The sequence below is a fragment of the Allokutzneria oryzae genome, assembly GCF_042429765.1.
Taxonomy (GTDB): Bacteria; Actinomycetota; Actinomycetes; order Mycobacteriales; family Pseudonocardiaceae; genus Allokutzneria; species Allokutzneria oryzae.
Genome location: NZ_JBHLZU010000026.1, coordinates 280,549 through 395,134, shown reverse-complemented (window position 1 = coordinate 395,134; position 114,586 = coordinate 280,549). Strand labels below are relative to the sequence as shown.

The 114,586-nt window shown below is 71.2% G+C and carries 108 protein-coding genes, 1 pseudogene and 1 riboswitch (2 of these 110 running past the window's edge); of the genes and pseudogenes, 43 read left to right on the top strand and 66 right to left on the bottom strand.

What is annotated here, in order from left to right:
- Window positions 1–920 carry the 5' portion of a UDP-N-acetylmuramoyl-L-alanyl-D-glutamate--2,6-diaminopimelate ligase gene (locus ACFFQA_RS30415; protein WP_377859926.1) on the bottom strand. 529 nt of this gene lie to the left of the window's left edge, so the window shows 920 of its 1,449 coding nt (coding positions 1–920); the start codon lies at window positions 918–920; its stop codon lies beyond the left edge, outside the window.
- Between the two features lie 403 nt (window positions 921–1,323).
- On the opposite strand from ACFFQA_RS30415, the gene ACFFQA_RS30410 reads away from it, so the two are divergent.
- The 7 genes from ACFFQA_RS30410 (at window position 1,324) to ACFFQA_RS30380 (ending at window position 8,994) form a co-directional block, all read left to right on the top strand.
- Complete coding sequence (locus tag ACFFQA_RS30410) at window positions 1,324–1,746, top strand: hypothetical protein (RefSeq protein ID WP_377859796.1); 423 nt, start codon at window positions 1,324–1,326, stop codon at window positions 1,744–1,746.
- Window positions 1,747–1,748: 2 nt separating this feature from the next.
- Complete coding sequence (locus tag ACFFQA_RS30405; RefSeq protein ID WP_377859794.1) at window positions 1,749–2,360, top strand: DUF3558 domain-containing protein; 612 nt, start codon at window positions 1,749–1,751, stop codon at window positions 2,358–2,360.
- Window positions 2,361–2,392: 32 nt separating this feature from the next.
- Window positions 2,393–3,475: a PPE domain-containing protein gene (locus ACFFQA_RS30400; RefSeq protein WP_377859792.1), complete on the top strand. Its 1,083-nt coding sequence runs from the start codon at window positions 2,393–2,395 to the stop codon at window positions 3,473–3,475.
- A gap of 5 nt (window positions 3,476–3,480) precedes the next feature.
- A complete protein-coding gene (locus tag ACFFQA_RS30395) occupies window positions 3,481–4,215 on the top strand; it encodes an ESX secretion-associated protein EspG (protein ID WP_377859790.1) in 735 nt (244 codons plus the stop codon).
- Between the two features lie 89 nt (window positions 4,216–4,304).
- Entirely contained in the window at window positions 4,305–6,341 is a 2,037-nt protein-coding gene (locus ACFFQA_RS30390; RefSeq protein WP_377859924.1) for a neutral/alkaline non-lysosomal ceramidase N-terminal domain-containing protein, read from the top strand.
- 368 nt (window positions 6,342–6,709) lie between these two features.
- Entirely contained in the window at window positions 6,710–8,473 is a 1,764-nt protein-coding gene (locus tag ACFFQA_RS30385) for an alpha/beta hydrolase (RefSeq protein WP_377859788.1), read from the top strand.
- An 80-nt stretch (window positions 8,474–8,553) separates the two neighbouring features.
- Window positions 8,554–8,994 carry an LppA family lipoprotein gene (locus ACFFQA_RS30380; protein WP_377859786.1) on the top strand — a complete coding sequence of 147 codons (441 nt, stop codon included), beginning with the start codon at window positions 8,554–8,556 and terminating at the stop codon, window positions 8,992–8,994.
- A 5-nt stretch (window positions 8,995–8,999) separates the two neighbouring features.
- Here the strand turns inward: ACFFQA_RS30380 and ACFFQA_RS30375 are convergent, their stop codons facing one another.
- From ACFFQA_RS30375 to mraZ, 4 genes are all read right to left on the bottom strand, one after another.
- On the bottom strand, window positions 9,000–10,877 hold the full coding sequence (locus tag ACFFQA_RS30375) for a peptidoglycan D,D-transpeptidase FtsI family protein (protein ID WP_377859784.1): 1,878 nt from the start codon (window positions 10,875–10,877) through the stop codon (window positions 9,000–9,002).
- A complete protein-coding gene (gene ftsL, locus ACFFQA_RS30370) occupies window positions 10,877–11,509 on the bottom strand; it encodes a cell division protein FtsL (RefSeq protein ID WP_377859782.1) in 633 nt (210 codons plus the stop codon). Before ftsL ends, ACFFQA_RS30375 begins: the two co-directional genes overlap by 1 nt.
- Before the next feature lie 34 nt (window positions 11,510–11,543).
- Window positions 11,544–12,542, bottom strand: coding sequence for a 16S rRNA (cytosine(1402)-N(4))-methyltransferase RsmH (gene rsmH, locus ACFFQA_RS30365; protein ID WP_377859922.1), 999 nt, complete (start codon window positions 12,540–12,542; stop codon window positions 11,544–11,546).
- Window positions 12,543–12,758: 216 nt separating this feature from the next.
- A complete protein-coding gene (gene mraZ, locus ACFFQA_RS30360) occupies window positions 12,759–13,190 on the bottom strand; it encodes a division/cell wall cluster transcriptional repressor MraZ (protein ID WP_377859780.1) in 432 nt (143 codons plus the stop codon).
- A 449-nt stretch (window positions 13,191–13,639) separates the two neighbouring features.
- On the opposite strand from mraZ, the gene ACFFQA_RS30355 reads away from it, so the two are divergent.
- The 4 genes from ACFFQA_RS30355 to ACFFQA_RS30340 are packed head-to-tail and all read left to right on the top strand — an operon-like array spanning window position 13,640 to window position 18,536.
- Window positions 13,640–14,737, top strand: coding sequence for an AAA family ATPase (locus ACFFQA_RS30355; RefSeq protein ID WP_377859778.1), 1,098 nt, complete (start codon window positions 13,640–13,642; stop codon window positions 14,735–14,737).
- On the top strand, window positions 14,738–16,006 hold the full coding sequence (locus ACFFQA_RS30350) for a DUF58 domain-containing protein (protein ID WP_377859777.1): 1,269 nt from the start codon (window positions 14,738–14,740) through the stop codon (window positions 16,004–16,006).
- Window positions 16,003–17,970 (top strand): transglutaminase TgpA family protein, encoded by a 1,968-nt coding sequence (locus tag ACFFQA_RS30345; protein ID WP_377859775.1) that lies wholly within the window; start codon window positions 16,003–16,005, stop codon window positions 17,968–17,970. The genes ACFFQA_RS30350 and ACFFQA_RS30345 overlap by 4 nt, the downstream gene beginning before the upstream one ends.
- Complete coding sequence (locus ACFFQA_RS30340; RefSeq protein ID WP_377859774.1) at window positions 17,967–18,536, top strand: hypothetical protein; 570 nt, start codon at window positions 17,967–17,969, stop codon at window positions 18,534–18,536. Before ACFFQA_RS30345 ends, ACFFQA_RS30340 begins: the two co-directional genes overlap by 4 nt.
- Before the next feature lie 101 nt (window positions 18,537–18,637).
- Here ACFFQA_RS30340 and ACFFQA_RS30335 read toward each other — a convergent pair whose 3' ends face one another.
- Entirely contained in the window at window positions 18,638–19,036 is a 399-nt protein-coding gene (locus ACFFQA_RS30335; RefSeq protein WP_377859772.1) for an SCO2097 family morphological protein, read from the bottom strand.
- A gap of 533 nt (window positions 19,037–19,569) precedes the next feature.
- On the opposite strand from ACFFQA_RS30335, the gene ACFFQA_RS30330 reads away from it, so the two are divergent.
- Window positions 19,570–21,150, top strand: coding sequence for a peptide chain release factor 3 (locus tag ACFFQA_RS30330; RefSeq protein ID WP_377859771.1), 1,581 nt, complete (start codon window positions 19,570–19,572; stop codon window positions 21,148–21,150).
- Window positions 21,151–21,214: 64 nt separating this feature from the next.
- Here ACFFQA_RS30330 and ACFFQA_RS30325 read toward each other — a convergent pair whose 3' ends face one another.
- Complete coding sequence (locus ACFFQA_RS30325) at window positions 21,215–22,447, bottom strand: glycosyltransferase family 87 protein (RefSeq protein WP_377859769.1); 1,233 nt, start codon at window positions 22,445–22,447, stop codon at window positions 21,215–21,217.
- Window positions 22,448–22,627: 180 nt separating this feature from the next.
- Between ACFFQA_RS30325 and ACFFQA_RS30320 the strand changes: the two genes are divergently transcribed.
- Window positions 22,628–23,140, top strand: a complete 513-nt coding sequence (locus tag ACFFQA_RS30320; RefSeq protein WP_377859767.1) for a GbsR/MarR family transcriptional regulator — start codon at window positions 22,628–22,630, stop codon at window positions 23,138–23,140.
- Here the strand turns inward: ACFFQA_RS30320 and ACFFQA_RS30315 are convergent, their stop codons facing one another.
- Window positions 23,141–24,361 (bottom strand): cytochrome P450, encoded by a 1,221-nt coding sequence (locus tag ACFFQA_RS30315; protein ID WP_377859765.1) that lies wholly within the window; start codon window positions 24,359–24,361, stop codon window positions 23,141–23,143.
- A gap of 240 nt (window positions 24,362–24,601) precedes the next feature.
- Here ACFFQA_RS30315 and ACFFQA_RS30310 point away from each other — a divergent pair, with 240 nt between their 5' ends.
- From ACFFQA_RS30310 to ACFFQA_RS30295, 4 genes are all read left to right on the top strand, one after another.
- Entirely contained in the window at window positions 24,602–25,288 is a 687-nt protein-coding gene (locus ACFFQA_RS30310) for a glycoside hydrolase family 75 protein (protein WP_377859763.1), read from the top strand.
- 160 nt (window positions 25,289–25,448) lie between these two features.
- Window positions 25,449–26,135, top strand: a complete 687-nt coding sequence (locus tag ACFFQA_RS30305) for a glycoside hydrolase family 75 protein (RefSeq protein ID WP_377859761.1) — start codon at window positions 25,449–25,451, stop codon at window positions 26,133–26,135.
- A gap of 178 nt (window positions 26,136–26,313) precedes the next feature.
- Window positions 26,314–26,976: a glycoside hydrolase family 75 protein gene (locus ACFFQA_RS30300; protein ID WP_377859759.1), complete on the top strand. Its 663-nt coding sequence runs from the start codon at window positions 26,314–26,316 to the stop codon at window positions 26,974–26,976.
- A 405-nt stretch (window positions 26,977–27,381) separates the two neighbouring features.
- A complete protein-coding gene (locus tag ACFFQA_RS30295) occupies window positions 27,382–28,560 on the top strand; it encodes a peptidoglycan-binding protein (RefSeq protein ID WP_377859757.1) in 1,179 nt (392 codons plus the stop codon).
- 181 nt (window positions 28,561–28,741) lie between these two features.
- Here ACFFQA_RS30295 and dinB read toward each other — a convergent pair whose 3' ends face one another.
- The 5 genes from dinB to ACFFQA_RS30270 all read right to left on the bottom strand — a co-directional run bounded on the left by dinB (window position 28,742) and on the right by ACFFQA_RS30270 (window position 33,143).
- On the bottom strand, window positions 28,742–30,022 hold the full coding sequence (gene dinB, locus ACFFQA_RS30290; RefSeq protein WP_377859755.1) for a DNA polymerase IV: 1,281 nt from the start codon (window positions 30,020–30,022) through the stop codon (window positions 28,742–28,744).
- A gap of 56 nt (window positions 30,023–30,078) precedes the next feature.
- Entirely contained in the window at window positions 30,079–30,501 is a 423-nt protein-coding gene (locus tag ACFFQA_RS30285) for a glycine cleavage system protein H (protein ID WP_377859753.1), read from the bottom strand.
- 222 nt (window positions 30,502–30,723) lie between these two features.
- Window positions 30,724–31,695 carry a 2-hydroxyacid dehydrogenase gene (locus ACFFQA_RS30280; protein ID WP_377859751.1) on the bottom strand — a complete coding sequence of 324 codons (972 nt, stop codon included), beginning with the start codon at window positions 31,693–31,695 and terminating at the stop codon, window positions 30,724–30,726.
- Complete coding sequence (locus ACFFQA_RS30275; RefSeq protein WP_377859749.1) at window positions 31,692–32,858, bottom strand: lactate 2-monooxygenase; 1,167 nt, start codon at window positions 32,856–32,858, stop codon at window positions 31,692–31,694. Before ACFFQA_RS30275 ends, ACFFQA_RS30280 begins: the two co-directional genes overlap by 4 nt.
- 108 nt (window positions 32,859–32,966) lie before the next feature.
- Window positions 32,967–33,143: a hypothetical protein gene (locus ACFFQA_RS30270; RefSeq protein WP_377859747.1), complete on the bottom strand. Its 177-nt coding sequence runs from the start codon at window positions 33,141–33,143 to the stop codon at window positions 32,967–32,969.
- A 118-nt stretch (window positions 33,144–33,261) separates the two neighbouring features.
- Here ACFFQA_RS30270 and ACFFQA_RS30265 point away from each other — a divergent pair, with 118 nt between their 5' ends.
- Window positions 33,262–34,416 carry a PucR family transcriptional regulator gene (locus tag ACFFQA_RS30265; RefSeq protein ID WP_377859745.1) on the top strand — a complete coding sequence of 385 codons (1,155 nt, stop codon included), beginning with the start codon at window positions 33,262–33,264 and terminating at the stop codon, window positions 34,414–34,416.
- Here the strand turns inward: ACFFQA_RS30265 and ACFFQA_RS30260 are convergent.
- Entirely contained in the window at window positions 34,413–35,171 is a 759-nt protein-coding gene (locus ACFFQA_RS30260) for a class I SAM-dependent methyltransferase (RefSeq protein WP_377859742.1), read from the bottom strand. The genes ACFFQA_RS30265 and ACFFQA_RS30260 overlap by 4 nt on opposite strands.
- A 122-nt stretch (window positions 35,172–35,293) precedes the next feature.
- On the opposite strand from ACFFQA_RS30260, the gene ACFFQA_RS30255 reads away from it, so the two are divergent.
- Window positions 35,294–36,142, top strand: a complete 849-nt coding sequence (locus ACFFQA_RS30255) for a ParA family protein (protein ID WP_377859740.1) — start codon at window positions 35,294–35,296, stop codon at window positions 36,140–36,142.
- 35 nt (window positions 36,143–36,177) lie between these two features.
- The gene (locus ACFFQA_RS30250) at window positions 36,178–36,978 is read left to right on the top strand and encodes a DNA-formamidopyrimidine glycosylase family protein (RefSeq protein WP_377859738.1); all 801 of its coding nucleotides are present in this window, start codon (window positions 36,178–36,180) and stop codon (window positions 36,976–36,978) included.
- A gap of 3 nt (window positions 36,979–36,981) precedes the next feature.
- Here ACFFQA_RS30250 and ACFFQA_RS30245 read toward each other — a convergent pair whose 3' ends face one another.
- The 7 genes from ACFFQA_RS30245 to rimO form a co-directional block, all read right to left on the bottom strand.
- Window positions 36,982–38,268 (bottom strand): uracil-xanthine permease family protein, encoded by a 1,287-nt coding sequence (locus ACFFQA_RS30245; RefSeq protein ID WP_377859736.1) that lies wholly within the window; start codon window positions 38,266–38,268, stop codon window positions 36,982–36,984.
- A 221-nt stretch (window positions 38,269–38,489) separates the two neighbouring features.
- On the bottom strand, window positions 38,490–39,335 hold the full coding sequence (gene pspM, locus ACFFQA_RS30240) for a phage shock envelope stress response protein PspM (protein ID WP_377859734.1): 846 nt from the start codon (window positions 39,333–39,335) through the stop codon (window positions 38,490–38,492).
- A gap of 1 nt (window position 39,336) precedes the next feature.
- Entirely contained in the window at window positions 39,337–40,155 is an 819-nt protein-coding gene (locus ACFFQA_RS30235) for a PspA/IM30 family protein (RefSeq protein WP_377859731.1), read from the bottom strand.
- A gap of 256 nt (window positions 40,156–40,411) precedes the next feature.
- Entirely contained in the window at window positions 40,412–40,882 is a 471-nt protein-coding gene (locus tag ACFFQA_RS30230; RefSeq protein ID WP_377859729.1) for a helix-turn-helix domain-containing protein, read from the bottom strand.
- 157 nt (window positions 40,883–41,039) lie between these two features.
- Window positions 41,040–41,507, bottom strand: a complete 468-nt coding sequence (locus ACFFQA_RS30225) for a CinA family protein (RefSeq protein WP_377859727.1) — start codon at window positions 41,505–41,507, stop codon at window positions 41,040–41,042.
- On the bottom strand, window positions 41,494–42,024 hold the full coding sequence (pgsA, locus tag ACFFQA_RS30220; protein ID WP_377859920.1) for a CDP-diacylglycerol--glycerol-3-phosphate 3-phosphatidyltransferase: 531 nt from the start codon (window positions 42,022–42,024) through the stop codon (window positions 41,494–41,496). Before pgsA ends, ACFFQA_RS30225 begins: the two co-directional genes overlap by 14 nt.
- A 100-nt stretch (window positions 42,025–42,124) precedes the next feature.
- Window positions 42,125–43,570, bottom strand: a complete 1,446-nt coding sequence (rimO, locus tag ACFFQA_RS30215; RefSeq protein WP_377859725.1) for a 30S ribosomal protein S12 methylthiotransferase RimO — start codon at window positions 43,568–43,570, stop codon at window positions 42,125–42,127.
- A 103-nt stretch (window positions 43,571–43,673) separates the two neighbouring features.
- Between rimO and ACFFQA_RS30210 the strand changes: the two genes are divergently transcribed.
- The 3 genes from ACFFQA_RS30210 (at window position 43,674) to ACFFQA_RS30200 (ending at window position 45,024) form a co-directional block, all read left to right on the top strand.
- A complete protein-coding gene (locus tag ACFFQA_RS30210) occupies window positions 43,674–44,216 on the top strand; it encodes an amino-acid N-acetyltransferase (RefSeq protein ID WP_377859723.1) in 543 nt (180 codons plus the stop codon).
- Window positions 44,217–44,307: 91 nt separating this feature from the next.
- Window positions 44,308–44,796, top strand: a complete 489-nt coding sequence (locus ACFFQA_RS30205) for a phospholipase (RefSeq protein WP_377859721.1) — start codon at window positions 44,308–44,310, stop codon at window positions 44,794–44,796.
- Between the two features lie 36 nt (window positions 44,797–44,832).
- Window positions 44,833–45,024, top strand: a complete 192-nt coding sequence (locus ACFFQA_RS30200; RefSeq protein ID WP_377859720.1) for a hypothetical protein — start codon at window positions 44,833–44,835, stop codon at window positions 45,022–45,024.
- A 313-nt stretch (window positions 45,025–45,337) separates the two neighbouring features.
- On the opposite strand, the gene ACFFQA_RS30195 is transcribed toward ACFFQA_RS30200, so the two are convergent.
- A complete protein-coding gene (locus ACFFQA_RS30195) occupies window positions 45,338–45,511 on the bottom strand; it encodes a hypothetical protein (RefSeq protein WP_377859719.1) in 174 nt (57 codons plus the stop codon).
- Between the two features lie 486 nt (window positions 45,512–45,997).
- Here ACFFQA_RS30195 and ACFFQA_RS30190 point away from each other — a divergent pair, with 486 nt between their 5' ends.
- Complete coding sequence (locus ACFFQA_RS30190; RefSeq protein ID WP_377859918.1) at window positions 45,998–46,375, top strand: phospholipase; 378 nt, start codon at window positions 45,998–46,000, stop codon at window positions 46,373–46,375.
- A gap of 124 nt (window positions 46,376–46,499) precedes the next feature.
- Here the strand turns inward: ACFFQA_RS30190 and ACFFQA_RS30185 are convergent, their stop codons facing one another.
- A complete protein-coding gene (locus ACFFQA_RS30185) occupies window positions 46,500–48,995 on the bottom strand; it encodes a DNA translocase FtsK (RefSeq protein WP_377859717.1) in 2,496 nt (831 codons plus the stop codon).
- Between the two features lie 115 nt (window positions 48,996–49,110).
- On the opposite strand from ACFFQA_RS30185, the gene ACFFQA_RS30180 reads away from it, so the two are divergent.
- Complete coding sequence (locus ACFFQA_RS30180; RefSeq protein WP_377859715.1) at window positions 49,111–49,941, top strand: lysophospholipid acyltransferase family protein; 831 nt, start codon at window positions 49,111–49,113, stop codon at window positions 49,939–49,941.
- A gap of 39 nt (window positions 49,942–49,980) precedes the next feature.
- Here ACFFQA_RS30180 and ACFFQA_RS30175 read toward each other — a convergent pair whose 3' ends face one another.
- The 3 genes from ACFFQA_RS30175 to ACFFQA_RS30165 form a co-directional block, all read right to left on the bottom strand.
- The gene (locus ACFFQA_RS30175; protein WP_377859713.1) at window positions 49,981–51,024 is read right to left on the bottom strand and encodes a beta propeller repeat protein; all 1,044 of its coding nucleotides are present in this window, start codon (window positions 51,022–51,024) and stop codon (window positions 49,981–49,983) included.
- On the bottom strand, window positions 51,024–51,698 hold the full coding sequence (locus tag ACFFQA_RS30170) for a dioxygenase family protein (protein WP_377859711.1): 675 nt from the start codon (window positions 51,696–51,698) through the stop codon (window positions 51,024–51,026). The genes ACFFQA_RS30175 and ACFFQA_RS30170 overlap by 1 nt, the downstream gene beginning before the upstream one ends.
- Before the next feature lie 76 nt (window positions 51,699–51,774).
- Entirely contained in the window at window positions 51,775–54,189 is a 2,415-nt protein-coding gene (locus ACFFQA_RS30165) for an ATP-binding protein (protein ID WP_377859709.1), read from the bottom strand.
- Between the two features lie 236 nt (window positions 54,190–54,425).
- Here ACFFQA_RS30165 and ACFFQA_RS30160 point away from each other — a divergent pair, with 236 nt between their 5' ends.
- Window positions 54,426–55,631: a S1 family peptidase gene (locus ACFFQA_RS30160; RefSeq protein ID WP_377859707.1), complete on the top strand. Its 1,206-nt coding sequence runs from the start codon at window positions 54,426–54,428 to the stop codon at window positions 55,629–55,631.
- A 54-nt stretch (window positions 55,632–55,685) separates the two neighbouring features.
- Here ACFFQA_RS30160 and ACFFQA_RS30155 read toward each other — a convergent pair whose 3' ends face one another.
- The 6 genes from ACFFQA_RS30155 to thyX all read right to left on the bottom strand — a co-directional run bounded on the left by ACFFQA_RS30155 (window position 55,686) and on the right by thyX (window position 61,835).
- Window positions 55,686–56,666: a hypothetical protein gene (locus ACFFQA_RS30155; RefSeq protein WP_377859705.1), complete on the bottom strand. Its 981-nt coding sequence runs from the start codon at window positions 56,664–56,666 to the stop codon at window positions 55,686–55,688.
- A gap of 256 nt (window positions 56,667–56,922) precedes the next feature.
- The gene (locus ACFFQA_RS30150) at window positions 56,923–58,614 is read right to left on the bottom strand and encodes a ribonuclease J (protein WP_377859917.1); all 1,692 of its coding nucleotides are present in this window, start codon (window positions 58,612–58,614) and stop codon (window positions 56,923–56,925) included.
- 5 nt (window positions 58,615–58,619) lie between these two features.
- Entirely contained in the window at window positions 58,620–59,546 is a 927-nt protein-coding gene (gene dapA, locus ACFFQA_RS30145; protein WP_377859703.1) for a 4-hydroxy-tetrahydrodipicolinate synthase, read from the bottom strand.
- Window positions 59,547–59,734: 188 nt separating this feature from the next.
- Window positions 59,735–60,361 (bottom strand): TIGR03085 family metal-binding protein, encoded by a 627-nt coding sequence (locus ACFFQA_RS30140; RefSeq protein ID WP_377859701.1) that lies wholly within the window; start codon window positions 60,359–60,361, stop codon window positions 59,735–59,737.
- A gap of 9 nt (window positions 60,362–60,370) precedes the next feature.
- Entirely contained in the window at window positions 60,371–60,769 is a 399-nt protein-coding gene (locus ACFFQA_RS30135) for an ACT domain-containing protein (RefSeq protein ID WP_377859699.1), read from the bottom strand.
- A gap of 313 nt (window positions 60,770–61,082) precedes the next feature.
- Window positions 61,083–61,835 (bottom strand): FAD-dependent thymidylate synthase, encoded by a 753-nt coding sequence (gene thyX / locus ACFFQA_RS30130; RefSeq protein ID WP_377859697.1) that lies wholly within the window; start codon window positions 61,833–61,835, stop codon window positions 61,083–61,085.
- Between the two features lie 137 nt (window positions 61,836–61,972).
- Here thyX and ACFFQA_RS30125 point away from each other — a divergent pair, with 137 nt between their 5' ends.
- Entirely contained in the window at window positions 61,973–62,563 is a 591-nt protein-coding gene (locus tag ACFFQA_RS30125; protein WP_377859695.1) for a toxin-antitoxin system HicB family antitoxin, read from the top strand.
- A 22-nt stretch (window positions 62,564–62,585) separates the two neighbouring features.
- Window positions 62,586–63,521 carry a DUF4097 family beta strand repeat-containing protein gene (locus ACFFQA_RS30120; RefSeq protein WP_377859692.1) on the top strand — a complete coding sequence of 312 codons (936 nt, stop codon included), beginning with the start codon at window positions 62,586–62,588 and terminating at the stop codon, window positions 63,519–63,521.
- Between the two features lie 37 nt (window positions 63,522–63,558).
- Here ACFFQA_RS30120 and ACFFQA_RS30115 read toward each other — a convergent pair whose 3' ends face one another.
- The 3 genes from ACFFQA_RS30115 to ACFFQA_RS30105 form a co-directional block, all read right to left on the bottom strand.
- On the bottom strand, window positions 63,559–64,773 hold the full coding sequence (locus tag ACFFQA_RS30115; protein ID WP_377859689.1) for a winged helix-turn-helix domain-containing protein: 1,215 nt from the start codon (window positions 64,771–64,773) through the stop codon (window positions 63,559–63,561).
- A 16-nt stretch (window positions 64,774–64,789) separates the two neighbouring features.
- Window positions 64,790–65,776 carry an EamA family transporter gene (locus ACFFQA_RS30110; protein WP_377859686.1) on the bottom strand — a complete coding sequence of 329 codons (987 nt, stop codon included), beginning with the start codon at window positions 65,774–65,776 and terminating at the stop codon, window positions 64,790–64,792.
- A gap of 88 nt (window positions 65,777–65,864) precedes the next feature.
- Window positions 65,865–66,032: a hypothetical protein gene (locus ACFFQA_RS30105; protein ID WP_377859683.1), complete on the bottom strand. Its 168-nt coding sequence runs from the start codon at window positions 66,030–66,032 to the stop codon at window positions 65,865–65,867.
- A gap of 311 nt (window positions 66,033–66,343) precedes the next feature.
- Between ACFFQA_RS30105 and ACFFQA_RS30100 the strand changes: the two genes are divergently transcribed.
- The 3 genes from ACFFQA_RS30100 to ACFFQA_RS30090 all read left to right on the top strand — a co-directional run bounded on the left by ACFFQA_RS30100 (window position 66,344) and on the right by ACFFQA_RS30090 (window position 68,518).
- Window positions 66,344–67,102, top strand: a complete 759-nt coding sequence (locus tag ACFFQA_RS30100) for a S1 family peptidase (RefSeq protein ID WP_377859680.1) — start codon at window positions 66,344–66,346, stop codon at window positions 67,100–67,102.
- Between the two features lie 310 nt (window positions 67,103–67,412).
- Window positions 67,413–67,973 carry a GNAT family N-acetyltransferase gene (locus ACFFQA_RS30095; RefSeq protein WP_377859678.1) on the top strand — a complete coding sequence of 187 codons (561 nt, stop codon included), beginning with the start codon at window positions 67,413–67,415 and terminating at the stop codon, window positions 67,971–67,973.
- A gap of 56 nt (window positions 67,974–68,029) precedes the next feature.
- A complete protein-coding gene (locus tag ACFFQA_RS30090) occupies window positions 68,030–68,518 on the top strand; it encodes a VTT domain-containing protein (protein WP_377859675.1) in 489 nt (162 codons plus the stop codon).
- On the opposite strand, the gene ACFFQA_RS30085 is transcribed toward ACFFQA_RS30090, so the two are convergent.
- The 17 genes from ACFFQA_RS30085 to rimP all read right to left on the bottom strand — a co-directional run bounded on the left by ACFFQA_RS30085 (window position 68,515) and on the right by rimP (window position 86,640).
- The gene (locus tag ACFFQA_RS30085; protein WP_377859915.1) at window positions 68,515–68,961 is read right to left on the bottom strand and encodes a hypothetical protein; all 447 of its coding nucleotides are present in this window, start codon (window positions 68,959–68,961) and stop codon (window positions 68,515–68,517) included. The genes ACFFQA_RS30090 and ACFFQA_RS30085 overlap by 4 nt on opposite strands.
- Window positions 68,962–69,001: 40 nt before the next feature.
- Window positions 69,002–69,787: a 4-hydroxy-tetrahydrodipicolinate reductase gene (gene dapB, locus ACFFQA_RS30080; RefSeq protein ID WP_377859672.1), complete on the bottom strand. Its 786-nt coding sequence runs from the start codon at window positions 69,785–69,787 to the stop codon at window positions 69,002–69,004.
- Window positions 69,784–71,115, bottom strand: a complete 1,332-nt coding sequence (locus tag ACFFQA_RS30075; RefSeq protein ID WP_377859914.1) for a M16 family metallopeptidase — start codon at window positions 71,113–71,115, stop codon at window positions 69,784–69,786. The genes dapB and ACFFQA_RS30075 overlap by 4 nt, the downstream gene beginning before the upstream one ends.
- 85 nt (window positions 71,116–71,200) lie before the next feature.
- Window positions 71,201–73,441: a polyribonucleotide nucleotidyltransferase gene (locus ACFFQA_RS30070; RefSeq protein WP_377859670.1), complete on the bottom strand. Its 2,241-nt coding sequence runs from the start codon at window positions 73,439–73,441 to the stop codon at window positions 71,201–71,203.
- A 279-nt stretch (window positions 73,442–73,720) separates the two neighbouring features.
- Entirely contained in the window at window positions 73,721–73,990 is a 270-nt protein-coding gene (gene rpsO, locus ACFFQA_RS30065) for a 30S ribosomal protein S15 (protein ID WP_377859667.1), read from the bottom strand.
- 232 nt (window positions 73,991–74,222) lie between these two features.
- Window positions 74,223–74,705, bottom strand: coding sequence for an XRE family transcriptional regulator (locus ACFFQA_RS30060; RefSeq protein WP_377859664.1), 483 nt, complete (start codon window positions 74,703–74,705; stop codon window positions 74,223–74,225).
- Window positions 74,706–74,710: 5 nt separating this feature from the next.
- Complete coding sequence (locus ACFFQA_RS30055) at window positions 74,711–75,673, bottom strand: bifunctional riboflavin kinase/FAD synthetase (RefSeq protein WP_377859661.1); 963 nt, start codon at window positions 75,671–75,673, stop codon at window positions 74,711–74,713.
- Between the two features lie 22 nt (window positions 75,674–75,695).
- A complete protein-coding gene (truB, locus tag ACFFQA_RS30050) occupies window positions 75,696–76,619 on the bottom strand; it encodes a tRNA pseudouridine(55) synthase TruB (protein WP_377859658.1) in 924 nt (307 codons plus the stop codon).
- Window positions 76,620–76,719: 100 nt separating this feature from the next.
- Entirely contained in the window at window positions 76,720–78,048 is a 1,329-nt protein-coding gene (locus ACFFQA_RS30045) for an MFS transporter (RefSeq protein WP_377859655.1), read from the bottom strand.
- Window positions 78,049–78,183: 135 nt separating this feature from the next.
- Window positions 78,184–79,545 (bottom strand): MATE family efflux transporter, encoded by a 1,362-nt coding sequence (locus tag ACFFQA_RS30040; RefSeq protein ID WP_377859652.1) that lies wholly within the window; start codon window positions 79,543–79,545, stop codon window positions 78,184–78,186.
- A gap of 34 nt (window positions 79,546–79,579) precedes the next feature.
- Complete coding sequence (locus ACFFQA_RS30035; protein ID WP_377859649.1) at window positions 79,580–80,599, bottom strand: DHH family phosphoesterase; 1,020 nt, start codon at window positions 80,597–80,599, stop codon at window positions 79,580–79,582.
- Window positions 80,600–80,620: 21 nt separating this feature from the next.
- The gene (gene rbfA, locus ACFFQA_RS30030; RefSeq protein WP_377859646.1) at window positions 80,621–81,061 is read right to left on the bottom strand and encodes a 30S ribosome-binding factor RbfA; all 441 of its coding nucleotides are present in this window, start codon (window positions 81,059–81,061) and stop codon (window positions 80,621–80,623) included.
- An 83-nt stretch (window positions 81,062–81,144) separates the two neighbouring features.
- Window positions 81,145–81,441, bottom strand: coding sequence for a DUF503 domain-containing protein (locus ACFFQA_RS30025; protein WP_377859643.1), 297 nt, complete (start codon window positions 81,439–81,441; stop codon window positions 81,145–81,147).
- 74 nt (window positions 81,442–81,515) lie between these two features.
- Complete coding sequence (gene infB, locus ACFFQA_RS30020) at window positions 81,516–84,545, bottom strand: translation initiation factor IF-2 (RefSeq protein WP_377859640.1); 3,030 nt, start codon at window positions 84,543–84,545, stop codon at window positions 81,516–81,518.
- A 78-nt stretch (window positions 84,546–84,623) separates the two neighbouring features.
- Window positions 84,624–84,956, bottom strand: coding sequence for a YlxR family protein (locus tag ACFFQA_RS30015; protein ID WP_377859637.1), 333 nt, complete (start codon window positions 84,954–84,956; stop codon window positions 84,624–84,626).
- A gap of 92 nt (window positions 84,957–85,048) precedes the next feature.
- Window positions 85,049–86,071, bottom strand: a complete 1,023-nt coding sequence (gene nusA / locus ACFFQA_RS30010) for a transcription termination factor NusA (protein ID WP_377859634.1) — start codon at window positions 86,069–86,071, stop codon at window positions 85,049–85,051.
- Entirely contained in the window at window positions 86,068–86,640 is a 573-nt protein-coding gene (rimP, locus tag ACFFQA_RS30005) for a ribosome maturation factor RimP (RefSeq protein WP_377859631.1), read from the bottom strand. Before rimP ends, nusA begins: the two co-directional genes overlap by 4 nt.
- A gap of 201 nt (window positions 86,641–86,841) precedes the next feature.
- Here rimP and ACFFQA_RS30000 point away from each other — a divergent pair, with 201 nt between their 5' ends.
- Window positions 86,842–87,339: a hypothetical protein gene (locus ACFFQA_RS30000; RefSeq protein WP_377859628.1), complete on the top strand. Its 498-nt coding sequence runs from the start codon at window positions 86,842–86,844 to the stop codon at window positions 87,337–87,339.
- Window positions 87,336–87,794 (top strand): ferritin-like domain-containing protein, encoded by a 459-nt coding sequence (locus ACFFQA_RS29995; protein WP_377859625.1) that lies wholly within the window; start codon window positions 87,336–87,338, stop codon window positions 87,792–87,794. The genes ACFFQA_RS30000 and ACFFQA_RS29995 overlap by 4 nt, the downstream gene beginning before the upstream one ends.
- A 5-nt stretch (window positions 87,795–87,799) precedes the next feature.
- On the opposite strand, the gene ACFFQA_RS29990 is transcribed toward ACFFQA_RS29995, so the two are convergent.
- The 5 genes from ACFFQA_RS29990 to ACFFQA_RS29970 form a co-directional block, all read right to left on the bottom strand.
- Window positions 87,800–88,552 carry a hypothetical protein gene (locus ACFFQA_RS29990; RefSeq protein WP_377859622.1) on the bottom strand — a complete coding sequence of 251 codons (753 nt, stop codon included), beginning with the start codon at window positions 88,550–88,552 and terminating at the stop codon, window positions 87,800–87,802.
- Between the two features lie 167 nt (window positions 88,553–88,719).
- A complete protein-coding gene (locus ACFFQA_RS29985) occupies window positions 88,720–89,523 on the bottom strand; it encodes an alpha/beta hydrolase (protein WP_377859619.1) in 804 nt (267 codons plus the stop codon).
- A complete protein-coding gene (locus ACFFQA_RS29980; RefSeq protein ID WP_377859616.1) occupies window positions 89,523–90,833 on the bottom strand; it encodes a flavin-containing monooxygenase in 1,311 nt (436 codons plus the stop codon). The genes ACFFQA_RS29985 and ACFFQA_RS29980 overlap by 1 nt, the downstream gene beginning before the upstream one ends.
- Complete coding sequence (locus ACFFQA_RS29975) at window positions 90,830–91,480, bottom strand: TetR/AcrR family transcriptional regulator (protein ID WP_377859613.1); 651 nt, start codon at window positions 91,478–91,480, stop codon at window positions 90,830–90,832. The genes ACFFQA_RS29980 and ACFFQA_RS29975 overlap by 4 nt, the downstream gene beginning before the upstream one ends.
- Before the next feature lie 69 nt (window positions 91,481–91,549).
- Window positions 91,550–92,584: an aminotransferase class V-fold PLP-dependent enzyme gene (locus ACFFQA_RS29970; RefSeq protein ID WP_377859611.1), complete on the bottom strand. Its 1,035-nt coding sequence runs from the start codon at window positions 92,582–92,584 to the stop codon at window positions 91,550–91,552.
- A 51-nt stretch (window positions 92,585–92,635) separates the two neighbouring features.
- On the opposite strand from ACFFQA_RS29970, the gene ACFFQA_RS29965 reads away from it, so the two are divergent.
- The 5 genes from ACFFQA_RS29965 (at window position 92,636) to ACFFQA_RS29945 (ending at window position 97,150) form a co-directional block, all read left to right on the top strand.
- Entirely contained in the window at window positions 92,636–93,046 is a 411-nt protein-coding gene (locus ACFFQA_RS29965; RefSeq protein WP_377859608.1) for a YjbQ family protein, read from the top strand.
- 310 nt (window positions 93,047–93,356) lie between these two features.
- On the top strand, window positions 93,357–94,625 hold the full coding sequence (locus ACFFQA_RS29960; protein ID WP_377859605.1) for an MFS transporter: 1,269 nt from the start codon (window positions 93,357–93,359) through the stop codon (window positions 94,623–94,625).
- Window positions 94,626–94,694: 69 nt separating this feature from the next.
- Complete coding sequence (locus ACFFQA_RS29955) at window positions 94,695–95,381, top strand: DUF8017 domain-containing protein (RefSeq protein ID WP_377859602.1); 687 nt, start codon at window positions 94,695–94,697, stop codon at window positions 95,379–95,381.
- A gap of 39 nt (window positions 95,382–95,420) precedes the next feature.
- Entirely contained in the window at window positions 95,421–96,458 is a 1,038-nt protein-coding gene (locus ACFFQA_RS29950; RefSeq protein ID WP_377859599.1) for a DUF8017 domain-containing protein, read from the top strand.
- Window positions 96,458–97,150 (top strand): haloacid dehalogenase-like hydrolase, encoded by a 693-nt coding sequence (locus ACFFQA_RS29945; RefSeq protein WP_377859596.1) that lies wholly within the window; start codon window positions 96,458–96,460, stop codon window positions 97,148–97,150. The genes ACFFQA_RS29950 and ACFFQA_RS29945 overlap by 1 nt, the downstream gene beginning before the upstream one ends.
- Before the next feature lie 75 nt (window positions 97,151–97,225).
- Here the strand turns inward: ACFFQA_RS29945 and ACFFQA_RS29940 are convergent, their stop codons facing one another.
- On the bottom strand, window positions 97,226–99,106 hold the full coding sequence (locus ACFFQA_RS29940) for a Xaa-Pro dipeptidyl-peptidase (protein ID WP_377859594.1): 1,881 nt from the start codon (window positions 99,104–99,106) through the stop codon (window positions 97,226–97,228).
- Window positions 99,107–99,282: 176 nt separating this feature from the next.
- Window positions 99,283–101,031, bottom strand: coding sequence for a proline--tRNA ligase (locus ACFFQA_RS29935; RefSeq protein WP_377859591.1), 1,749 nt, complete (start codon window positions 101,029–101,031; stop codon window positions 99,283–99,285).
- An 84-nt stretch (window positions 101,032–101,115) separates the two neighbouring features.
- Between ACFFQA_RS29935 and ACFFQA_RS29930 the strand changes: the two genes are divergently transcribed.
- From ACFFQA_RS29930 to ACFFQA_RS29910, 5 genes and pseudogenes are all read left to right on the top strand, one after another.
- Window positions 101,116–101,478 carry a VOC family protein gene (locus tag ACFFQA_RS29930; protein WP_377859588.1) on the top strand — a complete coding sequence of 121 codons (363 nt, stop codon included), beginning with the start codon at window positions 101,116–101,118 and terminating at the stop codon, window positions 101,476–101,478.
- Window positions 101,479–101,564: 86 nt separating this feature from the next.
- On the top strand, window positions 101,565–102,305 hold the full coding sequence (gene yaaA, locus ACFFQA_RS29925; RefSeq protein ID WP_377859585.1) for a peroxide stress protein YaaA: 741 nt from the start codon (window positions 101,565–101,567) through the stop codon (window positions 102,303–102,305).
- Window positions 102,306–102,493: 188 nt separating this feature from the next.
- A pseudogene (locus ACFFQA_RS29920) lies at window positions 102,494–103,216 on the top strand (serine protein kinase RIO); the annotation flags it as partial.
- A 4-nt stretch (window positions 103,217–103,220) separates the two neighbouring features.
- The gene (locus ACFFQA_RS29915; protein WP_377859582.1) at window positions 103,221–103,514 is read left to right on the top strand and encodes a hypothetical protein; all 294 of its coding nucleotides are present in this window, start codon (window positions 103,221–103,223) and stop codon (window positions 103,512–103,514) included.
- 45 nt (window positions 103,515–103,559) lie between these two features.
- Window positions 103,560–105,404: a DEAD/DEAH box helicase gene (locus ACFFQA_RS29910; RefSeq protein ID WP_377859579.1), complete on the top strand. Its 1,845-nt coding sequence runs from the start codon at window positions 103,560–103,562 to the stop codon at window positions 105,402–105,404.
- 145 nt (window positions 105,405–105,549) lie between these two features.
- On the opposite strand, the gene cobA is transcribed toward ACFFQA_RS29910, so the two are convergent.
- From cobA to ACFFQA_RS29875, 7 genes are all read right to left on the bottom strand, one after another.
- Window positions 105,550–106,755 (bottom strand): uroporphyrinogen-III C-methyltransferase, encoded by a 1,206-nt coding sequence (gene cobA / locus ACFFQA_RS29905; RefSeq protein WP_377859576.1) that lies wholly within the window; start codon window positions 106,753–106,755, stop codon window positions 105,550–105,552.
- 66 nt (window positions 106,756–106,821) lie between these two features.
- Window positions 106,822–107,910, bottom strand: a complete 1,089-nt coding sequence (locus tag ACFFQA_RS29900) for a HoxN/HupN/NixA family nickel/cobalt transporter (RefSeq protein WP_377859574.1) — start codon at window positions 107,908–107,910, stop codon at window positions 106,822–106,824.
- A gap of 52 nt (window positions 107,911–107,962) precedes the next feature.
- Window positions 107,963–108,116: riboswitch (cobalamin riboswitch) on the bottom strand.
- Between the two features lie 547 nt (window positions 108,117–108,663).
- Complete coding sequence (locus ACFFQA_RS29895; RefSeq protein WP_377859571.1) at window positions 108,664–110,343, bottom strand: cobalamin biosynthesis protein; 1,680 nt, start codon at window positions 110,341–110,343, stop codon at window positions 108,664–108,666.
- Between the two features lie 91 nt (window positions 110,344–110,434).
- Window positions 110,435–111,778: a precorrin-6y C5,15-methyltransferase (decarboxylating) subunit CbiE gene (gene cbiE, locus ACFFQA_RS29890; protein ID WP_377859568.1), complete on the bottom strand. Its 1,344-nt coding sequence runs from the start codon at window positions 111,776–111,778 to the stop codon at window positions 110,435–110,437.
- A gap of 178 nt (window positions 111,779–111,956) precedes the next feature.
- Window positions 111,957–113,177, bottom strand: a complete 1,221-nt coding sequence (locus tag ACFFQA_RS29885) for a cobalt-precorrin-4/precorrin-4 C(11)-methyltransferase (protein ID WP_377859565.1) — start codon at window positions 113,175–113,177, stop codon at window positions 111,957–111,959.
- A gap of 112 nt (window positions 113,178–113,289) precedes the next feature.
- Window positions 113,290–113,910: a GNAT family N-acetyltransferase gene (locus ACFFQA_RS29880; protein ID WP_377859562.1), complete on the bottom strand. Its 621-nt coding sequence runs from the start codon at window positions 113,908–113,910 to the stop codon at window positions 113,290–113,292.
- Between the two features lie 13 nt (window positions 113,911–113,923).
- A protein-coding gene (locus ACFFQA_RS29875) for a cobyrinic acid a,c-diamide synthase CobB (protein WP_377859912.1) crosses the window boundary here: on the bottom strand, window positions 113,924–114,586 show its final stretch. Its footprint extends 684 nt past the window's final position; only the last 663 of its 1,347 coding nucleotides appear in the window; its start codon lies beyond the right edge, outside the window — the gene reads right to left on this strand; the stop codon is at window positions 113,924–113,926.

Sequence of the window (114,586 nt, the reverse complement as noted above, 5' to 3'; positions counted from 1 at the left end):
TCGAGCCCGGCGATCCCGCGCACGGTGTCCTCCGGCGCGATCCCGGCGGCGTGCCCGCACGCGATGGCCAGCACCGCGTTGCTGACGTTGAAGATCCCCGGCAGCCGCACGACGGCGTCCAGGCGAACCCCGTCCGGCCCGACGACGCCGAAGGTCTGCGAGCCGCTGGCGGCCACGGTGATGTCCACGGCGCGCCAGGTCGCCTCACCGGTGATCGACACGCTGACGGTGCCGTCCTTGACCAGGCGCCGCCCCCACTCGCTGTCGACGCAGACGACCTCCCTGGCGGCCCGCCCGTCGAAGAGGGCGGCCTTGGCCTGGAAGTAGTCCTCCATGTCGGTGTGGAAGTCGAGGTGGTCCTGCGAGAGGTTGGTGAACGCGCCGACGGCGAACCCGGTCCCCGCGGCCCGCCCGAGCGCGAGCGCGTGGCTGGAGACCTCCATGGCGACGTGGGTGACCCCGCGCTCGACCATCACCGCGAACAGCGCCTGAAGGTCGGGCGCCTCGGGCGTGGTGAACGCGCTGTCGAGCCGCTGACCGGCGATCACGGTCTGCACGGTGCCGATGAGCCCCGTGGTGTGCCCGGCGGCCCGCATCCCGGACTCGATCATCGTGGTGACGGTGGTCTTGCCGGAGGTCCCGGTGACCCCCACGATCGCGAGCTTGCCGGAGGGGTCGCCGTAGATCCGCGCGGCCAGCGCCCCGAGCACACCGCGCGGGTCGTCGTGCACCAGCAGCGGCACCCCGGACCCGCGCAGCGCGGGACGGGCGGCCCCGGCCTCGTCGGTCAGCACCGCAACGGCCCCGGCGGCGAGCGCCTGGGCCGCGAAGTCGGCGCCGTGCGCGTTCGCGCCGGGCAGCGCGGCGAAGAGGTCGCCGGGCCGCACGTGCTGCGCGCGCAGCGTGGCCCCGGTGATCATGGGATGGGCGGCGCCGAGCTCCAACCGGGCATCGGCCAGCGCGGCGAGGTCGGACAGGCCGACGGGCTCGACGTGGCTGGGACGCGGCGGGGCTGTCGCCGTCTTGGGCGAGACGACCGGAGACACGTCGCGAAAGGCTACCGGCGCGCAGAACGTGCTCCGTCACCCCCGTGCGTTTGCCCCACGGCTCTGTCAATCCCCCGGTCCGTGGACGTCGCCGCCGCTGCCAGCGACCACCGCCGCCTCTTGCCGTCAAGGAAAGTCATCGGACCGCCGCGTCGGGCTTTCGGTTCGCCCCGGAGCCGGTTGTCACAATTCGCCGCCCCAATTGCCACCCGAGCACCTTCTAGGCATTTGCCCAGGGGATCCCAACCGACCTCGTGTCGACCGATCCGGTGAGCCAGTGCACAGGTACCGGGAACCGGCCCACTCTCTCCCCACCTTCGTTACCCTCCTCTCGGGAGCAGAGCGCAGGGGAGGCGTTTTCACCATGTCAAAGGGGTATGTCCGCGTCGGGGGCTGGCGCATCGACCTCGACAAGATCCCGGCAGCGATCAAGATCTTCACCGAGGCTCGGAACGATGTCCAGAACCTGGCCTCACGGGGAGTTGCAGCCGGCGAGATCCGCCCGATGGGCCTGGACGACGTCAGCCTGGAACTGGTCAAAGAGCTCAACCAGAGGTACTTCGCGGGCACGGGCACCACAAGCTGGGCCATTGGGAGATTCCGTGACGAGATGAACAGTGTTGTGGCCCAGCTTGAAGCAGTCAGGCGCCACTACCGACGCGTTGAAGACTCGAACCACCGAAACCTCCGCGGAGCCTGACTGTGCCCGATCACCCTGTACGCCGACTCGGCCTCATCGCCGTCGTCCTCGCCGTCGCGATCACCGGCTGCACGACCAGTCAAGCGGGAACGGCCATACCCCAAGACACGATCACAGAGGTTGCTCGGCCAGCAGCCACCACAACACGCCGTGCCGACAGGCCGCGCGAACTCAAGCTCGACAACATCAGGCCGTGTGAGCTTCTCACTCCGGCGCAGCGCCAGGAACTCAAGATCGATCAACCTTTCAAGGAATTGACAGAGTACAATTTCAATGCGCCGGTGTGCGACTTCCACAGTAATCCCGAGACGGCGAGCATCGTCTTCGTCGTGCTCTTGGACCGGGATGCTGACTTCTTCGCCCCCGGCAAACTCGCCGCGGAGACCCGCGCCATTCGAGTCCTGGGCTTTCCGGCGTTCGAGGCACACGTGAAGCAAGGCAAGCCCGGCAACGAGGGCTGTTCGGTCAACGTAGGCGTCGCCGACGGGCAGGTACTTCGCACGCAGTACGTCGAACAGGGACGTTACAAGGATCCACTGAGTCACGAGGAACTCTGCCGCCGAGCGACGCGCAACGCGGAAATCGCGGTCGGAAACCTGCTGGCTCGCGGCTGAGCCCGAACGACACTACGACACGGGGGGACGACGTGGACGTTAACCGGGACTGGATGTCCATCCCGCACAAGCAGCTGTACGAGAAGCTCCACGGGGGCAACGGCCCGAGCGGCCACGAGCCGGTGATGCTGTTCAGCAACGAGTTCGCGTGGGTGCTCGCCCGTGCCTACCAGGACCTGGGCGACGCGCTGGAGAAGATGGGCGCTGTCTGGGAGGGAGACGCCTCCGACAGGGCGAGCGGAAAGATCGGCAGTCTCAAGACTTGGGCCGGTTACGCGGGGCACGGCACGAACCGCCGGACCGAGAGCATCGCGAACCAGATGACCGCCTTCGTCAACGCTCGCAACTCGATGCCGGAACCGAAGGAGGTTCCGTCGCTGGAAGAGCTGGGCAACAGCAACATGTTCGCCGACCTCTTCATGCTCAAAGAGGACCAGGAAAAGGCCGAGGCCGCGGCGGATGAGGCCCACCGGGAAGCCGCGCGGGTCATGCAGGCGTACGCGGACGCGGTGAACCACTCGGTCCCCGACTACGAGGATCCGCCGAGGATCTCCGTCGAAGAACCCGGCGGGCCAAGGCCTGGGCCCTCTCCGATCGGCCCCAGTGACCCCGGGATCAGCCGCCCCCGCGGTGGCGACATCGGCGCGGGCAACGAGCAGATCGGTCAGCGCACCGACGGGGAGGGCGTGCACGTCGCGCCGATCCCGGATCAGCGCGGGCAGCACGACCTGGACGTGCCGGACAACCGGCTCGGCGTTGCGGAGCAGACGAGCTACACACCGCCCAGCCTCGGCGAGGCCGGTCAGCTCGGCACGATGGCGGGTCCTGGTGCGGCGGCGGTGGGTGGCTCCGGCACGGTTGTCGGCGGCGGCGCTCTCGTGCCTCGCGCGGGTGCGGGGCTCGGTGGGACGGGCCAGCCGGTCACGCCCAAACCGGTCACCGCGCCGGTCACGCGCGGGGTCACGGGACGGCCCGGCGCCGGTCAGTCGTTCATGCAGCCCGCGCTGGGGAGCGGTCAGCGCGAGGAGGACCAGGAGCACGAGCGCAAGTACGACATCACCGACGACATCGTCGGGGAGCTGCCCATGGTCGCGCCGCCCGTGATCGGCGAATGACCTCGATGACGACGATCTCCGTCACCGACACGGCCTACCAGGTCGCGTGGGAGCACCTGGGTCTCGATCGGATGCCGCTGGCGCTGCTGGTCAACCCCCGTGGAGCCCGGCGCGAAGAACGCGATGTCGTCGTTGCCGAAGCCTGGCAGGAGTTGCGCGCGGCAGGGCTCGTGGTCGGCGCGAACCTCGATGAGCGGCTGGCGCACTGGCTTCGCATGCTGGCGGCACCGACGAGGTTCGTGGACGCGCGGCTCTGGCTGGGCGAGGAGGTCCGAGCTGTCGCGGCCACGCAGGGCGACGACGATGCCGTTCTCGCGGTTCTCCGCGGCGGGAAGCTGACGCTGCGGCCGATCTTCACCACGGGCCTGGCACGGGCGGTGACCGAGCTGCTTCCCGTGCTGAAGCCCGGTCCGGGACATTCGGTCTCGGTGCCGAGCGCCGCCCTGGCGAACGCGGCCAGGGAGGCGGGCAGTGACCCGCGGGCCCTGGTCACCGCGCTCGGGACCGAGATCGCCACCGAGGACGCCGAACAGCTGGTGCAGATGATCAAGGACGTCGGGCATCGTGGCCAGTTCGGGGCGACCGTCGGACGCGACCGGGCCGACCGGGCTGTCGCGTACTACGACACCCCCCTCGGCCGGTACCTCATGGAGGACCTGCGCGACTGGACCACCGTCAGTCCCGCCGACTCCCGGCTGCTCGCGCGGCAGATCGACCGGCTGACAACTACCGCCAACTAAGCGAGAAGTATTCACATTTGCCGGTGATCTCGCTACCGTCGGCCGCGGTGGGTTGTGACGGCGATCACCGGGAGGTCGTTGTGCGCTGGTTGTCCGGACAGCGGATCAGGGGGGTGCTCGGCGCGACGCTGGCGGCGGTCGTCGGCGCCGCCACCCTCGTCCACCTCGGCGAACCCGCCGCCGCGGGTACCTCCGCCGCGGAGCCCTACCTCGTGGGCCGGGGCATCGCCGACATTACCGGCGAGGCGGCGGAACGCGGGATGATGGGCTACGCCAAGCTCGACCAGCGCACCTCCGGCGTCCACCAGCGGCAGCGGTCGCGGGCGTTCATCGTCGCCGACCCGGGCAGCGGCAAGCGGGTCGCGCTCGTGACCGCCGACCTCGGCATGGTCTTCGGCAGCGTGCGGCAGGCGGTGCTGCGCAAGCTCGCCGCCAAGCACGGATCGCTCTACTCGCCGGACAACGTGCTGCTGACCGCCACGCACACCCACGCGGGACCCGGTGGGCAGTCGCACTACTCGCTCTACAACATCACCACGTTCGGCTACCACGGCAAGACCTTCGACGCCGCCGTCGACGGCATCGTGGAGTCGATCAACCGGGCGCACGACGACCTCGCCCCCGGATCGCTGTCCCTGGCCAACGGGGAGCTGAAGAACGCCAGCGCGAACCGGTCGCGGCGGGCCTTCGACAAGAACCCCGCGCAGGACCGGGCGGCCTTCCCCGACGGCATCGACCCGATGACCACGCTGCTGCGGATGGACCGGGGCGGAAAGACGGTCGGCGCGGTCAACTGGTTCGCCACCCACAACACGAGCATGACCGGCAACAACACGCTGATCAGCGGCGACAACAAGGGCTATGCCGCGTACCACTGGGAGCGCGAGGTCGCGGGCGCCGACTACCTCGCCGGTCAGCCGGGCCTGGTGACCGCCTTCGCGCAGACCAACGCCGGGGACATGTCGCCCAACCTCAACCTCAAGCCGGGCAGCGGTCCCACCGAGGACGAGTTCGCCAACACCCAGATCCTCGGCAAGCGGCAGGCCGACGCCGCGCGGGCGCTCGCCGCCGCACCGGGCCGGGCGCTCACCGGCGGCGTGGACTCCCGGCTGTCCTATGTGGACATGAGCAGCACCGCGGTGCGCCCGGAGTTCACCGGGGACAACGCGACGCACAACACCTGTCAGGCCGCACTGGGCGCGAGCTTCGCCGCAGGGTCCACTGAGGACGGTCCGGGACCGGACATCTTCAAGGAGGGCGTCGGCAACAACCCGCTCATCGAGCTGGTCACCAAGGCCCGCTATGTGGCCTCGCCGGAGCTGCGCGCGTGCCAGGCCCCCAAGGACATCCTGCTCGACACCGGCGCGCTGAACCTGACGCCGAAGATCCTGCCGATCCAGCTCGTCCGCGTCGGCCAGCTGTACCTGGTCGGTCTGCCGCAGGAGGCCACGATCGTCACCGGTCTGCGGCTGCGCCGCACGGTCGCCGAGCAGGTCGGCGCGCCGTTGCAGAACGTCCTGGTCGCGGGCTACGCCAACGACTACGCGGGCTACCTGACCACGCCGGAGGAGTACGACCAGCAGGACTACGAGGCGGGCCACACCATGTTCGGCCGCTGGAGCCTGCCCGCCTACCAGCAGGAGTTCGCGCGACTGGCCGCCGACATGAAGGCCGGGCGCCCGAGCGCCGCCGGTCCCACTCCGCCGGACATGTCCGGCTCGGTGTGGACGTTGCAGCCCGGCGTCGTGCTGGACGCGCCGCCGATCGGCGGCACCTTCGGCGACGTGGTCACCGCCCCGAAGGCGAGCTACAACCGGGGGCAGCAGGTGGTCGTGGAGTTCGCGGGCGCGCACCCCAACAACGACCTGCACCGCAACGGCACGTTCATCGAGGTGCAGCGCCAGGAGGGCTCGACGTGGAAGCGGATCGCCGACGACGGTGACTGGTCCACGAAGTTCCGCTGGGCGCGATGGGGCGTCGCGGCGTCGCGGATCACCGTCTCGTGGGACGTGCCGAACACCGCCCAGCCCGGCAGCTACCGCATCGTCTACCGCGGCGACGCCAAGAACCTGGCCGGAGCTGTGAACCCGATCAGCGGGACCTCGCCGGCATTCACCGTCTCCTAGTGACCGGAGCCCCCGATCCACCCCCACGCACTGGGCCGAACGCAGTACGGTAACGGCCGGGGGTGGATCATGGGTTTCTCGGTTGTCAGTGACGCGCTTCGTGCGGCCGCTCGAACAGCTCGGACGGCGGGAGAAGGCGCGGGAGCGGTGAACGTCGCGGCGGAGGCCGACCAGATCGCGGCGGGGATGCCAGGGAGTGCGTCATCCGCCGCAGCAACCAAGTTGGCCGCTCACTGGAAGGCAAGCGTCACATCGTGGGCTACCGACGTTCAGGCCCACGCCAAGCGGCTTGAGGACAGCGCCGTGATCTATGAGTCCCGGGACGCCAACTCCCGCGAGGGAATCGCGGGCGCGGGCGGACCGCGCTGATGATCTCGGTCAGCGACGTCCGACGGTGGCGCCAGCCCGCGCTCGACAGCGTCTTCCAAGCGCTCGGCAGCCGCCGCGACACGCTTGTCGGCTTCGATGACGAGTTGAACGCGGCGAAGTCACCCGCTGGATGGACCGGCGAGGCGGCCCAGGCAGCGGCACGGCACCACGGCGAGCTCACCGAGCGGATGCGTCGGATCGTCGCTGGGATCTCGGCCGTGCGCAGAGCGGTCGGTGAGGCGGCCGATGCCATCAAGGCGATCCAACGAACCCTGGGAGACGCCGAGTACCTCGCAGGCAGACACGGGTTCGGCATCGCCGACGACGGGAAGATCATCGACGTGCTCTGCACCCCGGTCGCCCCCGGCCCGGCGGGTGAGGCCCAGATGCGGGAGCGCGCGACGATGCGGGTGGAGCTCGCCGACCGCGTGGAACAGGTGCTGCGCCGCGCTCGCGATGTCGACACCGACCTCGCCGCCGTACTGGAGCGAGCGGCACTCGACCGAATCGACGACGGCTGCGGTTCCTCGCTCAACGACGCCTCGATCGCGGGACAGGCCGCCGGTGGGCTCTCCACGATCGAGCCACCGGCCGGTGGCTCTCCCGCCGACAACGCCGGATGGTGGTCGTCGCTGTCGGAGAGCGAGCAGGCGGCAATGCTCAAGGCGCACCCGGACTGGCTCGGCAATCTCGACGGACTTCCCGCCGTGGTCAGGGACCAGGCCAACCGGGCCCGGCTCGGCACCGAACGGACCCGGCTGAACGCGGAGGCGGCCCGTCTCGAAGCGGAGATCTCGGCGCTGGGAGACCGGCTCACGAGGTCGAGCAACGAGCGGACGGACCTGTCGATCGCCAACGCCCTGAGCGCGGCCAAGGCCGAGCTGAACACCATCAGGGCAGAACTGATTCCTTCGCTGGACGCGATCGACGCCACCCTCGCCAAAGGGGACCGGCAGCTCCTGCTGCTGGACACCTCGGGCGACAAGCCCAAGGCGGCCATCGCCGCGGGGAACGTCGACACGGCTGAGCACGTCACGGTTTTCACCCCTGGACTCGGCACGACCGTTCGGGGAGATATCCAGGACTACGACCGCCACATGGCCCAGCTCCGCTGGCAGGCTGAGCAAGAGGCGGATGCAAGCGGCCGATCGACCTCAGTAGCCGCCGTAACCTGGATCGGGTACGAAGCCCCCCAGGTCTCCGAAATCACGAACCCGAACCGATCAGTCGCCTCCGATGCGTTGGCGCAGCGCGGTGCCGAGAAGTTGGCCGGATTTCTCAACGGCATTGATGCCTCCCGACCGACGGATCCGCACATGACCGCGCTCGGCCACTCCTACGGCTCACTGACGACAGGACTGGCGCTGCAAAAGGGAACCGGCGTTGACGACGCGGTGTTCTTCGGTTCTCCCGGCCTCGGCACGTCGCATGTCGAAGCGCTGAAGGTGCCGACAGGGCATTCCTGGGTGATCGAGGCACGCATGGATCCCGTCGCGGACTTCGCGGCCTTCGGTATCGACCCGAACCAGATGAAGGGGATCGGCGGCCTGTCGGCGAAGGAGGTCGTGTTGCCGGACGGCAGGCACCTGAACGAGTCGGTCGGCCACGGCTCCGTTGCGGAGAAGGTCGGCTACCTCGCTCCGGGAAGCACCAGTCAGTACAACATGAGTCTCATCGTCGCCGGGCTTCACGATCGCAGCGTGCGCGACAGAGCCATCGGCGCGGGCGATCTCCTGCAGACACCGATCCCTGGGTTGTACTGATGAAGCGCGGAATAGTAGCGACCCTCGTTGCTCCCCTGCTTCTCCTTACCGGTTGCGGAGGCGGTCGCAGCGTGGAAGACATGTTCAACACTCTCGCCCAGCGGCCCGACATCGAGACAGCCACCGCACGCTACGAGAAGATGCTCGGGGAACTCCGCGACCGACTCTCCGAACAACTGGGCCCGATGATCTGGGAACCTTCCTCCCCCATGAGTCGTGCCGGATGCTCGGGCTTCTCCGCTGTCAAGGGAACTGAGAGCCGCCTCCTGACCACGTGGGTCTTCCGAGGGGCGATTCCCGACGACAAGTGGGACAAAGCCGTGAGCATCGCCGTCGAGGTCACCAAGCCCTACGGGTTCGCACAACCCGGCGCGATGGTGAACCGTCCACATGATCACAAGATCATCGCCTTCGATGAGTACGGAGCGTCGTACCAGCTGACCACGCGGGTCCACACGGTGCTGGGACTCGGAACCGGGTGTCACCTGGAGGCGCACGCGCACCCGAAGAAGTCCACTTAGGACAGTCAGCTGTTCTTCGGCAGCAGTTCCAGTGCGGGTGCGGGCGGCGACAGCGGGACGCGGTAGCGCTGGGCGACGTAGTCGGCCATGTCGTGGAACAGCGGGGCGGCCGAGGTGGCCTCCGAGGTTCCCGCCTTCGGCGCGTCGAGCATGATGCCGATGACGTAGCGCGGCTTGTCCGCGGGCAGGATGCCGGCGAAGGTGATCCAGTACGAGGAGTTGCTGTAGCAGCCGCAGTTCGGATCGACCTGCTGGGCCGTGCCCGTCTTGCCGGTGATCTGGTAGCCGGGCAGCGCCGCGGCCGGGCCGGTGCCGCGCTGGCCGGGCAGGTCCTGGACCACCGCGCGCATCATGTCCCGCACCGTGCGGGCCGTCTCCGGGCTGACCACGCGCACGCCTTCCGGGCGCGGCTCCTCCTTGCGGACCTTGTCCGGGCCGATCTCCGCCTTGATGACGCGCGGCGGGATGCGCAGGCCGTCGTTGGCGATCGCCTGGTACATGCCCGCCATCTGCACCACGGTCATGGACAGGCCCTGGCCGATCGGCAGGTTGCCGAAGGTGGAGCCGGACCACTGCGACCGCGGCGGCACGCGGCCGGAGGTCTCACCGGCGAGGCCGAGCCTGGTGCGCTCGCCGAGGCCGAACTTGCTCAGCATCTCGGCGAAGCGGTCCTGGCCGATCTGCTGCGCCATCATCAGGGTTCCGACGTTGGAGGACTTGCCGAGCACGCCGGTGAAGGTCATCGGGATGGTGCCGTGGTTCCACGCGTCGCTGATCTCGCGGTCGGCGACCTTGATGCTGCCGGGCACGCTGAGCACGGTCTGCGGGGTGGCGAGGCCGAGCTCGATCGCGGTCGCGGCGGTGACGATCTTGTTGACCGAGCCCGGTTCGAACGGGGAGGTCACCGCGCGGTTGTTGCGCTGCTCCGGCTTGGAGTCGGCGAAGTTGTTGGGGTCGAACGGTTTGTCGTCGGCCAGCGCCATGACCTCGCCGGTCCTGGCGTCCAGCACCACCGCGCTGCCGCCCTTGGCCTCCACCCGCTGCACGTAGTCGGTCAGCATGTTCTGGACGGTGAACTGCAGGTCGGTGTCGATGGTCAGCTGGAGGTCCGAGCCCGGCGTCGCGGGTTCGACCTCGCGCTCGGAGCCGGGGATCGTCACGTCCGCGCTGCCGGCGGCGGTGTCCACGACGCGCCTGCCGTCCTTGCCGGAGAGCAGGCTGTTCTTGTAGGTCTCCAGCCCTTCGAGCCCGGCGGCCTTGCGCTCCTCCATCCGCCAGTTCGCGTAGCCGACGATGTCCGCGCCGACCTTGCCGGAGGGGTACTGGCGGATCTGCCGGTACTCGGCGCCGATCTCGCGGAACTTCTCCCGGATCATCCGCGCCTTGGCGGGCTCGACCCGGTCGACCAGGTAGAGCCACTTGCTGTCGGAGAACAGCTTGCGCAGCAACTCCTGCTCGTCGACCTGGTCGCCGAGGACCTGCTTCATGTAGGCGGCGATGTTGCGCTTGCGCTCGTCGGGGTCCTTGCCCGCCTTGCGCTGCTCCTCGATGATCAGCTGCGGCAGCGCGTACAGCGCCTTCGCCTCCACGCTGAACGCCAGCAGGTTGCCGTCCCTGTCCATGATGGAGCCGCGCTGGCCGGGGATGTTCTGCACGGTCACCCGCTGCTTGAGCGACTTCTGCGACAGCGCCTCGGCCTCGAAGCCCTGCACCTGCACCAGGCGCAGCCCCGCCGCGACGAGCGCGACGACCAGGAACGCCCTGCCGAGCACCACCCGCACGCGGTGGTCGCCCATGCCGTTCGGGTTGCGCTTGGGGGCCGCCGCCCGCGCGGGCCGCGAGGCCGGGCGTGGCCGGCTGGTCCGCCGGGTCGGGCCCTGCATCAGCCGCCCCCGCCCGCCGGAGGCTGCTGCTGGCCCGCCGGAGGCTGGTCGCCGCCAGCGGGGGGCTGCTGCTGTTGCTGACCGGCGGGCGGCTGGGCCTGGGTGGAGGGCGTCGGCTGGGTGGCCGGCTGCTGGCGCCCGCCGGAGCGCGACTTCTCCGCCGCCTTCGGGTCGCCGACGACGTCGACGGAGCCGTCCGGCTTGACCTGCAGGCGCGCCGGGTCACCGGCCGGGACCATGCCGCGCTCGCGGGCGCGGCGGTCCAGCTCGATCGGCGACTCCAAAGTGGACACTTCGCGGCGCAGCCGCTCCACGTCCTCTGCGCCCTTGCGGACCTCGCGCCGGATCTCCTCCAGCTTGTAGGAGTCGGCCGCGGCCGCCGTGGACAGCCACAGCGACGCCACGATGCCCGTGCCGAGCAGGCCCATCACCAGCAGCACGAAGGGCGCCCTCGGCGCCGGTGCGGTGCGGCGCTCCGGCGTGGCGCCCGCGCGGTGGGCCCTGCGGGCGTAGGCGCGCTCGGCCGCGGCGGAGCGGCGGTGCGCGGCGGCCCGCTCGGCGGAGCGGTCGCGGAGCTGCTCGGCGCCTTGGCCGCGCGGTGTCGGCGGTTCGGAACGTGCCGGTGCTGTCATGGTGCCGCCTCCGCTGAGAGTCGTACCTCGGCGGTCATGTCGCCGTACCAATTCGCTCTGCGGCGCGCAGCCGGACGGAGGCGGCACGCGGGTTCTGCGCGATCTCCTCCTCGGTCGCAGGCTCGGAGCCGCGGGTGATCAGCCGGAACTCGGGCCCGTGGCCGGGCAGCTCGACCGGGAGGCCGGGCGGAGTGCGCGAGGCGGCCCTGGCGACCAGCTCGCGCTTGGTGATCTTGTCCTCCAGCGAGTGGTAGGACAGCACGACGATGCGGCCGTTCGGGGCCAGCGCGTCCAGCGCGTTGGGCAGCGCGGCGCGCCACACCTCCAGCTCGCCGTTGACCTCGATGCGCAACGCCTGGAAGGTGCGCTTGGCCGGGTGACCGCCGGTGCGGCGGGTCGCGGCCGGCACCGAGTCGTAGAGCAGCTGGACCAGCCGCGCGCTGGTGCGGAACGGCTCCTTGGCGCGCTCGCGAACGATTGCGGAGGTGATCCGCTTGGCGAAGCGCTCCTCGCCGTAGTCGCGCAGGATCCGGACCAGCTCGCCCGGCGCGTACTCGTTGAGCACGTCGGCCGCGGTGGGCCCGTCTGTCGGGTCCATCCGCATGTCCAGCGGGGCGTCCTTGGCGTAGGCGAAGCCGCGGTCGGCCTCGTCGAGCTGCATGGAGGACACGCCGAGGTCGAAGAGCACCCCGTCGACCTGCTTGATGCCCAGGCCCGCGATGGCCTGGGGCAGCTCGTCGTAGACGGCGTGCACCAGCTTGGCGCGCTCACCGAACGGGGCGAGGCGGGCTCCTGCCAGTTCCAGGGCGCGCGGGTCGCGGTCGAGTCCGACGAGGGTGAGCTCGGGGAAGGCGGTCAGCATCGCCTCGGAGTGGCCGCCGAGGCCGAGGGTGCCGTCGACGACGACGGCGGGCCTGCCCTCGAGCGCCGGGCGCAGCAGGTCCAGCGTGCGGTCGAGCAGGACCGGGATGTGCGCGGGCCGCGCGGCCTCCGCCATGGCGGTCCCTCCCTTGCCCAGCTGTTCGTCCACGATCGCCTCGACCGACGTGGTGCCCCCGATTCCCGTCCGCGGGTGACCACATGTCCGTCCAGTATGGACGTCCACTATGGACGATGTAGAAACCATCGGATGTCGCCAGGTCCCCGCCCGCCCGTCGGGCCTGGTACCGGGGAAGGTGCACCAGGACCGAGAGACCGAGCGGACCGAGGCCTCACGGCACCCGAACCACCGTCGCGCTCACCGGGTTCGTCAGAACATCCCCGGCAGGACTTCCTCCCTCGCCATCGCGTAGTTCTCCTCGTTGTCCTCGAGGTAGGTCTGCCACGCCCTGGAGTCCCAGATCTCCAGCCGGGTGATCGCGCCGATGACGACGCACTCCTTGCGCAGCCCGGCGTAACGGCGCAGCTCGGGCACGATCGAGATGCGCCCCTGCGAGTCCGGGCGCTGCTCGTCGGTGCCCGCGAACAGGTAGCGCTGGTAGGCGCGGACCGCCTCGTTGGTGAACGGAGCCTCGGCGACCTTGCGCGCCATCTGCTCGAACTCCGCGCGCGGGAACACGTAGAGGCAGTGGTCCTGTCCCTTGGTGACCATCAGCCCCCCCGCCAACGCGTCGCGAAACTTGGCCGGCAGCGTGAGCCGGCCCTTGTCATCCAGCTTTGGGTTGTGGGTACCGAGAAACACCGGCTTCACCTCCCCACCGACCCAGCAGGACCGGCGATGGGGGCCCCGTTCTCCCCACCGGCCGCCACAGTACCCCACTTTCCACCACAGTCAACGCGATCCGCCCCCGCTTTTCGACCGGCCGAGTGACGTTTCCGCAGCTAGGGGCGGGTGGGTCGGAGTGGGGGCCGCACGGGCGCCCACCGCCCGCACGGGTCCCACTACCGGGGGATGGGAGTAGGCGAAATTAACCCTTTCGGGTGAGCATCGGGCAGGGCCATCCGGGCGCTGACGAGCAGGTGGGGAGCGGTGGGGGAGCGCGGTGGGCCGGACGGGGTGGGGACCTTCGCCAGGTTTTGACACACTGCGTGTCACGCTGCTCGTCGAACGGGAGACGACCACGGCCGGTGTCGTCGGCCGGTGACGCGGGCACCGCGAGTAGCACCGCAAGCGCCATGGAGGTCTGTCGAGTGACGCCGAGTACCCAGCCCACCGCACTGTCCGGCCAGCAGCCGCTGCCCGAGCCGGACGGCGGTGCGGCTCCGCGTCCCGCCGAGGTGCTCGCGGAGCTGCACGAGACCGCGCGCCGGATCGCGGGCAACGTGGAGCGGGTGCTCGTCGGCAAGCCCGACGTGGTGCGGATCGCGCTGGTCACCCTGCTCGCCGAGGGGCACCTGCTGGTCGAGGACGTGCCGGGTGTCGGCAAGACCTCGCTGGCCAAGGCGCTGGCGCGGTCGATCGACTGCACGGTCAGCCGCATCCAGTTCACCCCGGACCTGCTGCCGAGCGACATCACCGGCGTGTCCATCTACAACCGGCAGACATCCGACTTCGAGTTCCGCCCCGGCCCGGTGTTCGCCAACATCGTGGTGGGCGACGAGATCAACCGCGCCTCCCCCAAGACCCAGTCGGCGCTGCTGGAGTGCATGGAGGAGCACCAGGTCACGGTGGACGGGCGCAGCTTCACGCTGGACTCGCCGTTCATGGTGATCGCGACGCAGAACCCGATCGAGATGGAGGGCACCTACGCCCTTCCCGAGGCGCAGCGCGACCGGTTCACCGCGCGCGTGTCCATCGGCTACCCCGATCCGCAGGCCGAGCTGGCCATGGTCGACGAACACGCCGGGCACGACCCGCTCGCGGACCTGCGGCCGGTCTCCGACGCCGCCCAGGTGCGCACCCTGGTGCACGCGGTGCGCCAGGTGCACCTGGCGCCGGAGGTGCGCAGATACTGCGTCGAGCTGGTGTCGGCCACCCGCCGCCTGCCCGAGCTGCGCCTCGGCGCGTCGCCGCGCTCCACGCTCCAGCTCGTGCGCGCCGCACGGGCGCAGGCCGCGCTCGTCGGCCGTGACTTCGTCGTGCCGGACGACGTCCACGCCGTCGCGGTGCCGGTGCTGGCACACCGCCTGGTGCTCACCGCGGAGGCGCAGGCGGCTCGCCGCTCCCCCGCCGACCTCGTTCGCGGCCTGGTGCAACGGGTCCCGGTGCCGCAGGGCGGTCCCAGCGGGTCGGGCCAGCCGAACCAGCAGGGGCCTTACCAGCGCAACGGGCTGCGGGGAAACAGGTAGATGCGGGGCGCGCTGTCCGGCCTGACCACCCGCGGCCGCTGCCTGCTCGCCGCGGGAATCGCCGCCGCGCTGTGCGCGCTGGTGCTCAACGAACGCGACCTGTTGCGGGTGGCCTTCTTCGCCGTCGCGCTTCCCGTTCTCGCCGCCGCGATGGCCGCGGGCGCGCGGGTCGGTCTCGTCGCGCTGCGCCACGTGACGCCGGAGCGCGTGCACGTGGGCAACTCCGCCGAGGTCCGCGTGGAGCTGCGCAGCTCCGGTCGCATACCGGCCGGTGGGCTGCTCCTGGAGGACGGCGTTCCCTACGCGCTCGGAAGCAGGCCGCGGTTCGTCGTCGAACGCATGCCGCGCAAGACCAGCGTGGGTCTGCGGTACCCGCTGCAACCCGTGCTGCGCGGAGTGCACCAGCTCGGGCCGCTGCGGGCGCGGATCACCGACCCCTTCGGGCTTGCCGAGTTCGAGCGGGAGCTCGGCGGCACCAGCAGGCTGATCGTCGCGCCGAAGATCGTCGGGCTGTCCGGGCTCCCGGTCGGCGCGGGCCTGGGCACCGGCGACGACGGCGCGATCCGGCTGCGCACCGGGCAGGGCGAGGACGACGCGATCGTGCGGCAGTACCGGCACGGTGACGACATGCGCAAGGTGCACTGGCGCTCGACCGCCAGGCGCGACGAGCTGATGGTGCGGGTGGAGGAACGCCCGTGGCGCGGCGGGATCGCGGTGCTGCTCGACGCGCGGGAGTCCGCGCACCGGGGCAGCGGTCCCGGCTCCAGCCTGGAGTGGGCCGTGTCGCTGACCGCGAGCATCTGCCTGCACCTGCACCGGTACGGGCAGCACGTGCGACTGACCACAGAGGACGGAAACGCGCTCGCGGGCGGTCTGAGCGACGGCGGGCACAGCGACACCGAGGTGCTCGACGCGCTCGCGGCGCTGCGGCCCTCGCACCGCAGGGACCTCGCGTGCAGCGGTGACCCGGCGTCGGGCCGTGAGCTGATCGCGGTGCTCGGCGCGACAACACCGTCCGCGGTGCAGGAGCTGATCAAGTACCGGCAGCGGTCGGTGCGCAGCCTCGCGGTGCTGATGGACGTCAAGAGCTGGGCCAGCTCCTCGGAGGAGGGTGCGGCCGACCCCGCTGAGGTCGCTCGGCTGCTCACCTCGGCGGGCTGGGGCGTGATGGTCGCCGACGCGCGCACCCCGATGACCACCGTCTGGACCCAGCTGTGCCACAGCGTCGTGGACCGGATGGTCACAGGACAGGGTGGAGCTGCCTGGTGAGTTCACGACACGCGGTGCTCGCGCCGACCACCGAGCACGGGGCAGCGACCTCGATCGCCGCCGCCGTCTCAGTGCTGGGCGCGGCGACGGCGCTGTCCGCGGTGATCGACGGCGCCAGGTGGCTCGGGTTCGTCGCCGTCACGATCGCGGTCGTGGTCGCGGTCGGCACCGGGCTGCGCGCGATCCGCACTCCCATCGTGCTCGTGGCGATCGGCCAGGTCTCCGCACTGACCTTCTTCCTGACCGCAGTCTTCACCCGCACCGGGGTGTTCCTGGTCCTGCCGGGCCCCAGCGCGTTGCGGGAGCTCGGCACGGTGCTCGCCGAGTCCGTCCAGCAGGTCCGCACCGGGGTGCCCCCGGTCGGCGGCACCACGGCGATCCTGTGCCTGTCCGCGCTCGCGGTCGGCATCGTGATGATCGCGGTGGACACCCTGGCGACCTCGGCCCAGGCGCCCGCCGCATCCGGGCTGGTGCTGCTGTGCGTGTTCGCGGTCCCGGCTTCGCTGGCCGACGAGATGCTGCCGTGGTGGTCGTTCGCGTTGGGCGCGGGCGGATTCGCGTTGCTGCTCGTGGTGGACGAGGCGCAGCGGCACCGGATGTGGCGCGGGCGCCTCGGGCTCGGTTCACGCAACGGCAACGGGGACAACGGCCGCCGCCGCTTCGGCTCCGGGTTCAGCGCGGCGAGCGTCACCATCCTCGGCCTCGCCGTCGCAATCGTCGGTGGTTCCACCATGACGCTGGTCGGGACGGCGGGACGGCTGCCGGGCGGGGGAAGCGCCACGGGCACCGCGGGCATGGGCATCAAGCCGTTCGCCTCCCTGCGCGGACAGCTGGAGCGCAACGGGACGGTCGAGCTGTTCCGCGTGCGAGGCCTCGAAGAGCCGTCGTACCTGCGGTCGCTGACGTTGCGCAGGTACGACCGCAGGGAGGGCTGGACCGTCAACGGCCCGCTGCAGGGGATCCCGGTCCAGGACAAGCTCTACACCGCGGGCACCGTGCCCGAACGGCTCGGCAGGCCGAAGAAGGTGGACATCGAGACGGTCGGGTACACCGACAACTGGCTTCCGGTCTACGGCGTGCCGACGGCGCTGGAGGGCATCCCGGAGGGATGGCTCTACGACCCCAAGGTCGGCGCGGTGTTCAACAGCGACAAGGAACGCGTCGAGCGCTACTCCCAGCAGACCGTGCTGCCCACTCCGAACCCCGACACACTGCGCGCGGCGGGCACCAGGGTCACCACCGAGGAGATCGGCCAGGAGTACCTGGAGCTCGACGTCGACCCCAGGGTCACCGCGCTGGCCAACACCATCGTCGCGGGCGCACGGACGAACTACGACAAGGTCATCGCGCTGCGCAAGCACTTCACCGATCCCGGCAACGGCTTCACCTACAGCCTGCAGACCGCGGCGGGCGGCAGCTCCGACGGCCTGGTGGACTTCCTGTTCAACGGCAAGACGGGGTTCTGCGAGCAGTTCGCGTCGGCGATGGCCGTCCTGGTGCGCGCGGTCGGCATCCCGGCACGGGTGGCCATCGGCTTCACCCAGGGCTACGACGCGGGCGGCTACCGGGTGATCACCACCAACGACGCGCACGCGTGGGTCGAGGTGTACTTCCCCGGCACCGGCTGGATCACCTTCGACCCGACCCCGTTGTCCAACGGCCGCGGCCTGATCGCCCCGTACGAGGGCGGCGCGAACACCGGTGGCGGGGACCAGGGTGGCTCGGAGCCCACGGTGGGCCGCACCACCACCGCCGCCCCCAACCCGTCCACCGCGCCCACCACGACGCCCCCGCCCGTCGCTCCCGGCAACCGGGACGACCACGTGCTGCTGTTCGGCGCGATGCGGGTGCCGGGATCGGTGGTGTGGTGGGAGATCCTGCTGCTGCTCGCGGGTGCCGCCGCGGCGGGGACCGCGGTGGCGATGCGCACACGGCGGAAGCGACGACGGGAGGCCGCGCTGTGAGCACTCCCCTGGCGACTCCCGCGCCGTGGCGCGCGCGACTGACGAAAACCGTGGTGCTGCCGGAGTTCTGGGCTGTGGTGGCGACCGCGCTCGGCGTCACGGCCGTCCTGCTGCCGCTGTGGTGGGCGCTGCCGGGCCTGGTGTGGGCGCTGCTGTTCATCGTGCTGGTCGGCGGGTTCCTCGCACTGCTGCCGTCCTGGGTCCGCGGCGCCGTGCGTCAGCAGCGGTTGGACGCGGTCGCGGCGGGCGGTCCGGACGCGGCTGACGCGGCGTGGCAGGAGCTGGTCGCCTCCAGCGTGGACCGGGGTACGGGCGTCTCCGACACCGACACCGTGCGGGTCGCCGCGACGAAGCTGGCGCGCGAACACGGCTTGGACGAGTCCGGCCGCGCCGCGCTGCGCGTGCTCGTCGGCGCGGTCGAGCGGTCCTGGTACGGTTCGGCCCCCGAGGCGGGCGCCGAACTGGCAGGCGCGCTCGACCAAGTGCTGGCCAGCCTGCGCGAGAACGCGCCGATGTCGTTGCGGGCCCGGCTGTTCCCCCGCTCGGCGCTGCCCTCGCGGCCCTGACACCCGAACGAACCACCCCGACAAACCACCAAGGGCCGCCGCACCGTCCCGGGAGAGGGAGGCGGTGTGGCGGCCCTTGGTAGGTGCGGTCGTGTCAGTGCTTAGCCGTTGTCGTCGAACCGGCGGCGGAAGCGCTCTTCCATCCGCTGGGCGAAGGAACTCCGGCGTGGTGTCGTCTGCTGTGGTTTCTCGCCGCTCTCCTCGGCGGCCTGGTCACGCTGACCGACCGCGGAGAGGGCCCACATGGCCCCGCCGAACATCAGCAGGAACCCGATGACGCTGAGCACCGGGATCTCCGCGACCCGTGCCACGGGTAGCGCGACCCCGACAACGAGCAGTAGTAGACCGATGATCAGAATGGCGACGCCCTGGAGGCGGCGCCGCCTGGAGGGCCGCCGTAGCCGGGAACCGCGCACCGTCGATGCGAACTTCGGATCCTCGGCGTAGAGGGCGCGCTCAATCTGGTCGAGCAGTCGCTGCTCGTGCTCGGAGAGTGGCATGGATCCTCCTCCGGCACATCTTCTCGCAAGCGCCGGGCGTCACGGTTGCCGCCGGACCCGGCGGGCGCCCCCGTTGGGAGCGTCACCCTTGAGGATACGATCCGTGGGACGCTGCGACTACCCGGTCCACGCTGCCGAAGCCAGCCTGTTGCCAGCGTCATCCGCTCGGGGGAGCGGCCCGCCACGGGCAGGAGCGCGGCGAATGCCCTCGGAGAACCTCGCTGAGCTGGCGTTTTCCCCGGTTTTCGCGATCAGGTCAAGGTCACGAACGCGCGTCCGGGCGGTCCTCCGTACGGCGGTGTGCCGACCCGATGGGTCGCAGAACTCACCCCGGTGGAGGTACACGGTGTGATGCCTTTGTGAGGACAGGGCGATCATGCGGTGACCCGGCGGGCAGGACCTAGGATCCGCTGGGCGGTTCACGGACGACTTGGAGTGTGCAGACGGTGACGGCGACAGGGCCAACGCTCGACCCCGCGAGCGGGTCTTCGGCAGGCGAAGCGACGACCACGGGCGGCTCAGGTGCCACCGCGGTGCCGCGCGAGGCCGGCCGCCGCCGGACCTTCGGGGTGATCAGCCATCCGGACGCGGGCAAGTCGACGCTGACCGAGGCGCTCGCGCTGCACGCGCGGGTGATCTCCGAGGCGGGCGCCGTGCACGGCAAGGCGGGCCGCAAGGGCGTGGTGTCGGACTGGCTGGCCATGGAGCAGTCCCGCGGCATCTCGATCACCTCGGCCGCGCTGCAGTTCGGCTACGGCGACACCGTGATCAACCTGCTGGACACCCCGGGCCACGCGGACTTCTCCGAGGACACCTACCGGGTGCTCTCCGCGGTGGACTCGGCGGTGATGCTGCTCGACGCGGCCAAGGGCCTGGAGCCGCAGACGCTGAAGCTCTTCGACGTCTGCCGCCACCGGGGCATCCCGGTGATCACGTTCGTGAACAAGTGGGACCGGCCCGGCCGCGAGGCGCTGGAGCTCTGCGACGAGATCAGCACCCGGATCGACCTGACCCCGATGCCGCTGAACTGGCCGGTCGGCGAGGCCGGGCACTTCCGCGGCGTGCTCGACCGCGGCACCGGTGAGTTCACCCGCTTCACCCGCACCGCGGGCGGGGCGACGCTGGCCACCGAGGAGACGATGAGCGCGGAGCGGGCGGCCGAGGAGGAGGGCGCGGAGTGGGAGCGCGCCGTCGAGGAGTCGGAGCTGCTCTCGCTCAGCGGTTCGGACTTCGACCTGGACGCGTTCCTGTCCGGCAAGGCCACCCCGGTGCTCTTCGGTGCCGGTGTGCTCAACATGGGCGTTCGCCAGCTGCTGGACACCATCGTCGAGCTGGCCCCGCGCCCGACGCCGCGCGTCGACGTCGCGGAGAAGCCGCGCGAGCTGGAGACCCCGTTCTCCGGCTTCGTCTTCAAGGTGCAGACGGGAATGGACCCGGCGCACCGGGACCGGGTCGCGTTCGTGCGCGTGTGCTCCGGCCGGTTCGAGCGCGGCATGGTCGTCACGCACGCGCAGACCGGCCGCCCGTTCAGCACCAAGTACGCGCAGCAGATGTTCGGCCGCGAGCGCAACACGGTGGAGGAGGCCTTCCCCGGCGACGTGGTCGGCCTGGTCAACGCCAACGCGCTCCAGGTCGGTGACACGCTGCACGTCGGCAAGCCCGTGGTGCGCTTCCCGAAGCTGCCCAGCTTCGCCCCCGAGCACTTCTCGGTGGCCCGCCCCTCCGACCTCGGCCGCGCCAAGCAGTTCCGCAAGGGCATCCAGCAGCTGGAGGAAGAGGGTGTGGTCCAGGTGCTGCGCTCGGACCGCCGAGGCGACGCCGCACCGGTGCTGGCCGCGGTCGGCCCGATGCAGTTCGAGGTCGCCGCGCACCGCATCGAGGCGGAGTTCGGGGTGAAGCTGCTGCTGGACCGGCTGCCCTACCGCATCGCCCGCATCCTGGTGGACTCCGGCCAGCGCTCGATCGTGGACCGCAGCGGCCGCGCGGAGGTCCTGCGCCGCGACCGCGACGGGGTCGACCTGGCGCTGTTCCCCGACCCGGTCGCGGTCGGCTCCCTCCAGCGACTGCACCCCGAGCTGAAGCTCGAAGCCCTCGTCGCGGGCGCCGACGACTGACCCGACCGGCGCCATGACCACCGCTTCGCACTCGTAGCGGGGTTGGGGAACGCTCCTTTCCCCGCTATGAGTACGGAACTGGCCTGCCGAGGTCGCGGCGGGCGATGAGCAGGCGGGGGCGGCGCCACGCCAGGTAGGCGCCCGAGGCGAGCAGGGCGAAGCCGACGATCACGTAGGAGTTGCCAAGCAGGTGCTCGCCGGGCGTCCAGAGCAGCTCCTGGTTGCCCGCCGTCGGCAGCTTGAAGTGCCAGCCGACGTAGAAGACCACCGTGGTCACCGCCGCGACCGCCAGCCACGCGTAGCCGTTCACCCGCAGCGCGTAGGCGATCATGATCACCAGGGCCGGGACGATCCACACCCAGTGGTGCGACCACGAGGTCGGGGAGATCAGCAGCGCCACGATGCCGTTGGCCACCATGGCGAGCGGGGCCTCGGCCCGGCGGACGACCAGCGCGCCCATGCCGATCGCCAGCAGGGACAGCAGCACGATCAGCACGCCGACGAGCTCGACCGGCGGCTGGAGCCGGACCAGCATCGCGGTGATGGTCTGGTTGGCGGAGAACGGCGTGCCGCTCATCGAGGACGCACCGCCGTCGAGCCAGTAGTGCAGCGAGGAGTTCGGCGCGATGACGAAGCCGATCAGGGTCGCCGCCGCACCGCTGACCACGGTGACCAGCGCGGCGCGGTAGTCCTTGCGCAGCAGGAAGTAGAGCAGGAACGCCGCCGGGGTCAGCTTGATCGCCGCGGCGATGCCGACCAGCATGCCGCGCGGCCACTTCGGCGAGATGGCCAGGCAGTCCACCGCGACCAGGGCCATCAGCCACAGGTTGACCTGGCCGTAGTCCAGGGTCTCGGTGACCGGCTCCATCAGCAGCGCGAAGGGCAGCAGCACGGCGGTCAGCACGAACGCGCCCTTGGGGCCGCCCGCCCGCCACAGCCGCCGCACGACCACGTAGAGGGTGGCGCCGAGCGCGGCGACGGACACCGCGAAGTTCAGCGCGACCGCCGGGTCACGGGGCAGCAGGGCGAACGGTGCCAGCACGAGCACCGCGAACGGCGGGTAGATGAAGGGCAGGTGGTTGCCCGCCGCCGTCGTCGGCAGCAGGCCGTACATGTCGCCGCCGTTCCACCAGGCGTGCACCGCGAGGCGGTAGACGTCGAGGTCCTCGTAGACGTGCCTGGCGTCGGCCAGCCGCCACAGCACCACCGCCACGAGCGCGACCACCGCCGCGACGACCAGCAGCGCCCCGTTCCGGAGCACCAGGGTCCGGCAGCGGTCCCAGATGGTGGTGAGCAACGTGATGCCTCCCGATAGCCGAAGTCCGTGCAGCCTAGCCGCGCGGCGCCGGAGCGCCTCGCCCCTCTCTGTTGAGACTCCTGGGCACGGGCTGGGGTTGAGTCGCGTTCGATGTTCTTCCCCACCCCGTCCCTACACTTCTGCGAATACCCTGACTGGGGGAAGGGTGAGGAGGCATCAGTGACCACCGAGACGACCGACGCGCTCGCCGAGGGCCACGAGGAGGCGTTCCTGCGCTTCGTGGAGCGCTTCGCGGCCGTACTGGCCGAGGGCGGCTGGCCGAGGATGCCTGCGCGGGTGTTCGTCTGTCTGCTCGCGGTGGACTCCGGCAGGCTGACCGCGGCCGAGCTCGCGGAGACGCTGCGGGTGAGCCCGGCGGCGATCTCGGGGGCCGTGCGGTACCTGGTGCAGGTCAACCTGGCCAGCAGGGAGCGCGATCCGGGGTCCCGGCGCGATGTCTACCGGATCCACGACGACGTCTGGTACGAGGCCGCGGTGAGCAAGGACAAGGCGCTCACCCGCTGGGAGGCCAGCCTGCGCGAGGGCATCGGGGTGCTCGGCGAGGACTCCCCCGCTGGCAGGCGGATGACCGAGACGCTGGAGTTCTTCGAGTTCGTCCAGCAGGAGCTGCCGAACCTGCTCGACCGCTGGCGCGAGCTGCGCGACGAGCTGCGCGCCAAGCGGTCGGGGTGATCACCTGTCCCAGGTGACGGGGAGCTCGTGCACGCCGTAGATGCCCATGTCCGAGCGCATCGGCACCTCGTCGGCGGGTACGGCCAGCCGCAGCGACGGGAACCGGCGGAACAGCGTGGTGAAGGCGATCCGCAGCTCGGAGCGGGCGAGCTGCTGGCCGAGGCACTGGTGCACGCCGTGCCCGAAGGCGAGGTGGCCGGTGGCCGACCTGGTCAGGTCCATCCGCTCCGCGTCACCGAAGCGCTGGGGGTCGCGGTTGGCGACCGGCACCGAGACCGTCACCGACTGCCCCTTCCTGATCAGCTGCCCCGCGAGCTCCACGTCCTCGGTCGCGGTCCTGGTCGGTCCGATGTGGATGATCGACAGGTAGCGCAGCATCTCCTCGACGGCCTGGGCCGCGATGGACTCGTCCGCCTTGAGCCGCGCGAGCTGCTCCGGGTTCTGCAACAGCGCGTAGACGCCGAGCCCGATCTGGTTCGCGGTGGTCTCGTGCCCGGCGACCAGCAGCACGGTGCCGATCGTGACCAGCTCCTCGTCGGTCAGGTCGCCCTCCGCGATCAGGCCGCTGAGCAGGTCGTCCCTCGGCGTCTCCCGCTTGTCCCGCACCAGCCGCGCGAGCAGCCCGCTCAGCGACCCCCACGCCTGCATGCGCCGTTCGGACGGCGTGTTCAGCGCGAGGAGCAGCTTGCTGTCGTCGTTGAAACCCGCGCGGTCGGCGTCGGCGACGCCGAGCAGCTCGCAGATCACCAGTGACGGCAGCGGCAGCGCGAAGTCGGCGACGAGGTCGGCGAAGTTGCGGTCCAGGGTGTCGCGCTCCATCGCGTCGAGCAGGTCGTCGGCGATGCGCTCGATCATCGGCTCCATCGCCTTGATCCGCCGCACGGTGAACTGGCCGGTCAGCTGCCTGCGGTAGCGGGCGTGCTCGGGGTCGTCCATGCGGGTGAACAGGCCGGGGGGCACGGAGCGCTCGCGCATGGAGGCGGGCACCTCGATCGGGATCGGCGCGTGCTGGAGCTCGGCCCGCACGCTGAAGCGCTGGTCCGCGAGCAGCGCGCGGGCGGCGGCGTTACCGGTCACCAGCCAGCCCTGGTGGCCGTCGGGATAGGTCATCGGGCTGATCGGGCGCCGCTCGCGCTCGCGGGTCAGCTCCTCCGGCGGGTCCAGCGGGCAGCGCCGGGCGAGGGGGAGTCCGTCGAGGGTGGTGGGTGCGTTCGGTTCCATGCTTCGGAAGCTACACCCGCTTCACAACTTCGTGAAGCTTGTAAAGGTCGAGGTCACCCCGCCGGACGCCGCGCGACGGCGACACTCCCCCGCCAAGGACCTTACGAGAATTCCCCCAAGGGTCGCCTACGGTCGAGTAAAGGCGCAGGTCGACGCCTCAATTCGAATTCTCCGCTTGCATTCCGACAAAACTCGGAACACATTAGTAAAGAACTCTTCCCTGCCGAGAACGGGACAGCCATGCAGAGGACGCTCACGAAGATAGCGGTGACCGCGCTCGCGCTCACCGCCTCGTTCACGCTCACGACGACCCAGGCCTCCGCCGACCAGGCGGACGTCGCCGCCGGGCCGACCGCCGCGCAGCTCAAGGCCGCGGTTTCCAAGTGCACCAAACAGATCTCCAAGGGCAAGTACGCCCACGACGCGGGCGGCTCGCGCACCGCGTCGGTGTGCAAGACCAAGGGCGCGGTGCACTGGCAGGCCGACTTCGACGTGGACTGCGACGGCCAGAAGACGGCCAAGTGCAACAAGAGCACCGACCCTTCTTGGCAAAACGCGACCGCGTGGCCGCAGTCCAACGGAAAGCCGCTCAACGCCGAGAAGCTTCCCTTTGTCGTCGTACCGGGAATCAGCTCGACGTGGAACTACAAGAATGCGGGAATCGGCGGCGGAACGGTGGCCGCCGTGGTCTACAAGGGCAAGGTCGCCTACGCCGTCGTGGGTGACGTCGGCCCGGCGGGGATCATCGGCGAGGGCTCCTACGCGCTGGCGAAGGCGCTGGGCATCAACCCGAACCCGAAGACCGGTGGCGTCGGCGGCGCGGTCGTCGACTACATCCTGTTCCCCGGCGTGAAGGCCAGCAAGATCGAGGACCAGGCTTCCGCCAAGTCCCTCGGCGCCAAGTCCGCGACCAAGCTCGTGGGCTGAACCGTGCGGGTGGGGCCGCGCGCGACGGTCCCACCCGCGCTCCCCGACCAGCGGGACCATCGACGGACAAGCGACCGGCCGTATTGGTAAACGATCCTTACCAGGAGCCGGGGACCACCACCTCGCCCTGGACGTTCTCCCTGCCAAGAACGAGGTCGCCATGAACAAGACCCTCACGAAGCTCGTCGTGGCCGTCGTCGCGCTCACCGCCTCATGCGCGTTCGCCGGCGCCCAGGCGTCCGCGAACCCGACCGAGCTCGCCGCCGGGCCGACCGCGGCACAGCTCAAGGCCGCGGTCGCCAACTGCACCAGCCAGGTCTCCAACGGCAAGTACGCCCACGACGCGGGCGGCTCCAGCACGGTCCCGGTCTGCAAGACCAAGGGCGCCGTGCACTGGCGCGCCGACATGGACATCGACTGCGACGGCCAGCAGTCGACCAAGTGCAACAAGCAGACCGACCCGTACTTCCAGCCGGAGACCGCGTGGCAGCAGTCCAACGGCAAGCACCTCAACGCCGCGACGCTGCCTTTCGTCGTGGTGCCCGGCATCAGCTCGAAGTGGAGCTGGAAGGCCGCGGGTATCACCGGCGGCACCGTCGCCGCCGTGGTCTACAAGGACAAGGTCGCCTACGCCGTCGTGGGTGACATCGGCCCGACGGCGATCATCGGCGAGGGTTCCTACCGGCTCGCCGAGGTCCTCGGCATCAACCCGAACCCGAAGACCGGCGGCGTCGGCGGCGCGGTCGTCGACTACATCCTGTTCCCCGGCGTGAAGGCCAGCAAGATCGAGGACCAGGCCTCGGCCCAGTCCCTCGGCGCGACCGCGGCGACCAAGCTCGTCGGCTGATCCCCGGGTGGGCGGGGCGGCACTCGACACCGCCCCGCCCACTCGTTGTCAAGCAGGAGAACTGTCAAGCAGGAGAAGCGAAACCGCGCCGGAAAGGTCGATCGAACTCTCTTCGTTGCCCGCCGAAGCCACGCCTTCCTAGCTTCGTGGTCCCACCCCCCGGCACGAAGAGGTCGTAATGAGAAGAACCTTCGCCAAGATCGCGGCGGCCGCGCTCGCGCTCACCGTTTCCTGCACCGTCGCCACCCCGGCGTCGGCGGACCAGGCGGGTGCCGCGGCCGCTCCGACCGCCGCGCAGCTCAAGGCCGCGGTGGCGAAGTGCACCTCGCAGCTCTCCAGTGGCAAGTACGCCCACGACGCGGGCGGCCCGGCCAAGGTCCCGGTCTGCAAGACCAAGGGCGCCGTGCACTGGCGCGCCGACTTGGACATCGACTGCGACGGCAAGTACCGCAAAGAGTGCAAGGACGACCCGTACCGCCAGGGCGAGACCGCGTTCGGCGGAGCGCTGGACCCCGTGGCGCTGCCCTTCGTCGTCGTGCCCGGCATCAGCTCCAGGTGGAGCTACGCCAAGTCCGGCATCGGCGGTGGCACCGTCGCCGCCGTGATCTACAAGGACAAGGTCGCCTACGCCGTCGTCGGTGACGTCGGCCCGACGGCGATCATCGGCGAGGGCTCGTACGCGCTCGCGAAGGCGCTGGGCATCAACCCGCACCCCAACAAGGGCGGGACCGACGGCCCCGTCGACTACGTCCTCTTCCCCGGAGTGACGGCCAAGAAGATCAACGACCAGGCATCCGCGAGGTCGCTCGGAGCGGCCGCCGCGGCGAAGCTCGTCGGCTGAGCGCGAGGCCGCTGGGTGCGGAGGCAGGGAATCTCCGCACCCAGCACCCACCGCCGCTTGCCCACCTACACCGCCTTCCAGGTGCTGGTGCCCACCAGGAGTGCGGTAACGACGGCCCACTTCCTCGTTTACGAGAGAACGCTCGAAGCGACAACCGGACGACATGACACTCGAAAGCCAAAAGCAAGCAGAATGTAAGCACGAAATGCTAAGAAGCGCCTAAAGTTCGGCAAAAGTGCAGCTCAGGGCACCTGCAAGCAGAATGCAAGCATTTCGCTGACTACTCTGTTCGGGCCAGTCAGTAAAAGAACTTCACGAGAGATCTAGTCAATCCGGAAAACTTGCGCCTACTCTCCGCCGGGAACGAATCACCCCTTAACCCCTGCACATTCAGGAGAGATCATCGTGCGACTCACGTTCGCGAAGCTCGCGACCGCGGCCCTGGTGCTCGCGGGGAGCGGCGCGCTGGCCACACCATCGGCGTCGGCCCAGCCGGACGCGCCGGACCGGGCCTCGACCTCGGCGGCCGCTGCCGCCGCCCCGACCGCGGCACAGCTCAAGGCCGCGGTGGCGAAGTGCACCAAGCAGATCTCCACGGGCAAGTTCGGCCACGACGCGGGCGGCTCGCGCACCGTCCCGGTGTGCGCCACCGGCAACTCCGTGCACTGGCGCGCGGACATGGACATCGTCTGTGACGGTCAGCCGACCACGAAGTGCAACAAGAACACCGACCCGTGGTTCCAGCCGCAGACGGCGTGGACCCAGTCCAACGGCAAGCCCCTGATCGCCGACAAGCTGCCGTTCATCGTGGTCCCCGGCATCAGCTCGACCTGGAGCTACAAGAGCGCGAACATCACCGGCGGCACCGTGGCCGCCGTGGTCCACCAGGACAAGGTCGCCTACGCCGTGGTCGGCGACGTCGGCCCGACCAGCGCCATCGGCGAGGGCTCCTACCGCCTGGCGGAGCAGCTGGGCATCAACCCCAACCCGAAGACCGGCGGCGTCAGCGGCGCGGTCGTCGACTACATCCTGTTCCCCGGCGTGAAGGCCCAGCCGATCGAGAGCAACAGCAGCGCCGTCTCGCGCGGCACCGTGGCCGCCGCCGACCTCGTCGCGGGCCGCAAGGGGTGCGGCACCACGAAGCTCGACTTCGCCACGTACCCCGCGCTGGCCGCCAACGCCACCGGCGACGAGGTGAAGGCCGCGCAGTGCGTGTTGCGCGCCAACGGTTACAGCACCGGTGACGGTGACCCGACCGGCAAGCTGGACGAGCCCACCTCGGCCGCGGTGAAGAAGTTCCAGGAGGCCAAGGGGCTGGCCGCGACCGGAACGGTCGACACCAAGACGTGGACGGCGCTGCTGTCGGCGGGCTCCACCCCGCAGGTGCAGGACGGCTCGACGGGTGACGCGGTGACCCGGGTGCAGCGCGCGCTGAACGCCGCTGTCGGCGCGAAGCTCGGCATCGACGGGATGTTCGGCCCGAACACCACGGCGGCGGTGAAGAAGTACCAGTCCGCCCGCGGACTGGCCTCCGACGGCGTGGTGGGCGCCAACACCTGGAAGGCTCTCCAGAGCGGTAAGTGATCTCCCCGTAATCCGTTTCGTACTCATATCGGGCTCTGAGAGCGCTCTTTTTCCCGCTATGAGTACGGAACGGCGGAGTATTTCTTGTTCGCGAGTTGGAGCGCTCCAATATTCATGAATAGTAGCGCGAGACGGACTTCGCGACATGACGAATGCGGCGTCGGCGCGGTCGCCGACCGGGTCAGCGGTCCGGCCGGGGCTCGGTCGCGCCCGCCCGCCCCGGACGCGCCGTGAGCAGCGAGGCGGGCCGGATGGCGGCGGTGCCGAACTTGGTCCGGGCCTGGTCGGCGGCCTCGTCGGCCTCTCGCCAGCCGCGCTCCGGGGCGTCCAGGGTCAGCTGCTCCCCCATCGAGTCGCCCTCGCCGAGCTGCTCGGCGCGCACACCGATCAGCCGCACCGCGCCCGGCGGGACCTGGTCGGCCAGCAGCGTGGCGGCGGTGCGGTAGACCTCCTGGGTGAGGTTGGTCGGCACCTGGAGGGTCCTGGACCTGGTGATCGTGGTGAAGTCGGCGAACCTGACCTTGATCGAGATCGTCCTGGCCCGCAGGTCCCTGGAGCGCAGCGCGGCCGCGGTGCGCTCGCTCAGCCGCAGCAGCTCGCGGCGCAGCACCTCGCGGTCGGTCTGGTCGACCTCGAAGGTCTCCTCGGCGCCGACCGACTTCTCCGCCGTCTCGGCGACGACGCGGCGGCCGTCGACGCCGTTGGCCAGCGCGTGCAGGTGCTCCGCCGTGGCGTTGCCGAGCAGCCTGCGCAACCGGGGCAGCGGGGTGCGCGCGACGTCGGCGACCTTGGTCAGGCCGAGCTGGGCCAGCTTCTCGCCGGTGCGGGCGCCAACGCCCCACAGCGCGGAGACCGGCAGCGGACTGAGGAAGCTCAGGATCTCGCCCGCCGGGACGACCATCATGCCGTCGGGCTTGCACATGCCCGAGGCGAGCTTGGCGACGAACTTGGTGGCCGCGACTCCCACCGAACAGGTGACGCCGTGCTCGGCGAGCACCGCGGCGCGGATCTCGGCGCCGAGCTGGGCCGGGGTGCGGCGCAGCCGCCGCAGGGCACCCCCGACATCAAGAAAGGCCTCGTCCAGGCTGAGCGGCTCCACGAGCGGGGTGAGCTCGCGGAAGATCCGCATCATGCCGGCCGAGACCTCTTGGTACGCGGTGAAGTTGGGCGGCAGGAACACCGCACGGGGACACAGCTTGCGCGCGTGCGCGGTGGGCATCGCGGAGCGGATGCCGTAACCGCGGGCGATGTAGTTGGCGGAGGACACCACGCCCCTGCCACCGGTCCCGCCGACCACGACGGGCAGTTCCCGCAGCTCCGGACGGCTGCGGATCTCCACGGAGGCGAAGAAGGCGTCCATGTCCACGTGCAGCACGGTGCACCCGGTGTCGTCCGGCCATCGGCCGTCCCGTGCCAGGAACCGCTCCAGCGACCGTCGGGGCAGGTCGCCGCTCCGTCCCATCCCTCGCACCCGCCATCGCTCGGCCCGTCAGGTCGAACGGGCGTTCGAGGGCGAGCCTACTGCGGGAGTCCGACAGCCGGGCCCCGGTCGTACTCGGGCTCGGCCTCGGTGAGCTGGGTGTACTCGGCGGGGGTGAGCGCGTGCTCCGGCCACTCGGTCAGCCGGACCTTGAACAGCCAGCCGCCCTGGTACGGGTCGCGGCCGACCAGCCACGGGTTGAGCAGCACGTCGGTGTTGACCTCGACGACCTCACCGCTGACCGGGGAGTACAGCGGGCGGGAGAGCTGGCGTGACTCGAACTCGCCGCAGGACAGGCCCGCGGTGACGTAGCTGCCGGGGCGCGGGAGCTGCACGCGCTCGACACAGCCCAGGAAGGCGGTGGCGACCGGGGTGATGCCGACCGTCACCGGCCAGCTCTCGTAGGCGATCCATCCGTGGTCGTAGGTGTAGTCCAGCTCCGGTGGAACATGATTCTGCATCGCGTTTTCTCCAAGGGACGCCGTGGTGTATGGCGACTAGGGAAAGTGCGAGCAGAATCTATGAGGAGCCCGGGATAACGGCAATATCTGAACAGGAAAGAAAGCGTCTTGCATAAAAAGTTCTGTAATTCCCCACTAAGTCGAGGTTAAGCGCCGCAGGCGAGCCCGGTTGCCCGGCGCAGTGTGCACGATCACACAATCCGGGTGCGAGCTGCGGCCGGTTCAGCCCGCGACGACGTCCTGGGGCTCCTCCCCGGAGCCGAAGCGGCGCACGTTGTCCAGCGCGGCCTTGGCGATCCGCAGCATGGACTCACGAGTAACCCCGCCCGCGTGCGGGGACAGGACCACGTTCGGCGCGCGCAGCAGCGGCAGGTCGGCGGGCGGCGGCTCCGGGTCGAACACGTCCAGCCCGGCCCCGCCGAGCCGCCCGTCGGTCAGCGCCTTCGCCAGCGCGTCCTGGTCGACCAGCGCGCCGCGCGCGGTGTTCACCAGGATCGCGGTCGGCCGCATCAGCCCGATCCGGCGCTCGTCGACCAGGCCGCGGGTGGCGTCGGTCAACGGCACGTGCAGCGACACGTAGTCCGACTCGGCGAGCAGGTCGTCCAGGGGCAGCTGGGCGGCGACGCCGTACTCGCGCACGACGTCCTCGGGCACCGGCGTCCTGGTGCTGACCACGATCCGCATGTCGAAGGCGCGCGCCCGCTTCGCCAGCTGACGGCCGATCGCGCCGAAGCCGACGACGCCGAGCGTCTTGCCGAACAGCTCGGTGATGCCGAACTGCAGGCGGGGCAACGCCCAGTCGCCCTCGCGCAGCGCCTCGTGCCCGGGGATGAGCTGCTTGGCCAGCGCGAGCATCAGGGCAAGCGTCTGCTCGGCAACGTCCTGGGCCTCCGCCGAGGTGGACCCGATGTTGCAGACCCGCACACCCCTGGCCGCGGCGGCCTCGGTGTCCACGTAGTCGAACCCGTGGCTGGAGCACTGGATCATCCGCAGGTTCGCGGCGACGGCGAGGTGCTCGGCGGTGACCGGGGCGAGCGCGGTCACGATCACCTCGGCGGAGCGCAGCGCGGCCGGGTCGGCCCCGGCGTCCTCGACCGGGGTGACGTCGAAGTCCGGGCCCAGCGCCCCGGCGAACAGTCCGCCGAGCTTGACGCCGCCCACGTGCGGGGGCAGCACGACCAGCACCTTGGTCACGAGTTCTCCATCAGGGTGTGCCGGCCGAGGTCGGCCAGTGAGCGGTTTCCGGTGAGCCCGAGGGTGAGGTCGAGGTCGGCGAGCAGGCCGCGCAGGACGTGCCGCACGCCCTCCTGTCCTCCGTGCGCGAGGCCGTAGACCCAGGGGCGACCGAGCAGAACGGCCTTGGCGCCCAACGCGATCGCCTTGATCACATCCGCTCCGGTGCGCACGCCGGAGTCGAAGAGCACGTCGACGCGGTCGCCGACGGCCTCGGCGATCCCGGGCAGCGCGTCCAGGGCGGCGACCGACCCGTCGACCTGGCGCCCACCGTGGTTGGACACGACGATCCCATCCATTCCCGCGTCCACGGCCCGCCGGGCGTCGTCGGGGTGCAGGACGCCCTTCACCGCGATCGGCCCGGACCAGTGCTCGCGCAGGAACGCCAGCCGCTCCCAGCTCTTGTCGACCCCGGTGAACATCTGCACCCAGCGCAGCACGGCGGAGTTGCGGTCCTCCTCCGGCGTCCGCTCCAGCGACGCTCGGAACGCGGGGTCGGAGAACGGGATCGCGGTGCCGATGCCCCGGATGAACGGCAGGTAGGACTGGTCGAGGTCGTGCGGCCGCCACGCCAGGGTCCAGGTGTCGAGGGTGACGACGAGCGCGGTGTACCCGGCGCGCTCGGCGCGTTCGAGGACGCTGACCGTGACGTCGTCGGAGTTCGGCCAGTAGAGCTGGTACCAGCGCTCGCCGTCGCCGCTGGCCTCGGCGACCTCCTCGATGGTGTGCGAGGACGCGGTTGACAGGATCATCGGGATGCCGAGCTCGGCGGCGGCGCGGGCGGTGGCGAGCTCGCCGTCCGGGTGCACGATCGACTGCACACCGATCGGCGCGAGCAGCACCGGCGCGGCCAGCTCGGTGCCGAGCACGGTCGTGCTCACGTCCCGCTCGGTGGCGTCGGTGAGCATGCGCGGCACGATCCGCCTGCGGTCGAACGCCTCCCGGTTGGCGCGCACGGTGGCGCCGGACCCGGCTCCCCCCGCGACGTACCAGTACGGACCGGGCTCCATCAGCTCGCGGGCGGAGGACTCCAGCGCGGTGGGGTCGTTGGTGAACGCGGGCACCACGCCGGACATGCCCTGGAGGTAGATCTCCGACTGGTAGCTCCCGAACTGCGCAGGCACCGCGGCCCTCCCATCACCGGCTGATGCGCACAGTCTTCGCTGGGGACCGATCGGTGTCCACGTTCCCGGGACTCATGTTCACGGCACGGCGGTTGTGCACGCGCACAATCAACACATCACCGCGCACAGGGCGTCGCAGATGCCGGGAACCTTGCAGACCTTGCCGCACACCTGGTCGCAGACCCCGGCGCGCGCGGCGGGCGACGCGCAGCCGGACTGGGCGGATGCCGGGCTCACTCCAACTGTCAACAGGGCGAGTGCGCACAGGAATGCCTTCAATGTCATCGCCTCCTCGGCGGCGAAGCTAAACCGGCGCGGTGCGGGACACTCCGGTTTTCCTCCGGATGAGGGAAGGACGTCACCGGGCCGAGGCGTTGTGTGTCCGCACAACTAGCGTGACGGCATGAGCGAGTCCCACCAGCGGCTGATGGCGGAGATCAGCACGGCGCTGCTGCCCAGGGTCCCCGAACTCTCCGAGGAGCTGTGCGACCGGGTCTGGGCGGCGGAGTCGGAGATCTCCGACGCGAACACGCTCTCCCGCGCCGACCTGTTGCGGACCTGCGTTGTGCACCTGACCCAGATCCTCGGGCAGCTCGGTTCGGACGAGCCGCTGGACATGCGGGTGCCGACGGACAACGGCCGGGAACGCGCGCTCCAGGGCATCCCGCTGCCCGCGGTGCTGCACGGCTACCGCATCGGCACCCAGTACATCTGGTCGAAGCTGCGCGCGGAGGCCGACCGGCTCGGCGAAGCCGCGCGCTGGGCATTGCTGGAGCGCGCCGACGAGCTGTGGCTCGGCCTCGACCGGTACTCCGAGGCGCTCCAGGAGTCCTACCGCAGCACGGTCGCGGAGCGGGCGCGGCGCTCCGACCAGGAACGGGCCGCGTTGCTGCACGTGGTGCTGACGGGGGCGACAGACCCGGAGCGGCTGGCCGAGGCGGCGGAGGGCCTGGCGCTGCCCCGCTTCGGCCGCTTCCGCGTCGTGGTGGCCGACCCCGAGGGCGAGCTCGACCGCTCCGAGCGCAGGCTCCGAGCGCTCGGCGTGCACTCCGTGTGGCGGCGGACCGACGACGACCGCGTGGGCGTGCTGTCCCTGCCGTCGCGGGACCCCGCGAGCCTGGACCAGGCGCTCAGCGGCGGACGCGTCGGCGTGAGCCCCGCCTATGAACGAATCGGCGAAACGGTCGCAGCGGTGCGTCTGGCCCGGCTGACCGCGGCGAGCATCGAGCCGGGCACGGAGGAGGTCCGCCACCACGGCGCCCAGCCCGTGGCGACGCTGGTCGCCTGCGCCACGGACATCGCCGCTGACCTGGCCGAACGCGTCCTCGGGCCGGTACTGGAGCTTCCGGAGCAGGACCGTGGGCCGCTGCTCGACACGGCCTGGCGGTGGTACGAGCACGGCGGCTCGACAACGGAGACCGCGAAGGCGCTGTACTGCCACCGCAACACCGTCCGCTACCGGATGCAGCGCGTCGAGCAGCTCACCGGCCGCTCCTTCGCGAACCCGAAGAACGCCGCGGAGCTCTTCGTCGCCCTGCAGACCCTCCGGCTGCGTTAGGCGGGGCGGCGGGCCATCGCGTGCAGGCGGGTGGCGAGGTCGCGCAGCGGGGACCGTGCGGCGGCTGCGAGCTCAAGCTCGGCCATGGCCTCAGCCGCCCCTGGAGTGGCCTCCAGGACCGCGCCGGGCACCAGGTCGCTCAGCACGCCGTGCCCCTGCAACACCTCGACGTCCAGGCCCGCGCCCTTCAGCAGCTCGGCGATCCCGTCGAGGTCGAAGCGCCGCAGCAACGGGTCGGCGGGACCCACGCGGCCCTCCGGGTCGTCCAGCAGGCGACGGGCATCGGCCAGGCGGCCCGCGAGCGCACGCCCCAGCACCGCCGCGTAGCGGTTGGCGACGAGCACCGAGACCACCCCACCGGGGCGCAGCGCCTCGGTCATCGCGGCGACGGCGAGGCGGGCGTCGTCGACGACCTCCAGCACGCCGTGGGCGAGCACCACGTCCGCGCCACCGGACGGGGCCAGCTCACCGAGCGCGGTCGAGGACGTGCTCGCGGGGTCGAGCATCGTCTCGGTGTCGCCCTGCACGCCGATCACCAGGTCGGCGACGCCGGCCTCCTTGGCACGGCGGTGCAGCGTGGCCAGCGCGTTCGGACTCGGCTCGATCACGGTCACCCGGCAGCCCTGCTCGGCGAGCGGGACCGCCCAGACGCCGCTGCCGCCGCCGACGTCGAGGACTTCCGGAGCCGAGCCCCTGCGCTGCCGCGCGGCCCGGAGCTCGGCGTCCAGCACGCGGTGAACTGCGTCAGGTCGCATGGTCGGAAAGCCTAGATGCCGTCCCTGGGAGCCGTGTGCGGGGTGGCCGAGGGGGTGGCCGGGGTTCCAGGTGCTGGATTCGGTCACGACCAGTGGTTGTGCGAGGCCGTAGGCTCTCTCGCGTGCATACGGTGGCAGTGCTGAGCCTCAAGGGTGGTGTTGGCAAGACGACCGTGGTGCTGGGCCTGGCTTCGGCGGCCCTGCGACGCGGTGTCCGCACCCTGGTGGTCGACCTCGACCCCCAGTGCAACGCCACATCGGCGCTTGAGCCGGAGGAGACCGAGGCCAGCCTCTACGACGTCCTGGAGAACCCGACCCGGTCGACGTTGCGCGCCGCCATCGCGCCGAGCGCGTGGGGCGAGGAGATCGACGTCCTCGTCGGCACCGAGGACGGGGAGGCCCACAACAACCACGACCCCGGCGTGAAGCAGCTGCACCGGCTCTCCGACGCGCTGGCCAAGGTCAACGGCCTGCTCGCCGAGGACGAGCTGCCGTACCAGGTGGTGCTGCTGGACTGCCCGCCGTCGCTGGGCAGGCTGACCCGCTCCGCGCTGGTCGCCGCCGACCGGGCGCTGCTGGTCACCGAGCCGACGATCTTCGCGGTCTCCGGCGTGCAGCGGGCGTTCGAGGCGGTGCAGAACGAGCGCGAGACCAGCAACCCGGAGCTCCAGCCGCTGGGCGTGGTGGTCAACCGGGTGCGCCCGCGCTCGCACGAGCACCAGTTCCGGATCAGCGAGCTGCGCGACATCTTCGGCCCGCTGGTGATGCCGGTCTCGCTGCCGGACCGGCTCGCGGTGCAGCAGGCGCAGGGCGCGTGCACACCGATCCACCAGTGGGGCACACCGGGCGCCCGTGAGGTCGCGCTGGCGTTCAACCTGCTGCTGGCGCGGGTGCTGCGCTCCGCCCGTGGCCGCCGCCGGGACCAGGACGCCGACCTCGACCCGGAACTGGAGCAGGAGGCCGACGCGTGACCGCGCGTGACGGCCACTAGGTTCGGTTGGCACCAGTGCCGGAAGGGGACACGGTCTTCCTCGCGGGCAAGCGACTCGACGAAGCGCTTGCCGGACAACGGTTGTCACGCGGCGAGCTCCGACACCCCCGGCTGTCCACAGTGGACCTGAAGGACCGCGTGGTGCTCGGCGTCCACTCGGTCGGCAAGCACCTGTTCCTCCGCTTCGACGACTCCAGGAGCCTGCACACGCACTTCCGCATGGACGGCGCGTGGCACCTCTACGCCCCGGGTGAGCGGTGGCGCGGCCCCGGCCACCAGGTGCGCGCGGTCCTGGCGACGCCGACCCGCGTCGCGGTGGGGTTCCGCCTGCACGACATGGAACTCCTTGCCACCGCGGACGAACAGCGGCTGGTCGGACACCTCGGGCCCGACCTGCTCGACCCGTCGTGGACCGAGGAGCACGAGGCGGAGGCGATCCGCAGGCTCACCGCCGACCCGAACCGCGAGCTCGGCCTGGCGCTGCTGGACCAGCGGGTGATGGCGGGTGTCGGCAACCTCTACAAGTCCGAAGTCTGCTTCATCCTCGGCGTGTCCCCCTGGGCACCGGTATCGTCGGCCGACGCGGGCCGAGTAGTGAACCTGGCCCGGAAACTGTTGCTGCGCAACGCTTTTCGTCCCGAACAGTCCACGACGGGCGAACTCGCCAGGGGCCGCCAACACTGGGTCTACGAGCGCGGTGGCCGGGCCTGCCGCCGCTGCGGCACCCCGATCCGCCGAGCCCCGCAGGGAACGGGCGTGGAACAACGCGGCACCTACCACTGCCCCACCTGCCAGGTCGCACCCGAGCGAGGGTGAAGGTCAGGTGGAGGGCGTGGTCGGTGGGCTCGCCGGGTCCTTGCGCAGGGTGTTGAGCGCCCGCATCAGCGGGTGCAGCACGATGATCAGCAGCGAGCCCCATGCGATCCCGCCGATGGTGGCGCCGAAGACCGTCAGTGTCAGGTTGCCGATGCCCGCGACCAGGGCCGCGCCGGCAACCATCAGGTTCACCGGGTCGTTCAGGTCGATCTTGTTCTCCACCCAGATGCGCACGCCGACCAGGCCGATCAGCCCGTAGAGCACCATCGAAGCCCCGCCGAGCACCCCGGAGGGGATCGTGTTCACCAGCGCGCCGAACTTCGGGGAGAACGACAGCAGCAGCGCCGTCACCGCCGCGATCACGTAGGCGGCGGTGGAGAAGACCCGGGTCGCCGCCATCACGCCGATGTTCTCGGCGTAGGTGGTGGTTCCCGAGCCGCCGCCCGCTCCGGCCAGCGCCGTCGCCAGGCCGTTGCCGATCAGCGCGTCACCCGCGCTGCCGTCGAGGTTTCGGCCCGTCATCGCCGCGATCGCCTTGACGTGGCCCAGGTTCTCCGCGACCAGCACGATCACCGCGGGCAGCATGCTCAGCACGATCTCCGGCCGGAACTCCGGCGCGACGAACGGCGGCAGGCCGACCCAGTCCGCCGCGTGCACCGCCGCCAGCCTGCCGGCGTCGAGGTTGTCGGAGACCGCCGCCAGCACCCAGCCGGTGACCACGCCGATCAGCACCGCGATCCGGGACAGGAAACCGCGCAGCAGCGCCGAGGCCAGCAGCACCGCGAACAGGGTGAGCGAGGCCAGGCCCGGCTCGTTGTTGAAGGACTGCACCGCGATCGGCGCCAGGTTGAAGCCGATCAGGATCACCACCGCGCCGGTCACCACCGGGGGCATGATCGACTCGACCAGGCGGGCGCCGAGCGCCTTCACCGCGACACCGACCATGGTGATCAGCACCCCGGAGACCAGCAGGCCGCCGGTGCGCCCGCCGGCCGAGGCTGCCTGGTTCGCCATCAGCGGGGCGACGTAGGTCTGGGAGGAGCCGAGGTAGCACGGCACCCGGTTGCGGGTGATCACCAGGAACAGCAGGGTGCCCAGGCCCGAGAACAACAGGGTCGTGGTCGGCGGGAGGCCGGTGAGCAACGGGACCAGCAGCGTGGCGCCGAACATCGTCACCGCGTGCTGCAGGCCGAAGCTGATGGTGCGGGGCCAGCTCAGTCGCTCGCCCGGGGCGACGACGTCTCCCTCCGCGAGGTGGCGGCCGTCGCCGTGCACCGTCCACAACGCCACAAGGACCCCTCCAAGGCTTCCCGTCCACACGGGGAGGGATATCCCCACGGGATGTAGCAGGAGCGACATAAGGCGCTTCGGTAGTTCACGCCGAAGAACGACGAGTAATACCGACGCGCCGCCGATCTGCGCAACGGTATCACCGTATGTAATCAAATCGAGATAGGGGCGGGATTCCCAGGAAACACGTGCTCAGCGGATGCCTGAGCGCACCCGTGCGACTAGTACTTGCCGTTGCCCGACGCGAGTTCGCGCAACGCGGCGGCCAGTCCGGCCAACCGGTCGGTGGCGTCCTCCAGCGCGTCCATCGGCCGCATCGTGGTGCTCGCGGCGACCGCCTTGCCCGCGGCGGCGACCAGGCCGCGGTAGCCCTCGACGCCCTCGACGAGCTCGTGCAGCAACCGGGCGACCGCGGCTTCGAGCTCACCGCGCTCGGCGGCGGGGGCGGCGTCTCGGGCCTGCTCGACCACCTGCAGCTGGACGGCGACCTCGCGGATCGCGGCGGACGCCTCTGCTGCGGTCGCCCTGGACTCGGCCACCGACTCCAGCGGCACCGGCGGCACCCCGTTGCGGGGCGTTGCGAGCTGGCGCAGCAGATCGGACAGCAGCGCCTCGGCCTCGGCGAGCTCGCGCATCGGTCCGCGGGCCGCCGAGGAGGACGGGGGCAACGGAGGCGGCGCGGTCGCGGCCTCCGGGAGCGGGGTCTTGTGCAACTTCCAGGAGCGCACCCCGGCGGAGGCGACCGAGGCGGCGCCGAGCACGGAAACCGTGCCCAGCGCCGCCTCGGACAGCTCGATCGCGTTCGGGTCGCCCCCGACGAAGAACGCCGCGACGGCCGTCATCGCGGTGAAGGTGGTGCGGAACCAGATCTTGCGCACCGACCGCCTGCGCTGACGGATCATCTTGGCGCGGGGATCACGCCAGGCCGAGATCTTGCGCTGCACGCCGTCGACGACCTCGTTGGCGCCGCGTAACTGCCGTGCCAGCTCGCCGCCGCTGCCGCGCAGCTGCTTCGCCACGAGCTCGCCCAGCCGGTTGAGCTCGTCCCGCCCCGGCGTCATCGCCATCTCAGCTCTGCTGCGGGTTCTGCGGCAGCTGGGTGGTGGCCTGGTTCGGCGCCGGGGCCGGGACCGCGGTTCCACCGGTGACCTGCGGGGTCGCCGCGCCGCCGCGCATGGACGCGCGGATCTGCTCCAGCCGCGAGGCCCCCGCGAAGTCGGCGGTCGACTGCTGGACCTCCAGCATCCGGCCCTGCACCGAGTTCTTGGCGAGCTCGGTCTGGCCGAGCGCGGTGGAGTAGCGGCGCTCGATCTTCTCCCGCACCTCCTCCAGGGAGGGGGTGTTGCCGGGAGCGGCGAGCTCGCTCATCTGCCGCAGCGAGCTGGAGACCTGCTCCTGCATCTTGGCCTGCTCCAGCTGGCTGAGCAGCTTGGTGCGCTCGGCGAGCTTCTGCTGCAGCACCATGGCGTTGCGCTCAACGGCCTGCTTGGCCTGCGCGGCGGCCTGGATCGCCTGGTCGTGCAGGCTCTTGAGGTCCTCGACCGACTGCTCGGCGGTGACCAGCTGGGTGGCGAACGCGGTGGCGGTGTCCTCGTACTGCCGCGCCTTCTCCTCGTCGCCCGCGGCGCGCGCCTGGTCGGCGAGCACCAGCGACTGGCGCGCGGAGGCCTGCAGCTTCTCCACCTCGCCGAGCTGGCGGTTGAGCTTCATCTCCAGCTGGCGCTGGTTGCCGATGACGGCAGCGGCCTGCTGGGAAAGGGCCTGGTGCTGGCGCTGAGCCTCCTCGATGGCCTGCTGAATCTGCACCTTCGGGTCGGCGTGCTCGTCGATCTTCGACGAGAACGCCGCCATCAGGTACTTCCAGAACTTCACGAACGGATTGGCCATCTCCTCCGCCTGCCTTCTCGTGCAACCTGGCCGCGACTACGCCCCATGACCAGGCATTCACCTGGTGCTGACATCCATCGTGTCAGGTGCTCGTCCCGGCTTCCACCGGCCCCCGGCGATCTCAGGGTGGAGCCCGACGCGATTCAGGGAACACCCGGTCGATCTCAGGGTGTGCCTCGACCCCCGCCTGGTCCCATTCTCACCCTAGGGGTGAACGGCACGGGCCCATTCGGGGGTTTTCCCACCTGTGACCTGATCAGGCCGCGACGACGACGCCGCGGGGGGCGGAGATCACCGAAGGGCCGCTCGCGGCATCGAGCTTGAGGTCCTGGGTGATCTGGGTCCGGAGAACGGGCTGCAGACGCAGGTCCGCGAGGTCGTTGCCGATGACCGAGGGCACCAGCGTGCCCGCGTCGATCACGCCCCGGTCCGCCCTGGCCTCGGCCCCGACCGGGACCTTCGGCTCGGCCTTGGCCGGGATGGTGACCGGCTCACCGGCGCGGATGTCGGCCGCGACCTCGCCGAGCAGCTCGGACAGCGGCAGCTCCAGCGCACCGCAGATGGCGGCCAGCAGCTCGCTGCTGGCCTCCTTGCGGCCGCGTTCGACCTCGGAGAGGTATCCCAGGCTCACCCGGGCGGAGCGCGAAACCTCCCGGAGAGTACGGCGTTGGTCGGTGCGGGCGCGGCGAATCCGGTCCCCCAGCGCCTCCCTCAGCAGCACGGTCATCGCGTGCCCTCCCTACTCAACAGACCCGAGTCCGGCAAGCCCAGCGGTCGTGGCGACCACGTTACCCAGCGTCCCCGACAAGAGAACCGGGTTATTCGACTCGTCCGCCAAGGGCGAACGTTATCCAGTCCTCCGGTGTTCCGCGCGGTTGCCCCGTTCAGGTCACAAGCTCGGACGCGAGCATCGCCAGCGCGGCGTCACGGGACGCCGCACGCACCGCGTGCCGATCACCTTCACAACGCAGCGTGAGCACTCTGGGTTCCCGGCCGGGGCCCGCGATCGCGATGTGCACCGTTCCGGGGGCAACCCCGTCCTGCGGATCGGGCCCGGCGACCCCGGTCAGCCCGAGGCCCCACGTCGCGCCGCACCGGTCCCGCGCGCCCACCGCGAGCTGCGCGGCGACCTCCGGGTGCACCGCGCCGTGCTCGGCGAGCAGCGCCGCGTCGACCCCGGCGAGCGTGGCCTTGAGCTCGGTCGCGTAGACGATCAGCCCACCGCGCACCACGGCGCTGGAGCCCGGCACGTCGGTCAGCGCGACGCAGACCAGCCCCGCGGTCAGCGACTCCGCGGTGGCCACCGTCTCGCCCCGCGCGCGCAGGGCGGCGACGAGCTCAGTGGGACTCACGCTCGCGCGCCCCCGCCCGCAGCCGAAGTGCCTGGAGGACGTAGTCGAATCCGGTGACCACGGTGACCACGACCGCGGCGCCCATCATGACCCACAGCAGCGGGTCGAAGCCGCTCGGCAGCATCGGCAGGTAGAGCCCGATCGCCAGGATCTGCAGCAGTGTCTTGACCTTGCCGCCCCGGCTGGCCGGGATCACGCCGATCCGGATCACCCAGAACCGCAGCAGCGTGATGCCCAGCTCGCGGGCCAGGATCGCGACGGTCACCCACCACGGCAGGTCCCCGAGCAGGCTCAGCCCGACGAGGGCGGCGCCGGTCAGCGCCTTGTCCGCGATCGGGTCGGCGATCTTGCCGAAGTCGGTGACCAGGCCGTAGCGCCGCGCGAGGCTGCCGTCGATCCGGTCGGTGACCGAGGCGAGCGCGAACACGCCGAAGGTGACCCACCGCCAGTACTGGTCGTGCCCACCGCCGACGAACAGGGTCACCAGGAACACCGGGACCAGCGCCAGCCGCAGCATGGTCAGCAGGTTGGCGATGTTCAGCAGCGGCACCTGGTTGCCGGCGGAGGGCTCTCCCGCCGCGCTCACGTCGTCCCCGACGACGCAGGCAGCGCGCGGCTCACGCGGTAACCCTCGGCACGATCTCCAGCGGCTCGACGACCAGGTCGACGCCCTCGGCCGCGATGACCTTGGCGCGCACCAGCATCCCGACATCGAGGTCCTCGACGTCGAGGGCGTCCCCGTCGGCGAAGACGCACTCGCCGTCGACCTCGGGGGCCTGGTGGGCGGCGCGGCCGGTGCAGTCGGTCTCCTCGGAGGCCAGCTGCTCGACGAGCACCAGCACCTCCTCGCCGACCCGCTCCTCGGCGCGCTGCGTGGTCAGCTGCTCGGCCAGCGCGGAGATCCGGGCGACGCGTTCGGCGACGACCTCCTCGGAGAGCTTGCCGTCCAGCTCCAGCGCCTCGGTGCCGTCCTCGTCGGAGTAACCGAACACGCCGATCGCGTCGAGGCGGGCGTTGGTGAGGAAGCGCTCCAGCTCGGCGAGGTCCTCCTCGGTCTCACCGGGGAAGCCGACGATGACGTTGGTGCGCGCGCCCGCGGTCGGGGACTGCTCGCGGATCTGCTCCAGCAGCGCCAGGAACGAGTCGGTGGAGCCGAAGCGGCGCATCCTGCGCAGCACCCGCTCGCTGGAGTGCTGGAAGGACAGGTCGAAGTACTCCGCGACACCCGGGGTCGACGCGATGGCGGTGACCAGGCCGGGGCGCGTCTCGGCGGGCTGGAGGTAGGACACCCGCACCCGGTCGATGCCGGGCACGGCGGCCAGCCGCGGCAACAGCTTCTCCAGCGCGCGCAGGTCGCCGAGGTCCTTGCCGTAGGAGGTGGAGTTCTCGCTGACCAGGAACACCTCGCGGACGCCCTGCGATGCCAGCCACGCCGTCTCGGCGACCAGCTCGTCCGCGGTGCGCGAGACGAAGGAGCCCCGGAAGGACGGGATCGCGCAGAACGAGCAGCGGCGGTCGCAGCCGGAGGCGATCTTCAGCGGCGCCACCGGCGAGTCGTCGAGGCGCCTGCGGTTGGCGCTGACCACGCCGGGCACCCAGCCGTGGCCGGGGACGGATACGTCCGAGGTGGCCTTGGGGCGCTCCACCGGGGTGATCGGCAGCAGCGTGCGGCGGTCCACCGGGACGTGCGAGGTGATCTCGCGGCCCGCCACCACGTCGTCCAGCCGCTCGGCCAGGTTCGGGTAGTGGTCGAAGCCCAGCACCGCGTCGGCCTCGGTGAGGTTGTCGGCCAGCTCCTTGCCGTAGCGCTCGGCGAGGCAGCCGACGGCGACCACCTTGGCGCCGGTGTCGGAGGCGGCGAGCAGGGTGTCGACGGAGTCCTTCTTCGCCGACTCGACGAAGCCGCAGGTGTTGACGACGACGACGTCGGCGGTGGCGTCCGGGTCCACCAGTTCCCAGCCGCCCGCGCCGAGTCTGCCTGCCAGCTCCTCGGAGTCGACCTCGTTTCGGGCGCAGCCCAGCGTCAGCAGTGCGACACGGCGGGAGGAGGGGGATGAAGACACGCCGGTCAGGGTAACCGCCACGACTGACCCCCGTTGACCACACCACTCCTCCGCCCGCCCTGACCGCTCCCACCGCGCCGGGGGCTGGGCGTAGGCTTCACGCGTGTCGACCGATCCGGAGATCTCCGGGGTCATCGTCCGCCGTGCCAGGACGAGTGACGTTCCCGCGATCAAGGCACTTGCGGACAAGTACGCGGGCGTGCTGCTGGACAAGGACCTGGTCACCCTCTACGAGGACGTGCAGGAGTTCTGGGTCGCCACCTCCGAAGGCGGCACGGGCGGGCTGCTCGGCTGCGGCGCCCTGCACGTGCTGTGGGAGGACCTCGCGGAGATCCGCACCATCGCGGTGGACCCGGCCGCGCGCGGGCAGCGCATCGGCTACCGGATCGTCAGCCAGCTGCTCGACGTCGCCGAGGAGCTCGGGCTGAGCCGGATCTTCGTGCTGACCTTCGAGACCGGGTTCTTCGGCGCGCACGGCTTCGTGGAGATCGACGGCACCCCGGTCACCGCCGAGGTCTACGAGGAGATCCGCCGCTCGCCCGACGTCGGTGTCGCGGAGTTCCTCGACCTGCCCTACGTCAAGCCGAACACCCTCGGCAACTCGCGGATGCTGCTGATGCTGGACGACCGCGTGCGCGATCGTTAGCAAGCGTTCCCCATTCGGGGCTGTTCTCCCAGCTCACACCTGCCGTACCAACAGGTGTGCGCATGTGTGCGCAGCACGGAGGGAGACCGCGATGAGGGCTTCACGAGGCTTCCGGCACCTGACCCGGGGCGCCATGACGATCATCACCATGGCCTTGGCCGTCGTGCTCGGCGCGGGTTCCGCGCAGGCGATCGACGTCCGCGCGACCACCGACGACTACCTCTTCGCCAAGTCGCTGGCGGAGTTCGGCCAGCTCCGGCTGCAACGACCCTACGACGGCGACCTGGACTGGTCGACCGACGGCTGCTCCAGCGCCCCCGACAACCCCTTCGGGTTCGAGCTGCTGCCCGCGTGCCACCGCCACGACTTCGGCTACCGCAACTACAAGCGGCAGGGTCGCTTCGACTCGGCCAACCGGCTGCGCGTCGACGACAACTTCCGCGCGGACATGTACACCCGGTGCGACTCCAACTGGGCGTGCAGACGCATCGCCGACATCTACTACTACGCGGTGCGGACTTTCGGCGGGTCGTCGGCGAGCACCGCCAAGGCCGTGGACCGGGCCTCGGCGGTGCGGTGACCGGTCAGGCAAAGCAGGGCCCGAGGTTCTGCCACGGTGGACAGCATCGCGGGCGTGCGCGCCGGCAACACCAGCGGCCACCAGGACGTGCCGGTCGAGGATGTCGTCACCACCAAGGCCGAGGGCCCCATCCCCTGGCAGCGCCGCCAGGAGCTTGTCGCGCAAGTCGCCCCAGCGGTGGGTGACCGCATCGATGCGCGCCCGAGTTTTCGACGCCGCCCTGGCTAGCGCCTGTCCTGCACGCCGTCCCGACACCCCGCGCCCCCGCGCCACCCCCGCGCCCTCGTGGCCCGCGCCCCCGCGCCATCGCGACCCCGCGCCCTCGCGACCCCGTGCACGCGTGGGCCAGCTGGCGTGGCCGGGGTTCTCGCGTTTTGTCACCTTGATGCGCAAAAGAGCGCTCTCATTTCGCATTAAGGCTACAAAACGCGAAACGAGGGGCACGCGGGTGAGGACGCCAGGGGGTGGTGAGGTGGTGGTACCACGTGCAGGACACGTGGCTAGGCACGCCACAGCAGCCCGGCGGCGCGCAGTTCTGGCCTCAGCCGATCCGCCGGGTCGCCGCACCGACGGCCCCGCCGTCCTCGGCGAGGGCAACCGGCGCCTGCGCGAGTCGGCCCAGCGGGGTGTCACCGGAGCCGACCACGGCCTGGGAGACCCCGGCGCTGCTCCACGTCGCGGTGCACTGGCTCTGAACGCGGTGCGCAGCGGTCACCCCCACTGCGGCCTGATCAGCGAACCGCCGCAGAAATGTCCTCGACTGTTCCGCAAGGACGCCGTGAACGAATAGGTCTCACTGGCCGGACCACCGCCGACGATCACCGGCTGGCGGGCGGGAGTGGCGGGGCCCGCGAAGGGTTTCCGCGCATGTGCAGGGACTACGGGCCACTGGCGTGGTCCAGCGCTCATCCCAACGGGCCATAGCACGGGAGTTATGTCTCGGCCAAGGCCGAAATGGCGCATAGCGCCACGCATAAGGCCCAACGGCAAATGGGCCACTACTTTCGACTGGCGCAGAAAAAGATCAACAACGGTTTACCGAATCGTGTTCAGGATTTTTTGGAGCGCTCTACCGGAGGTTGGTCCGGCCAGGTAGGAATCTCGCTGTTATCTACCTCACCCTGCGAGGAGAGACCCTATGACCGGTTCCACCCGCATCCGCTCCGCCGCCAGAGGCACCCTCGTGGCCACCGCGCTGGCCATGGGCGTGACCATGGGCGCGGGCACCGCCCAGGCGGTCGACATCAGGGCTGTCACCGACCAGTACCTGTTCAGCTACTCGCTGAGCCAGTTCGAGAACACCCGGAACCAGAAGCCGTACGCCGACCAGCTCGACTGGTCCTCCGATGCCTGTTCCTGGTCGCCGGACAAGCCGGTCGGCTTCAACTTCAAGCCCGCCTGCCACCGGCACGACTTCGGCTACCGCAACTACAAGAAGCAGCAGCGGTGGAACGCCGACGCCAAGCTCCGGGTCGACAACAACTTCAAGAGCGACCTGTACGGCATCTGCGGCAGCAACTGGGCCTGCAAGCGCATCGCGGACCTCTACTACGCCGCCGTCCGCAAGTGGGGCACCTGATCCCCTCCCACCTCGACGGCCCACCCGCACCCTTCGCGGGTGGGCCTTCTCATGCGCCATTCGCGGGCTTATGGACGTGCTGGAGCGCTGGGAAGCGTCCATAAGCCCGCGAATGGCCGGAGGGTCAGTCGCCGCCGCGGATGGAGTAGAGGACGGAGTCCAGCTCGTCCGGCTTGACCAGGACCTCGCGGGCCTTCGAGCCCTCCGAGGGCCCGACCACGCCTCGGTTCTCCATCAGGTCCATCAGGCGGCCCGCCTTGGCGAAGCCGACGCGCAGCTTGCGCTGGAGCATCGAGGTCGAGCCGAACTGGCTGGTCACCACCAGCTCCACCGCCTGGACCAGCACGTCGAGGTCGTCGCCGATGTCCGGGTCGATCTCCTTCTTCTCGCCCGCCTTGGCCGAGGTGACGCCGTCGGTGTACTCCGGCTCCGCCTGCTCCTTGGTGAACGCGACGACCTTGTTGATCTCGTCGTCGCCGATGAAGGCGCCCTGCACGCGCACCGGCCGGGAGGCGCCCATCGGCAGGTAGAGGGCGTCGCCCATGCCGATCAGCTTCTCCGCGCCCGGCTGGTCGAGGATGACCCGCGAGTCCGTCAGCGACGAGGTCGCGAACGCCAGCCGGGACGGCACGTTGGTCTTGATCAGGCCGGTCACCACGTCCACCGACGGCCGCTGGGTGGCCAGCACCAGGTGGATGCCCGCCGCGCGGGCCTTCTGGGTGATCCGGACGATGGCGTCCTCGACGTCGCGCGGCGCGGTCATCATCAGGTCGGCCAGCTCGTCGACGATCGCCAGGATGTAGGGGTACGGGCGGTAGTCCCGCTCGCTGCCGGGCGGGGCGGTGATCTCCCCCGACTTCACCTTGCGGTTGTAGTCGTCGATGTGCCGGACCCGGTTGACCTGCATGTCCTGGTAGCGCTGCTCCATCTCCTCCACCAGCCAGGCCAGCGCGGCGGCCGCCTTCTTCGGCTGGGTGATGATGGGCGTGATCAGGTGCGGGATGCCCTCGTAGGGCGTCAGCTCGACCATCTTCGGGTCGATCAGGATCATCCGGACCTCGTCCGGGGTGGCCCTGGACAGCAGCGAGACCAGCATCGAGTTGACGAAGCTGGACTTGCCGGAGCCGGTGGAGCCCGCGACGAGCAGGTGCGGCATCTTCGCCAGGTTCGCGGTGACCATGTGGCCCTCGATGTCCTTGCCGAGGCCGATCACCAGCGGGTGGGTGTCCTTGAGCGCGGTGCCGGACTTGAGCACGTCGCCGAGCCGGACCATCTCGCGGTCGCTGTTGGGCACCTCGATGCCGACCGCGGACTTGCCGGGGATCGGCGCGAGCAGCCGGACGTTGTCGGTGGCCGCCGCGTAGGCGATGTTCTTGGTCAACGCGGTGATCTTCTCGACCTTCACGCCGGGGCCGAGCTCGACCTCGTAGCGGGTCACGGTCGGGCCCCTGGTGAAGCCAGTGACCTGGGCGTCGATCGAGAACTGGTCCAGCACGCCGGTGATCGCCTCGATCATGGCGTCGTTGGCGCGGCTGCGGGCCTTGGGCGCCTCGCCCTCGGTGAGCAGCGTCATCGGCGGCAGCTTGTAGTCGCCCTCGACCACCCTGGTCAGCGCGAGCTGCCCGGTCGCGGGCTTGTCCACGACCTGCGGGGTCTCCTTGACCTGCCTGGCCTTGACCGGCTTGGCGGGCGCGGGCTCCGCGCCGAGGTCGTCCAGGCTGAGCTGGTCGTCCGCATCGGTGACGTCGGCGGCCTGGCGCCGTCGCGAGGGCTTGCGCAGCCGCACCGAGGCGGGGTCGACGTCGTCGAAGAGGTCGTCGGCGCTGACCTCCTCGGAGTCGTCGTCGTAGGGCTCGTCCTGGGTGAGCGCGCGCAGCCGCGCGGGCAGCTCGCGCAGCGGCGTTCCGGAGATCATCAGGCCGCCCTGCACGATCACCAGCAACAGCAGCGGCACGGTGACCCAGGTGGTCAGGCCCTTGGACAGCGGGTCGGCCACGAGGTAGCCGATCGCGCCGCCGCCGGACATCCAGCCCTCGGCGTCCTGCGGGCGCGCGGTGAGGACGTGCAGCAGCCCGAGCACCGCGAGGGTGAGCAGCAGCGCCCCCGCGACCAGCCGGGGCCTGGCCTCCGGGTGGTTCTCGCGGGTCATGATCACGATGCCGATGGTGACCAGCAGCAGCGGCAGCACCACGGCGCCCGCGCCGATCACGCTGCGGACGGCCCAGTTGAAGCCCTCGCCGACCGGTCCGCCCGCCTGCCACCAGATGCCGGCGGCGGCGATGAACGCGATCGCCACCAGCAGCAGGCCGAGCCCGTCGCGGCGATGGCCCTCGTCGATCTCCTTGGTGCGCGCGACCGTGCGCGCCATGCCGCCGACGCCCCTGGCGAGCAGGCCCCAGCCCGCGCGCACGCCTCGGCCGATCGGGTTACCAGTCCTGCGGGGAGCGGGCCGCCGCGCCGGGGCCTTCGCGCCGCCACCCTTCGTGGAGGACCTCGCGGCGGGCTTCGCCGGGGCCTTGGCCCTCGGCTTCGCCGGTGACCTGCCCGAACCCGAGCGTGGTTTGGCGCCGCCCCGGGAGCTTGGGGTCCCTCGCTTCGCGGGAGATGCACGGTTCGCCATGGCCAACACGGTAGTAGTCCGCCGCTGAAGCTCGAAGGCGTCACGCCGTAACGCAGCCGACAAATTCGGCCTTGATGACACACCGGTGCCCGCGAGCATGCAATGCTGCATCGCCATGGTTTCTCTGCATTCCATCCCAGACGAGCCGTCCGACAGGCCAGGACCGCTGCGGCGGCCACCCCTGCTCTGGCGGATTCTTCTGCGCGCCAACAGGGTCTTCGTCGCCGTCACCGGCAAGCTCGTCGTCTCCGGCGAGGTGCCGGAGGAACTGCGTGGTCAACCGGTGCTCGTCGCCTCCAACCACATCGGGGTCTTCGACGGCTTCGTGCTGGTCGCGGCGTGCCACAAGATGGGCGTGATCCCGTACCTGATGTCCACCGGCGGGCTGTTCGACGCGCCCGTGGTCGGCTGGGCGTGGCGCACGTGCAGGCACGTCCGGGTGGACCGCGGCGAGAAGACGGTCACCCAGGCCATGGACAACGCGATCGACGCGCTCAACGGCGGCAAGACGCTGGTCATCTACCCCGAGGGCCGGATCTCGCTCGACGCCGGGATGTGGCCGGAGCGCGGCAAGAGCGGCGCGGCCCGGATCGCGCTCGGCGCGAAGACCCCGGTGCTGCCGGTCAGCCAGTGGGGCGCGCACGAGGCGGTCGTCTGGGGCTCGCTCAACGTCGAGGGCTGGAACGACTTCAAGCCGCTGATGCTCTCGTGGTTCAAGTCGGTCTTCAAGCGGCCGAGGTTCAAGGTCCACTTCGGCCCGCAGGTGCCGCTGGAGGACCTGTCGCCCACCACGCCGGGCGACGCCGTCCGGGCCCGCGACCGGATCATGCGCTCCATCGCCACCGGGCTGGTGCCGCTGCGCCAGGACGAGCTCGACGAGCCGAGGTTCAAGGACGCCACCCGGCCGATCAAGGCCAAGAGCCCCTGGACCCCGGACAAGCTGTGAGTGCCGCGCCGCACCGAGCACGACGCGGCACCGTCACCGCTAGTCGTACCGCGCGATAGCCGGGACCAAGTCACCCTGCCTGGCGATGCCGACCGCCCACAGCCCGCCGCTCTGTGGGACCGCGGCGAACCCGCGCACCGAGATGTCGGGCGAGGACTCGGTGTCCCACCGCCGCGCGGTGGCGTTCCACCGCAACGCGACCGTCACCGAGCCCTTGCCACCGACAGCCCACAGCTCGCCGCCACCGGTGCGGCCGACCGCACGAAGGCGCCCGTCGGCGACGTCGGGCGTCTGCGTCGCGGTCCAGGCCCTGCCGTCCCAGCGCATCACGAACGGGCGCTCCGCCGAGCCCTTGACGCTCCCGCCAACCGCCCACACCTCGCCGGGTCCGACCGCGGTCAGGCCGGAGATCCAGGTGTTGGCCCCGACGGCGCTCGGCGCGTCCACCTTGCGCCACGTCCTGCCGTCCCAGTGCACGACGAGCGTGGTCTGCGTGCCGCCCGTCGTGTAGCCCGCCGCCCACACGTCGTCGGGCGCGAGCGCGGCGATGCTGGTGAGCCCGCCCTTGCCGAGCTGCGGCAGAACCTGCCTGCGCCACCGGGTTCCGTCCCAGCTCTGCACGTCCGGCACGCCGTCCTTGATCGAGCCGGGCGTGTTCATGCCGACCGCCAGCACACCTCCGCCCGGCACCGCGGCGACGGCCTCGGGCACCATCCCCCGCTCCAGGGCGTGCTTGGTCCAGGTCCTGCCGTTCCAGTGGCTGCTGCCCGACCCGACCTCCCAGATGTCGGTGGCGGAGCGGACCGCGAGCGCCTGCGGGTAGGTCTCGGCGGGCAGCGCCGACTCCTGAGCCCACCCGGTCCCGTTCCACCGCAGCGCCACGGCCTGGAGGCTGGTTGTGCTCCTGAGCCGATAGCCGACCGCCCACGCGTCGCGGTCGGTGAGCGCGGCCACGGCGGCGATGTCGCCCTTGGAGATCGGGACCGGGGTACGGGTCCAGCTCCCGACCTTCGCGGCGGCCGGAACCGCCGAGACCAAGCTGATGGCGCAGACCAGCGCCGTCGCGAGCTTCGCCAGTCGCATCAGAGGTTCCCCCTCGTCTTGATGACGAAGTCGAACCGGCCCGTGTAGCGACCGCCCCGCGGCGGGTTGAGTGCGAGGGTGCAGGCGCGGTTGATCAGCGCGTCCCCGGCGTTGAGCTCGGCGAAGTTCCTGCCGTACGCCTGGGTGTTGTCGGGGAAGTACAGCTGTGTCACCAGGACCGGACCGCCGGGAGCCTGCACCTGTGTGTGGATGTGCGGGGCGCGGCGGCCCCACCTGCCGTAGTAGTCGCGCGGCACGATGGTGCTCAGCCGGTAGGAGCCGTCGGCACCGGAGTACTGGTGGCCGCGCAAGGAGAATCCAGCCGTGTCGTAGTCGCCGTTCTGGTCGCACTGCCAGAACTCCAGCAACGCGCCCGAGACCGGCTTGCAGTCAGTCGCGTAGACGACACCGGTGAAGTCCAGCAGCACACCGGCGCTGGTGCCGGGCGTGACGAACTGCGTGGTCTCCGGGGAGTTCGGCTTGAACAGCGGACCTTCCATGGCTGCCGGGGTCTCGTGGCCGGAGCAGGCGGGGGTGACCGGCCACGGCGCCGTGGCGTCCGCGACGGGGGCTGCGGCCGTTGCCGCTGCCGCGCCGATCGCGACCGAAGTCGCTCCGAGCGCGCTCGTGCGGATGAAACTTCGACGTGAGGGTGTGTGGTGGGCGTGCGACATCGCAGCTCCTTGCAGGGAAACCGTCAGATGACCGCAGTGTCACCGAGTGCGGTGCACGGTCACATCCACCGGACGATCACGCGTTACGAAACCCGCCGCGCTCGGCCACCCACAACGCGATCCGGGTCCGCGACCGCAGCCCGAGCTTGTCCCTGATGCGGTTGAGGTGTGCCGCGACCGTGCCACCGGACACACGAAGCCGTTGCGCTATCTGGGGATTGGTCAAGCCTTCCGCGACGAGTGCGGCCACTTCGGCCTCGCGCGGGGACAGCGGATGGTCATCGTCCTGGTCGCGATAGTGCTTGTCCCGCAACAAGAACGCGGACAGACGCTCACCACGCAGAACCTCACCAACCTCGATCGCGGAGCGCGCGGAGGCTGGAGCCAGCCGGTCCCGCGCCTGCGCAAGGGTCGCGTCGAGCCGGTCCTGCCACGGTCCACCGGCAGGGACATCGAGTCGGTCGCGGATCACAGTGGCGGCGGCATTGAGCGTCAGAGACCGTCGCGGGTCACCGCGCTCTGCTGCGACGAACGCCAGCCCTTCGATGTTCGGCGCCGCGTGTGCGCTGTCAACGGAGGCAACACCCAGCGCCTCCAGGAAGAACTGTTCAGCACCGTCCACATCGGACATAGCCAGGCGCAGCGCTCCCGCCGTGTGCAAGGTGGCGGACAGCTGCGCAGCGGAGCCGTGTTTCCTCAGCACCGGCAAGCACTTCGCCATCACCGCCTCCGCTCCGTCGAGGTCGCCGACGTGGAACAACGACCACGCGACGGTGTACTCGCAGAAGGCGGTCTCCACCGGCCGCCCGAGCGGGCGCACGAGCTCAAGGCACTCGCGGTACGCCGTGACCGCGGCCGGAAAGTCGTCGCACACGGTCAGCGCGAGCGCGAGAGTGTCCAGGGCGTCCGCGAGCCCGACCAGGTCGTCGCGCCCGCGCTGGACCTCAACCGCTTGTCGCGCAAGCGCGAGTCCGGCGGCGTGGTCGACCTGGAAGCACGCGAACCGCGCGGCCATCGCCAACGCCATGCCCCGGTAGCTCGACTCCGGGACTCGCTCCAGCGTCTCCGCGAGCAGCTCCCGCGCGGGCGCCGCCAGCTCGCGCTGCTGCCAGACGCTGGCCAACGCCATCGCGAGCAGCACGTGCCGGTCGTCACGGTCCCCTGAGGCGGTGCTCGACCCTGCAAGCAGGTCTTCGGCGGTGTGGTCCACAGCGGCGACCAGGTTCTCGTGCTCGTCGCGCACTCCATCCGCCAGGGAGTCCCCGAAGAACAGCGGTCCCACCGGTGGTCCGGCCAGCCGGGCGAGCCACGACGCGGCCCGGTCCCTCGTCGCCGCAAGCTCTCCCGACTCCGTGAGCCTTTCGGCCGCGTACGCCCGGATCGGGTTGAGCTGCCGGAACCGCGCGCCGACGCGGACGATGAGGGACTTCGCCTCCAGCGCGCAGACCAGCCGCAGCACGGAGCCTTCGTCGACCTCACCACCGGTGCACACCTCGGTCGCACCCTGGACGTCGAAACCGCCCAGCAGCACCGAAAGCCTGCGGAACACCGCCTGTTCGGCGGGGTCGAGCAGGCGGTGGCTCCACTCGATGGCGGCGGCCAGCTCCCGGTGCCTCGACGGCGCGGTCCGGCTGCCGTCGGTGAGCAGACCCAGCTGGTCATCAAGTCCCGCAAGGATGTCCGTCATCGACAGAGCACCGGCCCGCCGAGCCGCGAGCTCGATCGCCAGCGGTAGCCCGTCCAGCCTGCGGCACACCTCGGCCAGCACGTCGGCCGGTGCGGGCTCGAACGCCGGATCACCGCTGCGGGCGCGTTCGACGAACAACCGGGCCGCACCGGAGCGCAGCACCCGCGCCAGGTCCTGGTCGTCTCCGTGCTCCGGGACCGAAAGCGCGCCGACGCGGAACACCACCTCGCCGGGAACGCGCAGCGCCTCGCGGCTGGTCGCCAACACCCGCAGCCCAGGACACCGCCGCAGCAACCACTCGACCAGCTCCGCACACGCGTCGACCACGTGCTCGCAGTTGTCCAACAGCACCAACACTTCCCGCTCGCGCAGCTCGGCGAGCAGCGCCTCTCGCACGTGCTTCGTCGCGTGCTCGCCCATCCCGAGCGCGACAGCGAGCGCCTGCGGAACCAGCTCGCTCCTGCTCACCGAGTCCAGCTCAGCCAGCCGGACGCCGCGCACGCCACGCACGACCTCGGTCGCCAGCCTGGTTTTGCCGACCCCGCCGGGGCCGACGAGCGTGAGCAGGCGAGCGGAGCGCAGCAGCGACCGCACGCGCGGCAGCTCCAGCTCGCGGCCGACGAACCCGTCGAGCGCCTTCGGCAGGGACTCCCCGTCCCGCACGGGATCCGCCCCAGCGGAGCGCAGGCGGAACGCGCGCTGCCGGCATGCGCCGGAGCAGTACTTCGTCGGCCGTCCGACCGCGCCGCCGGTCAGCGCGCCCCCGCACATCGCACACATCCGCACCCGACCGACCCTGCCCACCGCCGCGTCAGTCCGGAGTGAAGACAGGGTGAAAAAGTGAAGGGCGCTTGGGTCTTGCTTGTGCCCGCAACGATGACGACAGTTGTCGCATCGCATTCGGGATTTCTGCCGAATGCGGCCAGGCCGGAGCGAGAAATCCGGCGGGACCCCTGCCGTCCCGCCGGTTCCCCCCTGCTTCGCTTCGGCCTGCCAGAAAAAGGAGCCTTACTTTGTCGCGCTCTCGTAACATCTTTCTGGTGTCCTTGACGGCCGGAATTGTCGCGCCCGTCATCGGTTTCTCCGGCACCGCCGTGGCGACCCCTGCCGCCCCGGCGCTGCCGACTCCCTCGGTGAGCTCGTACGACCCGCAGATGCTCAACGCCCTGGCCTCCAGCCTCGGCGTGAGCCCGGGGGCGGCGGCCGCGCGGCTGGACAGCGAGGGCGTCCAGCAGCAGCGCCTCACCGAGCTGCACGGCTCCGGTGCGGCGGTGGACGGCGCGTTCTTCGTGAACGGGCAGCTCACCGTGAACACCGCGGACAAGGCGACCTCGGCCAAGGCGAAGGCCAAGGGTCTGTCGGTGCGCACCGGAGCCCGTGGGGCGGCCGCGCTGGAGCGGGTCTCCGCCGACCTCGACAAGGCGGCGAGCCTGCACCGGCCGGACGGCGTCAACTCGTGGGCGGTCGACCTGGCCGCGGACGTGGTGACCGTGACCGTCCGCGAGGGCCAGCGCTCGGCGTCCACCCAGAAGTTCCTGGCCGAGGCGGCCAAGCACGGTTCGGCGGTGCGGGTGGAGACCACCACCGAGCGCCTCGCGCCGACGGCGGACGTCTACCCCGGCAGCAAGATGACCTTCAGCGCCGCCGGCGGCGGCTGGTGCTCAGTCGGTTTCGGAGCGCGCAACTCCGCCGGTCAGCGCTTCCTGGTCACCGCGGGGCACTGCGTCGAGGGCCTGCCCGACCTGTACCTGGGCAGCACGCACTTCGCCAAGGCCACCGGCACCCGCTTCGGCATCGGCCAGGACAGCGTCGACATGGGCGTTGCCCGCGTCGACACCGAGGACCGGATCATGACCTCGGTCGGCACCTGGGGTGCGGCCGGACTCGTGGCGGTGCGCGGAGCCAACCGCGCCGCGGTGGGCTCGACGATCTGCAAGTCCGGCGCCACCACCGGCTGGACCTGCGGAAACATCAAGTCCTACAACGTCACGGTCACCTACACCGACCCCAACGGCGGCCCGCAGACGGTCGTGCGCGGGCTCGGCAGCTCCTCGGTGTGCACCGCGGGCGGTGACAGCGGCGGCGCCTACATCTCCGGCAACCAGGCGCAGGGCATGACCTCGGGCGGGCCGATGAACCAGACCTGCACCTTCAACGGCGGGAACATCCCCGGCAAGTCCTCGTACTTCCAGCCGCTCAGTGACGCATTGAGCTACTACGGACTGTCTGTGGAGACGGCGAGCTAACAGCCCGTCTGCGCGGATGAAACGGCCGCGTGTCCTTTCCGGGACACGCGGCCGTTACCATTCCCAGCAAATTCCGTGCACCCCGGGAACACAATCGCTGTGCAACGAGTGCACCATTCCGGAGCGACCGATCAACAACTCGTTGCGAGTGTGGTCGGGGGTCTGCGCGTTGTGCCTGCTGAACTCGAAAACCCGGCGCGGAATGGCATCCGGGTCGAAGTGCACCTGGAGCAGGTACTCGCGGACGGGGTAGCGGGCCCGGCGGTCGGAGGACAGCGCGACGGCCCCGCCCTCCGGGAAGACGATCTCGTACTCGACCACCGTGGTCTCGCCCCGGTCCAGCATCCGGTCGAAGAGGATCTCGAAGACCAGGAAGCCGGAGTCGTCGTCGGACCACACCCGGCCCAGCTCGCCGTACTGGACGGTGATCACCGAGGGGATCTTCTGGCTCGGGTCGTCGCCGCGGAAGATCGCCACCACCCGGTCGACGCCGTCGCGCTCGGCGCGGATGACCTGGCTGGTGACGACGCGGCGCTCGGTGCGGTCGGCGCCGATCCAGTACTGGTCCCGGAAGGTCAGGCCGGTGACGTGCTCGTTGAGCCGGTCGCCCTCCGCTTCGAGGATCTGCTCCAGCGCCCAGTGGTCGGTCCACAGCCGGTCGAAGGTCAGCGGGCGCGGTGTCCCGGCCTGCCACCGACCGCGCGGCCGACGCGGGCCGAGCAGGTTGAGCAGCGAGTTCGGCGGCAGCCGCAGCACCTCTTCGAGCAGCTCGACGGCCTTGAGGGACTCGATGCGCTCGGGGCGGCTGCGGCCGCGCTGCCAGTAGCTGAGGGTGGCGAGGCTGACCCGGACACCGCGGGTGAGCAGGCGGGACTGCACGCGTTCCAGCGCGAGGCCGCTGCGCCGGATGGCCACGCGCAGCGCTTCCGAGAACGGTCCGGTGCGCAGCGCGGCGAGGAGCTCTGGGTCGTCGATCTCAGCGACGGACCGTGAGTCCGCACGTCCGACGAACGGGGTTGCCGAGTCGAGGGTCATGGCACCTCCCACCCCGGCCGCTGGCACGACCGTCCAGGTGGGGAACTAGTTAACCTTGCCCGTGAGACGGAAACCAGTCCCAGGACGCGGGGTCCGTTGCCTATTACACCCCGTGACCAGCGACGACGCCGTCGGCCACGCGCATTACTGTGAAAAACACTGAAAAATCTCTTCGCGCCCGGAGGTAGCGCTTCGGCCGTCCGCGTGGACACCGGGCACGGTGACCCGGTGTCCACCCGAGGAGCCGGCGGAGCGCTCAGACCGGGATGACCGTCGGAACGATCATGGGACGTCTGCGGTAGGTGTCGGCGACCCAGCGGCCGACCACGCGGCGCACCGCCTGGGCGATGCGGTGCGAGTCGGTGATGTTCTCCGCCTCGGTGCGCGCGAGCTCCATCTCCACCAGCGGAACGACCTGGTCCAGTGCCTTCGGGTCGTCGGAGAAGCCCCGGCCGGAGATCGTCGGCGGGGCGACGGCGCGCCCGGTGGCGGCCTCGACGGCGACGGTGATCGAGATGAACCCGCCCTCGCCGAGCACCAGCCGGTCCGACAGCGTGGACTCGCCGACGTCACCGACGGAGAGCCCGTCCACGTAGACGTGCCCGACCTCGACCCGGCCGGTGATGGTGGCCTGGCCGTCGACCAGGTCCACGACCACGCCGTCCTCGGCGATCACCACGCGCTCCGGGGCGACGCCGGTGAGCACCGCCAGCTCGGCGTTGGCCCGCAGGTGCCGCCACTCGCCGTGCACCGGCATCACGTTGCTCGGCCGGACCGCGTTGTAGAGGTAGAGCAGCTCACCCGCGGAGGCGTGCCCGGAGACGTGCACCTTCGCGTTGCCCTGGTGCACCACGTTCGCTCCGAGCCGCACCAGCCCGTTGACCACGCCGAACACCGCGTTCTCGTTGCCGGGGATCAGCGAGCTGGCCAGCACGACGGTGTCGCCCGCGCGGATGCTGATCTGCCGGTGCTCGCCGCGCGCCATCCGCGACAGCGCCGAGAGCGGTTCGCCCTGGGAGCCGGTGGAGACGAACATGACCTTGCTCTCGGGCATGGCCATGGCCTCGTTGAGGTCCACCAGCAACCCGTCGGGGACGTTGAGCAGGCCCAGCTCGGCGGCGATGCCCATGTTGCGGACCATCGAGCGGCCGACGAAGGCGACCTGCCGCCCGTGGTTCACCGCCACGTCGAGCACCTGCTGCACCCGGTGCACGTGGCTGGCGAAGCAGGCGACGATCACCCGCTGGGTGGCCTTGCGGATGACGTTGTCCAGCACCGGGCCGATCTCGCGCTCCGGCGTGACGAAGCCGGGCACCTCGGCGTTGGTGGAGTCCACCAGGAACAGGTCGACGCCCTCGTCGCCCAGCCGCGCGAAGCCCGCGAGGTCGGTGAGCCTGCCGTCCAGCGGCAGCTGGTCGAGCTTGATGTCCCCGGTGTGCAGCACCACCCCGGCCGAGGTCTTGATCGCGACCGCCACGGCGTCCGGGATCGAGTGGTTGACGGCGAAGAACTCGCAGTCGAACTGGCCGATCGCGTGGTGCTCGCCCTCCTTGACCTCGACCAGCCGCGGGGTCTGCCGGTGCTCCTTGCACTTGGCCGCCACCAGCGCCAGCGTCAGCCGCGAACCGTAGACCGGCAGGTCGGGGCGCAGCTTGAGCAGGAACGGCACCGCGCCGATGTGGTCCTCGTGGCCGTGGGTGAGCACCAGGCCGACGATGTCGTGCAGCCGGTTCTCCAGGGCGCGGAAGTCCGGGAGGATCAGGTCGACACCGGGTTGGAGGTCCTCGGGGAACAGCACGCCGCAGTCGACGATCATCAGCTCGCCCGCGTGCTCGAAGACGGTCATGTTCCGGCCGACCTCGCCGATGCCGCCGAGTGCGACGACCCGGAGTCCGCCATCGGGCAGCTTCGGGGGCGGGATGAGCGCGGTGGAGCGGTGGGTCTGCACCGAACTCACTGAGCGACCGCCTCCTCCGCGACGTCGAGACCGACGGCGCGCAGGTTGGCGGCGAGCGCGTCACGCTCGGCCACCGTGGCCGCTGGGATGGGCAGTCTGGGGTCCCCGACAGGAAGGCCGCGCAGGCGCAGCGCTGTCTTGCTGAAAATCACACCGCCAAGTGTGCCGAACGCAGCAAAAACCGGCAGCAGGTCCCTGTGGGTCGCGCGCGCCGCGACCACATCGCCGCGCTCGTGGGCGTCGAGCATCTCGCGCAGCCGCCCTGCGACCACGTGCCCCACGACGCTGACCACGCCGACCGCGCCGACGGAGAACCAGGGCAGGTTGAGCAGGTCGTCGCCGGAGTAGAAGGCCAGGTCGGTGCGGCTCATGACCTGCGAAGCCGCGTACAGGTCGGCCTTGGCGTCCTTCACCGCGACGATGTTCGGGTGCTCGGCGAGCCGGCACATCGTGTCGACCTCGATCGCCACGGCTGTTCGCCCGGGGATGTCGTAGAGCATCACCGGCAGTGCTGTCGCGTCCGCCACCGCGCTGAAGTGCGCGAACAGCCCGGTCTGCGCGGGCCGGGAGTAGTACGGCGAGACGACGAGCAGCCCGTGCGCGCCCGCCTTCTCCATGGCGATGGCCTGCTGCACGCTGTGCGCCGTGTCGTTGGTGCCGGCGCCGGAGACCACGGTCGCCTTGTGCCCGACCGCGGCGACGACGGCGCGCACCAGGTCCGCCTTCTCGGCGTCGGTGGTGGTGGGGCTCTCCCCCGTGGTGCCGTTGAGCACCAGCCCGTCGCAGCCCGAGTCCGTGAGGTGCGCGGCCAGCTTCTGCGCCGCGTCCAGGTCGAGTTTCCCGGTCTCGGTGAACGGGGTGACCATGGCGGTGAGTACCCGCCCGAACGGGCGGCCTGGGGTTGCGGTGGGGCATGCGGTCATGGCATGACGCTACCGCGCGAGCTCCCTGGTCCACGCGCTGCGACCCACCCGCGAACGCGCTCCTCCGAAGGGCCCGGAATGCCTACGCCAAACGCTGCCCGAGCCCACCGTTTCTCCGTCCCGCAGGCCCTCCCCGTGCGGTCTTTCCATCGACCGTGACGCACCCCTCCACCGGGGTCGCCGAACGCTCAGATGCCGCGGGTGAGTCCGTTGACGACGGCGATGGCGCGTTGCTCCCCCTCGGCGTGGACGCGGACCGCGTCGCGGCCGAAGGCGTGCAGCAGCAGCTCCGCCGGTTCGCCGGTCAGGGTGACCGTGTTCGGTCCGCGCTTGGCCGTGATCGACTCGCCGTCCGGGCGGCGCAGCTCGATGCCCACGGGGCTGCGGCGGTAGTTCAGCCGGGCGACCCGCGTCACGCCCTTCCACACGGCCGCGTCCCGCTTCGCGTCGGCGGGGCGCGGTTGCCAGCCGGGCTGTGCGCGGCGGACGTCCTCGTGGTGGACGAAGTACTCCACGCCGTTCGCGGCCTCGTCGACACCGGGCAGCGAGTAGGGCGAGAGCGTGGGCGGGCCGCTGCGGACCAGGTGCACGAGCTCGCGCCAAGGCTTCGCGGCGTAGCCGTTCTGGACGCGCTCGGTGTAGGCGGCCAGCGGGGCGACGAGGATGCCGAGCGCCGCGTCCGGCCTGCGCTCCCTGACCACCAGGTGAGCGGCGAGGTCCTTGGTCAGCCAGCCCTCGCACAACGTCGGCGCGTCAGGGCCGACCTCCTCGAACAGGTCGGACAGTGCCCGTCGCTCGTCCCGCGCGAATCCCATGCCACCAGACTATGCCGAGGAATTCTCGTGTACCCGGTGACCGGCGTCGCGCAGCGCCGCGACGGCCCTGGCGAGGTGCTCCGCCCGCACCATCAGGTGGTCGGTGTCGTAGGTCGAGAGCGCGAACAGCGGCACCCCGGCCTCGGCCAGCGGGGTGGACAGCGCCGCCATGATCCCGGTGAGGGCGAAGTCGAACGGGCCGCGGGCCGTCAGCAACCGCCAACCGCCCTCGGCCTGGTCGGCGAGCGGGGCGACTTCCGTCGGACACACCACGGAGAGCTCTTCCGGCGTCCGGCTGATCGACACGAACCCCTGCGCCGCAAGGACTTCCACCGGGGCCGGGGCATCGGGGGCGAGGCGGAGCACGCTGTAGATCTCCGGACGGAGGTCCAGCTCGACCACTGTCACGCCCCCTCTTTTGCCAGCAGCACCAACGGTTTTCCCGCTCCACCACTGGTAGGCCGGGCGACCTCGCACGACCGCGTCGAGCAGCCGCCGCGCCTTGGTGGCCGGAGTGCGGCTCGACCACCTCGGCGCGCCCGACGGGCAACTCCTCGGACACCGCGAACTCGTTGGCACAGCTCGTGGAACAGATGGTCCGAAGTGGACAGTCCGGACCGGGCGACCACCCCAGCCGGAAGCGTCGCGGAGCAGCACTCCGCGCGCTCCCGGCAGCGCCGCGACGGGGACGAGGCGGTCAGCTAGACCAGGCGCACCGGGCTCAGCCCTCGGCGACCAGCGGGCTGGAGGCGACCTCGGTGCCGTCCGGCAGCGCGGAGATCTGGAAGTCGCTGAAGACGTTCTCCGCGGCCTTCTGCAGCTGGCGCAGGCACTCCACGGCCAGGGCGCGGATCTCGACGTCGGCGTGCTCGGTGGCGCGCATCGCGATGAAGTGGCGCCACGCGCGGTAGTTGCCGGTCACCACGATGCGGGTCTCGGTGGCGTTGGGCAGGATCGCGCGGGCCGCCTGGCGGGCCTGCTTGCGGCGCAGGGTCGCGTTGGGCTCGTCGGCGAACTTCTTCTCCAGCCCGGCGAGCAGGTCGTTGTACGCCGCGACGCTGGCCTCGGCGGCCTTGGTGAACATCTCGTGCAGCTCGGGGTCGCCTGAGATGACGTCCGGCTCGACCATGGCCGCGTCGGACTCCGGCACGTAGCGCTGCGAGAGCTGCGAGTACGAGAAGTGCCGGTGCCGGATCAGCTCGTGGGTCAGCGAGCGGGACATGCCGGTCAGGTAGAAGCTCACCGAGCCGTGCTCCAGCACGGACAGGTGGCCGACCTCCAGGATGTGCCGCAGGTACCCGGCGTTGGTCGCGGTCTTCGGGTTGGGCTTGCGCCAGGACTGGTAGCACGCCCGGCCCGCGAACTCGGCCAGCGCCTGGCCGCCGTCGGCGTCGGTGGTCCAGGGCACCTCGGCCGGCGGGAAGAACTCCGTCTTGGCGATGAGCTGCACCTTCGGGGACACCGTCTGCGCCATGCCTTGCCTACCCCTTTTTCCCTGCGCTCGCGGACCGAACGCGACTCCATCAGTAACCCTAAATCGACGCCATTCGATCACTGCGGTGGCGTCACGGTTTCCTTGACTGACGTCACGAGTGACGCCATAGTGGCGTCATGGACCTCACGCCCTACATCGCCGCACTTCGCGAGGACCTCGCCACCGCGGCGTCGGCCGGGGACGAGCAGACGAGGCGGACGGCGGCCGTGCTCTCCGCCGCGCTGGAGCCCGCCGCCCGGATCGCGATCATGAACGCCCTCTCCGACCTCGCCGCGCAGGTCACCGCCTCCCAGGAGGACCACGTGGTGGAGGTCCGGCTGCGCGGCCGCGAGGTCGAGGTGGTGACCAGCCCGGTCCGCGCCCCGCGCCCGCGGCCCGAGCCCGCCCCGGAGCCGGAGGCCGCACCCACACCCGAGCCGGAACCGGAACCGGCCGCGGAGGAGGAGCAGCCGAAGGACGAGACGCCGCTGAAAACCGCCTTCGACGACGCCACCGGCAACATCAGCCGGGTCACGCTGCGGATGGTTGACGAGATCAAGTCCAAGGCCGAGAAGGCCGCCGCGTCCCAGGGCGTGTCGCTGAACAGCTGGATGGGCTACGCGGTGCGCAGCGCGCTGCAGAACCGGGTGAACCAGCAGAGCTCGGCCAAGCGCGCCCAGGAACAACCCGAGACCGGCACCCGCCTCCGCGGCTGGGTCCGCGGCTGAGGCACGGGGAGACGAGACGACGATGAGCACTCCCGAGAACACCGCGGAGACCACCACCACCGAGAACGGGGACGTGGTCCGCCAGTTCGAGTTCGTGACCACCCGCGCCGCCGAGGTCGAGGTGCACGTCAACGCGGGCCGGGTCGATGTGGAGCTGACCGGCGAGCACGGCGCCTCGGTGACCGTGCGGCGCCAGCTCGACGGTGGCGACACCCTGGTCAACGGCCTGTCCGGGCTGTTCAACTGGGTCAACTCGCAGTTCACCGGCGGTGAGCAGGACGCGCCGACCGATGAGGCGGTCAAGCAGACCCGCGTCGAGCAGACCGGCAACCGGCTGGTCGTGCGCGGACCGCAGGGCATGCCGCTGCGCGTGGTCCCGCTGTCGGTCGTCGTGCGCGTGCCGCGCGGCTCGCACATCAACGTCACCACGGGCGCGGCGGCGATCAACGTGACCGGGGTCGCGGGCGTGGCCGGGCGGGTCGATCTGGTCACCTCCAGCGGGGACGTGACCGTGGACCGCACCGACGGCAACATCAACGTGCAGACCGGGACCGGCGCGGTGCGCCTCGGCCCCGTGCACGGCAGCCTGCGCGCCAAGAGCGGCAACGGCGCCCTGGAGGTCTCCTCCGTGCAGGGCCCGAGCAAGCTCGTCACCACCGGCGGCGACGTGTGGCTCGGCGCGGTGCAGCACGACGTCGACGTCCGCACCGGCAGCGGCGACCTGACCGTGGCCGACGCCGTCTCCGGCCGCATCCACCTGGCCAGCGGCTCCGGCTCGCTGCGGGTGGGCGTGCGGCAGGGCACCGTCGCGGAGCTGGACCTGGTGTCGGTCTCCGGCGAGGCGCGCAGCGAGCTGCCCGTGTTCGAGGAGCGCCAGCCCGGCTGGGACAACCCGGCGCTGCGGGTCGAGGGCCGGACCGCGTCGGGCAACGTCCTGGTGACCACCTCCGTCAGCTAAAGGGCTTCCGTGGCGCGGGAAACCCCCGCGCCACGGCTCAGACCGCCTTGCGCAGCTCCTTGGCCAGATCGCCTCGGGCGCCGATCCACACGCCCGACAGCCCGAGCCACTCCGCCATCTCCCGCAGCTGCTCCGCGAGCTCCACCACCACGCGCGCGCGGTCCACCTCCGGCTCGGCGAACGCGCCCTGCACCCGGAGCACGCCGTCGGTCCGGTCGGCCTTCAGGTCGACCCGGGCCACCAGTCGTTCGTCGAGCAGGAACGGGAACACGTAGTAGCCGAACTTGCGCTGCTCGGCCGGAACGTAGATCTCGATGCGGTAGTGGAAGCCGAACAGCCGCTCGGTGCGCGCCCGCTCCCAGATCAACGGGTCGAACGGGCACAGCAGCGCGCGCCCGCTGACCCGCCTCGGCATCTTCGCGTTCACGTGCCGGTAGGCCGGGTTCCGCCAGCCCTGCACCTGGACCGGCTCCAGCACGCCGTCCTCGACCAGCTCCGCGATCGCCTGCCTGCACGGCTGCACGCCGAGCCGGTAGTAGTCGCGCAGGTCGGTCTCGGTCGCCACTCCGTGCGAGGCGGCCGCCCGCTCGACCAGCCGCCGCGCCGCCTCGGCGAGATCCGGCTCGGGCAGCGCGTGGATCTCTTGTGGCACAACGCGTTCGGTCAGGTCGTAGAGCCTCTCGAAGCCGCGCCGGGCACCGGTGGTGAGCTCGCCGACGGCGAACAGGTACTCACACGCGATCTTGGTGTTGGACCGGTTCCACCAACCGCCCCTGCCGAGCCTGCCCGGCCCGCCGAGCTCGCGCTCCAGCGCCCCCGCGCCCACCGGCCCCAGCTCCTTGATCGCCGCCAGCACGTCGGAGATCAGCTCGGGCTCGCTGTGCGCGGCCTTCCAGTGCTTGCCCTTCAGCGACTCGTAGCGCCGCATCCGCCACCGGAACAACGGCCAGTCGGCCACCGGCAGCAGGCTGGCCTCGTGCGCCCAGTACTCCACCATCAGCCGTGGTCGCCGCGCGGTGTGCGACCACGCCGCCTCGTCGAGCAGCTCCATCGCGTACGGCCCCAGGCGCGCGAAGACCGGCGCGTAGTGGGCACGCACCGCCACGTTGACCGAGTCCAGCTGGAGCAGGCCAGTGCGGTCGAGCACGCGCTGAAGGTGCCGTCGGGTGGGCGGTCCGGCGGGGCGGGCGTCGGCGAACCCCTGCGCGGCCAGAGCCGCTCTCCGGGTCGCCGCCAGCGTGAGAGTCTGCACGGTCCGGATAGTGGCATTACCCACCGACAGTCCCCTCCACAGGCGAGGACTCGGTGATCACCGCCCGCCGCGAACGACGCTCCGCCTGGACCACGAGCACCACCGCGACCAGCACCAACGCGCCGCCGAGCAGCTGAACGAGATCGAACCGCTCCCCGGCGAGCACCACACCGAGCAACACCGCGATCACCGGGTTGACGTACGCGTAGGTGGCAACCGTGGACACCGGCAGCTTGCCGAGCGAGAAGACGTACGCGCTGAACGCCAGCACCGAGCCGAACAGCACGAGGTAGCCCCACGCGACCCACGAGGACGTGGTGATCGACGCGAGGTCGACCCGCTCACCGGAGCCGAGACCCGCGAGGGTCAGCACGGCGCCCCCGACGACCATCTGCACGGCGGAGAGCGCGAAAGGGTTGGCGGGCACGGGAAGCTTGGTGGTGGCGAAGGACCCCGTCGCCCAGAACATCGCGGCCAGCAGCACCAGCCACGGCCCCCACCACGCCGAGCCGTGGGTGCCACCGGACTGCGAGCCGCCGAGCAGCAGCACCGCGAGCCCGGCCAGGCCGAGCGCGACCCCGGCGAAGGTGATCATCGGCGGCCGCTCACCGCTGATCCGCCGCAGCACCACCACGTAGAGCGGGACGCAGGCGACCAGCAGCGCGGCCAGGCCGGAGGCGACCTCCTGCTGGGCGACCACGACGACGCCGTTGCCGAGCGCGGGCAGCAGCAGGCCACCCAGCGCTGCCGTGCCGAGCTGCCGAGCCGTCATCCGCAGCGCGGACCGGCCGGAGACGAAGAAGACGATCACCGCGAGCAGCACGCCCGCGGCGAGGAACCGGGCCCCGGCCGACAGCAACGGCGGCATCGAGGTGATCGTGAAACGGATGCCGATGTAGGTGGAGCCCCACACGAGGTAGACCACGCCGAGCGCGGCCCACGGTAACCAGCCGAAGCTGCGGTGTGCGGTGTTCTCTGCCGAGGCGGCGGCGGTGGTCGTCACCGACCAACGCTCGCACGCACCCGTGCGGGAACTCTCGCGATTTTCCGCCCTTTAGGACGCGCCCAGCCCGTGCTCCGCGCGGCTCGGGTCAGGAGAGGTGAGTGGCGCCGCGAGGCATGGGGATCGCGGCGGTCGCCCTCGGGTCGGCGGCCATGGCCTCGGCGAGCCGCTTGGCCAGCCACTCCTGCGGGCTGTCCCGCATGCGCCGGATGAGCTCGTCCGCGGTCGGCCCGGATCCCGGTTCCACCTGTCGCATCGCTGTTTCCCCACTCCCACGCCTCCGGCGAGGCGAACAGCTCATTCTGGGTCCCGGCTCCTCGTGACCGGCATTCCCGGGACGAGTGAAGAGGACGTCACTTTCCGCAACAACGACGAACGACGCGGGACGAATGGCCGAGCACGCAGTGCGAATGCAGCACGGAGTCCCGGGAAAGTTGCGTCGAACGGGGCTGACTCGAAATGCGCGTTTTCCCCAGACTACAGATATCTCCCCTTTCGAAACCGGCCCCACCGCCGCAGCCGCCGCCGGCGTGACGGGTCGATTTCACTCCCTGCAAGGAGATCATCATGCGATTCACCCTCACGCGGCTGGCAACCATCGCGGTCGGGTTCGCCGCGGCCACCTCCACCGTGCTCGCCCCCTCGGCGGTCGCCGACCCCGGCGACGTGCAGACCCGGATCGTCGGCGGCGGGTTCGTCTCCTCCGCCAAGCCGTGGATCAGCGCGCTGCACAACAACGGCGGCTTCACCTGCACCTCGACGATCATCGCGCGGCGCTGGGTGCTGACCGCGGCGCACTGCGTCGCGGGCGCGGGCACCTACTCGGTGCGCGTGGGCTCGCTGACCCGCAGCAGCGGCGGCCAGACCGCCACCGTCTCCCGCAAGGTCATCCACCCCAGCTACAACTGGCCGAGTGCGGACATCGCCCTGCTCCAGCTGGACCGGGACGTCAACGTCTCGCAGTACGCCACGCTGGCCACCTCAGCCGACCTCGCCGACCGCAAGGCCGTGCAGGTCTTCGGCTGGGGCTCGGAGAAGTCGGACTGGAGCGGGCCGCTGCCCGAGCGGCTCAAGTACGCCGACGGGCAGATCAGCAGCGTCAACTGCGCGCAGAGCAACGCCAGCCCTCGCGCGATCTGCACCCAGACCAACGGCAGCATCGCCGGTGGTGACTCCGGCGGCCCGGTGATCGTGCGCGGGGCCTCCGGCAACAACGTGCAGGCGGGCGTCTGCGCCATCGGGCACCGCCCCGCCGGCAGCGGCTGGGCCGGCTACACCAATGTCGCGTCGTTCCGCGACTGGATCCGCGGTCACGCCGGGGTCTGACCCCGCGTGGGAACGCGGCACGGCAACGGCGCCGTGCCGCGTTTCGCGATCATCCCGCCGCGAGTGGATCTTCCATCGGGCGACGCCCTTTGCCCGGTGCTGTTTCTCCAATGCCCGATTGGGCATGGAAGAACCGTTTTCACCGGATGCGCCACGACCACGCAGAGGGAATGCATCCGTTTGCCGGACGGACGAGGCGAAGCAATTTACCTTTGACGCGATTCGGCCGTGGGCAATCCGCTTCACCCCACCACCGGAGGCGCGGGTAGGTTTCCGGGGGTACATCCCCGCACCCGACGGAGCTCACCAGATGGCCCTCGCCGCCGTTCGCCCCGCAACGCTCGACGACGTCGCCGAGATCGCCCGCATCCAGCTGGGCACCTGGCGGCTGGCCTACGCCGAGCTGCTGCCCGCCGAGCTGCTGTCCCAGATGGACACCCAGAGCGCGGAAGCCGTGTGGCGCCAAGCGCTCTCCGAGGGCCCGGGGCTGGTGTACGTGGCGACCGAGGGCCAGTGGACGGTCGGCTTCTGCGCGATCCTGCCGGCTCCGGAGGAGGAGGTGGCCGCCGCGGACGGCGCGCTGCCCGAGGATGCTCAGCACGTCGTCCAGGTCGGCACCCTGCTGGTCGAGCCGCGCTGGGGCCGCAGGGGTCACGGCGGACGCCTGCTGGGCACCGCCGCTGCCGCTTACCGCGAGAAGGGCGGCGTGCGCGGAATCGCCTGGGTGCCGCAGGAGGACAAGGCGTCGCTGAGCTTCTACCGCTCGGCGGGCTGGGACACCGACGGCACCGTGCGCACCCTCGACGCGGGCGGGCGACCGCTGCGCGAGTACCGGCTGACCGGCTCGTTGGAGCTCCAGCTGCGGGACTGAGTCATCCGTTGGGGTGCTAGCCTCGCCGGTCGGCTTGTTGTTATGGGGGTACCGCGGTGCTGGGTTGGTTGAGCGCGAGCCTCGGCATGGCGGTGCTGTCCTCGGTGATCCCGCCCGTGCTGATCGAGCCCTGGGTGCTGGGCGTCGCGGTGACCCAGCCGGAGGTGCCCTGGTGGGCGCTCGCCCTGGTCGTCGCGATCGGCTCGGTCGCGGGCAAGCTCATCTACTACTACGCGGGCAAGGGAATGCTGCGACTGCCCGCGTTCCTGCGCCGCAAGCAACAGGACGCCGAGCACGTCCGGGGCCGCTGGAGCGGCTACATGGAGCGCTTCGCCGCAGAGTGCGAGAAGCGGCCCGCGTGGACCTACGGCGTGCTGCTGCTGTCGTCCTCGACCAGCCTGCCGCCGTACTTCGCGGTCGCGGTCGTCGCGGGAGTGGCGAACGTGTCCCTGACGAACTTCGTCTCCGCGTGCCTCATCGGCCGCTTCGCGCGCTTCGCCGCACTCGCCGCGGCGCCATCGGCCTTCGGCGTCTGGCTGACCTAGCGGCTGGCCTGCTCCAGCTCGATCGCCTTGCGCATCGACTCCCTGCCCCGCTTGCGGTCACCGGCCAGGTCGTAGGCTTGCGCGACCTTGAACCACGCGCGCCAGTCCTCCGGGGCCGCGTCCAGCTCCTGCTTGCGCTCGGCGAAGTAGGCGTCGGCCGCGTCCCGCTCCACGCGCCCCGAGGGACGGCGCGGCAGCTGCGAGGTGTCCGGGAACTCGCCGTCGTCGTCGAGCAACCGCGCCAGTCGCTCGGTCTGCGCGCCGAAGCGCCACTCGAAGACGATCAGGATCACGCCGAGCACCGGCAGCAGCAGGATCGCCACGCCGAGCAGGGCCCCGACCACCTCACCGGAGGCGATGAGGTCGATGCCCCGCCCGGCGAGCAGCACGAAGTAGACCGCGAGCGCCGCGGTCAGCACGACGGCCATCCGCCGGGCGGTGATCACGTCGTCTCCGCTGGGAAGAGCACGTCGGCGGGGATCATCAGATGTCCAACATGGACTCAAGCCCGAGGGTGAGCCCCGGTCGCTTCAGCACCTCGCGCACCGCCAGCAGCACGCCCGGCATGAACGAGCTGCGGTCCAGCGAGTCGTGCCGGATGGTCAGCGTCTCGCCGGTGGTGCCGAACAGCACCTCCTGGTGCGCCACCAGACCCGCCAACCGCAACGAGTGCACCCGGACGCCGTCCACGTCCGCGCCACGCGAACCCTCCAGGGCGTCGGTGGTCGCGTCCGGCGCGTACTTCTCCAGCCCGGCGGCCGCCCGCGCCTCGGCGATCATCCGCGCGGTGCGGGCCGCCGTGCCCGACGGCGCGTCCACCTTGCGCTCGTGGTGCAGCTCGACGATCTCCACCGACTCGTAGAACCTCGCGGCCGCCTCGGCGAACTTCATCGACAGCACCGCGCCGATGGCGAAGTTCGGCGCGATCACCACGCCGCGGTCGGGCTTGTGCTCCAGCCAGCCCCGGATCATGTCCATGCGGTGGTCGGTGAAGCCGCTGGTGCCGACCACCACGTGGATGCCCTGCTCGACGCAGTAGCGGATGTTGTCCATCACCACGCCGGGGTGGGTGAAGTCGACGACGACCTCGGCGCCGGAGTCCGGCACGTTGAACAGCCAGTCACCCGCGTCGACCATGGCCACCAGGTCCATGTCCTCCGCTGCGTCGACCGCGCGGCACACCTCGGCGCCCATGCGCCCCCGCGCCCCGAGCACACCGACCCTGATCGGCTCGTCCGAGGACCGGGTGGTGGGCTGGCTGTCGGTCATGCGATCACCTCGTGGACTTCGCCGGGCAGTTCGTCGGTTGAAGCGTACGACCCGACAACCGCCGCACTCACCGGGCGGCTCAGCAAGTCCTTGGCGAGCGCACGAACCTCCTCCGGGGTGACCGCGTTGATCCTGGACAGCGTCTGTTCGACGGTGAGGTGGTCGGCGTAGTTCAGCTCACCCTTGCCGATCCGCGACATCCGCGAACCGGTGTCCTCCAAGCCGAGCACGAGGTTGCCGCGCAGCTGTCCCTTGCCGCGAGCCACCTCCGCGTCCTGCAGCCCGTTCTCGGACACCTCGGTCAGCACCTCGCGCACCACGCCCGCGACCTCGCCCAGGCGTTCCGGTTGGCAGCCGGCGTACACCGAGAGGCTCCCGGTGTCGGCGTAGGAGGAGATCGACGAGTACACCGAGTACGCCAGACCGCGCCGCTCCCGCACCTCCTGGAACAACCGCGAGCTCATCCCGCCGCCCAGTGCGGCGTTGAGCACACCCAGCGCGAACCGCCGCTCGTCGTGCCGGTCCAGCGCTGGCACCCCGAGCATCAGGTGCGCCTGCTCGGACTCGTCGTGCTGGAGCACCAGGCGCTTCTCCGCCTGGAGGCTGGCCGAACCGGTGCGCGGCGCGACCGGCGTGTGCCGCTCGTTCGCCCGCTCGCCCAGCGCGGCCTCCACCAGCGCCAGGACCTCGGCGTGGTCGACGTTGCCCGCCGCGGCCAGCACCATCCTGGGCAGGGTGTAGCGCTGCCGGTAGAAGCCGAAGAGCGAGTCCCGGCTCATCGCGGTGATCGACTCGTCGGTGCCGAGCACCGGCAGCCCCAACGGGTGCCCGCCGAGCAGCGCGGCGCAGAACGCCTCGTGCAGCAGGTCCTCGGGGTCGTCGTCGCGCATGGCGATCTCTTCGAGCACCACGCTGCGCTCGGTCTCCATGTCCGCGTCGGAGCAGACCGCGTCGAAGACCACGTCGGAGACCAGGTCCACCGCGAGCGGCAGGTCGGCGTCCAGCGTGTGCGCGTAGTAGCAGGTGTGCTCCTTCGCGGTGAAGGCGTTGAGCTCCCCGCCGACCGCGTCGATCTCCTCGGCGATCTGCGCGGCCGTGCGCCGCCGCGTTCCCTTGAACAGCAGGTGTTCCAGGTAGTGCGCGGCCCCGGCGACCTCCGGCTCCTCATCGCGCGAGCCGACGCCGACCCAGATGCCCACCGAGGCCGAGCGCACGCCCGGGAGCTGCTCGGTGACCACCCGCAGGCCGCACGGCAGCACGGTCCTGCGCACCGCGCAGTCCTCGGAGCTGCGTTCCAGAACCTCGGTCACACCAGTGTTCGCGTTCAGGGTTGCACTCCTCCCCTACGCCGCAGGGGGCGCTTTGTGGGCGCCCCCTGCGGTGTGGATTCCGTTGTGCGGCAACGGTATACCGTTACTTCGCGGCCGTCTCCGCCGGAGCATCGGCGTTCTCGGTGCTCTCGGTGTTCTCAGTGCTCTCTTCGGACACCAGCACCAGGCTGATCTTGCCGCGGTTGTCGATGTCGGCGATCTCCACGCGGAGCTTGTCACCGACCTTCACGACGTCCTCGACCTTGGCGATCCGCTTGCCGGAGCCCAGCTTCGAGATGTGCACCAGGCCGTCCTTGCCCGGCAGCAGCGAGACGAACGCGCCGAAGGCGGCCGTCTTGACGACGGTGCCCAGGAAGCGCTCGCCCACCTTGGGCAGCTGCGGGTTGGCGATCGCGTTGATCAGGTCGATCGCGGCGTCGGCCGAGGGGCCGTCCGCGGCGCCGACGTAGATCGTGCCGTCGTCCTCGATGGAGATGTCGGCACCGGTCTGCTCGGTGATCGAGTTGATCATCTTGCCCTTGGGCCCGATCACCTCGCCGATCTTGTCGACCGGGATCTTCACGGCGGTGACGCGCGGCGCGAACGGGCTCATCTCGTCCGGCGCGTCGATGGCCTCCTGCATGACCTCCAGGATGGTCAGCCGGGCGTCCTGCGCCTGGCCGAGCGCCTTGGCCAGCACGTCCGACGGGATGCCGTCGAGCTTGGTGTCGAGCTGGAGGGCGGTGATGAAGGACTTGGTGCCCGCGACCTTGAAGTCCATGTCGCCGAAGGCGTCCTCGGCACCGAGGATGTCGGTCAGCGCGACGTAGCGGGTCTCGCCGTCGACCTCGTCGGAGACCAGGCCCATGGCGATGCCCGCGACCGGCGCCTTCAGCGGCACACCGGCGTTGAGCAGCGACATGGTGGAGGCGCAGACGGAGCCCATCGAGGTGGAGCCGTTGGAGCCGAGCGCCTCGGAGACCTGGCGGATGGTGTAGGGGAACTCCTCGCGCGAGGGCAGCACCGGCACGAGCGCCCGCTCGGCGAGCGCGCCGTGGCCGATCTCGCGGCGCTTCGGCGAGCCCACCCGGCCGGTCTCACCGGTGGAGTAGGGCGGGAAGTTGTAGTGGTGCATGTAGCGCTTGCGCGTCTCGGGCGTCAGCGAGTCGATCTGCTGCTCCATGCGCAGCATGTTCAGCGTGGTGATGCCCAGGATCTGGGTCTCGCCGCGCTCGAACAGCGCCGAGCCGTGCGCCCGCGGGATCAGCGCGACCTCGGCGGAGAGGCTGCGGATGTCGGTGACGCTGCGGCCGTCGATGCGGATCTGGTCGCGCAGCACCCGCTGGCGGACCAGCTTCTTGTTCAGCGAGCGGAAGGCGGCGGCGACCTCCTTCTCGCGGCCCTCGAACGCCGAGCCCTCGGTGACGACGCGCTCCAGGCTCGCGGCCTTGACCTCGTCGATCCGCGCCTCGCGCTCCAGCTTGTCCGCGATGGTCAGCGCCTGGGCCAGCTCGTCGCTGACGGCGGCGGCGACGGCCTCGTAGGCGTCGTCCTGGTAGGCCGGGTACAGCGGGAACTCGCGGGTCTCCTTCGCGGCGACCTGGGCCAGCTGGGCCTGGGCCTCGCAGAGGACCCGGATGAAGGGCTTCGCGGCCTCGAGACCGGCGGCGACGACCTCCTCGGTCGGGGCCTTGGCGCCCTCGGCGACCAGGGTGGAGACCTGCTCGGTGGCCTCGGCCTCGACCATCATGATCGCGACGTCGTCACCGACGACACGGCCGGCGACGACCATGTCGAACACGGCGCCCTCCAGCTGCTCGTAGGTCGGGAAGGCGACCCACTGGCCGTCGATCAGCGCGACGCGGACGCCGCCGATCGGGCCGGAGAACGGCAGCCCGGCGAGCTGGGTGGAGGCGGACGCGGCGTTGATCGCGACCACGTCGTAGAGGTCCTGCGGCGCCAGGCTCATCACGGTGATGACGACCTGGATCTCGTTGCGCAGACCGTCCACGAAGGACGGGCGCAGCGGGCGGTCCACCAGGCGGCAGGTCAGGATCGCGTCGGTGGAGGGGCGGCCCTCACGGCGGAAGAAGGAGCCGGGGATGCGGCCCGCGGCGTACATCCGCTCCTCGACGTCGATCGTCAGCGGGAAGAAGTCGAAGTGCTCCTTCGGCTGCTTGGACGCGGTGGTCGCGGACAGCAGCATGGTCTCGTCGTCCAGGTAGGCGACGACGCTGCCAGCGGCCTGACGGGCCAGCCGGCCGGTCTCGAAACGCACCGTCCGGGTTCCGAAGCGGCCGTTGTCGATGACGGCACTCGCCTCGTGCACTGCAAGTTCGGTCACAAATACTCCTTGTTTGCGGGCCGCCGCCGCTCGACGTCGCGGGACATGCGGTCCGAACAAGGCCGGTCTTCGATCGAAGTTCCCGGGGCGGAGCCTGCCTGCTCCCGGAAACCACTACCGAGGACCGGCGAACGTGCGTCCCGCGAGGTGCGGTGGCATCGAGGCCCTGGTTTTGGTTGTACTGCGTCTTGGTTGTACTGCACACGGCGCGTGGTGCCGTGCGGTGTTGCTCTTGTGCGGAGGGGGAGCGGCCCGTGGCCACTCCCCCTCGTCAGTGCGTCAGCGGCGCAGGCCGAGGCGCTGGATCAGCGACCGGTAGCGCGCGATGTCCACCTTGGCCAGGTAGTTCAGCAGACGGCGGCGACGGCCGACCATCAGCAGCAGACCCCGGCGGGAGTGGTGGTCGTGCTTGTGCACCTTCAGGTGCTCGGTGAGACCGCTGATGCGCTTGCTCAGCAGGGCCACCTGAGCCTCGGGGGAGCCGGTGTCGCCCTCGCGGACGGCGTACTCGCCGAGAATGCTCTTCTTCTGTTCGGTGGACAGAGCCACGTGTAGATCTCCTTGGTGATGTTCCGTGCGGCCGCGTGAGCGAGGTCCGCGTCACGCGAAGACGGTCATGGCCGCCACGGAACGCAGCCAGACCCAACTACTGAGGTTAGCAGGCTCGTCTCAGCAGCTCGGCGGGGCAAGCGTCACACTGCGCTCGAAAGGGTGGCTGATGATCCACAAATGGTGCATACGGCCCCAGTGTGCCATCCGGACTTCTTGGGGCAAACGGAATTCAGTCGCCCTCGGCGGCGGCGCGGGCCAGCAGCTCCGCGAGTGCCGGGTACCGGTCGGACAGCAGGCGCGCGGCCCCGGCCAGCTCCTCCGCGACCGCCAGCTCACGCAGCCGGGTGACCGCGGCGTGGTCCGCCCCGCCCTCGTCCACCGGCAGTGTGTCCAGCCCCACCGTCGGCTGCGAGGCGCGGACCTCCTCCAGCGCGCGCTCCACCGCCTCCCGCTCACCGGCGGCCACCCCGGTGGTGAGCACCCTGCGCTCCAGCATCACCAGCCTGGCCAGCACGGCAGGGTTGCCGATCTTGGCACGGCGGCCGCTCATCACCTGGCTGAGCATGGGCGCGCTGATCCCGAGCACGTCGGCCAGCTGCGCCTGCGAGGTGGAGTACGCCACCACCAGCCGCCGCACCCGGTCACCGAGTGGTTCGCCGTACCACTCGCGCTGGAGCGCGAGGTTGCGCTGCACGATCTTCTGGTCGTCCACGGCGCTCACCCGTCGGCCAGCAGCTCGCGCGTCTTGGCCACGTCGAGGTGCATCTGCTCGATCAGCGCCTCGACGTCGTCGTAGCGCTCCTGGCCGCGCAGGCGGGCGACGAAGTCCAGAGCCACCCGCTGCCCGTACAGGTCCTCGTTGGTGTCGAGCACGAACGCCTCGACGCGGCGCTCCCGGCCGGAGAAGGTCGGGTTGGTGCCCACCGACACCGCGGCCATGCGCGGCTCGCGGATCGTCGGCGTCGAGCCGGGGCGGCCGTGCCCGATGTCGACGAAGCGGCACGCGTAGACCCCGTCGGCGGGAACCGCGGCCGTGCGCGCGGTCGACAGGTTCGCGGTGGGGAAACCGAGCTCGCGGCCGCGGCCGTCACCGCGGACGACGATGCCCTCCACGCGGTGCGGGCGTCCCAGCGCCCCGGCTGCCGCGACCACGTCGCCGGCGTCGATGCACGCGCGGATGTAGGTCGAGGAGAAGGTGACCTGCTCGTCGGAGAGCAGACGCGCGCCCTGTGCGACGAAGCCGAAGCGGCGGCCGAGCGTCTCCAGCAGCGCGACGTCGCCCTGCGCGCGGTGGCCGAAGTTGAAGTTCTCCCCCACCACCACGGCCGCGACGTGCAGCCGCTCGACGAGGATCTCGTGCACGAACTCGTCGGCGGGGATGCGCGCCACGTCGGGGGTGAAGGGCAGCACGCAGAACACGTCCACCCCGAGCTGCTCCACCAGCTCCGCGCGGCGGCGCAGAGTGGTGAGCTGGGCGGGATGACTGCCCGGCCGCACCACCTCGGAGGGATGCGGATCGAAGGTCATCAGCACGCAGGGCAGACCACGGGAGCGGGCGAGCTCGACCGCACTCGTGATCAACTGCTGGTGCCCCCGGTGCACGCCGTCGAACACTCCGACGGTCAGCACACAGCGACCCCAGCCACCGGGCAGGTGCTCAAGTCCACGCCAACGCTGCACGACAGGAAGCTTACGGCCGCCCTCAGTCGGTCAGGCTCAGCACCACGAGGGAACGGGTGCGGCCCTCGGTCTCCTCGGCGAGCGCGATCACCGTGCCGGTGGGGTCGAACACACCGTGGGTGCCCTCGATCCCCACTCCCCGCAGGCGCTTGCCGTTGAGCAGCGCGGCCGCGTCGGCGGCGGTGACGTCGCGACGGGGGAAGGCGGCGGCCACGGCGTCGCTGAGGCCCAGCCCGAGCTTGGGCTCGGCTTCGAGCTGCTCCAGGGTGCGCGCCAGCGCGATGCCGAACGGGCCGACCCGGGTGCGGCGCAGCGCCGCGAGGTGACCGCCGACGCCGAGCCCGGCGCCGAGGTCGCGGGCGAGCGCGCGCACGTAGGTGCCGGAGGAGCACTCGACGAGCACGTCCAGGTCCGTGAAGGTCTCCTCGCGCCGCAACGACAGGACGTCGAAGCGCTGCACGGTCACCGGACGCGGCTTGAGCTCCACCGTCTCGCCGTCGCGGACCCTGGCGTAGGCGCGCTTGCCGTCGACCTTGACCGCGCTGACCGCGCTGGGGACCTGCTCGATCGGCCCGGTGAGCGCGGCGATCCCCGACCTGATCGCCGCTTCGTCCACAGTGGACGCATCGGCGGTGGCGAGCACCTCGCCCTGCGCGTCGTCGGTGGTCGTCGACGCGCCGAGGCGGATGGTCGCGAGGTAGGCCTTGGTGTCCAGCGCCAGGTGCCCGAGCAGCTTGGTGGCGCGCTCGATGCCCAGCACCAGCACGCCGGTGGCCATGGGGTCGAGCGTGCCCGCGTGACCGACCTTGCGGGTGCCCATGATCCGCCGGACCCGGGCGACCACGTCGTGCGAGGTCATCCCGTCGGGCTTGTCCACGATCACCAACCCGGGCGGAACGTCGGACGTGGGGCGGTCGTTGCGGCGATCCCGTCGTGCTCTTGTCACGACGCGAAACCCTAAACGCCGCCCCCCGACCGGCCATTCGCGGGCTTATGGACCTCGCGCGACGCGCACAAGGGTCCATAAGCCCGCGAATGGCGGGATGTCACGCGGCGAGGGCCAGGTCCTCGTCCCAGCGGTGGTGGCGGAGTTGGACGGGAACCTGCTCGCCGCGGGCCTCGGCGGCGAAGACCGCGCCGCGGGCACGGCGCCACCAGACGGCCGTCCGCCAGGTGCCGAACACCAGCACCGCGACCACGGCGGTCAGCCCGACGCGGAACGAGGTGGCGGGGCCCAGCGAGTGGGTCAGCTCCAGCAGCACGCCGACCGAGAGCGCGGACACCGTCGTGGCCGTGAAGCCGCCGACGTTGACGACGCCGGTCGCGGTCCCGACCACCCGGAGCGGGTTGTAGTCCCTGGCCAGCGCGAACGCGACCGCGGACGCGGGCCCGCCGAGGGAGAGCAGGAAGAGCGCCACCCCGAGGACCGGCGTCGGCAGGTGCCCGCCGGGCCAGCACAGCAGCACCGCCCACACCACCAGCGCGACGACCAGGTAGCCGACCACGATCGGCATCCGGTGCTCGGGACGGCGGGCGATCAGCGCGCCGACCACCGGGCCGCCGACGATGCCGCCGAGCACCAGGACGCCCAGCAGCGCGCTGGCCGCGCGCGGGTCCATGCCCTGTGCCTCGACGAGGTAGGGAAAGCCCCAGAGAAGGCCGAGCACCGCGGGGCCGAACATGGTGGAGAAGTGCACCCAGAAACCGAGCCGGGTCCCGGGCACCCGCCAGGAGTCGGTGACCCGGACGAGCACCTGCCTCGGCGACACCGGCTCGGCGGCGCGCACCTCGTGCCCGGCGGGGTGGTCCCGCAGCCGGGTGGCGGCGAGCACGGCGTAGGCGGCGGTGAGGACGCCGACCCCGAGGAAGGTCCACGTCCAGCCCGCGTTGTCCAGGGCGAGGGTGAGCGGAACGGTCGAGGCGAGGTTGCCCGCCGCGCCGAGGGCGCTGGAGAAGGACACGACCACCGAGTACTGGCGACCGGGGAAGTGACCGGCGATCAGCCGCAGGAGGCTGACCCAGGTCATGGCGTCACCGCTGCCCAGCACGGCGCGGGCGACGAGCGCGAGCGCGTAGGAGTCGGCGACGGCGAACAGCAGCTGACCGGCGCCCATCAGCAGTGCGGCGACGGTGAGCACCCGGCGCGGGCCGAAGCGGTCCACGAGCACGCCGGTGGGGATCTGCATGAGGGCGTAGACACCGACCTGGAGGACGGTGAAGACGCCGAGGGCGGCGGGCCCGACCCCGAAGCGCTCCCCGGCCTGGAGGCCGGCGACGCCGAGCGAGGTGCGGTGGAAGACCGCCGCGACGTAGATGGCTACCGCAATGGTCCAGACCAGCCAGCCCTGACGGGTGGCGCGCTCGACCGAAGGCAAGACAAACCCTCCGAACTGAAAAGCGGGGAAGAAGACAGGAAAGCCAACGCTGGCACCCTGCTCATCGCGCCCCGCTCCCCAGCGTTAACACCGCCAAACGTGCACTCCCCCACACCTCCCAGTCCCTGGGACGGATCAGGGGCGGGTGGCGCCGATGACGGCCCAGGCTCCGGTGCGGGCGCGGAGGAGGACCGCCACCAAGCGGATCAGCATGAAGCAGGACAGCGCCGTCCACACTCCCGCGAGGCCCCACTCCAGCGCCAGGGAGAGCCACACCAGCGGGAGGAAACCCAGTGCCGCCGAGACCAGCGTGGCCGTGCGGAGGTACGCCGCGTCACCCGCCCCCAGCAGCACTCCGTCCAACGCGAAGACCACGCCCGCGATCGGTTGCAGCGCGACGAAGAACCACCACGCGTGCGGGATCTGCGCGAGCACCACGGCATCCGGGGTGAACACCGGGGGCAGCACGGTGGACAGGGCCGCGAACAGGACTCCGAGCAGCACGCCGAACCACAGGCCGTAGAAGGTGATCTGCCTGGACAAACCCTTGGCGCGGCGGGCGTCCGAGGAGCCGAGGGCCGCACCGACCAGGGACTGGGCCGCGATCGCCAGCGAGTCGAGCACCAGTGACAGGAACGTCCACAGCTGGAGGACGACCTGATGCGCCGCAGCGGCCTCCGCCGAGGTGCGGGCGGCCACCGCCGCCGCGGAGACGAAGCACGCCTGGAACGCCAGGCTGCGCAGGATGAGGTCGCGACCGAGACCGAGCTGCGCGCGCATCAGGTGCGGGACCGGCCGCAGCGGCACGCGCTCCACCGCCAGCGCGCGCAGGAACAGCGCCGCCGAGATCGCCTGCGCCGCCACGTTGGCCACCGCGGAGCCCGCGAGACCCCAGCCTTCGAACGGGCCGATGCCGTAGACCAGGACCGGGCACAGGACCGCCGAGAAACCGTTGCCCGCCAACACGTAGCGCAGCGGGCGGGCGGTGTCCTGGACGCCGCGCATCCAGCCGTTGCCCGCCATGGTGATCAACACCAGTGGCGCTCCGAGCAACGCGATCCGCAGCCAGCCCACCGCCGCGTCGGCGACCGCTCCCGGACCGGCGAGCGCGTGGGCGATGGGGCTCGCCAGGAGCTGGCCCGCGAGCACCAGCACCAGGCCGACCACCACGGCCAGCCAGGTCGCCTGCACGCCCTCCTCGACCGCGTCGGCCCGCCGCCCCGCCCCGTGCAGCCGGGCCGCGCGGGCGGTCGTGCCGTAGGACAGGAAGGTCAGCTGCGTGGAGACCTGGGCGAGGACGATCCCGCCGATCGCGAGCGCCGCCAGCGGGACCGCGCCGAGATGCCCCACGACGGCGGTGTCCACCAGCAGGTACAGCGGCTCCGCCGCGAGCACGCCGAGCGCGGGCACCGCGAGGCCCAGCACGCGCCGGGCGGGCACGCGCTCCCCCGGTCTGCCCGCGTCCGCGCCGACCTCGTCCGTTCTGCCCTCGTTCACCAGGCGAGAGTAGGTCAGCCCACCGACAGTCCGGTCAGAGGCGCGGGGCGGCCTCAAGAGCGGAACGCACCTGGTCAACGATCTCGTCGAGCTCGCCGTGCAGGGTCGCTCCGGAGGCGAGGCGGTGACCACCGCCACCCAGCGCCCCGGCGACGGCGCCCACGTCGAGCTTGCCGATCGCGCGCAGCGACAGCGTCCACGTTCGCGGGCCGGTCTCCTTGAACACCACGGAGACCTCGGCCTCCCGCGTGCTGCGCAGGATGTCGATCACACTGTCCACGTCCTCGCCGCGCAGCCCGGCGGCGTCGGCGGTGCGCACAGCGGCGTGCACCCAGCCCAGCCCCTGCGCGGCATCCGGCTCCAGCCGGGCCCCGCTGAGCACCGTGGCGAGCATGCCCATCCAGCCGAACGGGTGGGTGTCCAGCAACGGGCGCAGGGTGGCGTCCGGATCGACGCCCGCCGCGACGAGGCGAGCCGCCACCGTGTACGTCTCGGCGTCGGCGATGCGGAAGCAGCGGGTGTCGGTCGCCAGGCCCGCGTAGAGGCAGCGGGCGATCAGCGGGTCGATCTCGGCGCCGAGCGCGTCCAGCACCCGCAGCACGATCACCGCGGTTGCCTCGGCGCGGTCGTCGACGACGTTGTGGGTCCCGAAGCGGGTGTTGGAGACGTGGTGGTCCAGCACGATCACCTCGCCACCGGCCGCCGTGGTCGCGGCGACCCGGTCGGCGAGCCGCCCGAGGCGGCCGAGGCTGCCCGCGTCCAGCGCCACCAGCAGCGGCGGCACCTCCGGCACCTCGTCGGCGGGGACCACGATCCCGATCGGGTCCAGGCCGCGCAGCGACTCCGGGACCTCGGCGGGGTGGCCGAAGGAGACCCGGACGGCGGCGCCCCGCCTGCGCAGCGCGATGCCCAGCGCCACCGCGGAGCCGAGCGCGTCGGCATCCGGGTTGACATGGGCGAGGAGGGTGACGTCCCGCGCGTCGGCGAGCAGCGCCGCGGCGCGCTCCACCTCGGGTCGCACCGGCGTGCTCGGCTCGCTTCTCAGTACGCCCACCGCACCTCCCTGACCAGCGGACTAGCTCTCGTCCTCGTCCACTTCGCGTGGCTTGCGGTACGGGTCGGCGTCACCGGCGGGCTTGGCGCCCGAGGCGATCCGCGCGACGTCGGCGTCGGCCGCCTGGGCCTTGGCGAGCAGCTCCTCCACCTGCCGGGCGGTGTCCGGCACCGCGTCCAGCACGAAGGACAGCGTCGGGGTGAACCGCACGCCGGTGCGCTGTCCCACCAGGGAACGCAGCACCCCGGTGGAGCTGGCCAGCGCGGCGGCGGTGCCCGCGTGGTCGGCGTCGTCACCGAAGACGGTGTAGAACACGGTCGCCTCGCGCAGGTCCGCGGTGACCTTGGCGTCGGTCACCGTGACCATCGCCAGGCGCGGGTCCTTCACGTCGTGCTCCAGCGCGGACGCCACGATCTGCGCGATCCGCTTGGCAAGCCTGCGGGCGCGGGCCTGGTCGGCCACGGCGCTCCTCCTGTCATCTCTCACGGCGCCGCCGATGACCCGGTGGTGCCGCTGTTCACGGTAGAAAGGCGGTGCGAGCACCGCTAGTCGTCCTCCGGACCGAACATCCGGTGCCGGGCGGAGAGCAGCTCCAGCTCGGGGCGCCCCGCCACCAGCCGCTCGCAGGCCAGCAGCACCTCGCGAACGTGCTCGGCGTCCCCGGCGACCACGGACACCCCGATCAGGGTGCGGCGGTGCAGGTCCTGGTGACCGGCCTCGGCGGCGGCCACCTCGAAGCGCTTGCGCAGCTCGGCGATGACCGGCCGCACCACGGAGCGCTTCTCCTTGAGGGAGTGCACGTCCCCGAGCAGGACGTCCAGCCCCAACGATCCCACGTACACGGGCATCACCGTTGTGACTTGTTGTCGGTGAAAGCGATGGCCGGGCGCACGAGGCGCCCGGCCACCACGGAACATCAGCTGCGCGGCTTCTCGCGCATCTCGAAGGTCTCGATCGAGTCGCCGATCTTCAGATCGGAGTACGAACCGAGGGTGATACCGCACTCGTAGCCCTCGCGGACCTCGGTCGCGTCGTCCTTGAAGCGGCGCAGCGAGGTGATCGAGAGGTTGTCGGCCACCACGACGTTGTCGCGGAGCAGACGCGCCTTGGTGTTGCGGCGGATCTCACCGGACATGACCAGGCAACCGGCGATCGTGCCGAACTTGGAGGACTTGAAGACCTCGCGGACCTCGGCCTTGCCGAGCGCGACCTCTTCGTAGATCGGCTTGAGCATGCCCTTGAGGGCCGCCTCGATCTCGTCGATCGCCTGGTAGATGACCGTGTAGTACCGGACGTCCACGCCCTCGCGGTTGGCCAGCTCGGTGGCCTTGCCCTCCGCGCGGACGTTGAAGCCGAGCACGATCACGTTGTCGGCGATGGCGAGGTTGATGTCGCCCTCGGTGATGCCACCGACGCCGCGGTGGATGACCCGCAGCTCGACGTCCTCACCGACCTCCAGCTTCAGCAGGGCGCTCTCCAGGGCCTCGACGGTACCGGAGTTGTCACCCTTGATGATCAGGTTGAGCTGGCGCGTCTCCTTCAGCGCGGCGTCCAGGTCCTCCAGGCTCACGCGCTTGCGCTTGGCCGCCTGCTGGGCGTTGCGCTCGCGGGCGCGGCGCCGGTCGGCGATCTGGCGGGCGACGCGGTCCTCGTCGACCACGAGGAAGGTGTCACCGGCGCCTGGCACCGACGTGAACCCGATGACCTGGACCGGACGCGACGGGGTCGCCTCCAGCACGTCCTCGTTGTACTCGTCGACCATGCGGCGCACGCGGCCGTACGCGTCACCGGCGACGATCGAGTCACCGATGCGCAGGGTGCCGCGCTGGACCAGGACGGTCGCGACGGAGCCGCGGCCGCGGTCGAGGTGAGCCTCGATCGCGACGCCCTGGGCCTGCATGTCCGGGTTGGCGCGCAGGTCCAGCGTGGCGTCCGCGGTCAGCAGGATCGCCTCCAGCAGGCCCTGGATGTTGATGTTCTGCCGCGCGGAGATGTCGACGAACATCGTGTCGCCGCCGTACTCCTCGGCGACCAGGCCGTAGTCGGTGAGCTGCTGCCGGATCTTCTGCGGGTTCGCGTCCGGCTTGTCGATCTTGTTGACCGCGACCACGATCGGCACGTTCGCCGCCTGGGCGTGGTTGATCGCCTCCACCGTCTGCGGCATCACACCGTCGTCGGCGGCGACCACGATCACCGCGATGTCGGTGGAGTTCGCGCCACGGGCACGCATGGCGGTGAACGCCTCGTGACCCGGGGTGTCGATGAAGGTGATCAGCCGCTCGCGGCCGTCCAGCTCGGCGGCGACCTGGTAGGCGCCGATGTGCTGGGTGATGCCACCGGCCTCGCCCTCGTGCACGTTCGCCTTGCGGATCGTGTCGAGCAGGCGGGTCTTACCGTGGTCGACGTGACCCATGACGGTCACGACCGGCGGACGGAACTCGAGGTCGTCCTCGCCGCCCTCGTCCTCGCCGTAGCTGATGTCGAAGGACTCGAGGAGCTCGCGGTCCTCCTCCTCCGGGCTGACGACCTGGACGCGGTAGTTCATCTCCTGGCCGAGCAGCTCGAGGATCTCGTCGGTGACCGACTGCGTCGCCGTGACCATCTCGCCCAGGTGGAACATCGCCTGCACCAGCGCGGCCGGGTTGGCGTTGATCTTCTCGGCGAAGTCGGTCAGCGACGCGCCACGCGCCAGCCGGACGACCTCGCCGCTGCCCTTCGGCAACCGCACGCCACCGATGGACGGGGCCTGCATGTTGTCGAACTCCTGCCGCTTCTGCCGCTTCGACTTGCGGCCCTTGCGGCTCGGGCCGCCGGGACGGCCGAACGCGCCAGCGGTGCCACCGGCGCGGCCACGGCCGCCACCGCCACCACCGGGACGGAAACCACCACCGGGACGGAAGCCACCACCGGCACCGCCACCGGCACCGGGAGCACCGGCACCGCCGCCACCACCGGGACGGAAGCCGCCACCGCCGCCACCGCCACGGAAGCCACCGCCTCCGCCGCCGCCACCGGGACGGAAGCCGCCACCGGGACCACCACGACCGCCACCGGCACCGCCGGGGCCGCCACGGCCGCCGCCGGGACCACCGCGACCGCCACCGGCACCCGCCGGGCGCTGCGGCCGGGGCGGCATCATGCCGGGGTTCGGCCGCGGCGGCATGTTGCCGGGAGTGGGACGGGGACCACCAGGACGGGCGTCACCGCGCGGGGCGGGAGCCGGACGGCCCTCGCCACCGGGACCGGGACGGGCGTCACCGGGACGCGCGTCGCCGCCGGGGCGCGGGCCACCAGGACGCGGGCCGGGAGCGGCCGGGCGCTGGGCCGGAGCACCGCCGCCGACGCCGAAGGGGTTGTTGCCGACCCGGGGAGCGCGCGGACCCGGCTTCGGGGACTGCGGCTTCGGCGGGACGACCGAGGGGGCGGCCGGTCCGGGCTTGGGGCCGGGACGCGGTCCGGGCTTGGCGCCTGCCGCGGGCGCGGCGGGCTTGGTGGGGGCCTGCTCCGGCGCCTTGGGCGCGGGAGCGGGCTTGGTCTCGGCGACCGGGGCCGGGGTGGGCGCCGGGGCGGCGGGCTTGGGAGCCTGCTCGACCGGCTTCGGGGCCACCGGACGGGGGCCGGGCTTGGGCGCGGGGCCGGGGCGCGGCGCGGGCTTCGCCGCCGCGGACGGCGACGGGCTCGGCGCGGGCGCCGGGGCGGCCGGGGCGCTGGACTGCGGCGCGACCGGACCGGGCTTGGGAGCCGGAGGGCCGGGCTTGGGCGCGGCGGGACGCTTGTCCGCCTTGCCACCCGGGTAGGAGTCCCGCAGCTTGCGGGCGACCGGGGCCTCCACGGTGGAGGACGCCGACTTCACGAACTCACCAAGCTCCTTGAGCTTGTTCAGTACATCCTTGCTGGTGACACCGAGCTCCTTGGCGAGCTCGTGTACACGGGCCTTGCCTGCCACTTGTCTCCTCACTGGGAGGCCGAGCGGCAAGCCCGCACGACCTCGTCCTACCGTCGAAGCGCGTTCATGTCTTCAGCTTCACGGCTGATTCATGATCGGTCGACCTGCTTCCTTCGTATTGCGCGACGGGGAGGTTCCCTCGTCGGTCGAGAGCCGGGCAGCCGCGTCGAGGTGGTAACCGACCGGAGCGAGATCGAGCGGGCCTGCGACGCGCAATGCCCGCGGGAACGCCCTGCGCCGTTCGGCGAGGCGAAGACACTCGGGATCGGGGTGCAACCAGGCGCCCCGTCCCGGGAGCCGACGCCGGGGGTCGGGCATCGCGGAATCGCCCGAGACCACCACACGCAGAAGCTCAGCGGCGAGCGCCCGGGAGCGGCATCCGACACACGTTCTAACAACAGACGTGTGCATTGGATTCCGATCCCCGGCGCCCTGAACCGCTCATGAGTCTAACGCCTAGGGCGAACTGGTTGTTCGGCCGCCCCAGGAGACCTTGCCGACACCTACTCCGCGGTACCCGCCGGAGCCGCGCTGGGGGCGCTGGGCGTGTCGGGCGCGGCGTCGCTGCGGATGTCGATGCGCCAGCCGGTCAGCCGCGCTGCCAGGCGGGCGTTCTGGCCCTCCTTGCCGATGGCCAGCGAGAGCTGGAAGTCCGGCACCACCACGCGGGCGGTCTTGGCCCGCTCGTCGACCACCCGGACGGAGACGACCTTGGCGGGCGAGAGCGCGTTGCCGACGAAGGTGGCCGAGTCCTCGGCGTAGTCCACGATGTCGATCTTCTCGCCGGCCAGCTCGCTCATCACGTTGCGCACCCGCGCGCCCATCGGGCCGATGCACGCGCCCTTGGCGTTCACGCCGGGCACGGTGGAGCGGACCGCGATCTTGGTGCGGTGCCCGCCCTCGCGCGCGACCGCGGCGATCTCCACGGTGCCGTCGGCGATCTCCGGGACCTCCAGCGCGAAGAGCTTGCGCACCAGGCCGGGGTGGGTCCTGGACAGCGTGACCTGGGTGCCCCGCGCCGCCCTGGAGACGGTGACGACGTAGCACTTGAGCCGCATGCCGTGGGTGTAGGTCTCGCCGGGCACCTGCTCGGCGGGCGGGATGACGCCCTCGATGTCGCCGACCTTGACGACCACCATGCCGCGCGAGTTGGCGCGGGCGTCGCGCTGCACGACCCCCGCGAGGATCTCGCCCTCCTTGGTGGAGAACTCACCGAAGGTGCGCTCGTGCTCGGCGTCGCGCAGCCGCTGCAGGATGACCTGGCGCGCGGTGGTCGCGGCGATGCGGCCGAAGCCCTCGGGGGTGTCGTCCCACTCCTCGGCGACGACGCCGTCGGCCTTCACGTCCTGGGCGAGCACCCGCACGATGCCGGTCTTGCGGTCGATCTCCACCCGCGCGTGCGGGAAGTGGCCCTCGGTGTGCTTGTACGCGGTGAGCAGGGCCGTCTCGATGGCGCCGAGAACGGTCTCGAAGGGGATCTCTTTTTCCCGCTCGATCGCCCGAAGCGCGGCGATGTCCACGTTCATTTCGACTCCTCCTTCGTTGTGTCGTCTGCGTTGGCCTTCGCGGTGGCGCCGAGGGCGGCGAGCTCGGCGGCCGGGGGCTCGCGGAACTCGACCTCGACCATCGCGCGGGCGATGTCGGAGTAGCCGATCCTGCGCAGCTCGCCGCCGACCAGCAGCTGGACGCCCTCGTCGTCGGCGTCGCCGACCCTGCCGACGAGCTCGGAGCCGTCGGCCAGCCGAACCTTAGCGAGGCGCAGCCGGGTGTGCCGCCAGTGCCGCGGCTTGGTGAGCGGGGCGTCGAGGCCGCGCGAGGAGACCTCCAGGGTGTAGGCGTCTGACAGGACGTCCTCACGCGCGTCCAGCGCCTCGGCGACCGAACGGGAGGCGTCGGCCACCTCGTCCAGGTTCACCCCGCGCTCGGAGTCGACGACGACGCGCAGTACCCGGCGACGGCCCGCCGACCGCACGTCGAGCTGCTCCAGCTCGAACCCGGCGGCCCGGACGGCCGCGTCCACGATGGGTTCGAGCTGCGCGGTGAGTTGGTCCCGCGCGCCGCGCGGACCAGGCTCCCCGTGCTGCCTGCTGGACACCTGACGGGCTCCCTGCTCTTGAAGTGGCGGTGCGGCCATGCGAGAAGAAAAACGGCCGGTGCGCACACCTCACCGGTCCGGTCGCACAGCGTATCTCCTCGTGGTCGACAACGGCCGCGCGTGGCTGGCGCTCGCTCCCCGCGGCCGGGTCTCCGGTCATGATCAACCCTCGTTCGGGCGAGCCTGGCAGGATGAGCGCTCGTGTTCTCCCCTCTCTCCCGACACTCCCGCCGCGGCGTGCTCGTCGCCGGGTTGGCAGGCGCGGTGACGCTGCCGCTGGCCGCCGCGTGCACCGGCGAGCCGACGCCGAGCAAGCCGGACCCGCTGGAGGAGCTCGCCGCGCAGGCGCGCTCCGACGCCGAGCTGGCGAAGGCGGTGGCCGCGGCGCACCCCGCGCTCGCGCCGAAGGCCGACGCGGTCGCGACCGACCGGCTGGCGCACCACGGGGCGATCGAGAAGGAGCTCAACCGGGCGCGCCCGGCGCGGGTGAGCGCGACGGCGACCCCGGCGCCGAGCCAGCAGCCGAGCGCGCCGCAGGTGCCTCAGCAGCAGAACGCGGCGTTGGGCGCGCTGAAGGAGGCCGTCGCGTCCGGGGAGAAACGAGCGGGTGAGCTGGTGCCGACGCTGCCGAGGCACCGGGCCGGCCTGGTCGGCTCGGTCGCGGCGAGCTGCGCGTGCCTGCGGGAGGTGCTGACGTGATCCGGGCCCAGCAGCCGCAGCCGTCGCAGGAGACGGTGAGCGCGGTGCAGCAGGCGCTGGCCGCCGAGCACGCCGTCGAGTGGGCCTACGGCCTTGCGTCGGCGTTCCTGCCGTCCTCGTCGGACAACGCGATCCGCGAGGGCGAGACCGCGCACCGCGCGAAGCGGGACGCCGTGGAGCGGCTGCTCCGCGATGCCGGGGCGACGCCGGTCCCCGCGGAGCCGTCGTACCAGCCGCCGCAGCCGGTGACCAACCAGGCCAGCGCGGCCGGCCTGCTGGCCTCGGCGGAGGCGGACGCGGCCGCCGCGTGGCACGGCGTGCTGGAGCGCTGCGACGAGGAGTCGTTGCGGCGCACGGCGTTGGACGGGCTGACCGCCGCCGCGGTGCGCACGACCCGCTGGCGCAAGGTGGCCGGGCTGACCCCGGCCACGACGCCGTTTCCCGGTCGCCAGTAAGGACTTCAGCTCGCGGCGCGGGCGAGGCGGAGCGCGTCCCTGCTGACCTCCTGGAGCACCGGGACGTCACGGCGCTCGTAGTCGTAGAACTCCGACTCGGCGATCAGGACGTTGGCGCCCTCCACCGCGGAGGCGTATCCGGCCTCCCTGAACTGCTTCGGCCCACCGGGCACATTGCGCCCTTCGAGGATGAGGTGGTTGACGTTGCCGGTGCCGTCGGTCTTGGTGAGCTTCTCCAGCGCCGCGGCGTCCTGGTGGCTGGGCATCGTGACGACCGCGAGCGCGACCACGACCGAGGAACCGTCCTTGGCCTTGGTGGCGTAGAGCCAGCGGACCATGCCCTGGCACGGCGTCTTGCGGAAGAACGGCTGGACCTCGCTGCCGTAGGAGTGCTTGGCGCAGTCGGAGTCGCGGATCTGCGCGTGCTCCTCGTAGACGAAGGTCGGCGCCTCCGGGGACACCATCGCGGTCCCGGTGACCGTGTCCCCGCCTCCAGCGCTCCACAGGACGCCGGAGAGCAGCGCGACCCCGGCCAACGCCAGGCCCTTGATCAGGTAGCCCTTGCGCGAACGGTCGGCGAGGAAGTCGACGAACCGGTCGGCCGGGCTCGGCCGCCCCTGGACGGGGATGGCGTCCACGGGCTGGGCAGCCTGCGACCGGGGGTGGGAAGCGGGCCTGGACACGGGCACGGTGTCGCCCAGTTCGAAGGGCTCCACGCGGGTCATCACGTGTCCGGCCGGCGAGCGCTGTTCCGACACGCTGGCCCACGTTAATGGGCGGCACCGGGAAACGCGACGCGTGCCAGCAACCGTTATGAGCGATATTGATCGCGCAGGCATTCACCTGTACGCATGAACAGCGGTAACGGAGCGTTTGCATCCGTCCGGCTGAATTTCACTCGTTAGAGATCAGCGGGGTGGCGCAGTCACAGTCCGTCCACCCAGTCCAGCACCAGGTCCAGCACCTCGGCCTGCCCGGAGTCGAGCATCATCGCGTGTCCGACGCCGTCCACCCAGCGTGGCGCCGTCCGGTAGTGCCCGGCGGTAGCGCGGACGCTGGAGACCGGGATGACCGCGTCCGACCGCGACCCGACGACGAGCACCGGGGCGCCGCCGAGCGGCGGGGCCGGGCGCGCGTGGAACAACAGCTGGACCTGGGCGAGCGCGCCGGTCGGCCCCTGCCTGCCGGAGTACGCGGCGGCGGGCAGGGGGCTGGAGTACTCCAGCCCCGGCGGGAAGGTCATGGACCGGCCGAGCAGCGCCTGCGCCAGGGTTCTCGGCGACCGGGTCGCGAGGGCGGCGAGCCCTGCGAGCTCCGGACCGGAACCCACCGAGCCGAGCAGCACCCCGGCTCGGGCCGGGTAACGGGAAAGGGCTTGCTGCACCACGAGCCCGCCCATGGAGTGTCCAATGAGGACAGGTTGACGGGGAAGCCGGACCGCGGTCTGCACCACGTCGTGCACGTAGTGCCGCAAGCCGGTGACGAAGCGCCTCCGCTCACCCCCGCTGCCACCCGCACAACGCAGGCTGACCGCGTAGGCCGGGAAACCACGCGCGGCCGCGGCCTTGAGCCAGTGCTCGGCGAACTGCCACGCGCCGCCGCCGACACCGTGCACGAACAACAGCGGTGGTTTGCCGGTGCCGTCGCCGTCCGGCAGCTCGGAGAGCACCTCGCGGCGCACCGGGGACACCGGGAACGCCCAGTCGAGAACGCGCATCGCCCTGGCCATCACGCGGCTCCAAGGGTGTCGACGGTCCGCTGCAAGCCACGTAAGTAGTCCTGGTGCGCGACCTCGAAGTGGTGCCGGGTGCTCTTCACGTAGTCCTGGCCGCCGGTCCACCGCCGATCCGCTCGCTCGGCGACGGTTCTGCGGAACGCCGCCGCGCGGGCCGGGGCACGGTCGCGCGCCCGCAGGTACGACGCGATCGCCTTCGTCTGCCAGTGCGTCAGGGTGAACTGGCCGGAGTCGGGTTGGATCAGCCCAGCGACGAACAGAGTCTCGTGCACCGGCGAGAAGACGTGTTGGTACAGCTTGGGTTTCGTGTTCGCGTCCCCGTCCCACGCGAGCAGCGCGGGATCCAGGAACGGGACGCGCAGCAGGTAGCCGGTCGCCAGGACGACCAGATCGACCTCGGCGCGCTGCCCGTCGGTGAGCACCACGGTGGAGCCCTCGAAGCGTTCGACGTCCGGTACCGGCTTGATGTCGCCGTGCCCCACGTAGTAGGTGAGCAGGCTGTTGACGATCGGGTGCGTCTCGAAGAGCGCGTGGTCCGGCCTGGGCAGTCCCGCGCGTTGCGGGAGCCCCACCGTGGTGAGCAGCGTCAGCTTGGTCAGCATGCGGCGCAACGGTTTCGGCATCCGCAGCCCGATGAGCGCGTCCGCGATCTGGTCCGAGGGCTTGCCGAGGATGTACTTCGGCACGTACCAGTAGCCCCGCCGCGTGGAGTGCCACACGGAGTCCGCGTGCTGCGCGGCCTCCACCGCGATGTCACAACCGGTGTTGCCCGCTCCCACAACCAGAACCCGTTGTCCGCGCAGGACGTCCGGCCCCTTGTACTCGGCGGAGTGCAGCACGCGGCCGGGGAACTCCGCGAGCCCCGGGTACTCCGGCATCTTGGGATGCCAGTTGTGCCCGTTCGCCACGACCAGGGCGTCGAAGTGCTTGGGCTGCTCTCCCCGCACCGTCACCGCCCAGCCGTCGCCCTCCGGCTCCGCACCCGCCACCTCGTGTCCGAAGTGGACGTGGTCGAGCAGGCGGAAGTGCTCGGCGTAGCGCTGGAAGTACTCGCGCAGCTGGCTGTGGTGCGGGTAGTCCGGCCATTCGTCTGGCATCGGGAAGTCCGGGTACTGCGTGAACGGCTTGGAGGAGATGGTGTGCGTGCTCGCGTAGACCCGGCTGCCCGGGCCACCGAAGCACCAGTTGCCGCCGACCTCGTCGTGCTGCTCGTAGACCACCGCGTCGAACCCGGCCTGCCGCAGGTTCTTCAGCGCGGCGAGACCGGAGGAGCCCGCGCCGATCACGCACACCGTCTTCGTCACGCCTTACCTCCCAGCAGCGGGGCGAGCAGCCTGCGGGCCGTGTCCCGGATCTCGTCCGGGGACGCGCCGTGCAGGCCGAGCACCGGGTCGAGCCCCGGCAGGAACGGCGCCAGCGCGAGATGTGGCAGGAGCATCAGCAGCCAGGCGAGCAGCACCTCGGGATCACCGTGGACCTCGCCCCGCTCGACCGCGGCGACCACCAAGGGCCGCAACACTTCCAGGTAGTGCCGGTGCGCGACGTCGCGGACCGCGGCGCGCACGTCGGGGTCCATCTCCAGGTTGGTCGCCGCGGTGACGCCCCGGTCGACCGGGTGCTCGGCGAACCACCGGACCCACAGGTCGAGCGCGGCGACGAGGAACTCGGCGAAGTCCGGTTGCCGCTGCGCCGCGCGGATCTCGTCGATACGGGGCTCGATCCCGGTCCGCACCCGCGCCGAGACCACCTCGGCGACGGTGGCGAACAGGTCGAGCTTGTCGGTGAAGTACTGGAACAGCGAGCCCTTGGCGACCCCGGCCTCGCGCGAGATCACGTTGAGCGAGCCCCGCGAGTAGCCGACCGCCGCGAACTCGTCGAGGGCCGCGGCCAGCACGCGATCGCGTTTGGCCGCGGGAAGATTGCGCCAGACGTCGGTGGGCAGCTCCGCCACCTCCCCGGAAAGTGACCACCCGGTCACATGACCAGGCGGCCACCATCGTGGGCGGACCGCGCCCCGCTGTCAATGCTTCAGCGCGCGCAACACCAGCTCGACGTCGTCATCGGTGTTGTAGAGGTGGAAGCCCAGCCGCGTCCGCCCGGCCCGCGAGGCCGACCGCACTCCGGCCCCTGCGAGCGCGCGCGAGTCGTCCTCGGACAACGCCAGCGACACGATCGCCGACCCCCGCGAGGGCAGGCCCAGCCCGCCCAGCAACGAGTCCGCCAACCGCACGGAGTGCGCGCGCACAGCCTCCATGTCCACAGTGGACAGCCACTCCAGCGAGGCGGCCGCGCCGACCTGCGACAGCCACACCGGGGAGAGGTCCAACCGCCGCGCGCTCGCGGCGAGCCGCAACGGCAGCCCGTAGATCGAGTCCCACGGGTCCTCACCGGCGTACCAGTTCGCCGCGTGTGGAACCAGCTCGTCCAGGGCGTCGGGCCGCACAGCCATCCAGGCGGCACCGCGAGGGCAGAGCAACCATTTGTAGGCCGCGGCGACCACCCAGTCCGCCCACGGCAGGTGCAGCGGCATCCACCCGGCGGCCTGGGTGACGTCCAGCAGCACCCGCGCCCCGGTCTTGGCGGCGGCCTCCCGCAGGGCCTCCAGATCGACGACCGCGCCGTCCGCCGACTGCACGACGCTGACCGCGACCAGGTCATGACCGTCCATAGAGGACGGAAGATCGACGAGACCGACCTCGGTCACCTTCACCCCTCGATGCGCCTGCGCGGCAAAGGGGAACGACAGACTGGTGAACTCGTTGCGCGCGATGAGCACCCGCGTTCCATCGGGCACGCTCGCCGCGACGATGCCGACGAGCTGCGAACCGCTCACCCCTGCGGCGACGTTCGCGGCGTCGACTCCGACCAGCGACGCGAAGGCATCCCGCGCCCGCCGCACGTGCACGTCGAACTCGGAAGGCGAGTTCGCCCCGACCGCCCACCGATGCACCGCGTCCCGCACCGCCACAACAGCGTCGGTGTTGGGGATACCGATGCTGGGACTGTTGAGATAACCGACACCGACGTCGAAGGTCGCTCCGAAAGCACTGCGCATACGCCTGAGAGTAAGTGCGGCACCGGCGGGTTTCGGACTAGTTTTCACCTCATGCGTTCCGAGGTGATCGAGATCAGAACCGGTTCGGTCGAGGTCGTGTACGACCTGACGGCGGAGTGCGAGCGTTTCCTGGGCAGCGTCGGCGGCGAAGACGGCCTGCTGCACGTGTGGGTACCGCACGCGACCGCTGGGCTCGCCGTCCTGGAGACGGGCGCGGGCAGCGACGACGACCTCCTGGCGGCGCTGCGCGACCTGCTCCCGGCGGACAACCGCTGGCGCCACAAGCACGGTTCGAAGGGACACGGCCGCGACCACGTCCTCCCGGCGCTGATCCCGCCCTACGCCTCGGTCCCGGTACTCAGCGGCCAGATGGCCCTGGGCACGTGGCAGTCGGTGTGCCTGGTCGACACCAACCGCGACAACCCGGTCCGCAAGGTCCGCTTCAGCTTCCTCCCCGGCTAACCCTGTCCTCCACCGCCGCGCCGGGCCATGTGCCCCACCCGTGGGCTGGCGCGGTCGAGCTTCTCGCGTTTTGTCACCTTTTTGCGCAAGAGAGCGCTCCCATTTCGCATCAAGGTGACAAAACGCGATTTGGACACGCGTGGGGGGCTCCGGGTCGAGGGGTGCGGGCGTGAGCGAGGTGGTGTCGCTACTCGCGGGACGCGGCCTAGTTGTCCCGCCCGCGATCCGGCCCCCCGCTGAAGTGTCCGTTCTTCGGGCGGATCTGTTCGATCTTCTTGACGGAGCGCGGGCGGCGGGTGAACCTGCCCGCATGGCGAAGCGCGGGTTGGCCCGGGTGGTTGGTGCCGGGGTGGTCGGCACGACGGTCGAGTTCTACGACTTCTTCCTGTACGGCGCCGCTGCCGCCACCGTGTTCGGGCCGGTGTTCTTCCCCGAGTCCTCCGGGCTGATCGGAACGCTTCAGGCGTTGCTCACCTATGCCGTGGGCTTTGTGGCCCGCCCGCTCGGCGGAGTGGTGTTCGGCCACTACGGCGACCGGGTCGGGCGGAAGCGGCTGCTCGCGATCAGCCTCGGCCTGATGGGTGTCTCGTCGATGCTCATCGGTGTCCTGCCGGGCTACGCCGAGATCGGGGTGCTCGCACCGATCCTGTTGACCGCGTTGCGGCTGGTGCAGGGTTTCGCGCTCGGTGGGGAGTTCGGCGGCGCGGTGCTGCTTGTCGCCGAGCACGGTCCCGCCGAGCGGCGCGGCTTCTGGACCGCATGGCCGCAGACTGGTGGTCCGCTGGGGAATCTCCTTGCGACGGGCGCACTCGCCGGGATGGCCGCGCTCACCTCGGTCGAGCAGTACGCGTCCTGGGGTTGGCGCCTGCCGTTCCTCGCGTCCGTCGCGCTCGTGGTGATCGGGTTGTGGGTCCGGCTCAGGGTCGCCGAGTCCCCGTTGTTCAACGCCGTGAAGGAGAAGCCGACCAGGAGCCCGGTCCGCGAGGCCGTTCGCAGGCACCCCAAGGAGCTGTTCTGCGTCTTCGCGGCGCGGGTCGGCGAGAACTCCGCGTTCTACGTGTTCACGATCTTCCTGCTCGTCTACGCCGACCACATCGGGTTGCCGAGGTCGGTCGCGGCCGCAGCGGTCATGGTGGGATCGCTGGCCCAGGTGCTGGCGATGGTGGCGGGCGGGGCGTTGTCCGATCGGTTCGGCAGGCGACCGGTGGCGATCGTGTCGGCCGTGGCCGCCGCAGGCTGGAGCGCCGCGTTCTTCCCGCTCGTCGCGACCAAGGAGCAGTCCTCCGTGCTGCTCGCTGTCGGAGTCGGCCTGCTGCTGCACGGGTTGCTCACCGGCTCGCAGTCCGCCTTCTACGCGGAACTGTTCGACACCACGGTCCGCTACTCCGGCGTTTCGCTGGGCTACCAGGCCGCCACGATGCTCGCGGGGGCGGCCGGACCGCTCGTGGGGACCGCGTTGCTCAGCAGCACGGGGTCGACGGTGCCGGTGGCCCTGCTGCTCGCGGCGAGCCTGGGGCTGACCGTCGTCGGCATGGCGCTCGCCCCTGAGACCAGCCGAAGCAGGCTCAGCGAGAGGTAACGTGCCCGTGTGACATGGTCAGGCGGACACCCTCCGCGTCCCGCGCGCCGCCCCGGCAAGGGGTCCGCCGTGCTGATCACCGTGCTGTTGCTGGTGATCGTCGCGGGTGGGGTCACGGCCGCCGTGTTGCTGCTCTCCCGCAAGGCTCCGCAGACCGCCCCGGAGACGACCACGGCAACGCCGGAGAAGCCGCCCTCGCCGCCGGTCACCACGAGACCGCTGCCCGCCGCGCGCAACACCGGCTGGCAGGTCATCGTCAACCAGGACTCCGGGCTGGTCTACGAGGTCCCGGGATCGTGGACGCTCGGCGGGACCACGATGAGCAGGCCCGGCGGGGTGCTCTCGCTGAGCGGGCTCGCCGCGGCGCGGCCGTTCCTGTGCGAAGGCAAGGAGCTCGTCAGGGGCGAGGTCGGCTCCGGCCGCATGACCAGGCAGGACGATCCCGCGCTCGTGGCGGGCGCCGTCGCCGAGGGGGCCGCGAAGACCGGGTACGGCTCGCCAACGGTCGCGCTGGGCCCCGCAGTCCCCACCACGGTGGGCGACCTCAAGGGATCGGTTGTCGTCGCGGATGTCACGGCCGCGACGCCGGGCTCGTGCGGCCCGGGCAAGGCACAGATCACGGTGCTCGCGCTCACCGCTCCCAACGGGGTCGTCGCCGTCAAGATCGAGGTGCCGGAACTGGGCGGGGACGCACACCTGTCCCCCACCGCGGAGGACGTCCGAAAGATCCTGGAGTCCGTCCGCCCCTTGAGCTGAGTTGCGTGCGCCGCTGCTCCTGGTAGTACCGTCCCTGCCGTGACGTGGCCAGGTGGTGGACAGGACCAGCAGGGACAGGGCGGCTGGGGCGGGTACCCCCAGCAGCATCAGCAGCCGGGCCAGCAGGGTCAGCCCGGCCAGACCGGACACAGTGGACAGACGCCGTACGGCGGTGTCCCGCAGCAGCAGCCCCAGTACGGCCAGCCCTACGGCTACCCCCAGCAGCAGCCGCAGCAGGGCGGGTTCGGCCAGGGCGGCTACGGCGGTCTCGGCGCCTACGGCCCGCAGCCACCGGACAACAGCAAGCGCAACAAGGCGATCCTGTTCAGCGCCATCGGCGTGGTCCTGGTCGCGGCCATCGTGGTCGCGGTGATCCTGCTGACCAACAACAAGCCCGAGCAGCAGGCGGGCCCGGCCGAGACCAGCGGCCCCGCCGGGCCGACGACCACGACGAAGGCCATCGCGACCGCGCCGCCGCCGCTCACCGTGGCGCCGAAGAACCCGGGCTGGCAGGTCGTGAGCGACTCCGCTTCCAGGTTGGTCTACGAGCTGCCGCCGTCGTGGAAGCCGAACCCGCCCGGTGACACGAAGTCGGGTACCGGCGCGATCCCGGTCGACCACACGGCCGCGCTCTCCTCCTACCAGTGCGGCGGGGCCAGCTACTCCCGAGGCGTCACCGGGATGCAGGCGATCAAGCCGAAGGAAGGCGGCGCCGACCTGGACGCGACGAAGGTCGCGACCGACTTCGCCAACGCCTTCGCGAACTCCTTCTACGAGATCGAGAAGGACGGCAAGGCGCAGAAGCCCCAGGTCAAGATCGGACAGTCCCGACAGGTCGAGAGCGAGGGGTACACCGGCGTCGTCCTGGAGGCCACCGCGACCACGGCGGCGGGCGAGCCGTGCATGTCCGCCACCGGCAAGGTGCTCATCGTCTCGCTGACCAAGGGCCCCAAGGACGGGATCGTGCTGGTCGTCAACGGTGACACCGCGGCCGTGCCCGGCCAGGAGTCGCTGCCGACCGCGTCCGACGAGGAGCTGAACAAGATCGCGGACAGCTTCCGGCGCGTGCCGAAGTAGTGGCCCCCAACCGCTTGGTGCTGTGGGACATCGACCTGACCCTGGTCGAGCTCCGCGGCCTCGGCATGCACTGGTACCGGCGGGCGCTGTCGACGGCGACCGGGACGAGCCTGGTGCACGAACCGCCGACGGCCGGGCGCACCGAACGCTGGATCAGCACCGAGATCCTGCGCTCCCACGGGTTGCCCACCGACGACGCCTCGGTGCGCGGGCTCTTCGCCGCGCTCACCGAGGCCGTCGAGGCGGACCTGGACGTGCTGCCCGTGCGCGGGCGCGCGCTGCCGGGGGCAGCCGAGGCGCTGGACGCGCTGGCGCTGCGCACGGACGTGGTGCAGGGCCTCGTCACCGGCAACCTCGTCGAGGTCGCCCGGCACAAGCTCGGCGCTTTCGGACTCGACCGAAGGCTGGACTTCGCGATCGGCGGCTACGGGGCGGAGTCCGAGGTGCGGGCCGACCTCGTCGCGACCGCCGTGGAAGCCGCGACCGCCAGGCACACCAACGGTTTCGCGGCCGACGCGGTGGTCGTCTTCGGCGACAGCCCGCACGACGTCACGGCCGCGCGGCACCACGGCGCGGTCGCGGTCGGCGTGGCGACCGGGCACAGCAGCGTCGCGGAGCTCGAAGCCGCGGGCGCGGACGTGGTCCTGACCGACCTCTCCGACACCGCGGCGGTGCTAGCCACCCTGTCCTGACGCGGCACAGTCCTCGCACAGCAACGAAAAGCGGGGCCGGGTCGCGACGACCCGGCCCCGCTTCGCCGTGCGGGGTCAGAACTTGATGGCGCGCACGCCTCCCACGACCGGGAGTTCGAGGTTGCTGGGAGCCAGCGAGATCTCCACCTTGTTGGCCTTGGCGTCGGCGCTGATGTAGCTCGGCAGGTTCTGCACCAGGACCACGCCGATGCGGTGACCGGCGGGGAAGATGTAGTCCTTGGGGTGCAGCTCCCACGCGACGCGGTAGGTCCGGCCCGGCACCAGGTCCTGGCCGTGCGTGATCGACTGGTTGTTCTTCATGTCGATCGCGCCCCTGGTGATCACCTTGTACGGGGTGGCCTCGGTGACCTGTGCCGGCGGGGCCGCGCAGCCGGTGCGGCGGTCGAGGTCGGCCTGCTCGCAGGAGTCGGTCATCAGCTCGATCGGCGTCTTGCCGAGCACCTCGGTGCGGGTCGCCTGGCCGTAGTCCACCAGCAGCGCGGTGAGCGGCGCGCTGGTGGTGTCGGCGGTGGCGTTCACGCTGACCCTGGCCGTTCCGGACAGCCGAACGGCCTCCTTCAGCGGCTCGGTCAGGAACGCGAGCCGGTTCGGGCCGGCCACCTCGGGGTTGCCTGCCGCTGCCGCCTCGGTCTGGGTCTTGAGGTCGGTGATCGACTGCTTCGCGGGGTCGGCGGTCGGCTGCGGCTTCAACGTGCCCGCCCCGCCCTGGCCACCGGCGCCGAGGAACAGCTTCGCCTTGGCGGCGGCGGCGTCCGGCCAGCTGGTGCGGGTCTCCCAGGTGCCGTCCGGGCGCTCGATGTCGGCGATCGGGTCGGACATCACGCCGTTCTGCAGGCCGAGCAGCCAGTGGTCCATCCACCGGTGCATGACCTTCTCCCACTCCGCCTTGCGGAAGCCGATCGGGTCGCTGTGCGCGCCGCGGTGCAGCCAGAGCTTGCGCGGCACGTTGAGCTTCTGCAGCTCGTTCCACCAGCGGGAGAAGTGCGCGGGCTTGACGTTCCAGTCCTCCTGGCCGTGCACCACGAACACCGACGCCTTCACCTTGGCCGCGTCCGGGCGGTAGTCCCGCTCGGCCCAGAACTTGGTGTAGTCGTAGGTGTCGTCGTTGGCCTGGTCGCCGAGCGCCTTGACCTGAGCGGCGCACTTCGCCTTGGCGGCCGGGCTGATCACGTAGTTGGCCAGCCACTCCGGGTACCGGTTGCCCCACGCGCCCTGGTAGCCGATGCCCTGGTCACGGGTGTAGTCGTACCAGCTGGAGATCGCCGCGATCGGCACGATGGTCTTGAGGCCGTCGACCCCGCGCGCGGCGAGCGCGTTGGGCAGCGTCCCGTTGTAGGAGACGCCGAGCATGCCGACGGCGCCGGTGCTCCAGGACGCCACCGCGGGCTTGCCGTCGGCGTAGAAGGCCTTGGCACGGCCGTTGAGCCAGTCGATGGAGGCTTCGATGGAGGAGGTGTCTTCGGAGTCACCGGTGGTCGGGCAGCCCTGGGACCGCGCGGTGCCCTGCATCTCGACCTCGACGACGGCGTAGCCGCGCGGCACGAAGAACTCGTCGTACCAGCGGCCGAAGCCGCGCGGCGCGGAGCCGCCGGGCAGGAACCGCTCGTCGCCGCCGCGGGCGCGTGCCGCCGCAGCCGCCGAGTAGTAGGGGCTGGCCTCCATGACGGTGGCGGACTTCAGCCCGGAGTCGGTCTCCTTGGGCCGCATCACGTCGGCGGCGATCCGGTCCGGCTTGCCGTCGGCGTCGCTGTCGATCTTCGACTCGATGTAGACGGTCTCCCGGATCGCGTCGGCGTGGGAGTAGATCGGCTTGGTCTCGTTGTCCACGACCGCCGACGGGGGGCTCTGCTGGGCGAGAGCGGGGACCCCGGCGAGCGTCGTCGCCGCCGCTGCCGCCAGCCCGGTCAAGAGCGCGGTGAAGCGCACGTGTCGCATGCTGTCCTCCTGGGCGCCCACCCAGCAGGGTTCGGGTGGGCCACGAGGTCCAGGGAACCCGTTCCGCACCCCGAAGAGGTACAGACCAAAGGAGGGTGTTGTTCACAGATTCCCCGCGGCGGGGCGGCACCGTCCTGGTCCACTGTGGACGGCACCGCCCGGCCGCGGGCCCTGGATCAGCTCCGGCAGAGCTCGACGAGGTGGTCCACGACCTTGTCAACGCCGATCTCGACCCGCTCGCCGCTGGCCCGGTCCTTGACCTCGACGACGCCGGTAGCCAGGCCCCGGCCCACCACCAGGATGGTCGGCACACCGACCAGCTCGGCGTCGGCGAACTTCACGCCGGGCGAGGCCTTGCGGTCGTCGAGCAGCACGCGCACCCCGGCGGCGTCGAGCTCGGCGGCGATCCGTTCGCCGCCCTCGCGCACGGTGTCGTCCTTGCCCGCGATGACCACGTGCACGTCGGCTGGCGCGACCTCGCGCGGCCACACCAGGCCCTTGTCGTCGGAGCGCTGCTCGGCGATGACCGCGAGCGCGCGCGAGACACCGATGCCGTAGGAGCCCATGGTGATGCGAACGGGCTTGCTGTCCGGGCCCAGCGCGTCGAGACCGAGCGCGTCGGCGTACTTGCGGCCGAGCTGGAAGATGTGGCCGATCTCGATGCCCCGCGCCATCACCAGCTTGCCGCCGCCGTCGGGGGACTCGTCGCCTTCACGGACCTCGGCGGCCTCGATCGTGCCGTCCGGGGTGAAGTCGCGGCCGGCGACCAGGTCCACCACGTGGTGGTCGGGCTTGTCCGCGCCGGTCACCCAGGCGGTCCCGGTGACAACGCGCGGGTCGACGAGGTAGCGCACCCCGTTGTCCTGCAGCGCCTTCGGCCCGATGTAGCCCTTGACCAGCCACGGGTTCGCCTTGAAGTCGGCGTCCTCGAGCAGCGCGATCTCGGCGGGCGCCAGCCCGGCCTCCAGGCGCTTGAGGTCCACCTCGCGGTCGCCTGGCAGGCCGACGGCCAGCAGCGTCCAGTCCGAGCTCCCGGGCATCCTGGTCTTGACCAGGACGTTCTTCAGCGTGTCCGCGCCGGTGAACTCGCGGCCGAGCCCGGCGTTGTTCAGGAACGCGACCAGCGTCTCGATGGTCGGCGTGTCCGGCGTGTGGTGCACCTGGGCGGCGGGCAGGCCCTCGATCGGCCGCGCGGGGGGCACGGGCGTGGTGACGGCCTCGACGTTGGCGGCGTAGCCGGTTTCCAGGCAGCGCACGTAGGTGTCCTCGCCGACCTCGGCGGGGGCGAGGAACTCCTCGCTCGCGGAGCCGCCCATCGCGCCGGAGACGGCCGAGACGATGTGGTACTCCATGCCGAGCCGGTCGAAGATCCGGATGTAGGCGTCGCGGTGCGCCTGGTAGGACCGGGAGAGGCCCTCGTCGTCGAGGTCGAAGGAGTAGGAGTCCTTCATGACGAACTCGCGGCCGCGCAGGATGCCGGCGCGGGGGCGCTCCTCGTCCCGGTACTTGTTCTGGATCTGGTACAGCACGACCGGGTAGTCCTTGTAGGAGCTGAACTCACCCTTGACCATCAGGGTGAACAGCTCCTCGTGCGTCGGCCCGAGGAGGTAGTCGGCGTTCTTGCGGTCCTTGAGCCGGAACAGCGTGGCGCCGTACTCGGTCCAGCGGCCGGTGCTCTCGTACGCCTCGCGCGGCAGCAGCGCGGGGAAGTGCACCTCCTGCGCGCCGATCGCGTCCATCTCCTCGCGGACGATCCGCTCGACGTTGCGCAGGACCCGCCAGCCCAGTGGCAGCCAGGAGTACACGCCCGGGGCGACGCGGCGTACGTACCCGGCGCGCACGAGGAGCTTGTGGCTGGGCACCTCTGCGTCGGCCGGGTCCTCACGCAGGGTTCGCAGGAACAGCGACGACATCCTGGTGATCACTGGCTGAACTCCTTAAGTTCTGTGGTTGGAGCAGCCTAACGATGGTCTCCCGGAAGTCGGCGGGCGCGTCTACCGTGCCGATCCATGGGACTCAACATCGCGTGCATCACGATCGACTGCGCCGACCCCGCGAAGCTGACGGGCTTCTGGAGCGAGGCGCTCGACCTGACGGTGGCGGCCGACCTCGGCGAGTTCGTCTTCCTGGCGCCCAAGGACGCCAGGGGCCCGACCGTCGGGCTGCAGAAGGTCGCTGAGGTCAAGGCGGAGAAGAACCGGGTGCACATGGACCTCAGCGCCGACGACCGCGCCGCCGAGGTGGAGCGCCTCGTCGGGCTCGGCGCGACGGTCAAGGGCGAGTTCACCGTTCCGGGGCTGACCTGGACGGTGCTGACCGACCCGGAGGGCAACGAGTTCTGCGTCTCCGAGCGGTCGGAGATGCCCACCTGACCCCTCCGGGGTCGTGCGCACACGGTCGGGCGGCGCCAGGGGACGCGGTGTGCCGGGGCGAGCGGGCGGGGCTCTAGGCTCCGCTCGTGCTTGTGCTGCTTCCACCGTCGGAGACCAAGGCCGTCGGCGGGTACGGACCGCCGCTGGACCTGGACGCGCTGTCCTTCCCCGAACTGACCCCGGTGCGCAGCAAGCTCCTCGACGCCCTGGTGGACCTCGCTGCCGACCCCGCGGCGAGCATGGCCGCGCTCGGGCTATCCGAACGCCAGCTCGACGAGGTCGGGCACAACGCCGAGCTGCGCGAAGCGCCGACCATGCTCGCGCTCACCCGCTACACCGGCGTGCTCTACGACTCGCTGGACATCGGCACCCTGACCAAGGCCGAGCGCGCCCGCGCCGACTCCAGGCTGGCCGTGGCCTCCGCGCTGTTCGGCCTCGCACGCGGCACCGACCAGATCCCGCACTACCGGCTCTCCGCGGGCAGCTCTCTGGCTTCGGTCGGCCCCCTGCGCGGCGTGTGGCGGCCGGTCCTGGAACCTGCTCTGTCCGAAGTGGACGGTCTCGTCGTCGACCTGCGGTCCGGCTCCTACGCCGGTCTGGCACGGGTTCCCGGCGCGGTCACCGTCCGGGTGGTGACCGACGACGGCTCCGGCCGCCGCAAGACGGTCAGCCACTTCAACAAGGCGCACAAGGGGCGGCTGGCCAGGGTCCTCGCCGCCGCGCGCAAGGAGGCGTCCACGCCGAAGGACGTCGTCAAGATCGCCGGTGCCGCCGGGCTCGCCCTTGAGGTCACCGGCGACACCGAGCTGGAGCTGCTCACCGAGTAATTCGGTTGCGCCCAGCCGCACGGCCGGGAATGCTTCGGCAACACCACGGCTCCATCAGAGGAATGGGAGGTGCGACATGCACATCACCGTCATGCCCCGCACCGCCCGCACCGGCAGCTGAGCTCACGCTCGCGCCGGTGGGGCGCACTTTCCTCACAGGAGATCCCACCGTGCGTTCGCACGTACTGCCTGAGTGGCTCATCACCGACGAGTCCGCCGTCGACACCGACCTCGGCGTGCTCAAGACCGGCAAGGAAGCCGACGTCCACCTGATCGAGCGCGGCGTCCCCGGCTCCGCGACGAGCTGCCTGCTGGCCGCGAAGCGCTACCGCGACCCCGACCACCGGATGTTCCACCGCGACTCCGGCTACCTCGAAGGCCGCAAGACCCACCGCTCCCGCGACACCCGCGCCATCGCCAACCGCACGCGCTACGGCCGCGACGTGATCTCGCAGCAGTGGGCGAAGGCGGAGTTCACCGCCCTGAACCGCCTGTGGGCGGCGGGCGCGCCCGTCCCCTACCCCGTCGAGTGCCTCGGCACGGAGCTGCTGCTGGAGTTCGTCGGCGACCCCGACGGCTCGGCGGCGCCCCGGCTCGCGCAGCTGCGCCCGACCCACGACACGCTGCGGGACCTGTGGTTCCAGCTGGTCGAGGCGATGCTGCGGATGGCGTCCGAGGGCCTCACCCACGGCGACCTGTCCCCGTTCAACCTGCTCGTCCACCACGACCGGCTCGTGGTGATCGACCTGCCCCAGGTCGTCGACCTCGTGGCCAACCCGCAGAGCGAGATGTTCCTCCGGCGCGACGTGCGCACCACGTGCGCGTGGTTCACCGCGCGCGGGCTGCCGGAGGACGTGGCCGACGCGGAGTGGCTGGAGGAGCTGCTCCGCCGGGAGGCGCGGCTGATGTAGGCAGGTGCTGAACTTCACGCCCATCTCGGCCGTGTCCGCGAAGGAAACCCAAGCTCAGGGCCGTGACCAGGGAGAACAGGTGATCATCTGGCCCGCCACCGGAAGCGGTTTCGGCGGTGGCGGGCCCACCCGCACCGCGCGGGGCCGATGCGGCAACGCCGACCGGCTACACTGGACCCCGCACCGGAACAGCCACGCGAAGATCGCGTCTGCCCGGCCCATCCAGCCGGTGGTGCTCCTTACCCATCAACGGCGCACAAGCGCCGGGCTCGTCCTTGTGACCATCTCGCGGTCGTGACCCACCGGCGGGAGTCCCCGAGACGTGCCACGTCTCGGAGGATCTGTGTCCATCGTTACACCCGCCCGGTCCGAGCACGCCCAGCGCAAGCCTCGACACCGGACGACCTCCCCTGCCGCCCCCGTGGAGCAGGAGGTCGCCGAGTCGGTGACCGCGTCTTCGGACAGCGCGTCTTCGGAGAACGAGACCCCGGAGACCAAGACCTTCAGCGAGCTCGGCCTGCCCCAGCCCCTGGTGGAGCGGCTGGCCAAGCGCGGCATCACCCAGGCCTTCCCGATCCAGGCCGCCACCCTGCCGGACTCCCTCGCCGGGCGCGACGTGCTCGGCCGCGGCCAGACCGGCTCCGGCAAGACCCTGGCCTTCGGCCTGCCCATGCTGGTCGCCCTGGCGGGCGGCCGCACCAAGCCGCTGCAGCCGCGCGGCCTGGTCCTGGTGCCCACCCGCGAGCTGGCCATGCAGGTCCGCGACTCGCTCGGCGAGCTCGCCGAGTCCCTCGGCCTGCGCTGCAGCACCGTGGTCGGCGGCACCTCGTTCCCGAAGCAGGTCGCGGCGCTGCGGCGCGGGGTCGACCTGCTGATCGCCACGCCGGGCCGGCTCAGCGACCACATCCGCCAGGGCACCTGCGCGCTGGGCGACGTCCAGATCACCGCGCTGGACGAGGCCGACCAGATGGCCGACATGGGCTTCCTGCCGCAGGTCCGCGAGCTGCTGGACCAGGTCGCGCCGGGTGGCCAGCGCCTGCTGTTCTCCGCGACGCTCGACGGCGACGTGGACCAGCTGGTGCGCCGCTACCTGACCGACCCGGTCACCCACTCCACCGCGCCGCCGTCGGCCAGCGTGTCCACGATGGACCACCACGTGCTCCTGATGAGCAACGACGACAAGCTCGACGTCGTCGCCGAGGTGGGCGCCCGTGAGGGCCGCACCATCATGTTCGTGCGCACCAAGCACGGCGTGGACCGGCTGACCAAGAAGCTGCGCTCGGTCGGTGTGAAGGCGGGCGGCCTGCACGGCGGCAAGACCCAGGGCGCGCGCACCCGCACCCTCGGCGAGTTCCGCGACGGCATCACCACCTGCCTGGTGGCGACCAACGTCGCGGCGCGCGGCATCCACGTCGACGACGTGAGCCTGGTCGTGCACGTGGACCCGCCGGTGGACCCCAAGGACTACCTGCACCGCGCGGGCCGCACCGCCCGCGCCGGCCAGGCGGGCGTCGTCGTCACGCTGGCGCTGCAGGCCCAGCGCCGCTCCGTGCAGGCGATGACCACCAAGGCCGGTGTGCGGCCGACCATCACCCGGGTCCGTCCGGGCTGGACCGAGCTCGCCGAGATCACCGGCGCGCAGAAGCCCACCGGCATCGAGCTGCCCGACGAGGCGGCCCGCCCGGAGCGCCGCCCGGCCCGTGCCGGCGGCGAGCGCGGTCGCGGCGGTGGCTTCGGCCGTCGCCCGGCCCGTGACGGCGACCGCCCGTCCCGCGGCTTCCGCGAGGACCGGGGCGAGCGCGGCGGCTTCCGCGAGGACCGCGGCTTCCGGGGCGACCGCAACGACCGTGGTGACCGGGGCTTCCGCAACGACGACCGCGGCGACCGCGGCTTCCGCGGCGGCGACGACCGGCCCGCCCGTGGCGGCGGCTTCCGCGGGGGCGACGACCGCCCGGCTCGCGGCGGCTTCCGCAACGACGACCGTCCCGCTCGCGGCGGCTTCCGGGGCGAGGACCGCCCGGGCGGCCGCACCCCGCGTGAGGAGTGGCGTCGTCCGGAGCGCGGCAACGGTGGCGGCTACCGCGAGGACCGCGGCCACCAGAAGTGGGAGGACCGCGGCGGCGACCGCGCCACCCGCCAGAACCGGGGCACGGGCGGCCGCAAGCGCTTCAACACGCCGTCCCACTAGCCCACCGGCATAACGCGACAACCCCTCGCCCATCCGGGTGGGGGGTTGTCGCGTTTTGTAGGCATCTTGCGCGAAAACGCCCCTGAAACTCGCGTTATGCCTACAAAACGCGAGTTCCCACCGCCGCGACGGCGGTGGCGCGGGGTCAGGGGGTCAGACCGGCGACCTCACCGATGACGATGATCGCCGGGGGGCGGATCGCTTCGGCCGTCACCGTCGCGCCGAGCTTGTCCAGCGTCGTGCGGACCACCCGCTGGGCACGGGTCGTGCCCTCCTGGACCACCGCGACCGGCGTCGACGGTTCGCGGCCGTGCTCGATCAGCGTCGTGGCGAAGGCGTCGGCGCGCTCCACCGCCATCATCAGCACCAGGGTTCCGCGCAGCTTCGCCAGCGCTGGCCAGTCCACAAGGGACCGTTCGTCCGACGGGCTGACGTGGCCGGAGACGACCACGACCTCGTGCGCGACCCCCCGGTGGGTCACCGGAACGCCGCCGACAGCGGGCACCGCGAAGGCGCTCGTCACGCCAGGCACCACCGTGACCGGGACCCCGGCCTCGGCGCAGGCCAGCAGCTCCTCGAAGCCCCTGCCGAAGACGTAGGAGTCGCCGCCCTTGAGGCGCACCACGAACTTCCCCGCCTTCGCGTGCTCGATCAGCGTCGAGTTGATCACGTCCTGGCTGGCGGCGCGGCCGTACGGGATCTTCGCCGCGTCGACGACGAGCACGTTCGGCGGCAGCTCCTCCAGCAGCTCGCGCGGGGCCAGCCGGTCGGCGACCACCACGTCCGCTCTGGCGAGCAGCCGCCGCCCCCGGACCGTGATCAGCTCCGGGTCGCCCGGCCCACCGCCGACCAGCGCGACGCCCGGCAGCTGCCGCTCGGCGACATCGGTGATCACGCCCTCGCGCAGCGCGTCCAGCACGACGTTGCGCACGGCGGCCGAGCGGCGGTGCTCGCCGCCCGCCAGCACTCCCAGCAGCAGCCCGTCGTGCTCGCCGACCGCCGGGGTCACAGCCGTACCGAGCCGGGCGACGTCGGCGCGCACGCAGAACACGCGGTTGCGTTCGGCCTCCGCGGTGATCGCCGCGTTCACGTCGGTGTCGTCGGTGCACGCGAGCACGTACCAGGCGCCGTCGAGGTCCCCGTCGGCGTAGGTCCGGCGGGTCCAGGTGAACTCCCCTGCGGTCGCCATCGCCTCGACTGCCGGGGTCGCCTCCGGCGAGATGACCTCGATGACCGCACCGGAGGCGACCAGGCGCGGCAGCCGGCGCTGGGCGACCGTGCCCGCGCCGACCACGACGACCCGCCGCCCGGCGAGGTCAAGTCCGGCGAGATAGTGCTGCTCAGCCTGCATGACCGCTAAGCATGCCGATCCGCGCCGCCGAGCACATCTCCTCGCCCGCGACTGTGACCATCTCCATTACTCCTCGCCCGCCGGGATCGCCGGGTGCCGGTCCTCGTAGCCGCGGGCCTTCCACCACAGCACCGCGCCGCCCCACGCGAGCAGGAAGGTCGCCGCGATGCCGTAGCCCATGACCTCGAACTGCTCGGAGATGTCGCCGATCGCGGCCAGCCAGGTCAGCCCGGCCTTCTCCGCGAGCAGCTGCGACACGTAGACGATGACGACGAACGCGGCGATCAGCACGGTGATCGCGGTGGTGACGGTGTTGTAGAACAACGTCCGCACCGGGTTGCGGTAGGACCACGAGTACGCGCGGGTCATCAGGAGCGAGTCCAGCGTGTCGAACGTGCTCATCCCCGCCGCGAAGATCAGCGGCAGGCTCAGCACCGCGACGAACGGCAACTGCCCACCGGTCGCGGTGGTGGCGGTGAGCCCGAGCAGGGTGACCTCCGAGGCTGTCTCCAGTCCGAGTCCCATCAGGAAGCCCACCGGGTACATGTGCCACGAAGAGCGGATCAGCACGCGCAGCCTGCCGCCGAGGAGCCGGTTGAACACGCCGCGGTTCATCAGCACGCGCTCGACCTCGGCCTCGGCCATCTGACCGCGCCGCATCTTCCGCCACAGCCCGCCGAGCGACCTGAGCACACCGGCGTTGAGGACCGCGACCAGCAGCAGGAACGAGATCGCCACGACCATCGAGATAGTTCCGGTGATCTCCTTGACACCGTCCACTTCGGACTCCGCGATGGTGCCGGCGGCCAGCGAGACGATCACCGCGAGGAGCAGCACGACCGAGGAGTGGCCCATCGCGAAGAAGAAGCCGACCCCCATGGGACGCTTGCCACGCAACAACATCAGCCGCGTGGTGTCGTCGATGGCGGCGATGTGGTCGGCGTCGAAGGCGTGCCGGACGCCGAGCACGTAGGCGATCGCGCCCGCCGACGCGAGGATGCCGGAGCCGGGGAACCGGTCGGCGTAAGCCAGGTAGAGCCCGATGCCCGCGACGTGCAGCAGCACGATCGCGCCGATGATGCCGAAGAGCCCGCGTCGTTCCTGCGCGGTCCACGCGCCGCTGGGAGCCTGCGCCTGGGCGTCGAGGGACGTCATGAAAGGAACCTCCTGGGTGCCTCGCCCGAGGGGTGTGCGCGCGTGCCACGGCGTGGCACACGGCTGGCACGAGTTCCTGACTCCCGGCTTCGACGTGACTGAAGGTCGAAGCGGTCACAGTGGCGGGACCGTCCCGGACTCACACCGGGTTCCTGCGCTACCAGCGCAGGAATCGTGGGGGCAGCACGAGGCGCCCGTCAATCCGGCTGATGGAGGTTGAACCCGGCCCGTGTCACCGATGTGATCTTGGGCGGCCGCGCGGGGCAGGGGGCGCGGCGGAAGTGAGAAAGGAAACGGAATAGGAGCGAAAATGGGCTTTGCCTGCCCCGGGCGGCGGGAGGGGCAGGCAAAGCGGGTCGGCGAACGTGAAACTCTCACAGAAATCGACGAGCTCACGGTCCCCACCTGACCGTACACTTCGTCGTCTCTTTCGCGGGTGGTATCTCAAGGATCCGCATACCCGCTCACACGTTCAGCAGTACTGCGTCGTTGGTTCAGCCGGAGTACCGGGCCTGCGACTCGTTGACCGGGCCGTCTCGCTCAACCCAGCGGTGACGGAGGATCTCCGGTGGTCGACAATGCCGGGGCCACGGATTTCATCCAGGCCAGTGCTCGCAATTTCCCACCTCCCACCTGGGACGTGTTACCTCGTCACACGGGCACTTCCATGGCACACCCGAATGCCGTTGTGCGGCAAGGGCGAGCAGCATCCTTTCATCACAACGTGCTACCGCTTGCGCATCAATGCATTGGTCAGCGAAGTGTCACCATTCGCCCGGCGACCGCGCTGGTCCGCGAGCTGCCCACGATCACCGTGGCGGAGGCGGGAACGGCCTCCGGGTCGAACGTGGTGATCGTCGCCACGGTGGCGGGCACACCGGGCCCGGCGACGCCGACCGGGGTCTTCGGCGGACGGTGCAGCCGGAGCAGGTCGAGAGCGGCGCCCAGCCGCCACTCGGCGTTGTCCTGGAGGCAGACGACGAGGTCGGCCTCGGCCACGGCGCGCACCCGCTGCTCGGTCACCGGCCACGGGGTCGCCGGGTCGGCCAGGCAGATCACCGCGTGGTTGTGACCGAGCGGAGCCCCCAGCTCGGCGGCAGCCGCCAGCGCCGTGCTCACCCCGGGCACCCCGGCGACCTCGATCCGCTCGTCGGCCTGCTCCAGCGCGGGACCGGTGACCGCGCCGGAGCCGATCAGCGCGACCGCCTGCCCCTCCTCCGCCAGCCGCACCGCCTCGGCAGCGCGCTGCCGCTCGTCGCCGGGCGCGCTGATCCGCACCTCGGTCCCCAGCCGCAGCAGGTGCCGGACGCGGTCCACGTCGGCTTCGAGACCGACAACGACGGCGGCGCGGCGCAGCTCCGACTCGGCGCGCGGGGTCCGCAGGTCCTCCGCGCCGGGTCCTACCTCCACCACGACCAGCCGCCCGCGCGGCCGGACCCGCGCGGCGGCCACGGTGGCCTTGTCCCCCTTGAGCTTCGCCACCACCAGCTCGACCGGGGCGCCAGCGGCCAGCTGGCCGGCGGCGTGCAGTGCGGCGGCCTCGGCCACACTGGGGGTGCCGACCTCGGCGCGCAGGGCCTCGCTCGGGTTGGGCACATCGACCCCGGCGAGGGTGCCCGCCGGGTAGTGCAGCAGCTCCGCCGAGCTGTCCTGCCAGAAACCGTGGTCCTCGACGGCGTCGAGGATGCCCTGCTCCCCGGACTTCGCGTCGACGGTGGCGAAGGCCCGCACCGCCCGCAGGTCCAGCTCGGAGCGCTCCGCCAGCTCGGCGAGCAGGCCGGTCACCGCGCTCGCGGGCACTCCGCTCGACGAGCCGACCCCGATCACCAGGGTCCTGGGCACCAGCCGAAGCACCCGCCCCTCGGCGGGCAGGAGCCGGTCATCGACCAGGACAGTCCACAGTGGACCACTGGGCGTCAGCTCATCGTGCACGGTCACGTTGGACGGCATGGCGGGCAACGGAAACCGCAACGGGTTGACGACGCGCACCGGCTCCCCGGCGAGCAGTGCCTCGGCGCAGTCGGCGAGCTCGCCGTCCACGGTGGCGTCGAGCAGCTCGACCATCTCGTCGAGCACGGTCGCGCCGACGGACTCGGCGGCGGTGGTGACGACGGGACGGCAGCCGAGGAACTCGCCGACCCGGTCGGCGAGCGCGTTGGCGGCTGGTCCGCCGGTGAGCGCGACGGCGTACCCGCTCTCCTCGTCGACGCAGACCACAGCGGGATCGCCATGCCGGTCGGCGAGCACCGGCGCGATGAGCCGCACCGTCGCCCCGGTTGAGAGGAAGAACACCGCGGCTCCCAGCCGCGGCCACATCCGCCGCAACGCGGGTTTGACCGCTCCTTCGACGACAGCGGCATCGGCTCCGAGGTGCGCCGCGAGCTCCCCCGCGGAACGACGCCCCTTGGCCGTCACCGCAAACAACCCGATCACCCCGAAACCCTATCTCCTCGCCATTCGCGGGCTTATGGACCTGTTCAGAGCTCAGGAGACGTCCATAAGCCCGCGAATGGCCCGGGGAGGGCTACTGGGAGCGGCGGCGGCCCCAGAGGAGGATGACGGGGTGGGTGGCCACGAAGCGGCTCGCGCCGTCCGGCATGGTCGCCAGGCGGTTCGCCGTGAGCTGGCAGCCGTCCACAACGTAGCCGGAGTGCCGCAGCGCGTCACGGGACGCCCCGAAGCGGTCGAGCGCGGTCAGCGCGACCACGACGCGCTCCGCGCCCACCGCCGAGCAGGCCGCGACCACCTCGGGGCCACCGCCGCCGACGAAGATCGCGTCGGGGCGGGGCAGGCCGACCAGCGCCGCGGGCGCCTCGTTCTCCACGATGCGCATGTCGACACCGTGCGTCGCCGCGTTGGCGATGATCCGCATGCACTGCACGGGATTCGGCTCGACCGCGATCACCGCCGCGCCCAGCCGCGCGCACTCGATGGCCAGAGCGCCCGAGCCCGAGCCGACGTCCCAGATCAGCGAGCCGGGGCGCGGGGCGAGCTTGGCCAGTGCGAGCGCGCGCACCTCCGACTTGGCCACCGTGCCGTCGCGGTGGGCGAAGGACTCCTCCGGCAGCGCCCAGCCGCCCATCGGCGGGGTCGGGTCGCCGCCGGCGCACCAGCCGCGCGGCGGGACCGCCTCCGGGTCGGCGAGGCAGAGCACCACGTTCGGCTCGCGCCAGCGGCGCTTGGCGGCCTTGGGCGGGTCCACCACGGAGATCCGCTCGTCCGGGGTGCCCAGGTCCTCGGCGACCACCAGGGTGCGGCGCCAGCCGGTGAGGCCCGCGCCGATCTCCGCCGGACCGGCGACGGCGTCGGTCAGCACCGCCACCGCGGGACGGGCGCGGCACACGTTGAGGGCTCTGCGCAGGTCACGGCCGTGCGCGCTGACCACGAGCACGTCGTCCCATGAGCGGCCGACCTTCGCGAGCAACCGCTGCACGCTGGACACCGCGGGCAGCACCTTGGTGGTGCGCACACCGCGCTCGCGGAGCTGGCGCATGATGCCGAAGAAGCCGGGGTCGCCCGCGACGACGACCACGGCGGGGCCGTCCACCTCGGACATCTCGCTCAGCTCGGACAGCGCCTGGTCGAGCTGGGCGATGTCGATCCTGCGCACCCCGTCCGGGGCGTGCTCGTCGAGGTGCTTTCGCGTGCCCAGCACCACTTTCGCCTCTGCGAGGGCCTGTTCGGCCTCCTCGGGCAGCCCGGTGGTGTCCACCCCGACCACGGTCACCGAGACCGCTCCGACGACGTCGGGCCTGCGGCCGTTGTTCGGTGACCGTTGCTGGAGCAGCTCCTGGCCGGCCGGACCGGCCTCCGTCGTCTGCCTGCCCCGGCGGAAAACCGCGCCGGCTCGTCCCGCGCCCGTTCGCACAGTTCGTCTCCACATCCCCGGGGCACGACCGGTGCGGCGGACCAGGTGGGCGTTGCGCCCATGCCCACGGACACTCATCAGTTAGCCGTAATGCGACCCGGTGCCCGTGCGCCGCGCCGGGAGATTCACCCGGTTCGACGAACGAGAGCGACCATTTTGTCCTTTGTGGACTGTCTGGTCAGCCGCTCTTCGACGCGCGCTTGGGCTTGCGCGGGGTGGTGCTCTTGCCCTTCGCCACCTTGGCGGGCGCCTTGGCCTTCTCGGCTTTCTCCGCCGCGGGCCCCTCGGCGGGAGCGGCCTTCTCGGCGGCGGGCTTGCGCTTGGGCTTGCTCTCCACCTGGGCCGGGGCCCCCACGGGCTCGGGGATGTCCACCGGCAGCGTCACCTGGTCGGTGCGCTTGCTGGCGGCGGCGGCCCGGGTCGCGCTGCCGCCGGTGATCCTGGCCGTGCGGTAGCGGCGGGCGGTGCGGCTGGTCGCGCGCGTGGTCTCCTGCCAGTCGCGGACTGCCCACCACGCCACGTCGGAGCCGGGCTGCGTGGTGCGCGCGACGACCTCGGCCTCGCCATCCGGCTCCTGGGCGAGCAGGTCGACGGCGGGGGTGGCGGAGCGCAGCGCGCGGCGGGAGCCCGAGAAGGCACCGGTGCGGCGGTAGCCCGCGGCGGCCGACGCCGGGCTGTAGGAGCGGGCGCCACCGGCCTGCAACGCCTTGCCCACAAGGAAAAGCGTGTGCCGCCAGAGCTTGTGCTGCTTGACGACGCGCTCCAGCTCGCCGATGGTGGTCTGCACCGTCAGCTCGTCCGGCCAGGTGGTCTTGTAGGCGACCACCACCGGGGTGTCCTGCGGGTAGCCGCCCTCGACGAGCTCCTCGACGAGCTGGCCGGCGCGGGCGGCGGGCAGCGAGATCGCCATCGTGGTGCCGTGCTTGGCGAAGGCCCGGATGCGCTCGGCGTCCGGCAGGTCGGAGTTGCTGCCCTCGACCCGGGTCATGATCATCGACTGCGCGTTCTCGGTGGCCGTGAGCTCCTTGCCGACCACCGCGGCGGCCGCGGAGAACGTGGAGACACCGGGAACGATCTCGACGTCGAGGCCCATCTTGCGGCAGATGTCGTGCTGCTCCTGCACGACGCCCCAGAGCGCGGTGTCGCCCGCGTGCAGTCTGACGACCTTGAGCCGCTTGACGATCGCGCGGCGGTAGACCTCCAGGACCTCCTCCTGGGCCACCCGCGAGAGGTCGAGGAGCTCGGCGTCCTCGCGAGCGTGCTCGCGGACGCAGTCGGCGTCCAGCACGCTCGGCGCCCACAGCACGACGTCGGCCTCGGCGATCCGCCGGGCCGCGCGCAGGGTCAACAGGTCTGCTGCGCCAGGTCCGGCGCCGATGAACGAAACCCGCCCGTTCACGGTTGCTCCCCTCGGCCGCTCCGGCGGCGACACGGCGATGGTCGCGATGACCGTACCGCCACCGGTGATCGAGTCACGAGCCCGGTCACGTTCAGCGCCCGGAGCGGCACGGTCAGTCAAGATCAGCGGGCACCAGTGACCAGGAGACGAGGTCGTGCTGGCGGCCGCGATGGCGGTCGGCGTTGCGCAGGACCCCCTCGCGGGTGAACCCCGCTTTCTCCGCGACCCGCTGCGACGCCGTGTTCCCGACGGCGGCCCGCAGCTCGACCCTGGCGAAGTCGACCTCGCGCAGTGCCCACTCCGAGACCGTCCGCGCGGCCTCGGCGACGAAGCCCCTGCCGCGCGCGTGCGGTGCCGCCCAGTAGCCGACCTCGGTCACCCGGTGCTCCCAGCGGGTCCTGGTCAGCCCGAGGGTGGCGAGGAAGCGATCGGTCTCCGGGTCGCACACCGCCCAGCTCTGCCCCTCACCGGAGAGCCGCACGTGGTGGGACTGCTCGGCGCACCAGGTCAACGCGGCCGACTCGTCGTAGGGCTGCGGCAGCGGGATCCACCGCAGGACCTCCTCGTCGACGCCCTCGGCCACGTCGGCGGCGTCGGTGACCCGGAACGGCCGGATCACCGTGCGCCGCGTGCGCAGGACGACGAGGGGCATGACACAGACGACGTGCGCCAGTGCGAAGGGGTCGTCGGCGTCGATGCGCACCTCGGTCGGCGGGTCAACGTGGTCGGTCACATCGGACACCGTGTCACATCGCGCAACGGGTCACGAACCTCAGCACGGAGTCCGGCGCCGCGGCCGGGTGCGTGTGCAGGTACGAGGCGTGCACCCCGCGAAAGACGAAACCCTCGCGAACCGGACGTCCCTGGCGGTCACGCCAGAACCAGGCGGGGGACTCCCCCGAGCCGGGAGTGACGCGCGTGCGGTGGAACTCGTGGCCGACCCTGCGTTCACCGGTCCCGCCCAGCGGAGAGTCCGTAGCCGCGACCGCGTCGCGGTAGCCCAGCGTCAGCCGCTCGGTCATCTCCGCCTCCGCGTCGATGACCCCGCACATCGGCCTGCCGTCCAGGCCGCGCGCGAGGTAGAGCAGCCCGCCGCACTCCGCGTGCACCGGCTTGCCCGCTTCGACGAGATCCGCGACTTCCTTGCGCAGCAACGCGTTCGCGCTCAGCTCGTCGGCGTGCTGCTCAGGGAAGCCGCCGGGCAGCAGCAGTCCGGCCGTGCCCTCCGGGAGGTGCTCGTCGCGCAGCGGGTCGAACACGGCGACCTCCGCGCCCGCCGCGCGCAGCAGCTCCACGTGCTCGGCGTAGCCGAAGGTGAACGCCCGCCCACCGGCCACCGCGACGACGGGGCGACCGTCGACCGGAGTGTCCATAGTGGACATCCAAGGCTCGGTCTCCCTGCCTGGGGC

What these genes read in the sequence shown, in the direction of transcription:
- ACFFQA_RS30305 (WP_377859761.1), top strand. Translation starts at nt 25,449, where the DNA reads ATGAACAAGACCCTCACGAAGCTCGTCGTGGCCGTCGTCGCGCTCACC.
- ACFFQA_RS30235 (WP_377859731.1), bottom strand. Translation starts at nt 40,155, where the DNA reads ATGGCCAATCCGTTCGTGAAGTTCTGGAAGTACCTGATGGCGGCGTTC.
- ACFFQA_RS29940 (WP_377859594.1), bottom strand. Translation starts at nt 99,106, where the DNA reads ATGCGACACGTGCGCTTCACCGCGCTCTTGACCGGGCTGGCGGCAGCG.
- ACFFQA_RS30395 (WP_377859790.1), top strand. Translation starts at nt 3,481, where the DNA reads ATGACGACGATCTCCGTCACCGACACGGCCTACCAGGTCGCGTGGGAG.
- ACFFQA_RS29965 (WP_377859608.1), top strand. Translation starts at nt 92,636, where the DNA reads ATGCGTTCCGAGGTGATCGAGATCAGAACCGGTTCGGTCGAGGTCGTG.
- ACFFQA_RS30125 (WP_377859695.1), top strand. Translation starts at nt 61,973, where the DNA reads ATGGACCTCACGCCCTACATCGCCGCACTTCGCGAGGACCTCGCCACC.
- ACFFQA_RS30315 (WP_377859765.1), bottom strand. Translation starts at nt 24,361, where the DNA reads ATGGAACCGAACGCACCCACCACCCTCGACGGACTCCCCCTCGCCCGG.
- ftsL (WP_377859782.1), bottom strand. Translation starts at nt 11,509, where the DNA reads ATGACAGCACCGGCACGTTCCGAACCGCCGACACCGCGCGGCCAAGGC.
- ACFFQA_RS30335 (WP_377859772.1), bottom strand. Translation starts at nt 19,036, where the DNA reads ATGCCACTCTCCGAGCACGAGCAGCGACTGCTCGACCAGATTGAGCGC.
- ACFFQA_RS30270 (WP_377859747.1), bottom strand. Translation starts at nt 33,143, where the DNA reads ATGACATTGAAGGCATTCCTGTGCGCACTCGCCCTGTTGACAGTTGGA.
- ACFFQA_RS29930 (WP_377859588.1), top strand. Translation starts at nt 101,116, where the DNA reads ATGGGACTCAACATCGCGTGCATCACGATCGACTGCGCCGACCCCGCG.
- ACFFQA_RS30230 (WP_377859729.1), bottom strand. Translation starts at nt 40,882, where the DNA reads ATGACCGTGCTGCTGAGGGAGGCGCTGGGGGACCGGATTCGCCGCGCC.
- ACFFQA_RS30375 (WP_377859784.1), bottom strand. Translation starts at nt 10,877, where the DNA reads ATGCAGGGCCCGACCCGGCGGACCAGCCGGCCACGCCCGGCCTCGCGG.
- ACFFQA_RS30185 (WP_377859717.1), bottom strand. Translation starts at nt 48,995, where the DNA reads ATGGCGAACCGTGCATCTCCCGCGAAGCGAGGGACCCCAAGCTCCCGG.
- ACFFQA_RS30175 (WP_377859713.1), bottom strand. Translation starts at nt 51,024, where the DNA reads ATGCGACTGGCGAAGCTCGCGACGGCGCTGGTCTGCGCCATCAGCTTG.
- ACFFQA_RS30205 (WP_377859721.1), top strand. Translation starts at nt 44,308, where the DNA reads ATGAGGGCTTCACGAGGCTTCCGGCACCTGACCCGGGGCGCCATGACG.
- ACFFQA_RS30300 (WP_377859759.1), top strand. Translation starts at nt 26,314, where the DNA reads ATGAGAAGAACCTTCGCCAAGATCGCGGCGGCCGCGCTCGCGCTCACC.
- ACFFQA_RS29970 (WP_377859611.1), bottom strand. Translation starts at nt 92,584, where the DNA reads ATGCGCAGTGCTTTCGGAGCGACCTTCGACGTCGGTGTCGGTTATCTC.
- ACFFQA_RS30095 (WP_377859678.1), top strand. Translation starts at nt 67,413, where the DNA reads ATGGCCCTCGCCGCCGTTCGCCCCGCAACGCTCGACGACGTCGCCGAG.
- ACFFQA_RS30180 (WP_377859715.1), top strand. Translation starts at nt 49,111, where the DNA reads ATGGTTTCTCTGCATTCCATCCCAGACGAGCCGTCCGACAGGCCAGGA.
- cobA (WP_377859576.1), bottom strand. Translation starts at nt 106,755, where the DNA reads ATGCAGGCTGAGCAGCACTATCTCGCCGGACTTGACCTCGCCGGGCGG.
- ACFFQA_RS30310 (WP_377859763.1), top strand. Translation starts at nt 24,602, where the DNA reads ATGCAGAGGACGCTCACGAAGATAGCGGTGACCGCGCTCGCGCTCACC.
- pgsA (WP_377859920.1), bottom strand. Translation starts at nt 42,024, where the DNA reads ATGCTGCGGCTGGCGCTGGTCCCGGTGTTCCTGGTGACCCTGTTCGTC.
- dinB (WP_377859755.1), bottom strand. Translation starts at nt 30,022, where the DNA reads ATGGGACGGAGCGGCGACCTGCCCCGACGGTCGCTGGAGCGGTTCCTG.
- ACFFQA_RS30350 (WP_377859777.1), top strand. Translation starts at nt 14,738, where the DNA reads ATGCGGGGCGCGCTGTCCGGCCTGACCACCCGCGGCCGCTGCCTGCTC.
- ACFFQA_RS30285 (WP_377859753.1), bottom strand. Translation starts at nt 30,501, where the DNA reads ATGCAGAATCATGTTCCACCGGAGCTGGACTACACCTACGACCACGGA.
- dapB (WP_377859672.1), bottom strand. Translation starts at nt 69,787, where the DNA reads ATGACCGACAGCCAGCCCACCACCCGGTCCTCGGACGAGCCGATCAGG.
- ACFFQA_RS29900 (WP_377859574.1), bottom strand. Translation starts at nt 107,910, where the DNA reads ATGACGTCCCTCGACGCCCAGGCGCAGGCTCCCAGCGGCGCGTGGACC.
- ACFFQA_RS30190 (WP_377859918.1), top strand. Translation starts at nt 45,998, where the DNA reads ATGGGCGTGACCATGGGCGCGGGCACCGCCCAGGCGGTCGACATCAGG.
- ACFFQA_RS30155 (WP_377859705.1), bottom strand. Translation starts at nt 56,666, where the DNA reads ATGACCCTCGACTCGGCAACCCCGTTCGTCGGACGTGCGGACTCACGG.
- dapA (WP_377859703.1), bottom strand. Translation starts at nt 59,546, where the DNA reads ATGACCGCATGCCCCACCGCAACCCCAGGCCGCCCGTTCGGGCGGGTA.
- ACFFQA_RS29985 (WP_377859619.1), bottom strand. Translation starts at nt 89,523, where the DNA reads ATGGCCAGGGCGATGCGCGTTCTCGACTGGGCGTTCCCGGTGTCCCCG.
- pspM (WP_377859734.1), bottom strand. Translation starts at nt 39,335, where the DNA reads ATGGCGATGACGCCGGGGCGGGACGAGCTCAACCGGCTGGGCGAGCTC.
- ACFFQA_RS30015 (WP_377859637.1), bottom strand. Translation starts at nt 84,956, where the DNA reads ATGCACACGTCTGTTGTTAGAACGTGTGTCGGATGCCGCTCCCGGGCG.
- ACFFQA_RS30170 (WP_377859711.1), bottom strand. Translation starts at nt 51,698, where the DNA reads ATGTCGCACGCCCACCACACACCCTCACGTCGAAGTTTCATCCGCACG.
- nusA (WP_377859634.1), bottom strand. Translation starts at nt 86,071, where the DNA reads ATGAACGTGGACATCGCCGCGCTTCGGGCGATCGAGCGGGAAAAAGAG.
- thyX (WP_377859697.1), bottom strand. Translation starts at nt 61,835, where the DNA reads ATGGCGCAGACGGTGTCCCCGAAGGTGCAGCTCATCGCCAAGACGGAG.
- ACFFQA_RS30120 (WP_377859692.1), top strand. Translation starts at nt 62,586, where the DNA reads ATGAGCACTCCCGAGAACACCGCGGAGACCACCACCACCGAGAACGGG.
- ACFFQA_RS30265 (WP_377859745.1), top strand. Translation starts at nt 33,262, where the DNA reads ATGAGCGAGTCCCACCAGCGGCTGATGGCGGAGATCAGCACGGCGCTG.
- ACFFQA_RS30140 (WP_377859701.1), bottom strand. Translation starts at nt 60,361, where the DNA reads ATGGGATTCGCGCGGGACGAGCGACGGGCACTGTCCGACCTGTTCGAG.
- ACFFQA_RS30100 (WP_377859680.1), top strand. Translation starts at nt 66,344, where the DNA reads ATGCGATTCACCCTCACGCGGCTGGCAACCATCGCGGTCGGGTTCGCC.
- ACFFQA_RS29960 (WP_377859605.1), top strand. Translation starts at nt 93,357, where the DNA reads ATGGCGAAGCGCGGGTTGGCCCGGGTGGTTGGTGCCGGGGTGGTCGGC.
- ACFFQA_RS30260 (WP_377859742.1), bottom strand. Translation starts at nt 35,171, where the DNA reads ATGCGACCTGACGCAGTTCACCGCGTGCTGGACGCCGAGCTCCGGGCC.
- ACFFQA_RS30380 (WP_377859786.1), top strand. Translation starts at nt 8,554, where the DNA reads ATGTTCAACACTCTCGCCCAGCGGCCCGACATCGAGACAGCCACCGCA.
- ACFFQA_RS30105 (WP_377859683.1), bottom strand. Translation starts at nt 66,032, where the DNA reads ATGCGACAGGTGGAACCGGGATCCGGGCCGACCGCGGACGAGCTCATC.
- ACFFQA_RS30385 (WP_377859788.1), top strand. Translation starts at nt 6,710, where the DNA reads ATGATCTCGGTCAGCGACGTCCGACGGTGGCGCCAGCCCGCGCTCGAC.